This window comes from Micromonospora sp. L31 (genome assembly GCF_052068075.1).
Lineage (GTDB): Bacteria > Actinomycetota > Actinomycetes > Mycobacteriales > Micromonosporaceae > Micromonospora > Micromonospora purpureochromogenes.
This window is the reverse complement of the sequence record NZ_JBQHDC010000002.1, coordinates 1-110,815: the sequence shown is the minus strand read 5'-3', so window position 1 is coordinate 110,815 and position 110,815 is coordinate 1. Positions and strand designations below refer to the sequence as shown.

The 110,815-nt window shown below is 73.4% G+C and carries 111 protein-coding genes, 1 rRNA gene, 1 pseudogene and 1 riboswitch (1 of these 114 cut by a window edge); of the genes and pseudogenes, 37 read left to right on the top strand and 76 right to left on the bottom strand.

The window, feature by feature from the left end; translation table 11 throughout:
- The 4 genes from ACTMS9_RS07075 to ACTMS9_RS07060 all read right to left on the bottom strand — a co-directional run.
- Nucleotides 1-860: the 5' portion of a BCCT family transporter gene (locus tag ACTMS9_RS07075; protein WP_441145745.1), read on the bottom strand. Its footprint begins 790 nt before the window's first position; the window shows 860 of its 1,650 coding nt (coding positions 1-860); the start codon lies at nucleotides 858-860; the stop codon falls past the left edge of the window.
- A 144-nt stretch (nucleotides 861-1,004) separates the two neighbouring features.
- Nucleotides 1,005-1,838, bottom strand: a complete 834-nt coding sequence (locus tag ACTMS9_RS07070; RefSeq protein ID WP_441164487.1) for a siderophore-interacting protein — start codon at nucleotides 1,836-1,838, stop codon at nucleotides 1,005-1,007.
- A gap of 15 nt (nucleotides 1,839-1,853) precedes the next feature.
- Nucleotides 1,854-3,170, bottom strand: a complete 1,317-nt coding sequence (locus ACTMS9_RS07065) for a deoxyguanosinetriphosphate triphosphohydrolase (protein ID WP_441164486.1) — start codon at nucleotides 3,168-3,170, stop codon at nucleotides 1,854-1,856.
- 3 nt (nucleotides 3,171-3,173) lie between these two features.
- Entirely contained in the window at nucleotides 3,174-3,524 is a 351-nt protein-coding gene (locus ACTMS9_RS07060) for a VOC family protein (RefSeq protein ID WP_210777301.1), read from the bottom strand.
- A 252-nt stretch (nucleotides 3,525-3,776) separates the two neighbouring features.
- Between ACTMS9_RS07060 and ACTMS9_RS07055 the strand changes: the two genes are divergently transcribed.
- Nucleotides 3,777-4,247, top strand: a complete 471-nt coding sequence (locus tag ACTMS9_RS07055) for a roadblock/LC7 domain-containing protein (RefSeq protein ID WP_441145936.1) — start codon at nucleotides 3,777-3,779, stop codon at nucleotides 4,245-4,247.
- A gap of 87 nt (nucleotides 4,248-4,334) precedes the next feature.
- Here ACTMS9_RS07055 and ppdK read toward each other — a convergent pair whose 3' ends face one another.
- A complete protein-coding gene (gene ppdK, locus ACTMS9_RS07050) occupies nucleotides 4,335-7,043 on the bottom strand; it encodes a pyruvate, phosphate dikinase (protein ID WP_441145751.1) in 2,709 nt (902 codons plus the stop codon).
- Between the two features lie 313 nt (nucleotides 7,044-7,356).
- Here ppdK and ACTMS9_RS07045 point away from each other — a divergent pair, with 313 nt between their 5' ends.
- Nucleotides 7,357-9,138, top strand: a complete 1,782-nt coding sequence (locus ACTMS9_RS07045; RefSeq protein ID WP_441164485.1) for a beta-N-acetylhexosaminidase — start codon at nucleotides 7,357-7,359, stop codon at nucleotides 9,136-9,138.
- 406 nt (nucleotides 9,139-9,544) lie between these two features.
- A complete protein-coding gene (locus ACTMS9_RS07040; protein ID WP_441164484.1) occupies nucleotides 9,545-10,207 on the top strand; it encodes a C39 family peptidase in 663 nt (220 codons plus the stop codon).
- 89 nt (nucleotides 10,208-10,296) lie between these two features.
- On the opposite strand, the gene dusB is transcribed toward ACTMS9_RS07040, so the two are convergent.
- The 7 genes from dusB to ACTMS9_RS07005 form a co-directional block, all read right to left on the bottom strand.
- A complete protein-coding gene (dusB, locus tag ACTMS9_RS07035; RefSeq protein ID WP_441164483.1) occupies nucleotides 10,297-11,472 on the bottom strand; it encodes a tRNA dihydrouridine synthase DusB in 1,176 nt (391 codons plus the stop codon).
- 103 nt (nucleotides 11,473-11,575) lie between these two features.
- Nucleotides 11,576-12,403, bottom strand: a complete 828-nt coding sequence (locus ACTMS9_RS07030) for a hypothetical protein (RefSeq protein WP_441164482.1) — start codon at nucleotides 12,401-12,403, stop codon at nucleotides 11,576-11,578.
- Nucleotides 12,396-13,319 carry a hypothetical protein gene (locus ACTMS9_RS07025; protein WP_441145761.1) on the bottom strand — a complete coding sequence of 308 codons (924 nt, stop codon included), beginning with the start codon at nucleotides 13,317-13,319 and terminating at the stop codon, nucleotides 12,396-12,398. The genes ACTMS9_RS07030 and ACTMS9_RS07025 overlap by 8 nt, the downstream gene beginning before the upstream one ends.
- Before the next feature lie 74 nt (nucleotides 13,320-13,393).
- Complete coding sequence (locus ACTMS9_RS07020) at nucleotides 13,394-14,221, bottom strand: hypothetical protein (RefSeq protein ID WP_441164481.1); 828 nt, start codon at nucleotides 14,219-14,221, stop codon at nucleotides 13,394-13,396.
- A 149-nt stretch (nucleotides 14,222-14,370) separates the two neighbouring features.
- The gene (locus ACTMS9_RS07015; protein ID WP_280838077.1) at nucleotides 14,371-15,750 is read right to left on the bottom strand and encodes a glycine--tRNA ligase; all 1,380 of its coding nucleotides are present in this window, start codon (nucleotides 15,748-15,750) and stop codon (nucleotides 14,371-14,373) included.
- 135 nt (nucleotides 15,751-15,885) lie between these two features.
- Nucleotides 15,886-16,359 carry a hypothetical protein gene (locus ACTMS9_RS07010; RefSeq protein ID WP_441145938.1) on the bottom strand — a complete coding sequence of 158 codons (474 nt, stop codon included), beginning with the start codon at nucleotides 16,357-16,359 and terminating at the stop codon, nucleotides 15,886-15,888.
- 105 nt (nucleotides 16,360-16,464) lie between these two features.
- The gene (locus ACTMS9_RS07005; protein WP_154942524.1) at nucleotides 16,465-16,806 is read right to left on the bottom strand and encodes an antibiotic biosynthesis monooxygenase family protein; all 342 of its coding nucleotides are present in this window, start codon (nucleotides 16,804-16,806) and stop codon (nucleotides 16,465-16,467) included.
- A gap of 28 nt (nucleotides 16,807-16,834) precedes the next feature.
- Between ACTMS9_RS07005 and ACTMS9_RS07000 the strand changes: the two genes are divergently transcribed.
- Genes ACTMS9_RS07000 through ACTMS9_RS06965 form a run of 8 tightly spaced genes read left to right on the top strand, consistent with a single transcriptional unit; the run spans nucleotide 16,835 to nucleotide 21,283 of the window.
- The gene (locus ACTMS9_RS07000) at nucleotides 16,835-17,092 is read left to right on the top strand and encodes a DUF6703 family protein (protein WP_210778440.1); all 258 of its coding nucleotides are present in this window, start codon (nucleotides 16,835-16,837) and stop codon (nucleotides 17,090-17,092) included.
- A 54-nt stretch (nucleotides 17,093-17,146) separates the two neighbouring features.
- On the top strand, nucleotides 17,147-18,091 hold the full coding sequence (locus ACTMS9_RS06995; protein ID WP_441145768.1) for a metal ABC transporter substrate-binding protein: 945 nt from the start codon (nucleotides 17,147-17,149) through the stop codon (nucleotides 18,089-18,091).
- Nucleotides 18,088-18,849: a metal ABC transporter ATP-binding protein gene (locus tag ACTMS9_RS06990; protein WP_280838082.1), complete on the top strand. Its 762-nt coding sequence runs from the start codon at nucleotides 18,088-18,090 to the stop codon at nucleotides 18,847-18,849. Before ACTMS9_RS06995 ends, ACTMS9_RS06990 begins: the two co-directional genes overlap by 4 nt.
- Nucleotides 18,850-18,851: 2 nt before the next feature.
- Complete coding sequence (locus tag ACTMS9_RS06985; protein WP_441145770.1) at nucleotides 18,852-19,718, top strand: metal ABC transporter permease; 867 nt, start codon at nucleotides 18,852-18,854, stop codon at nucleotides 19,716-19,718.
- Nucleotides 19,719-19,761: 43 nt separating this feature from the next.
- On the top strand, nucleotides 19,762-20,061 hold the full coding sequence (locus tag ACTMS9_RS06980) for an ArsR/SmtB family transcription factor (protein ID WP_154942519.1): 300 nt from the start codon (nucleotides 19,762-19,764) through the stop codon (nucleotides 20,059-20,061).
- Nucleotides 20,058-20,450 carry a Fur family transcriptional regulator gene (locus tag ACTMS9_RS06975; RefSeq protein ID WP_088960811.1) on the top strand — a complete coding sequence of 131 codons (393 nt, stop codon included), beginning with the start codon at nucleotides 20,058-20,060 and terminating at the stop codon, nucleotides 20,448-20,450. The genes ACTMS9_RS06980 and ACTMS9_RS06975 overlap by 4 nt, the downstream gene beginning before the upstream one ends.
- 50 nt (nucleotides 20,451-20,500) lie before the next feature.
- Nucleotides 20,501-21,106, top strand: coding sequence for a hypothetical protein (locus tag ACTMS9_RS06970; RefSeq protein WP_441145775.1), 606 nt, complete (start codon nucleotides 20,501-20,503; stop codon nucleotides 21,104-21,106).
- A 9-nt stretch (nucleotides 21,107-21,115) separates the two neighbouring features.
- Nucleotides 21,116-21,283 carry a hypothetical protein gene (locus ACTMS9_RS06965; protein WP_280838084.1) on the top strand — a complete coding sequence of 56 codons (168 nt, stop codon included), beginning with the start codon at nucleotides 21,116-21,118 and terminating at the stop codon, nucleotides 21,281-21,283.
- Between the two features lie 24 nt (nucleotides 21,284-21,307).
- Here the strand turns inward: ACTMS9_RS06965 and ACTMS9_RS06960 are convergent, their stop codons facing one another.
- The 4 genes from ACTMS9_RS06960 to ACTMS9_RS06945 all read right to left on the bottom strand — a co-directional run bounded on the left by ACTMS9_RS06960 (nucleotide 21,308) and on the right by ACTMS9_RS06945 (nucleotide 25,621).
- Nucleotides 21,308-23,281 (bottom strand): acyl-CoA dehydrogenase family protein, encoded by a 1,974-nt coding sequence (locus ACTMS9_RS06960; RefSeq protein ID WP_441145778.1) that lies wholly within the window; start codon nucleotides 23,279-23,281, stop codon nucleotides 21,308-21,310.
- A 120-nt stretch (nucleotides 23,282-23,401) separates the two neighbouring features.
- Complete coding sequence (locus tag ACTMS9_RS06955; protein ID WP_210778447.1) at nucleotides 23,402-23,902, bottom strand: DUF6328 family protein; 501 nt, start codon at nucleotides 23,900-23,902, stop codon at nucleotides 23,402-23,404.
- Between the two features lie 90 nt (nucleotides 23,903-23,992).
- Complete coding sequence (locus tag ACTMS9_RS06950; RefSeq protein WP_441164480.1) at nucleotides 23,993-24,742, bottom strand: sugar isomerase domain-containing protein; 750 nt, start codon at nucleotides 24,740-24,742, stop codon at nucleotides 23,993-23,995.
- Between the two features lie 48 nt (nucleotides 24,743-24,790).
- Entirely contained in the window at nucleotides 24,791-25,621 is an 831-nt protein-coding gene (locus ACTMS9_RS06945) for an alpha/beta fold hydrolase (RefSeq protein ID WP_441145782.1), read from the bottom strand.
- 84 nt (nucleotides 25,622-25,705) lie between these two features.
- A riboswitch (TPP riboswitch) is annotated at nucleotides 25,706-25,811 on the top strand.
- A 75-nt stretch (nucleotides 25,812-25,886) separates the two neighbouring features.
- Here ACTMS9_RS06945 and ACTMS9_RS06940 point away from each other — a divergent pair.
- The 3 genes from ACTMS9_RS06940 to ACTMS9_RS06930 all read left to right on the top strand — a co-directional run bounded on the left by ACTMS9_RS06940 (nucleotide 25,887) and on the right by ACTMS9_RS06930 (nucleotide 28,833).
- Nucleotides 25,887-26,471, top strand: coding sequence for an ECF transporter S component (locus ACTMS9_RS06940; RefSeq protein WP_441164479.1), 585 nt, complete (start codon nucleotides 25,887-25,889; stop codon nucleotides 26,469-26,471).
- Nucleotides 26,472-26,584: 113 nt separating this feature from the next.
- Entirely contained in the window at nucleotides 26,585-28,036 is a 1,452-nt protein-coding gene (locus ACTMS9_RS06935; protein ID WP_441164478.1) for an ABC transporter ATP-binding protein, read from the top strand.
- The gene (locus tag ACTMS9_RS06930) at nucleotides 28,033-28,833 is read left to right on the top strand and encodes an energy-coupling factor transporter transmembrane component T family protein (protein ID WP_441164477.1); all 801 of its coding nucleotides are present in this window, start codon (nucleotides 28,033-28,035) and stop codon (nucleotides 28,831-28,833) included. Before ACTMS9_RS06935 ends, ACTMS9_RS06930 begins: the two co-directional genes overlap by 4 nt.
- Before the next feature lie 498 nt (nucleotides 28,834-29,331).
- Here the strand turns inward: ACTMS9_RS06930 and ACTMS9_RS06925 are convergent, their stop codons facing one another.
- Nucleotides 29,332-29,580 (bottom strand): hypothetical protein, encoded by a 249-nt coding sequence (locus tag ACTMS9_RS06925; RefSeq protein ID WP_441145790.1) that lies wholly within the window; start codon nucleotides 29,578-29,580, stop codon nucleotides 29,332-29,334.
- 251 nt (nucleotides 29,581-29,831) lie between these two features.
- On the opposite strand from ACTMS9_RS06925, the gene ACTMS9_RS06920 reads away from it, so the two are divergent.
- Nucleotides 29,832-30,128, top strand: coding sequence for an MTH1187 family thiamine-binding protein (locus ACTMS9_RS06920; protein ID WP_210778226.1), 297 nt, complete (start codon nucleotides 29,832-29,834; stop codon nucleotides 30,126-30,128).
- A gap of 160 nt (nucleotides 30,129-30,288) precedes the next feature.
- A complete protein-coding gene (gndA, locus tag ACTMS9_RS06915) occupies nucleotides 30,289-31,731 on the top strand; it encodes an NADP-dependent phosphogluconate dehydrogenase (RefSeq protein WP_441164476.1) in 1,443 nt (480 codons plus the stop codon).
- Nucleotides 31,732-31,840: 109 nt separating this feature from the next.
- Here gndA and ACTMS9_RS06910 read toward each other — a convergent pair whose 3' ends face one another.
- From ACTMS9_RS06910 to recO, 5 genes are all read right to left on the bottom strand, one after another.
- Nucleotides 31,841-32,608, bottom strand: coding sequence for a pirin family protein (locus tag ACTMS9_RS06910; protein ID WP_441145794.1), 768 nt, complete (start codon nucleotides 32,606-32,608; stop codon nucleotides 31,841-31,843).
- Entirely contained in the window at nucleotides 32,605-32,826 is a 222-nt protein-coding gene (locus ACTMS9_RS06905) for a thioredoxin reductase (protein WP_088960800.1), read from the bottom strand. Before ACTMS9_RS06905 ends, ACTMS9_RS06910 begins: the two co-directional genes overlap by 4 nt.
- 193 nt (nucleotides 32,827-33,019) lie before the next feature.
- Nucleotides 33,020-33,205, bottom strand: a complete 186-nt coding sequence (locus ACTMS9_RS06900; protein WP_088960799.1) for a hypothetical protein — start codon at nucleotides 33,203-33,205, stop codon at nucleotides 33,020-33,022.
- Between the two features lie 80 nt (nucleotides 33,206-33,285).
- Nucleotides 33,286-34,062, bottom strand: coding sequence for an isoprenyl transferase (locus ACTMS9_RS06895; RefSeq protein WP_210778233.1), 777 nt, complete (start codon nucleotides 34,060-34,062; stop codon nucleotides 33,286-33,288).
- A 32-nt stretch (nucleotides 34,063-34,094) separates the two neighbouring features.
- Nucleotides 34,095-34,970 carry a DNA repair protein RecO gene (gene recO, locus ACTMS9_RS06890; RefSeq protein ID WP_441145797.1) on the bottom strand — a complete coding sequence of 292 codons (876 nt, stop codon included), beginning with the start codon at nucleotides 34,968-34,970 and terminating at the stop codon, nucleotides 34,095-34,097.
- A gap of 102 nt (nucleotides 34,971-35,072) precedes the next feature.
- On the opposite strand from recO, the gene ACTMS9_RS06885 reads away from it, so the two are divergent.
- Nucleotides 35,073-35,849 carry a DUF4097 family beta strand repeat-containing protein gene (locus ACTMS9_RS06885; RefSeq protein WP_441145799.1) on the top strand — a complete coding sequence of 259 codons (777 nt, stop codon included), beginning with the start codon at nucleotides 35,073-35,075 and terminating at the stop codon, nucleotides 35,847-35,849.
- 346 nt (nucleotides 35,850-36,195) lie between these two features.
- Here the strand turns inward: ACTMS9_RS06885 and ACTMS9_RS06880 are convergent.
- The 8 genes and pseudogenes from ACTMS9_RS06880 to ACTMS9_RS06845 all read right to left on the bottom strand — a co-directional run.
- A pseudogene (locus tag ACTMS9_RS06880) lies at nucleotides 36,196-37,251 on the bottom strand (acyltransferase family protein); the annotation flags it as partial.
- A 159-nt stretch (nucleotides 37,252-37,410) separates the two neighbouring features.
- Complete coding sequence (gene era, locus ACTMS9_RS06875) at nucleotides 37,411-38,307, bottom strand: GTPase Era (protein ID WP_357921911.1); 897 nt, start codon at nucleotides 38,305-38,307, stop codon at nucleotides 37,411-37,413.
- Entirely contained in the window at nucleotides 38,304-38,690 is a 387-nt protein-coding gene (locus tag ACTMS9_RS06870; RefSeq protein ID WP_210778221.1) for a cytidine deaminase, read from the bottom strand. The genes era and ACTMS9_RS06870 overlap by 4 nt, the downstream gene beginning before the upstream one ends.
- Nucleotides 38,683-40,089, bottom strand: coding sequence for a hemolysin family protein (locus tag ACTMS9_RS06865; protein WP_357921946.1), 1,407 nt, complete (start codon nucleotides 40,087-40,089; stop codon nucleotides 38,683-38,685). The genes ACTMS9_RS06870 and ACTMS9_RS06865 overlap by 8 nt, the downstream gene beginning before the upstream one ends.
- Nucleotides 40,065-40,538 (bottom strand): rRNA maturation RNase YbeY, encoded by a 474-nt coding sequence (gene ybeY / locus ACTMS9_RS06860; protein ID WP_154942500.1) that lies wholly within the window; start codon nucleotides 40,536-40,538, stop codon nucleotides 40,065-40,067. Before ybeY ends, ACTMS9_RS06865 begins: the two co-directional genes overlap by 25 nt.
- Nucleotides 40,539-40,553: 15 nt before the next feature.
- Nucleotides 40,554-41,612 (bottom strand): PhoH family protein, encoded by a 1,059-nt coding sequence (locus tag ACTMS9_RS06855; protein ID WP_154942499.1) that lies wholly within the window; start codon nucleotides 41,610-41,612, stop codon nucleotides 40,554-40,556.
- Between the two features lie 206 nt (nucleotides 41,613-41,818).
- Complete coding sequence (locus tag ACTMS9_RS06850) at nucleotides 41,819-43,204, bottom strand: serine hydrolase domain-containing protein (protein WP_441164475.1); 1,386 nt, start codon at nucleotides 43,202-43,204, stop codon at nucleotides 41,819-41,821.
- On the bottom strand, nucleotides 43,201-43,560 hold the full coding sequence (locus ACTMS9_RS06845; protein ID WP_280838099.1) for a histidine triad nucleotide-binding protein: 360 nt from the start codon (nucleotides 43,558-43,560) through the stop codon (nucleotides 43,201-43,203). The genes ACTMS9_RS06850 and ACTMS9_RS06845 overlap by 4 nt, the downstream gene beginning before the upstream one ends.
- Before the next feature lie 46 nt (nucleotides 43,561-43,606).
- Between ACTMS9_RS06845 and ACTMS9_RS06840 the strand changes: the two genes are divergently transcribed.
- Entirely contained in the window at nucleotides 43,607-44,368 is a 762-nt protein-coding gene (locus ACTMS9_RS06840; RefSeq protein WP_357608868.1) for an SDR family NAD(P)-dependent oxidoreductase, read from the top strand.
- A gap of 413 nt (nucleotides 44,369-44,781) precedes the next feature.
- Here the strand turns inward: ACTMS9_RS06840 and ACTMS9_RS06835 are convergent, their stop codons facing one another.
- The 3 genes from ACTMS9_RS06835 to hrcA form a co-directional block, all read right to left on the bottom strand.
- Complete coding sequence (locus ACTMS9_RS06835; RefSeq protein WP_441164474.1) at nucleotides 44,782-45,516, bottom strand: 16S rRNA (uracil(1498)-N(3))-methyltransferase; 735 nt, start codon at nucleotides 45,514-45,516, stop codon at nucleotides 44,782-44,784.
- 1 nt (nucleotide 45,517) lies between these two features.
- On the bottom strand, nucleotides 45,518-46,660 hold the full coding sequence (gene dnaJ, locus ACTMS9_RS06830; protein ID WP_210778231.1) for a molecular chaperone DnaJ: 1,143 nt from the start codon (nucleotides 46,658-46,660) through the stop codon (nucleotides 45,518-45,520).
- Between the two features lie 76 nt (nucleotides 46,661-46,736).
- On the bottom strand, nucleotides 46,737-47,759 hold the full coding sequence (gene hrcA, locus ACTMS9_RS06825) for a heat-inducible transcriptional repressor HrcA (protein WP_210778214.1): 1,023 nt from the start codon (nucleotides 47,757-47,759) through the stop codon (nucleotides 46,737-46,739).
- Nucleotides 47,760-47,993: 234 nt separating this feature from the next.
- Between hrcA and ACTMS9_RS06820 the strand changes: the two genes are divergently transcribed.
- Nucleotides 47,994-48,662 (top strand): DUF4870 domain-containing protein, encoded by a 669-nt coding sequence (locus ACTMS9_RS06820; RefSeq protein WP_441164473.1) that lies wholly within the window; start codon nucleotides 47,994-47,996, stop codon nucleotides 48,660-48,662.
- 43 nt (nucleotides 48,663-48,705) lie between these two features.
- On the opposite strand, the gene hemW is transcribed toward ACTMS9_RS06820, so the two are convergent.
- Entirely contained in the window at nucleotides 48,706-49,929 is a 1,224-nt protein-coding gene (gene hemW / locus ACTMS9_RS06815; RefSeq protein ID WP_441164706.1) for a radical SAM family heme chaperone HemW, read from the bottom strand.
- 19 nt (nucleotides 49,930-49,948) lie between these two features.
- On the opposite strand from hemW, the gene ACTMS9_RS06810 reads away from it, so the two are divergent.
- Both ACTMS9_RS06810 and ACTMS9_RS06805 read left to right on the top strand, forming a co-directional pair.
- Nucleotides 49,949-50,758 carry an enoyl-CoA hydratase-related protein gene (locus ACTMS9_RS06810; protein ID WP_441145814.1) on the top strand — a complete coding sequence of 270 codons (810 nt, stop codon included), beginning with the start codon at nucleotides 49,949-49,951 and terminating at the stop codon, nucleotides 50,756-50,758.
- A gap of 107 nt (nucleotides 50,759-50,865) precedes the next feature.
- Nucleotides 50,866-51,729 (top strand): hypothetical protein, encoded by an 864-nt coding sequence (locus ACTMS9_RS06805; RefSeq protein ID WP_170285453.1) that lies wholly within the window; start codon nucleotides 50,866-50,868, stop codon nucleotides 51,727-51,729.
- Nucleotides 51,730-51,733: 4 nt separating this feature from the next.
- Here ACTMS9_RS06805 and ACTMS9_RS06800 read toward each other — a convergent pair whose 3' ends face one another.
- The 9 genes from ACTMS9_RS06800 to ACTMS9_RS06760 form a co-directional block, all read right to left on the bottom strand.
- A complete protein-coding gene (locus tag ACTMS9_RS06800; RefSeq protein WP_441164472.1) occupies nucleotides 51,734-52,378 on the bottom strand; it encodes an MOSC domain-containing protein in 645 nt (214 codons plus the stop codon).
- A gap of 57 nt (nucleotides 52,379-52,435) precedes the next feature.
- The gene (locus ACTMS9_RS06795) at nucleotides 52,436-53,269 is read right to left on the bottom strand and encodes a carbohydrate ABC transporter permease (RefSeq protein WP_441164705.1); all 834 of its coding nucleotides are present in this window, start codon (nucleotides 53,267-53,269) and stop codon (nucleotides 52,436-52,438) included.
- An 11-nt stretch (nucleotides 53,270-53,280) separates the two neighbouring features.
- Nucleotides 53,281-54,267, bottom strand: coding sequence for a carbohydrate ABC transporter permease (locus ACTMS9_RS06790; protein WP_441145818.1), 987 nt, complete (start codon nucleotides 54,265-54,267; stop codon nucleotides 53,281-53,283).
- Nucleotides 54,264-55,553 (bottom strand): sugar ABC transporter substrate-binding protein, encoded by a 1,290-nt coding sequence (locus tag ACTMS9_RS06785; protein ID WP_441164471.1) that lies wholly within the window; start codon nucleotides 55,551-55,553, stop codon nucleotides 54,264-54,266. The genes ACTMS9_RS06790 and ACTMS9_RS06785 overlap by 4 nt, the downstream gene beginning before the upstream one ends.
- 206 nt (nucleotides 55,554-55,759) lie before the next feature.
- Entirely contained in the window at nucleotides 55,760-56,047 is a 288-nt protein-coding gene (locus tag ACTMS9_RS06780; RefSeq protein ID WP_154942485.1) for a GlsB/YeaQ/YmgE family stress response membrane protein, read from the bottom strand.
- 252 nt (nucleotides 56,048-56,299) lie between these two features.
- Nucleotides 56,300-56,587, bottom strand: coding sequence for a GlsB/YeaQ/YmgE family stress response membrane protein (locus ACTMS9_RS06775; RefSeq protein WP_210778208.1), 288 nt, complete (start codon nucleotides 56,585-56,587; stop codon nucleotides 56,300-56,302).
- A 295-nt stretch (nucleotides 56,588-56,882) separates the two neighbouring features.
- A complete protein-coding gene (lepA, locus tag ACTMS9_RS06770) occupies nucleotides 56,883-58,760 on the bottom strand; it encodes a translation elongation factor 4 (protein ID WP_441164470.1) in 1,878 nt (625 codons plus the stop codon).
- 375 nt (nucleotides 58,761-59,135) lie between these two features.
- Nucleotides 59,136-59,672, bottom strand: a complete 537-nt coding sequence (locus tag ACTMS9_RS06765) for a DUF4240 domain-containing protein (protein ID WP_441164469.1) — start codon at nucleotides 59,670-59,672, stop codon at nucleotides 59,136-59,138.
- Nucleotides 59,669-60,274: a DUF4240 domain-containing protein gene (locus tag ACTMS9_RS06760; protein WP_441164704.1), complete on the bottom strand. Its 606-nt coding sequence runs from the start codon at nucleotides 60,272-60,274 to the stop codon at nucleotides 59,669-59,671. The genes ACTMS9_RS06765 and ACTMS9_RS06760 overlap by 4 nt, the downstream gene beginning before the upstream one ends.
- 95 nt (nucleotides 60,275-60,369) lie before the next feature.
- Between ACTMS9_RS06760 and ACTMS9_RS06755 the strand changes: the two genes are divergently transcribed.
- Together ACTMS9_RS06755 and rpsT are read left to right on the top strand one after the other, a co-directional pair.
- Entirely contained in the window at nucleotides 60,370-61,377 is a 1,008-nt protein-coding gene (locus tag ACTMS9_RS06755; protein WP_441164468.1) for a phosphotransferase, read from the top strand.
- A 113-nt stretch (nucleotides 61,378-61,490) separates the two neighbouring features.
- Nucleotides 61,491-61,757 carry a 30S ribosomal protein S20 gene (gene rpsT / locus ACTMS9_RS06750; protein WP_154942482.1) on the top strand — a complete coding sequence of 89 codons (267 nt, stop codon included), beginning with the start codon at nucleotides 61,491-61,493 and terminating at the stop codon, nucleotides 61,755-61,757.
- A gap of 532 nt (nucleotides 61,758-62,289) precedes the next feature.
- Here the strand turns inward: rpsT and ACTMS9_RS06745 are convergent.
- From ACTMS9_RS06745 to ACTMS9_RS06730, 4 genes are all read right to left on the bottom strand, one after another.
- Nucleotides 62,290-62,763, bottom strand: coding sequence for a hypothetical protein (locus tag ACTMS9_RS06745; protein WP_441164467.1), 474 nt, complete (start codon nucleotides 62,761-62,763; stop codon nucleotides 62,290-62,292).
- Nucleotides 62,760-63,740: a DNA polymerase III subunit delta gene (gene holA / locus ACTMS9_RS06740; protein WP_441164703.1), complete on the bottom strand. Its 981-nt coding sequence runs from the start codon at nucleotides 63,738-63,740 to the stop codon at nucleotides 62,760-62,762. Before holA ends, ACTMS9_RS06745 begins: the two co-directional genes overlap by 4 nt.
- 141 nt (nucleotides 63,741-63,881) lie before the next feature.
- The gene (locus ACTMS9_RS06735; protein ID WP_441164702.1) at nucleotides 63,882-66,290 is read right to left on the bottom strand and encodes a ComEC/Rec2 family competence protein; all 2,409 of its coding nucleotides are present in this window, start codon (nucleotides 66,288-66,290) and stop codon (nucleotides 63,882-63,884) included.
- Between the two features lie 98 nt (nucleotides 66,291-66,388).
- On the bottom strand, nucleotides 66,389-67,339 hold the full coding sequence (locus ACTMS9_RS06730; protein WP_441164466.1) for a helix-hairpin-helix domain-containing protein: 951 nt from the start codon (nucleotides 67,337-67,339) through the stop codon (nucleotides 66,389-66,391).
- Nucleotides 67,340-67,661: 322 nt separating this feature from the next.
- Here ACTMS9_RS06730 and ACTMS9_RS06725 point away from each other — a divergent pair, with 322 nt between their 5' ends.
- Nucleotides 67,662-68,144 (top strand): hypothetical protein, encoded by a 483-nt coding sequence (locus tag ACTMS9_RS06725; protein WP_441164465.1) that lies wholly within the window; start codon nucleotides 67,662-67,664, stop codon nucleotides 68,142-68,144.
- A 246-nt stretch (nucleotides 68,145-68,390) separates the two neighbouring features.
- A complete protein-coding gene (locus ACTMS9_RS06720; RefSeq protein ID WP_441164464.1) occupies nucleotides 68,391-68,945 on the top strand; it encodes a hypothetical protein in 555 nt (184 codons plus the stop codon).
- Between the two features lie 190 nt (nucleotides 68,946-69,135).
- Here ACTMS9_RS06720 and ACTMS9_RS06715 read toward each other — a convergent pair whose 3' ends face one another.
- Nucleotides 69,136-69,330: a DUF397 domain-containing protein gene (locus tag ACTMS9_RS06715; protein WP_334455076.1), complete on the bottom strand. Its 195-nt coding sequence runs from the start codon at nucleotides 69,328-69,330 to the stop codon at nucleotides 69,136-69,138.
- Entirely contained in the window at nucleotides 69,327-70,094 is a 768-nt protein-coding gene (locus ACTMS9_RS06710) for a DUF5753 domain-containing protein (protein WP_441164463.1), read from the bottom strand. Before ACTMS9_RS06710 ends, ACTMS9_RS06715 begins: the two co-directional genes overlap by 4 nt.
- Before the next feature lie 192 nt (nucleotides 70,095-70,286).
- Here ACTMS9_RS06710 and ACTMS9_RS06705 point away from each other — a divergent pair, with 192 nt between their 5' ends.
- The gene (locus ACTMS9_RS06705) at nucleotides 70,287-70,655 is read left to right on the top strand and encodes a hypothetical protein (protein WP_441164462.1); all 369 of its coding nucleotides are present in this window, start codon (nucleotides 70,287-70,289) and stop codon (nucleotides 70,653-70,655) included.
- A 54-nt stretch (nucleotides 70,656-70,709) separates the two neighbouring features.
- Here the strand turns inward: ACTMS9_RS06705 and ACTMS9_RS06700 are convergent, their stop codons facing one another.
- The 6 genes from ACTMS9_RS06700 to pepN form a co-directional block, all read right to left on the bottom strand.
- Nucleotides 70,710-71,471: an SDR family NAD(P)-dependent oxidoreductase gene (locus ACTMS9_RS06700; RefSeq protein ID WP_441164461.1), complete on the bottom strand. Its 762-nt coding sequence runs from the start codon at nucleotides 71,469-71,471 to the stop codon at nucleotides 70,710-70,712.
- 17 nt (nucleotides 71,472-71,488) lie between these two features.
- Entirely contained in the window at nucleotides 71,489-72,337 is an 849-nt protein-coding gene (locus tag ACTMS9_RS06695; protein ID WP_441145845.1) for a DegV family protein, read from the bottom strand.
- Between the two features lie 60 nt (nucleotides 72,338-72,397).
- Nucleotides 72,398-73,027: a histidine phosphatase family protein gene (locus tag ACTMS9_RS06690; RefSeq protein WP_441164460.1), complete on the bottom strand. Its 630-nt coding sequence runs from the start codon at nucleotides 73,025-73,027 to the stop codon at nucleotides 72,398-72,400.
- A complete protein-coding gene (rsfS, locus tag ACTMS9_RS06685) occupies nucleotides 73,024-73,434 on the bottom strand; it encodes a ribosome silencing factor (RefSeq protein ID WP_238450564.1) in 411 nt (136 codons plus the stop codon). Before rsfS ends, ACTMS9_RS06690 begins: the two co-directional genes overlap by 4 nt.
- A gap of 110 nt (nucleotides 73,435-73,544) precedes the next feature.
- The gene (nadD, locus tag ACTMS9_RS06680) at nucleotides 73,545-74,141 is read right to left on the bottom strand and encodes a nicotinate-nucleotide adenylyltransferase (protein ID WP_441164459.1); all 597 of its coding nucleotides are present in this window, start codon (nucleotides 74,139-74,141) and stop codon (nucleotides 73,545-73,547) included.
- A gap of 71 nt (nucleotides 74,142-74,212) precedes the next feature.
- Nucleotides 74,213-76,729, bottom strand: coding sequence for an aminopeptidase N (gene pepN, locus ACTMS9_RS06675; RefSeq protein WP_441164458.1), 2,517 nt, complete (start codon nucleotides 76,727-76,729; stop codon nucleotides 74,213-74,215).
- Between the two features lie 66 nt (nucleotides 76,730-76,795).
- On the opposite strand from pepN, the gene ACTMS9_RS06670 reads away from it, so the two are divergent.
- Entirely contained in the window at nucleotides 76,796-77,014 is a 219-nt protein-coding gene (locus tag ACTMS9_RS06670; RefSeq protein WP_067312494.1) for a DUF397 domain-containing protein, read from the top strand.
- Nucleotides 77,015-77,119: 105 nt separating this feature from the next.
- On the opposite strand, the gene ACTMS9_RS06665 is transcribed toward ACTMS9_RS06670, so the two are convergent.
- The gene (locus ACTMS9_RS06665) at nucleotides 77,120-77,521 is read right to left on the bottom strand and encodes a hypothetical protein (protein ID WP_280841050.1); all 402 of its coding nucleotides are present in this window, start codon (nucleotides 77,519-77,521) and stop codon (nucleotides 77,120-77,122) included.
- Nucleotides 77,522-77,747: 226 nt separating this feature from the next.
- Here ACTMS9_RS06665 and ACTMS9_RS06660 point away from each other — a divergent pair, with 226 nt between their 5' ends.
- Entirely contained in the window at nucleotides 77,748-78,995 is a 1,248-nt protein-coding gene (locus ACTMS9_RS06660) for a cytochrome P450 (protein WP_441164457.1), read from the top strand.
- Between the two features lie 33 nt (nucleotides 78,996-79,028).
- Here ACTMS9_RS06660 and ACTMS9_RS06655 read toward each other — a convergent pair whose 3' ends face one another.
- Nucleotides 79,029-80,207, bottom strand: coding sequence for a zinc-dependent alcohol dehydrogenase (locus ACTMS9_RS06655; RefSeq protein ID WP_334570183.1), 1,179 nt, complete (start codon nucleotides 80,205-80,207; stop codon nucleotides 79,029-79,031).
- Nucleotides 80,204-80,845 carry an SRPBCC family protein gene (locus ACTMS9_RS06650; protein WP_441145857.1) on the bottom strand — a complete coding sequence of 214 codons (642 nt, stop codon included), beginning with the start codon at nucleotides 80,843-80,845 and terminating at the stop codon, nucleotides 80,204-80,206. The genes ACTMS9_RS06655 and ACTMS9_RS06650 overlap by 4 nt, the downstream gene beginning before the upstream one ends.
- 137 nt (nucleotides 80,846-80,982) lie before the next feature.
- Here ACTMS9_RS06650 and ACTMS9_RS06645 point away from each other — a divergent pair, with 137 nt between their 5' ends.
- Together ACTMS9_RS06645 and ACTMS9_RS06640 are read left to right on the top strand one after the other, a co-directional pair.
- Nucleotides 80,983-81,723: a class I SAM-dependent DNA methyltransferase gene (locus ACTMS9_RS06645; protein WP_441145859.1), complete on the top strand. Its 741-nt coding sequence runs from the start codon at nucleotides 80,983-80,985 to the stop codon at nucleotides 81,721-81,723.
- Entirely contained in the window at nucleotides 81,720-82,829 is a 1,110-nt protein-coding gene (locus ACTMS9_RS06640; RefSeq protein ID WP_441164456.1) for a glycosyltransferase, read from the top strand. The genes ACTMS9_RS06645 and ACTMS9_RS06640 overlap by 4 nt, the downstream gene beginning before the upstream one ends.
- Before the next feature lie 121 nt (nucleotides 82,830-82,950).
- On the opposite strand, the gene ACTMS9_RS06635 is transcribed toward ACTMS9_RS06640, so the two are convergent.
- From ACTMS9_RS06635 to ACTMS9_RS06625, 3 genes are read right to left on the bottom strand one after another with little or no spacing between them, the layout of a single operon-like run.
- The gene (locus ACTMS9_RS06635; protein WP_441164455.1) at nucleotides 82,951-83,634 is read right to left on the bottom strand and encodes a DUF3618 domain-containing protein; all 684 of its coding nucleotides are present in this window, start codon (nucleotides 83,632-83,634) and stop codon (nucleotides 82,951-82,953) included.
- Nucleotides 83,631-84,095: a phage holin family protein gene (locus tag ACTMS9_RS06630; protein ID WP_441145865.1), complete on the bottom strand. Its 465-nt coding sequence runs from the start codon at nucleotides 84,093-84,095 to the stop codon at nucleotides 83,631-83,633. Before ACTMS9_RS06630 ends, ACTMS9_RS06635 begins: the two co-directional genes overlap by 4 nt.
- A gap of 31 nt (nucleotides 84,096-84,126) precedes the next feature.
- Complete coding sequence (locus ACTMS9_RS06625; protein WP_441164454.1) at nucleotides 84,127-84,906, bottom strand: hypothetical protein; 780 nt, start codon at nucleotides 84,904-84,906, stop codon at nucleotides 84,127-84,129.
- Nucleotides 84,907-85,102: 196 nt separating this feature from the next.
- On the opposite strand from ACTMS9_RS06625, the gene ACTMS9_RS06620 reads away from it, so the two are divergent.
- Nucleotides 85,103-85,585, top strand: a complete 483-nt coding sequence (locus ACTMS9_RS06620; protein WP_441164453.1) for a DUF4383 domain-containing protein — start codon at nucleotides 85,103-85,105, stop codon at nucleotides 85,583-85,585.
- 91 nt (nucleotides 85,586-85,676) lie between these two features.
- Nucleotides 85,677-86,336 carry a DUF6766 family protein gene (locus tag ACTMS9_RS06615; protein WP_441164452.1) on the top strand — a complete coding sequence of 220 codons (660 nt, stop codon included), beginning with the start codon at nucleotides 85,677-85,679 and terminating at the stop codon, nucleotides 86,334-86,336.
- Between the two features lie 7 nt (nucleotides 86,337-86,343).
- Here ACTMS9_RS06615 and ACTMS9_RS06610 read toward each other — a convergent pair whose 3' ends face one another.
- The 8 genes from ACTMS9_RS06610 to ACTMS9_RS06575 all read right to left on the bottom strand — a co-directional run bounded on the left by ACTMS9_RS06610 (nucleotide 86,344) and on the right by ACTMS9_RS06575 (nucleotide 95,876).
- A complete protein-coding gene (locus ACTMS9_RS06610; RefSeq protein ID WP_441145871.1) occupies nucleotides 86,344-86,793 on the bottom strand; it encodes a GNAT family N-acetyltransferase in 450 nt (149 codons plus the stop codon).
- 70 nt (nucleotides 86,794-86,863) lie between these two features.
- Nucleotides 86,864-88,339: a GTPase ObgE gene (obgE, locus tag ACTMS9_RS06605; protein WP_441145873.1), complete on the bottom strand. Its 1,476-nt coding sequence runs from the start codon at nucleotides 88,337-88,339 to the stop codon at nucleotides 86,864-86,866.
- Nucleotides 88,340-88,429: 90 nt separating this feature from the next.
- Complete coding sequence (gene rpmA / locus ACTMS9_RS06600; protein ID WP_088975624.1) at nucleotides 88,430-88,684, bottom strand: 50S ribosomal protein L27; 255 nt, start codon at nucleotides 88,682-88,684, stop codon at nucleotides 88,430-88,432.
- 11 nt (nucleotides 88,685-88,695) lie between these two features.
- Nucleotides 88,696-89,010, bottom strand: coding sequence for a 50S ribosomal protein L21 (rplU, locus tag ACTMS9_RS06595; protein WP_088960746.1), 315 nt, complete (start codon nucleotides 89,008-89,010; stop codon nucleotides 88,696-88,698).
- A gap of 167 nt (nucleotides 89,011-89,177) precedes the next feature.
- Nucleotides 89,178-89,675: a hypothetical protein gene (locus tag ACTMS9_RS06590; protein WP_441164451.1), complete on the bottom strand. Its 498-nt coding sequence runs from the start codon at nucleotides 89,673-89,675 to the stop codon at nucleotides 89,178-89,180.
- A 120-nt stretch (nucleotides 89,676-89,795) separates the two neighbouring features.
- Nucleotides 89,796-92,855 carry an Rne/Rng family ribonuclease gene (locus tag ACTMS9_RS06585; RefSeq protein WP_441164450.1) on the bottom strand — a complete coding sequence of 1,020 codons (3,060 nt, stop codon included), beginning with the start codon at nucleotides 92,853-92,855 and terminating at the stop codon, nucleotides 89,796-89,798.
- A gap of 131 nt (nucleotides 92,856-92,986) precedes the next feature.
- Nucleotides 92,987-93,706, bottom strand: coding sequence for a TIGR03936 family radical SAM-associated protein (locus ACTMS9_RS06580; protein WP_441145950.1), 720 nt, complete (start codon nucleotides 93,704-93,706; stop codon nucleotides 92,987-92,989).
- 184 nt (nucleotides 93,707-93,890) lie between these two features.
- The gene (locus ACTMS9_RS06575) at nucleotides 93,891-95,876 is read right to left on the bottom strand and encodes a TIGR03960 family B12-binding radical SAM protein (RefSeq protein WP_441145880.1); all 1,986 of its coding nucleotides are present in this window, start codon (nucleotides 95,874-95,876) and stop codon (nucleotides 93,891-93,893) included.
- 357 nt (nucleotides 95,877-96,233) lie between these two features.
- On the opposite strand from ACTMS9_RS06575, the gene ACTMS9_RS06570 reads away from it, so the two are divergent.
- Nucleotides 96,234-97,817 carry a hypothetical protein gene (locus tag ACTMS9_RS06570; RefSeq protein ID WP_441164449.1) on the top strand — a complete coding sequence of 528 codons (1,584 nt, stop codon included), beginning with the start codon at nucleotides 96,234-96,236 and terminating at the stop codon, nucleotides 97,815-97,817.
- Between the two features lie 54 nt (nucleotides 97,818-97,871).
- Here the strand turns inward: ACTMS9_RS06570 and ACTMS9_RS06565 are convergent, their stop codons facing one another.
- Together ACTMS9_RS06565 and ileS are read right to left on the bottom strand one after the other, a co-directional pair.
- On the bottom strand, nucleotides 97,872-98,570 hold the full coding sequence (locus ACTMS9_RS06565) for a lysophospholipid acyltransferase family protein (protein ID WP_154942445.1): 699 nt from the start codon (nucleotides 98,568-98,570) through the stop codon (nucleotides 97,872-97,874).
- Between the two features lie 171 nt (nucleotides 98,571-98,741).
- Entirely contained in the window at nucleotides 98,742-101,888 is a 3,147-nt protein-coding gene (ileS, locus tag ACTMS9_RS06560; protein ID WP_441145884.1) for an isoleucine--tRNA ligase, read from the bottom strand.
- 392 nt (nucleotides 101,889-102,280) lie between these two features.
- Here ileS and ACTMS9_RS06555 point away from each other — a divergent pair, with 392 nt between their 5' ends.
- Entirely contained in the window at nucleotides 102,281-102,721 is a 441-nt protein-coding gene (locus ACTMS9_RS06555) for a carboxymuconolactone decarboxylase family protein (RefSeq protein WP_441164448.1), read from the top strand.
- The gene (sigJ, locus tag ACTMS9_RS06550; RefSeq protein ID WP_441164447.1) at nucleotides 102,718-103,599 is read left to right on the top strand and encodes an RNA polymerase sigma factor SigJ; all 882 of its coding nucleotides are present in this window, start codon (nucleotides 102,718-102,720) and stop codon (nucleotides 103,597-103,599) included. Before ACTMS9_RS06555 ends, sigJ begins: the two co-directional genes overlap by 4 nt.
- A 50-nt stretch (nucleotides 103,600-103,649) precedes the next feature.
- On the opposite strand, the gene ndk is transcribed toward sigJ, so the two are convergent.
- Nucleotides 103,650-104,075 (bottom strand): nucleoside-diphosphate kinase, encoded by a 426-nt coding sequence (gene ndk / locus ACTMS9_RS06545; protein ID WP_441145888.1) that lies wholly within the window; start codon nucleotides 104,073-104,075, stop codon nucleotides 103,650-103,652.
- Between the two features lie 142 nt (nucleotides 104,076-104,217).
- On the opposite strand from ndk, the gene ACTMS9_RS06540 reads away from it, so the two are divergent.
- Nucleotides 104,218-105,489 carry a VOC family protein gene (locus ACTMS9_RS06540; RefSeq protein ID WP_441145890.1) on the top strand — a complete coding sequence of 424 codons (1,272 nt, stop codon included), beginning with the start codon at nucleotides 104,218-104,220 and terminating at the stop codon, nucleotides 105,487-105,489.
- Nucleotides 105,490-105,497: 8 nt separating this feature from the next.
- On the opposite strand, the gene ACTMS9_RS06535 is transcribed toward ACTMS9_RS06540, so the two are convergent.
- The 3 genes from ACTMS9_RS06535 to ACTMS9_RS06525 all read right to left on the bottom strand — a co-directional run bounded on the left by ACTMS9_RS06535 (nucleotide 105,498) and on the right by ACTMS9_RS06525 (nucleotide 109,851).
- Nucleotides 105,498-105,896, bottom strand: a complete 399-nt coding sequence (locus ACTMS9_RS06535) for a DUF4233 domain-containing protein (RefSeq protein WP_441164446.1) — start codon at nucleotides 105,894-105,896, stop codon at nucleotides 105,498-105,500.
- Entirely contained in the window at nucleotides 105,893-107,164 is a 1,272-nt protein-coding gene (locus ACTMS9_RS06530) for a bifunctional folylpolyglutamate synthase/dihydrofolate synthase (protein WP_441164701.1), read from the bottom strand. The genes ACTMS9_RS06535 and ACTMS9_RS06530 overlap by 4 nt, the downstream gene beginning before the upstream one ends.
- A 68-nt stretch (nucleotides 107,165-107,232) precedes the next feature.
- Nucleotides 107,233-109,851 (bottom strand): valine--tRNA ligase, encoded by a 2,619-nt coding sequence (locus ACTMS9_RS06525; RefSeq protein ID WP_441145894.1) that lies wholly within the window; start codon nucleotides 109,849-109,851, stop codon nucleotides 107,233-107,235.
- Nucleotides 109,852-109,920: 69 nt separating this feature from the next.
- Between ACTMS9_RS06525 and ACTMS9_RS06520 the strand changes: the two genes are divergently transcribed.
- Entirely contained in the window at nucleotides 109,921-110,604 is a 684-nt protein-coding gene (locus tag ACTMS9_RS06520; protein WP_441145896.1) for a hypothetical protein, read from the top strand.
- 136 nt (nucleotides 110,605-110,740) lie between these two features.
- On the opposite strand, the gene rrf is transcribed toward ACTMS9_RS06520, so the two are convergent.
- Nucleotides 110,741-110,815, bottom strand: a 5S ribosomal RNA gene (gene rrf / locus ACTMS9_RS06515); the annotation flags it as partial.

Below are 110,815 nucleotides of genomic sequence, written 5' to 3'. Positions count from 1 at the left end.
CCGGCCACGAAGACGAAGACCATCAGCCCGACGGCGAGCACCACGTTGGTGGTCGAGAGCCACTTGATGCCCTTGTGCAGCCCGGTGAAGGCGGAGACCACGAAGGCGGCGGTGAGCGCGGCGATGACCACCAGCTCGATCGCGGTGCTGTCGGGCACCGCGGTCGCGCTCTCCAGGCCGGCGGCCACCTGGAGCGCCCCCAGGCCCAGGCTGGTCGCCGAGCCGAAGACGGTGGCGAAGACCGCCAGCAGGTCGACCGCCTGTCCGACCCGCCCGTACGACCGCGCGCCCAGCAGCGGTTCGAAGGCGGCGGAGATGCGGCTACCCCGCTTCTTCCGGAACGTCGAGTACGCCAGCGCCAGCGCCGCGATGGCGTAGATCCCCCAGGGGTGCAGGGTCCAGTGGAACAGGGTGTACTGCATCGCCACCTCGGCGGCGGCCGGGGTCTGCGGTTCGACGCCGGCGGCCGGTGGCGGTGCGGCGTAGTGCTGGATGGGCTCGGCCACGGCATAGAAGACCAGGCCGATGCCCATGCCGGTGCTGAACATCATCGACACCCAGGCCATCGTGCTGAACTCCGGCTCGTCGTCGTCCGCGCCGAGTCGGATCCGGCCGAAGCGGGACGCCGCGATCACCACCGAGAGCACCAGGAAGGCGTCCGCGGCGACCACGAAGAACCAGCCGAAGGTGTTGATCGCCCAGGCCAGCCCGGCGGCGCCGAACCCGGCCAGCGAGCCGCCCCCGAACACCCCCCAGCCGACCACCGCCAGCACCCCGGCGACGCCCAGCACCAGCACCACCGGGTCGATCCGCCCCGCCGGCCCGGCCTCCCGCGCCGACTCCCCCGCCCGCTCCGCCATGGTCACATGGTGCCGCCGACGAACCTCCTGAAAAGTCGCATACCCCCACGGTTCACCCGCGTCGACCGGGTGATCCCGCGCTCGCGGAGCCATCGCGGCCCCGAGAACAACCCGGGGTACCGAGGTCGGCGGGGCGCGGTCGGGTCAGCCGACCGGGGTGACCTCTTCGGCCTCGACCTGGCGGTTCCAGTCCGCCTTGGTGGACCGCCAGCCCTCGTCGTCCATGCCCCGGCGCCAGTAGCCGGAGATGGAGAGCGCCTCGCGGGGCACCCCGCGCTCGACGCGCAGCAGGCGGCGCAGCTCGCGGACGAAGGTCGCCTCGCCGTGGACGAACGCGTGCACCCGGCCGGGCGGGAACTCCAGCGCCCGGACCGCCTCGACCAGCGCCTCGCCGACCGGCCGGGCGCCCCGGTGCAGCCAGGTCAGCGCCACCGTGCCGGGGCTGAGCAGCCGCTGCTCGTCGGCCGGCCCGTCGACCTCGACGAAGACGGCGGCCGGGGCGCCGAGCGGCAGCCGCTCCAGCGCCGCGCCGATCGCCGGCAGCGCGCTCTCGTCGCCGACCAGCAGGTGCCAGTCCGCCGTCGGGTCCGGCGCGTACGCCCCGCCCGGGCCGACGAAGAGCACCTCGTCGCCGGGGCGCAGCCGGGCCGCCCAGGGCCCGGCCAGCCCCTCGTCGCCGTGGTGCACCACGTCCAGGGTGAGTTCGCCGGCCAGCGGGTCCCAGGCGCGCACGGTGTACGCCCGCAGCCGGGGCCACTGGTGGCGGGGCAGGTCACGACGGATCGCGGCCAGGTCCAGCGGCCTGGGGTGGTCGACCCCGGGCGCCGGGAAGACGATCTTGATGTAGTGGTCGGTGTACTCCCCGACCGGCAGCCCGGCCAGCTCCTCCCCGCCCAGGACCAGGCGGATCAGGTGCGGGGTGGGCCGCTCGGTCCGCAGGACCCGGGCGGACGTGACCTTCTTGGGGCGCTCCGTCATGTCACTTAGGCTAACCTAAGTCGTCGCGGGGCCTCCGGTCGGGAGAGCGACCGCACGCCGGACGAGCCGGTCGTGCCAAGCCACCGCCGCCGGGTCGGTGAGCGACGCCACCTGGTCGACCACCACCCGCAGCCGGGCGGCGTCGTCCGGGGCGGCCCGCCACAGCGGCGCGAAGACCGGGTCGAGCGCGTCCGGCGCCCGGTCGCCCAGCACGCCGACCAGCTCGGCCAGGATCGCCCGCTGCCGGTCGTACCGGGCGCCGGCGCCCGGGCGGTTCATCACGTAGCGCCAGGCGATCCCCTTCAGCAGCGCGCACTGGGCCCGGACCCGGCGCGGCACCACCAGGTCGGCGGCGTACCGGCGGTGCGGGCCCGGGCCGAACCGCTCCCGGGTGGCGGTCACCACGGCGGAGACGAACCGGCCGGTCAGCACGCTGGCGGTGGCCTTCAGCGTGACCTGCGCGCGATGGCTGCCGTCGTACCCGGCGAGCGCGGCGAGCTCCGGCTCGTCGAGCAGGTCGACCAGCACCTCGCCCAGATCGGCCGGGGACTCGCCGGAGTAGACGGCGGCCACGTCGACGCAGAGGGCGGCCCGCTCGTCCGGGTCGTCGAGCAGGGGCCGCAGCGAGAGGTACCCGCCGTGGATGCCGTCCTCCACGTCGTGCACCGAGTAGGCGACGTCGTCGGCCCAGTCCATCACCTGGGCCTCCAGGCAGCGCCGCGCGCCGCCGGGCGGGCCGCCGCCGTCCCCCGCGGGTACGCCCTCGCGCAGCCAGTCGAAGACCGGCCGGTCGTCGTCGTACACCCCGAACTTGCGCAGTCCCGGCTGCCGGGGCCACGGGTACTTGCCGACCGCGTCGAGCGAGGCCCGGGTGAGGTTGAGCCCGGCGGGTACGCCGTCCGGGCCGACCACCTTGGCCTCCAGCCGGGTCAGCACGCGCAGCGTCTGGGCGTTGCCCTCGAACCCGCCGCAGGACGCGGCGAGCCGGTCCAGGGCGTCCTCGCCGTTGTGCCCGAAGGGCGGGTGGCCGAGGTCGTGCGCCAGCCCGGCGGTGTCCACCACGTCCGGGTCGCAGCCCAGCCGGGCGCCCATCTCCCGGGCGATCTGGGCCACCTCCAGCGAGTGCGTCAGCCGGGTACGCAGGAAGTCGTCGGTGCCGGCGACGTGCACCTGGGTCTTGGCGGCCAGCCGCCGGAAGGCCGCCGAGTGCAGCACCCGGGCCCGGTCCCGCTCGTACGGCGACCGGCCGTAGCCGGTGTCCTTGGGCGCCTCGTCGACCCGACGCCGCGCGTCGGACGCGTCCCACGGCCCGGCCGGGTCGGGGTCACGCACCCCTCAGCCCTGCTGTCGCAGCACGCAGAACTCGTTGCCCTCCGGGTCGGCGAGCACCGTCCAGGAGGCGTCGCCCTGGCCGACGTCGACGTGCCGGGCCCCCATGTCGACCAGCCGCTCGACCTCGGCCTCCTGGTCGGCCGGGCGCAGGTCGAGGTGGAGCCGGTTCTTGGTCTCCTTGCCGTCGGCGACCGGGACGAAGACGATGCCGGGCAGCCGGTCGCGCGACTGGCGGATCTCCACCTCGTCCGGCTTCTCCGCGATCACCTGGTAGCCCAGCGCCTCGGCCCACCAGTGGGCCAGCCGGGACGGGTCCCGGGCGTCGACGGTCAAGCTCTCCCAGACGCTGGTCATGCGGCCACCCTTCGCCGGTCGTACGCAACTGCTCGCGGGAGCTCAGGTTACGCCCGGGTGGCCCGCGGGGCGCGCCGGCGAACATCGCCTGGCGGGTCCGCAACCGCCAATCAGACGACAGTTGTCGACCGATTGCCGACCGTCACGGGATCGCGGGCACGGCGTGGCCTTCGGTAACGTGCCGGGAGCGGTACGTGACACCGACGACCGGAACGCGACGAACGGGGGACGCTCGTGCACGTTGACACGGTGATGGACACGGAGCTGCGGAGGCTGCGCCGACGCCGCCCCGAGGTGGCCGGCACGGTGCTGGGCGGGCGCGACGGGATGCTCATCTCCAGCGACCTGCCGACCACCGACGCGACCCACCTGGCCGCCCTCGCCGCGGTGAGTTTCGGGGTGGGCCACCAGGTCGCCCACACGGTGCGCGGCGGCGGCTTCCGGGAGTCGGTGGTGCACACGGCCACCGGCTCCGTGGTCACCTATCCGGCGGGGCGGCACGCGCTGCTCACCCTGGTCACCGGCGCGGGTGCCGACCTGGAGGCGCTGCACGTGGAGGCGCGGGCGGTGGCCGAGCGGGCCGGCTCGGCGTTCGACTCGCAGCGGGTGGCGGTGGGCGCGACGCCCGTGCCGCAGGTGCACCGCGCGCTCGCCGTGCGTACCCCGCTGCCGGCGCTGGCCAGGCGGCGGCCCGGATCGACCTGGCGGCGCCCGCCGCTGTAGGGCCCGGCCCTCCGCGACGCAGACGCACCACACCCACCGACGACGATGGCGGCTCCGGGGCACCCGGAGCCGCCATCGGTCGTGCGGTCAGCGGCTGTCGGAACCGTGGGTCTCGACGGCCGCGCGGCCGGCCTCCAGGCGGGCCACCGGCACCCGGAACGGGGAGCAGGAGACGTAGTCCAGGCCCACCTCGTGGAAGAAGTGCACCGAGTCGGGGTCGCCGCCGTGCTCGCCGCAGACGCCGAGCTTCAGCTCCGGCCGGGCCGCCCGGCCCTCCTCCGCGGCGATCCGGACCAGCCGGCCCACCCCGTCCCGGTCGATGGACTCGAACGGCGAGATGCCGAAGATGCCCAGCTCCAGGTAGCGCCAGAAGAACGCGCCCTCGACGTCGTCGCGGGAGAAGCCCCAGGCCATCTGGGTCAGGTCGTTGGTGCCGAAGGAGAAGAACTGTGCCGCCTCGGCGATCTGCCCGGCGGTCAGCGCCGCCCGGGGCACCTCGATCATGGTGCCGATCAGCACCTCGACGCCGCTGTCCCCGACCACCTCGGCGATGATCTTCTCGGCCTCGGCCCGTACCGTCTCCAGCTCCTGCACCGCGCCGACCAGCGGCACCATGATCTCCGGCTTGGCCACCGCGCCGGCGCGGGTGACCGCGACGGCGGCCTCCGCGATGGCCCGCACCTGCATCGCGAACAGGCCCGGGATGACCAGGCCGAGGCGCACGCCGCGCAGGCCCAGCATCGGGTTCTCCTCGTGCATCCGCCGGACGGCGGCGAGCAGCGCCTCCTCCTTGGCGACGTCCTCGCCGCGCTCCTGGGCGACGGCGACGTTGACCGCGAGCTGCTCCAGCGGGGGCAGGAACTCGTGCAGCGGCGGGTCGATCAGCCGCACCGTGACCGGCAGACCGTCCATCTCGCGGAAGATCTCCTTGAAGTCGTCGCGCTGCAAGGGCAGCAGCGCGGCGAGCGCCGACTCCCGCTCGTCGTCGGTACGGGCCAGGATCAGCCGCTCGACCAGCTCCCGCCGGTCGCCGAGGAACATGTGCTCGGTGCGGCAGAGGCCGATGCCCTGGGCGCCGAAGCGCCGCGCCCGGGCCGCGTCCGCCCCGGTGTCGGCGTTCGTCCGGACCGCCAGCCGCCGCTTGGCGTCGGCGTGGCTCATGATCCGGTGTACGGCCCGGACCAGCGGGTTGTCGACGTGCTCCGGCTCGAGGCTGCCCTCGAAGTACTGCACCACCTCGGACGGCATGACCGGGACCTCGCCGAGGTAGACCTTGCCGGTGGTGCCGTCGATGGAGACGATGTCGCCCTCGTTGACGGTCTGCCCGGCCACGGTGAACCGCTTGGCCGGCACGTTCACGTCGATCTCGTCGGCGCCGGAGACGCAGGTCTTGCCCATGCCCCGGGCCACCACGGCTGCGTGGCTGGTCTTGCCGCCCCGCGAGGTGAGGATGCCCTGGCTGGCGATCATGCCGTTCAGGTCGTCCGGGTTGGTCTCCCGGCGGACCAGGATCACCGACTCCCCCTCGGCGGCCAGCTCGACCGCCCGCGCGGAGGTGAAGACCACCTTGCCGGAGGCGGCGCCCGGTGAGGCGCCGATGCCCTTGGCGACCGGCTGGAACTCGTGGTCGAGCCGGAACCGGGGGAACATCAGCTGCGCCAGCTGCGCGCCGTTGACCCGGTGCAGCGCCTCGTCCAGGTCGATCAGGCCCTCGTCGACGAGCTGCCCGGCGATGACGAACGCGGCGGCGGCGGTGCGCTTGCCGACCCGGGTCTGGAGCATCCAGAGCTTGCCGCGCTCGATGGTGAACTCGATGTCGCAGAGGTCCTTGTAGTGCCCCTCCAGCCGGGCCATGAACGCGAGGAGCTCGTCGTAGGACTTCTTGTCGAGCTGCTCCAGCTCCTGCAGCGGCACGGTGTTGCGGATGCCGGCGACGACGTCCTCGCCCTGGGCGTTGGCCAGGTAGTCGCCGTAGATGCCCTGGGCGCCGCTGCCCGGGTCGCGGGTGAAGGCGACGCCGGTGCCGGAGTCGGGGCCGAGGTTGCCGAAGACCATGGAGACCACGTTGACCGCGGTGCCGAGGTCGGCCGGGATGCGCTCCTGGCGGCGGTAGACCACGGCCCGCTCGGCGTTCCACGACTCGAAGACCGCACGGATGGCCAGGTCGAGCTGCTCGCGCGGCTCCTGCGGGAACTCCCGGCCGGTGTGCTTGACGAAGATCTTCTTGTACGCGTCGACCAGCCCGCGCAGGTCGTCGGCGTCGAGGTCGAGGTCGTTGGTGGTGCCCTTGGCGCGCTTGGCCTCGTCCAGGGCGTGCTCGAACTCCTCGCCCGGCACCTCACAGACGGTCTTGCCGAACATCTGGATCAGCCGGCGGTACGAGTCCCAGGCGAACCGGTCGTTGCCGCCGGCCTGGGCGGAGAGCCCGACCACGCTGCGGTCGTTGAGGCCGACGTTGAGGACGGTCTCCATCATGCCGGGCATGGAGAACTTCGCGCCGGAGCGTACGGACACCAGCAGCGGGTCGTCCGGGTCGCCGAGGCGGCGGCCCATCTCGCGTTCCAGGGCCTCCAGGTGGGTGGCGATCTGACCGGCCAGCCCGGCGGGTTCCTCGCCGGTGGCCAGGTACGCCTTGCACGCCTCGGTGGTGATGATGAACCCGGGCGGGACCGGCAGCCCGAGATTGGTCATCTCGGCGAGGTTGGCCCCCTTGCCACCGAGCAGGTCCTTGAGATCCTTGTTGCCCTCGGCGAAGTCGTAGACGTACTTGTGATCGACCGTCTCTTGCGCTGCCACCAGAGCCTCCCACGCGCGCCGGAATTGACACTTAACGAAGGTTCAGCTGCCTCATACCCCGGGGCAGACCACCGGTAATCCCGGTGCCAGCACCGATCGGTGGGCGAAGGTTAAGCGAACATCGAGTGGCCTGGGACCGTTCGGTGACAATAGGCACAGTCATCACGACTATCCGCGTTCGCGGCGGTTTCTGGGAACGCTTCCATGCGCACGATCACGCAATTCCGAGTCTCCTCGTACTCTTGACGGCACCGGTTCTGCTGAACCTCACCTTTGCCATATCCGCCGCAAATACACCCCCGGAGCCGCCGCCGTGCCGCCCACCCCCGCCACCAGCCCGGAGACCGGCGCCGCCGCCAGCGCCGGGGCCGACCGGGAACCGCTCGGTCAGGTCGACCTGTCCGCCCACCGGCCGGCCGCCGCCGAACTTGCCCAGGCCGCCGAACTGACCGCCGGGGAGCTGCTGGCCCCGCCCGCACCGGTCCGACTGGGCGACGTGGTGCCGGCCCCGGAGCAGGTCCGGCCCGACCCGACGGCCGACTTCACCCTCCCCGCCGACGCGGCCGTCCGGGTGGGCCCGGACCCCGACGCCCGGGACGTGGCCGAACAGCTCGCCGAGCTGCTGCGACCGGCCACCGGGTACCCGCTGCCGGTCGTGGTCGAGGCCACCGCGACCGACGGCCCGCTGGTGCTCACCCTGGCCGCCGCGACGCCGCCCGCCGGCGTACCCCGCCCCCGGATCGCGGCCGAGGACGCGGCGAGCGCGGACGCGGGTGAGCTGGGCGTCGAGGGCTACCGCCTGGACGTCGCCCCCACGGGGGTGCGGATCAGCGCCGACACCGCCACGGGCCTGTTCCACGGGGCGCAGACGCTGCGGCAGCTCCTGCCGGCGGCGGTCGAGAGCCCGTCCCCGGTCGCCGCCCGCTGGGTGGTGCCCGGCGGTGTGATCGTCGACCGGCCGCGCTTTCCGTACCGGGGCGCGATGCTCGACGTCTCCCGGCACTTCTTCGGCGTCACCGACGTGCTGCGGGTGATCGACCACCTGGCCCGGTACAAGCTCAACCACCTGCACCTGCACCTCACCGACGACCAGGGCTGGCGGATCGCCGTCGACTCGTGGCCCGCGCTGACCACCGTCGGCGGGGCCACCGAGGTCGGCGGCGGCCCGGGCGGTTTCTACACCGGCGCGGACTACCGGCGGATCGTCCGGTACGCCGCCCGCCGGCACGTCACCGTCGTCCCCGAGATCGACCTGCCCGGCCACACCAACGCGGCGCTGACCGCGTACCCCGAGCTGGCGCCGGACCGGGTCGCGCCACCGCCGTACACCGGCACCGAGGTCGGCTTCAGCTACGTCGACCCGGCCAGCGAGCGGACGTACGACTTCGTCGCCGACGTGCTCGGCGAGGTGGCCGCCCTCACCCCCGGCCCGTGGCTGCACATCGGCGGCGACGAGGCGTTCAAGGTCAAGGGTGCGGCGTACACCGGCTTCGTGGAGCGCACCCAGCGGATCGTCGCCGGCACCGGCAAGACGGTCATCGGGTGGCACCAGATCGCCCCGGCCGAGCACGCCGAGGGACGGGTGGTCCAGTGGTGGGGCACCGACGGCGCGGACCCGGTGGTCGCCGAGGCGGTACGCCGGGGCGCCCGGCTGATCCTCTCCCCCGGCAACCACGCCTACCTGGACATGAAGTACGCCCCGGACACCCCGATCGGCCACGACTGGGCCGGGCTGATCGACGTGCGGCGCGCGTACGACTGGGATCCGGGCACCCACGTCGCCGGCGTACCGGCCGACGCGGTGCTCGGCGTGGAGGCGCCGCTCTGGACCGAGTCGGTGACCACGCTGGCGGAGATCGAGTTCATGTTCCTCCCCCGGCTGCCCGCCATCGCCGAGTTGGGCTGGTCGCCCCGCTCGGCGCACGACTGGGCCGGGTTCCGCGAGCGCCTCGCCGGCCACGGCCCGCGCTGGGCCACCGCCGGCATCGCCTTCCACCGTGCCCCGGAGATCCCCTGGCCCGCCGAACGGGACGCGGCCGACACCCCGCCCACCGGGATCCCCACCCCACCCGCCACGCCGACCCCCACCGGCTGACACCTGACGCCCCGCGAAACCCGCATTGCCCGTTGATCAAGAAGTTTGCGTCGGTCGGACGGCGTGTTTCTGACGCAAACTTCTTGATCAACGAGGCGGAGGCGGCCGGACCGTCGGTTCGGGGCCGGATGTCCGGTTTGGGGTGGGCGGTATCGGCCGGAACAGGTCCTTCTGGCGTGCGGTGTCGGGTGGGCGGGGTCGTTGTACATGGCGTACCTCCGGCGCTCCCCGGCCGGACGGATCCCGGGACCGGCCCGATGGAATGCGGGGCCGCCCGGGCCGGTTACATCCCCCGGACACCCGAGCAGGTCGCGCCGATCGCCGGGTCGATCCCCCTTCTGACTTGTCCCGCGGCACCGCGCCCCCTGTTGCGTGTGCCGCGCACCCCCAAACAGAGAGGCCGATCATGCGTACCGATCTGATCCGCAAGACCGCCCTGGCCGCTGCCGGCCTCGCCTTCACCGGCGCCGTCGCCGGCCCGCTCGCCACCGCCAACACCGACTCGGCCGCCACCGACAAGGGCGCCGCGTCGGCGAAGAACGACCGCAGGTCGCACGGCGAGCGTGAGCTGACCATGCGCTACGAGGCCCAGCCGAACTTCTACTACTGCGGCCCCTCGGCCACCCGCAACGCCCTGTCGGTGCAGGGCAAGGACATCGACGTGGACACCATGGCCAAGGAGATGGGCACCACCGAGGCCGGCACCAACTCCATCAACGACATCACCCCGGTGCTGAACAAGGAGACCGGCAAGAAGGTCTACCGCAGCGTCGAGATCCGCGACAACAGCGCCGACCGCAAGCAGACCGAGAAGCTGCGCGCGGACGTCGTCCGCACCATCGACGACGGTCGGGCCGTGGTCGCCAACATCGCCGGCACCGCCACGGACACCGACGGCCTCACCCACTCCTTTGAGGGTGGCCACTACATCAGCGTCATCGGCTACCGCGACGGCGGGAACGTCGTCACGATCGCCGACTCGGCGAACGCCGACCAGATGTCCTACCGGATGAGCGTGGACAACCTGGCCGACTGGATCGCCACCCGCGGCTACGCCGCCGCCGCCTGATCCACGGCACCACCGACAAGGGCCGGCCCCCACCCGGGGGCCGGCCCTTCGTCGTGTGCGCGTCGGGGCGACGTGCGGACCAGCGGCGGTCAGCCGCCGGAGTCGTCCAGCTCGGCGCCCTCGGGCACGGTGTCGTCGTCCCGGCTGGCCAGCCAGCCGTCGGGCAGGAAGACCTTGCCCGGGGAGTTGGTGCGACCACGCGGCTGACCGAGGGTGGCCACCGGGAAGGACTCCGTCGGGTCCAGCTTGCCGAGCAGGTCGTCGAGCTGCGCCAGGCTCTCGATCATCGCCAGGTCGCGGCGCAGCTCGCTGCCGACCGGGAAGCCCTTGAGGTACCAGGCGACGTGCTTGCGGAAGTCGGTGCAACCGTCCCGCTCACCCCGGGCCGGGGTACGGCTGCCGGCGGTGAACTGGTCGACCAGCAGCTCGGCGTGGCGGCGCATGGTCTGCGCGACCTCGCCCAGGGTGGGCAGCCGCCGCTCGGGGCGACCGTCGAACGCGGCCTCCAGGTCGGCGAAGAGCCACGGCCGGCCCAGGCAGCCTCGGCCGATCACCACCCCGTCCACGCCGGTGTGCGCCACCATCCGCAGCGCGTCGTCGGCCTCCCAGATGTCGCCGTTGCCGAGCACCGGCACGTCGAGGGCCTGCTTCAAGGTGGCGATCGCGTCCCAGTCGGCGGTGCCCGAGTAGCGCTGCGCGGCCGTACGCCCGTGCAGGGCGACCGCCGCCACCCCGGCGTCCTGCGCGGCCAGCCCGGCCTCCACGTACGTCAGGTGGTCGTCGTCGATGCCCTTGCGCATCTTCACGGTGACCGGCACCCCGGCCGGTGCGGCGGCGTCCACCGCGGCCCTGACCAGGCGGGCGAAGAGCCGCCGCCGCCACGGCAGCGCGGAGCCGCCGCCCTTGCGGGTCACCTTGGGCACCGGGCAGCCGAAGTTCAGGTCGATGTGGTCGGCCAGGTTCTTCTCCACCACGATCCGTACCGCGGCGGCGGTGATCTCCGGATCGGTGCCGTAGAGCTGGAGGCTGCGCGGCCGCTCGTCGGCGCCGAAGGCGATCATGCGCAGCGTCTTCGGGTTCCGCTCGACCAGGGCGACAGTGGTGATCATCTCGCAGACGTAGATGCCGCCGCCCTGCTCCCGGCAGAGCTGCCGGAAGCCGACATTGGTGATGCCGGCCATCGGGGCGAGCACCACCGGCGGCCACACCTGGTGCGGCCCGAGGGTGAGCGGGCGGAGCGCGACGGACGGGGCGGGACTGGTCACGTACCCAAGAATCCCATGCCCGGCGCGGTGGCCCCGGGTCCGGTGGCCGGTCACCGCCGCGATGGTGAGCGAACTCGCACCGCGACGGCGACCGGCGGACGGGTCAGTACGTGCCGGGGCTGGACAGAATCAGGCCCGAGACGTCCACGATGACGGACGTGGCCGCGCTGACGTGGATCGCGAACGACAGCGCGTTGCCGTTGTAGCTGCCGAGCTGCACCTCCACCAGGTTGGAGAGGATCTGGTTCGGCCCCCACCAGTTCAACGACGAGGTCTGCGGCTTGGCGATCGAGGAGCTGTACGCGGTCAGCACCCCGGCGGAGACGGTGCCCGCCACGGTGATGTTGACGTACGCGGCGGTCGCCTTCTCCGCCAGTGCCGGTGGGACGTTCTTCACCGTCAGGTGGATGATCTTGCCGGCGTTGAGCTTGCCCGAGGTCACGCCGGCGCTGCCGGCCAGGATGTTCCCGCTGTAGGTGGAGATCGCGCGGGTGTCGAGGATCCGCTGCGGCGGGACGGCCATCGTCCGGTTCGCCCACCGCGAGGTGTTGACGTACGCGCGCGCCCCGCCCTTGCCGCCGATCACCAGCTCGCCGGAGGGGGTGACCGCGAGCGAGCCGGTCGGCAGCTCCTGCGGGATGCTGGCGGACGGAGTGGGGGTCAGCACCAGCGGAGGACGGGTGCTCGGCGCGTCGACGGTCAGCGTCGGGGCCAGCGCCGAACCGCCGCGCAGCACGGTCTCGGTGGCCCCCGCGTCGTTGGTGACCCCGATGAGCACCGGCTGCCCCGGGTCGGCGGCGGCCGGGGTGGCGACGACCGCCGCCGCGCCGACGCCGGCACCCGCGGCGACACCGGCCTTGATGATCCGGCGGCGGGTGGTCGACGACGTCTCGTCGGTGGTCATGCTGGTGGTCTCCTCGGTCTCACGCACGGGGCTGCACCTCCCGGTCAGCGCGCTCGGCGTTGACCTTGATCACGTCGGCGCGGACCCCGCTGGTGCCCGAGTCGGCGGTCAGGCTCTTCGGGTTGTTGATGACGGCGGACTCGGGGTGGAACACGAGCAGGCCGGTCACGTCGAGGATGACGGCGGTGGCGCTCTTCTGCACCCAGATGGCCACGGTGTCCGGGTAGTAGTTGCCGTTGGCGGTCGACCAGGCGCCGGTCTGGGTGATCACGCCGTTGGAGAGCAGCTGGCCGGCGCCCCACCAGTTGATGGTGGACGCGCCCGGGGCCTGGCCCCGCCCGTAGACGGTGGCGAAGCCGCCCTTCTCGGTCTTGGCGACGGTCACGTTGCCGATCAGGCCGTCGCCGTACTCGACGATGCCGGCCAGGTGGACCAGCAGCCAGGCGCCCGCGACCGCGCGGCCCTGCGAGTCGATCTGTCCGGCGCCCTCCAGCAGCCGGGCCCGGCCGGCGGCGGTGCGGGTGTCCAGCACCCGGGTGGGCGGGATCGGCACCAGCATGGTGGCGTTCGCCGTGGTGAGCGTCTCGTAGCGGCGAACCACGCCACCGGAGTCGGTGCCGGCGGCGCCCAGGCCGAGGGTGGTCGACTCCAGCGAGCCGGGCAGCACCGGCAGCTTCGACTCGGAGCGCTTGAGCAACAGCGCCGGGCCGGCGTCGTTCTGCACGGCCAGGGTGGCCGCGCCGTTGCCGGCGGCGCTGGTCACGGTGGTCTTGCCACCGCTGTTCGGTGCGCCCAGCACGACCGGCTCGCCGACAGCGGCGCTGGCGGGGCTGGCGTTCGCCGCGGTGACGGCGGTGGCGGCGACCGCCGCGCCGCCGGTGACGGCGGCCCGCCGCAGCAGGGTACGCCGCGAGGCGGAGCGGTCGGGTTCGGACGAAGTCATCTCATTCCCCCGTTGGATGGGTTGGCGGTCTGCGACGGACGGCTGTCGAGGCGGGCCGGGAACGGCCGGGCCATCTACGCCCCACCGCCGAGCAGCACCTGGCTCGGGTGGCCGACCAGCAGGCTGGTCATGTCGACAATCGCGTGGGTCGGCGACGAGGTGGCCTGGAGGGTCAGCACGCTGCGGTACGCCCCGACGGCGCCCAGCTCGGTGAAGAGGAAGTTCGACAGGATGGTGCCGGCGGTCGCCCAGTTGACCGTGGACGCGGTGGGCTTGGTGCCGCTCCCCCACACGGTGAGCACACCGGCGCCGGTCATCCCGACCACGGTGACGTTGCCCTTGATGGCGTAGCCGTCCCGGACGTACGGGTCGAGGGCGAGCACGATCGGCACACCCGGCTGGAGCCGGCCGAGGGAGTCCAGCGACCCGGAGACGATGTTGCGCCGCAGGTTGGCGTCGCGGGTGTCGAGGATCCGGGTCGGCGGCACGGCGACCGAGGTGGTGGCCCACTCGCTGGTCCACGCCCAGCCGTTGGTGGGGTTGGCGTCGGTGCCCGCCCGGACGAAGAGGTCGCCCTGGTCGTCGACCGCCACGGTGCCGGCCTCGGAGTCGAGCACGTGCGGGTAGAGGCCCGAGCTCGGCACCAGCCGCAGCGGCGCGCCGGCCGGGTTCGCCAGCACCAGCGGGGAGTCGGTGTGGGTGAGGGTGGTGCTGGCGCCGCCCGCGTCGTTCGTCGTACCCATGATCAGGTTGCCGCCCGCGTCGGCCTGGGCCGCGCCGGGCATGCCGACAGCGGCGGCGACACCGGCGCCGGCCGTGGTGGCGGCGACCGTGGCGGCGCGGCGCAGCAGGCGCCGCCGCTTCGGGTCGTGGTCGTTGTCCTGTTGCGACGCGCGCGTCATGCAGACACCCCCGTGATGAGATTCAACGCCGGGAATGCTCGCACGAGATCATGCCCGGCTCAACCACCGGGTGGGCGCAACCGCCGGCCGACGGGCCATCGACGACGACGGCCCCGTCCCTGGTCGGGGCGGGGCCGTCGGGTGCCGGTTCAGCAGCCGGGCAGGCGCTCGATCAGGTAGCGCTCGACCTGGTCCAGGGCGATCCGCTCCTGGGCCATGGTGTCCCGGTTCCGCACGGTCACCGCGTCGTCGTCGAGGGTGTCGAAGTCGACGGTCACGCAGAACGGGGTGCCGATCTCGTCCTGCCGGCGGTAGCGGCGGCCGATGGCCTGCGAGTCGTCGAACTCCACCACCCAGCGCTTGCGCAGCTGCGCGGCGAGGCCCTTCGCCTTCGGGGAGAGCGCCTCGTTGCGGGACAGCGGCAGCACCGCCACCTTGACCGGCGCCAGCCGCGGGTCGAAGCGCATCACGGTGCGCTTGTCCACGCCGCCCTTGGTGTTCGGGGCCTCGTCCTCGTCGTACGCCTCCAGCAGGAACGCCAGCACCGCGCGGGTGAGACCGGCGGCCGGCTCGATGACGTACGGCATCCACCGCTCCTGCTTCGTCTGGTCGAAGTAGGACAGGTCGACGCCGGAGTGCTTGCTGTGCGTGGAGAGGTCGAAGTCGGTCCGGTTGGCGATGCCCTCCAGCTCGGCGAACTCGCTGCCGCCGAACTGGAACCGGTACTCGATGTCGACGGTGCGCTTCGAGTAGTGGGAGAGCTTCTCCTTGGGGTGCTCGTAGAAGCGCAGGTTCTCCGCCGACAGGCCCAGGTCGAGGTACCAGTTCCAGCGCTCCTGGAGCCAGTACTCGTGCCACTGCTCGTCGGTGCCCGGCTCGACGAAGAACTCCATCTCCATCTGCTCGAACTCCCGCGTACGGAAGATGAAGTTGCCCGGGGTGATCTCGTTGCGGAACGACTTGCCGGTCTGCGCGATGCCGAACGGCGGCTTCTTGCGGGCGACCGTCTCCACGTTCTTGTAGTTGACGAAGATGCCCTGGGCGGTCTCCGGGCGCAGGTAGTGCAGGCCCTCGTCGCTCTCCACCGGGCCGAGGTAGGTCTTCATCAGGCCGTTGAACATCTTCGGCTCGGTGAAGGTGCCCTTGTTGCCGCAGTTCGGGCAGTTCAGCTCGGACAGCGAGGTCAGCGGCTTGCCGTGCTTCTCGGCGTACGCCTCCTCCAGGTGGTCGGCGCGGAACCGCTTGTGGCAGAACTGACACTCGGTGAGCGGGTCGACGAACTCGGCGATGTGGCCGGAGGCCTCCCACACCTTGCGGGCCAGGATGACCGCGGAGTCCAGGCCGACGACGTCGTCGCGCTGCTGGACCATGGTCTTCCACCACTGCCGGCGGACGTTCTCCTTGAGCTCCACGCCGAGCGGACCGTAGTCCCACGCCGACCGGGTGCCCCCGTAGATCTCGCTGGAGGGGAAGACGAAGCCTCGGCGCTTGGCGAGGCTGACGACGGCGTCGATACGGTCGGCTGGCATGTTTCCTCCTACGCCGGCTGGCGGTCGGCGGGGACGTGATGTGGACGGAACAAGACGTGATGTGGACGGAACGAACAGTTCGGGACAACGGTACGACCAGCGGCGTCCCGAGCCCAGCAGAATACTCCGGCCGGCTCAGTTGACCCCGCAGACCTCCATGCCGCCGGTCTGCTGGTCCGGCGCGAGGGTGACCTGCTGGGTGTCCTGGAAGCCGCCGCTGTAGGTGACGTCCACCGGCACGGTGAGCGCGTTGGGGTCGACCTCGCCCACCCGGTAGGCGGCGACCGCCGGCTCGTCGGCCGCCCGCTGGGCGAAGTCCGCCCGGGACTCGCGCCGCTGCTCCTGGTCGCAGAGCTTGTCGTAGGCCGCGCCGTACTCCTTGCGCACCAGCGCGCGGTAGTAGGCGTCGGTGACCGCGTGCCCCTGCTCCTCGATCGCCTGGGCGTTGCTGATGGTCAGGCCGACCAGGGCCGCCCCGCCCCCGCCGCAGCAGATCAGCAGGGCGAGCGCCCCGACGCCGAGACCCAGCCAGAGCCGCTTGCGGCCGCCCTCGGTGGGCGGCGCGGCGAACGGCGGGGCCACTCCCGGGCCGGGCGGCGGGGCCGGCACCCCCGGGTCGGCCGGCGGGTTGCCGTCCCCACCGGGCGTCGCGGGGTACGGCGGTGGGGCTGCCGGGCCGGGTGCGGTCATGAGTGCAGGGTAGTGCCCAGCCTCTCAGCGGTGCGGACTCGCGGCCCGATCACTGGTGGCCACCACGACCCCGCCGTCCGGGGCGGCGCTGGCCAGCGTCTCGTACGCGGACGGCTCGTCCAGCGACTCGGCGAGCAGCGGGACCGCGGCGATCTTGACGTCGAACCCGCCCAGCGCCCGCCGGTACGCCCCGACCGACTCCCACTCGGTGACCAGGCACCAGTGGGCCGGGTCGTCGAGCGCCCGCAGCAGTTCGCCGCGCAGGTAGCCAGGGCGGGCGGCGAGCGCGGCGAGCGCGGCGTGCGCCCGACCGACGAAGTCGTCGGCGACATCGACCTCGACCACGAACCGGTTGGTGACCAGCACCGGCGTCCCTCCTCGTAGAGTCTGTGGGATGCAGCGTACGCAGAGCCCCCTGCTGGTCCGACTCTCCCGGGCCAACCCGACGTCGGTGTTCCTCGCCACCCTGGTGGTGGTGCTGGTGGCGTTCTTCGCACCCGGGCCGGTGGGCGGCGTGCTGCTGCTCGCGCTCGCCGCCGGGCTGAGCTGGCTGCTGGCGACCACCTGGCCGGTGCAGGCGCCGCAGACCCGGATGATCCGGCTGGTGATGCTGACCCTGCTGGTCGCGGTCGCGCTGGCCAAGCTGCTCTGACATGCACTCATGCGTTTTTGACAATCATTTCCGTTGTCACGGACAGTTCATGACATGAACATCCGCTCCGCTCCACGCGCCCTGGCCGCCGCCACCGCCCTGCTCGCCCTGAGCGGCGTCGCCGCCTGCTCGTCCGGCGGGGCGGGCGCCGATCCGCAGCGGGTCGACGTGGTGGCCGCCTTCTACCCGTTGCAGTTCCTCGCCGAGCGGATCGGCGGCGACGCGGTCGCCGTCAGCAACCTGGCCAAGCCCGGGGCGGAGCCGCACGACCTGGAGCTCAACCCGCGCCAGGTCGGGCAGGTCAGCGAGGCGGAGCTGGTCGTCTACCTCAAGGGCTTCCAGCCGACCGTGGACGAGGCGGTGGACCAGAACGCCGCCGACCGCGCCTTCGACGTGGCGACCGTGCAGCCCCTGCTGACCGCCGCGGCCGGCGGCCACGAGCACGAGGGTGAGGCCGGTCACGCCGAGGAGCCCGGCGGCGGCCTCGACCCGCACCTCTGGCTGGACCCGACCCGGCTGGCCACCGTCGGCGACCAGCTCGCCGAGCGGCTCGGCCGGGCCGACCCGAAGCGGGCCGCCGACTACACCGCCCGGGCCCGGGCGCTCCGCGGCGAGCTGGAGAAGCTCGACGCCGAGTTCACCGCCGGACTCAAGACCTGCCAGCGCCGGGAGATCGTGGTCAGCCACACCGCCTTCGGCTACCTGACCGAGCGCTACCAGCTGGAGCAGGTCGGCATCACCGGCCTCACCCCCGACACCGAGCCCTCCCCGCAGCGCCTCGCCGAGGTCGCCGCCGAGGCCCGCGAACACGGGGCCACCACGATCTTCTTCGAGACCCTGGTCAGCCCGAAGGTCGCCGAGACCATCGCGGCTGAGGTCGGCGCGAAGACCGCGGTGCTGGACCCGATCGAAGGGCTGTCGACCGACTCCGGCGGGGACTACCTTTCGGTGATGCGCACCAACCTGCAGACCCTGCGGACGGCGTTGAGCTGCTCGTGACCGCACCCGTCATCACCGTCACCCACGGGGCGGTCGGCTACGACGGCCGACCCGTGCTGCGTGACGTGTCGCTCACCGTCACCGCCGGCGAGGTGGTCGCCGTCCTGGGGGCCAACGGCTCCGGCAAGTCCACCCTGATCCGCGCCGTGCTCGGGCTGGTCCCCCTGGCCGCCGGCTCCGTCGCGCTCTTCGGCACCCCGCTGCGCCGGTTCCGGCAGTGGCGGCGCATCGGGTACGTCCCGCAGCGGCTCGGCGCCGGCGGCGGCGTACCGGCGACGGTGCGCGAGGTGGTCGCCTCCGGCCGGCTGGCCCGCCGGGGCGTGCTCCGCCCGCCGGGGCGGGCCGACCGGGAGGCGGTCGACGCGGCGCTGCGCGCCGTCGGGCTCGCCGACCGGGCCGCCGACCCGGTCGCCACCCTCTCCGGCGGCCAGCAGCAGCGCACCCTGATCGCCCGGGCCCTCGCCGGCCGGCCGGAGCTGCTGGTGCTCGACGAGCCGACCGCCGGGGTCGACGCGGCCAGCCAGGAGGCGTTCGCCACCGCGCTGCGTGACTTCGTCGCCGACGGCGGCACCGTACTGCTCGTCGCCCACGAGCTGGGCCCGCTGCGACCGCTGATCAGCCGGGCGGTGGTGGTCCACCAGGGCGGGATCTGCCACGACGGCGCGGTGCCCGAGCCCGCCGGCCACCACGCGGAGCCCGACCACGACCACGTGCACCCGCACGGTCCCGACGAGCCCGCCGGGCTGTGGAGCAGCTGACCATGGAACTCTTCCAGTACCCCTACATGCAACGCGCGCTGATCGGCGCCCTGGTCATCGGCCTGGCCGCCCCGGCGCTCGGCATCTACCTGGTGCAGCGGCGGCTGACCCTGATCGGCGACGGCATCGGCCACGTGGCGCTGACCGGCGTCGGCGCCGGGCTGCTGCTCAACCGCTCCCCGGTGCTGGTGGCGGTGGTCGTGGCGACCCTCGGCGCGATCACCATCGAGCTGGTCCGGGCGCGCGGACGCACCTCCGGCGACCTCGCGCTGGCACTGCTCTTCTACGGCGGCATCGCCGGCGGGGTGATGCTCGTCGGGCTCTCCGACGCCACCAGCGCCAACCTCAACGCGTACCTGTTCGGCTCGCTCACCACCATCTCGCCGCAGGACCTGATCACCATTGCGGTGCTCGGCGCGGCCATCCTGGTCACCATGCTGGCGCTGCGCCCGGCGCTCTTCGCGGTCTGCCACGACGAGGAGTACGCCCGGGTCGCCGGGCTGCCGGTCCGGACGTTGAACCTGCTGCTGGCGGTGGCCACCGCGGTCACCGTCACCATCGCCATGCGGGCCGTCGGGGTGCTGCTGATCAGCGCCCTGATGGTGGTGCCGGTGGCCACCGCGCAGCAGGTCACCCGGGGCTTCCGCAGCACCATGACGGCGGCCATGGCGCTCGGCCTCTTCGCGGCCGGGTCCGGGGTCTGGGTGGCGGCCACCGCCGACACCGCCCCGGGCGCCTCGGTGGTGCTGCTGGCCATCGCCTCGTTCCTGGTGGTCGCGCTCGCCGCCGCCGGCTGGCGGACGCTGCGCCGGCGGTCCACCCCGACCGGTACGCCGGCGCCCGAGCCGCACGAGGTCGTGCTCCAGTGACACCGCCCCGGCACCTGTCGGTGGTATTGGTTACCGTTGCAGGGTGACCGGCACGAACGGGTACGAGGCCTACGAGGGCGCGGGTGACCTGCTCCGCGCCCTGTCCGCCCCGATCCGGCTGGCGATCGTGAGCGAGCTGGCGCAGGGTGAACGGTGTGTGCACGAACTGGTGGAGAAGCTCGGCGCCCCCCAGCCGCTGGTCTCCCAGCACCTGCGGGTGCTGCGCGGGGCGGGCGTGGTCCGCGGCTCGCGGCGCGGCCGCGAGATCGCGTACGCGCTGGTCGACGAGCACGTGGCGCACATCGTGGCGGACGCGGTGAGCCACGCCGGGGAGGGATCATGAGCGAGGGGGCGCTGCGGAACACGCGGCAGCGCACGGCGGTGAGCTCCCTGCTCGCCGAGGTGGAGGGCTTCCACAGCGCACAGGAGCTGCACGCGATGCTCCGGGACCGGGGCGAGCGGGTCGGGCTGACCACCGTCTACCGCACCTTGCAGGGCCTCGCCGACGCCGGCGAGATCGACGTGATGCGTCCGCCCGGTGGGGAGCACCTCTACCGCCGGTGCAGCGAGGGGCACCACCACCACCTGGTCTGCCGGGCCTGCGGCCGCACCGTCGAGGTGGCCGGGCCGGCGGTGGAGACCTGGGCCGAGCGGGTCGCCGCCCAACACGGGTACGCCGACGTCAGCCACACCCTGGAGATCTTCGGCACCTGCCCGAAGTGCGCCGCCTGACGGCGATTCAGGGGGTGCCCGCCGGGCCGCGTCGTGGCACGCTGTCCGGCGTGAAGATCTACGCCGATCGCTTCCCCGTCGCCCTCCGCCAGCTCCTCACCGACCTGCTCGTCGTCGTCTGGGTGTACGCGGCGATCCGCTTCGCCCTGTGGGTGCACGACCTGGTGCAGAAACTCGCCGTACCCGGACAGAAGCTGGAGGGGGCCGGCGGCGGTCTCGCCGACAACCTGGCCGAGGCCGGCGGCAAGGTCGGCCGGGTGCCGCTGGTCGGCGACGAGCTGACCGCCCCCTTCGAGCGGGCCGCCGAGGCGGCCCGCGCGGTCGCCGACGCCGGCCGGGACCAGCAGGAGCTGGTCGGCCAGCTCGCCCTGGCCCTCGCCATCGCCGTGCTGGTCTTCCCGCTCGCCCTGGTGCTCTTCGGCTGGCTGCCGCTGCGGGTGCGCTGGATGCGCCGGGCCGCCGCGGCGAAGGCGCTCGCCACCGCCCCGGCCGGGCGGGACCTGCTGGCGCTGCGCGCCCTCACCGGGCAGCCGCTGCGCAAGCTGACCAGGATCGATCCGGACGTGGCGGAGGCGTGGCGGCGGGGCGACGACGCCACCGTCGACGCGCTCGCCGCACTGGAGCTGCGCCGACTCGGGCTGCGGGGCGGCCGCTAGGGTGTGGCGGTGCTGTACTTCCTGATCGTCGTCGCCGTGCTGCTGCTCGGGTACGCCGCCGTCCTGGTGAGCTTCGTCCGCAAGGGTCGCAAGATCCCGCCGCAGGCGTACCTGGTGCTCGCCCTGCTCAACGGGCTGATCCTCGCGGCGGTGCTGGCCTGGGCCGTCGCCCGCTGACTTCAGCGACGGCCCAGTCCCTGCTCAGCCGCCCTGACGCGGGATCCGGCGGCGGACGTCCGGCGTGGTCGACGGGCCGGGTGACCAGCGCGCCACCCACGGTGTGTCGGCTGGCGGGGTGAGCACGCCGGACTCCAGGGCGGCGTACCGGCCGGCGAGGATCCGCTTCGCCGCCGCGACGTCGACGGAGTCGGTGTTCTCCCACAGCGCGGTGAACAGCTGCTCCACCCGGACCCGGGCCTGCCGGCAGAACAGGTCGGCCAGCTCGACGTTCTCCGGGCGGGTGTCCCGCTCCGCGTACGCCCGCACGCAGACCGCGGACATCGCGAACAGCTCCGCGCCGATGTCCACCACCCGGCCGAGGAACGCCTGCTTGCGTTCCATCTTCCCCTGCCAGCGGGACATCGCGTAGAAGGTCGAGCGGGCCAGCTTGCGGGAGTGCCGCTCCACCTGCCGCAGGTGACCGGCGAGCGGGCCGAACTCGCCGTACGCGTGGGGGCTCTGTCCTCTGCCGACGGCGAGGGTGGGCAGCCATCTGGCGTAGAAGGCCCCCGCCCGCGCCCCCGCCCTGGCCTTGCGGCCGAGGCCGGCGTCCGGGTCGATGATGTCGCCGGCGACCGAGAGGTGCGCGTCGACCGCCTCCCGGGCGATGAGCAGGTGCATGATCTCGGTGGAGCCCTCGAAGATCCGGTTGATCCGCAGGTCCCGCAGCATCTGCTCGACCGCGGCCGGGCGTTCGCCCCGGGCGGCGAGCGAGTCGGCCGTCTCGTAGCCGCGCCCGCCCCGGATCTGGATCAGCTCGTCGGCGATCTTCCAGGCCATCTCGCTGGCGTAGAGCTTGACCAGGGCCGCCTCGATCCGGATGTCGTTGCGGTCGTCGTCGGCGAGCAGGCAGCAGAGGTCGAGCATGGTCTCCATGCCGTACGTGGTGGCGGCGATGAAGGAGAGCTTCTGGGCGACCGCCTCGTGCTCGCCGACCGGCCGGCCCCACTGCACCCGGTCGGCGGCCCACTCCCGGGCCACGTTCAGCGACCACTTGCCCGCGCCGACGCACATCGCCGGCAGCGACAGCCGACCGGTGTTCAGCGTGGTCAGGGCGATCTTCAGTCCCTTGCCCTCGCCACCGATGACGTTCTCCCGGGGCACGAAGACGTCGTGGAACCGGGTGAGGCTGTTCTCCAGGCCGCGCAGGCCGACGAAGGCGTTGCGCCGCTCGACGGTGATGCCGTCGCTGTCGCCGTCGACCACGAACGCGGTGATGCCGCCGCGCCGCCCCTCGCCGGCCGGCACCCGGGCCATCACCACCAGCAGGGTGGCCACCGTGCCGTTGGTGGCCCAGAGCTTCACCCCGTTGAGCCGGTAGCCGGTGCCGTCGGCGGTCGGCTCGGCGATGGTGGCCAGGCGGGCCGGGTCGGAGCCGACGTCCGGCTCGGTGAGCAGGAACGCGGATACCTCCCCGGCGGCCAGCCGGGGCAGGAAGAGCTGCTTCTGCTCGTCGGTGCCGAACATCTTCAGCGGCTGCGGCACGCCGATCGACTGGTGGGCGGAGAGCAGCGCGCCGATCGCCGGGCTGACCGAGCCGGCCAGCATCAGCGCCCGGCAGTAATGCAGGTTGCTCAGGCCGAGGCCGCCGTACTTGCGGTCGATCTTCATGCCGAATGCGCCGAGCCGGGCCAGCCCCTGGAACACCTCGTCCGGGATGGACGCGTCGCGCTCGATGGCTCCGCCGTCCACCTCGGACCGCAGATACGCGCCGAGCTCGGTGAGGAACCGCTCGGCCCGCGCGTCGTCGTCCGGGTCGGAGCGGGGCCAGGGGTGGATCAGGTCGGGCCGGAACCGGCCGAGGAAGAGCTCCTTGCCGAAGCTGGGCCGGTCCCAGGCGGTTTCCCGGGCCGCCTCGGCGACCTGTCGGGCCTCCTTCTCGGAGACCTGGCCCGCCTCGGCCGGCAGCGGCCCGGCGCCGTCCTCGGTGGGTCGGCTGTTGTGCGTCGTGGTCACGGCTGCCCCCTCGAACCTCGGTCCGGATGCGTCAACGTGCTCGACAAGAGCAACGCTACCCCCGGGTGTTACCCAGGGGTAGCGTTGCGCGCACGTCGGATTTCCCGGCCGGTGACCGGGTCAGTCGCCGGTCAGCACCTGCGGCGCGTCATCGTCGTCGTCGACGTCCTCACCCCAGTTGCGCCGGGCCATCGGCAGGAAGACCCAGAAGGTCAGGAACCACAGCCCGGTGAGCGCGCTCAGCACGAATGCGATCTCGCGCTGCAGCACGAAGTCGGTGATCAGCAGCACCGCGCTGACCATCGAGATCAGCATGAAGGCGAGGCCGGCGCTGGCCATCCGGTGCGCGAAGCGCACCAGCTCGGGCTTGCGGCCCTGGCGGAACAGCGCGCGGTGGAAGGCGACCGGCGAAATGATCATCGCGGTGGCGGCCGCCGCCGACAGCAGCGAGACGATGTAGACGTCCTTCTGGAAGCCGCTGGTCCGGGTGAAGCCGTTGCTGAACGGCAGGGTCAGCAGGAAGGCGAAGAGGATCTGCACGCCGGTCTGGGCGACGCGCAACTCCTGGAGCAGATCGGCGAAGTTGCGCTGCCAGCGCTGCTTCTCGGATTCCTTCGACACGCGTTACCTCCGGAAGAGACGGTACTGCCGACGGGGCTCACCCCGCCGGCAGCAACGCCAATGCCCCAACCGGAGTGGCGCGAAACCGGCTCAGGAACCTCGGCGGATACGGCCGGCGTACCGGGCCTCCAGCGCGGCGTTGTGCTCGTCGCCGCCGGTGATGTTCGCCGACAGGTAGACCGGGGGCCGCTCCCCCGCCGCGATCAGCCGGGCCACCGTCTCGGCCACGATCTGCTGGGCCAGCAGGGCCGCGGTGATCGAGGAGACCGCGCCGACCGCACCGCCGTCGGGCAGCGGCAGGGTCGCGTCACCGTACGGGGCGCCGTTGTCCAGCACCACGTCGGCGAAGTCGGCGAGCTTGCGCCCGGACGGGTGGCGCGAGGCCATCCGGCCCGAGTGCTGCGCCGAGGTGATCGCCACCAGCCGGTGCCCGCGCTCGACCACCAGCGACGCGAATTCCACCATCGCGCCGTTGACGCCGGAGTTGGAGGCCAGCACGAAGATGTCCGACGGGCGGACCGGGGCCAGCTCGTAGAGCCGGTGCGCCACGGCCGGGTCGCGCTCCAGGTGCGGCCCGAGGATGCTCGCCGGCTCGTCGCCCAGCAGCACCAGGTCGCGCAGCGCGATCCGGTTGGTCGGCACCAGCCCACCGGCCCGGCCGGCGATCTCCATCGCCAGCGCCTCGGAGTGGCCGGTGCCGAAGGCGTGCACCACCCCGTCGGCGCGCAGCGCCTCGGCGATCAGGTCGGCCGCCCGACCCACCGCCTCCCGCTGGCTCGCCGCCACCCGGCCGATCGTCTCGGTCACCACCGCCAGGTATGCCTCGGCGCTCACCGTCATGCGTTCCTCCGCTCGTCGGTCCTGCTCGTCGGGTGGCCCACGGCGGGCTCAGGCCAGGTCGCGTACCCGGGCCAGGATCGCCTCGGCCAGCGGGGCCGACGCCTCGTCGGGAATCCAGTGGGTGACGCCGGGGAGCGCGACGAACCGGTACGGCCCGGTCACCTGGGCGGCGCAGGCCTCGGCGGCGGTCCGGCCGATCGCGACGTCCTTGTCGCTCCAGACGAAGGTGGTGGGCACCCCGACCGGCCCGGTCCGCGCCAGGTCGGCCTGGGACATGGCCCGGTACCAGTTCAGCGCCCCGGTCAGCGCGCCCGGCTCCCGCATCGGCTCGGCGTACCGGGCCACCCGCCCGGCGTCGCCCACTCCGGAGAGCAGCCGGCGCAGGGCGGCCGCCCGCACGGCCAGCAGCACCTTCTCGGCCTTGCCCGGCTGGCGGAACAGCAGCACGTACGACGAGCGCGCCTTCTGCCCCGGATCGTTCGCCAGCGCGTGCGCCATCGCGGCCGGATGCGGCACGGAGACTGCGGTCAGCGTGCGGACCCGCTCGGGGTGCCCCGCGGCGAGGCCCCAGGCGACGACCGCGCCCCAGTCGTGCCCCACCACGTGGGCCGCCTCGACGCCCAGCGCGTCGAGCAGCGCCACCGCGTCCTCGACCAGCTCCGGCAACCGGTAGGCGGCCACCTCGGTCGGGCGGGCGCCCGGCGAGTAGCCCCGCTGGTCCGGCGCGTACGTGCGCAGGCCGGCGGCGTGCAGCGCCGGCACCACCTCGTCCCACTCGCCGCCGTGCTGCGGGAAGCCGTGCAGCAGCAGGACGGGTTCGCCGCCCTCCGGGCCGCCGGTGCGTACCTCGAACGTCAGCCCTCGCGCCTCGACCCGCATGATCGGCAGCCTACCCAGCCCGGCGGTCGTCCACCCGGGCCGACCGTGGCGGGGTCGGAGCTGTTAGCGTCGACGAGACAACTTCACATCCGACAGGGGAGCGCACAGCGCTGAGAGTGCGGGCACCGCCCGCAGACCCTCGAACCTGATCTGGGTAATGCCAGCGCAGGGAGTTCGGTCGACCTCCAGCCGCGCCGCCGTCCGGTCCCACACCGGGCGCGGCGTGCGTCTTCTCCTGGTTCGATCATTTGGACTGGGAGCACACATGACCAACACCGACAGCAACCGGTGGCGCACCATCGACATCGTCATCGCGGCGGTGCTCGGGGTGGCCTTCGGCATCATCTTCTGGGCCTGGGGCCTGCTCTGGAACGGCCCCGCCGACGCGATCCCGCTGCCCGGCCGGGCGGCCATCTACGGCGTCTGGCTGGTCCCGGCCGTCCTGGGCGGTCTGATCATCCGCAAGCCGGGCGCCGCCTTCTTCACCCTCACCGTCGCCGCGCTGGTCTCGGTGGCGCTGGGCAGCAGCTGGGGCTGGACGCTGGTCATCCAGGGTCCGCTGGAGGCCGCCGCGGCGGAACTCGCCTTCGCCGCCTTCGGGTACCGCGTCTTCCGGCTGCCCGTCGCCCTGCTGGCCGCCACGCTGGCCGGCCTGGCGGCGGCGATCTACGACGTCTTCGTCTGGTACCCGGACACCGCCTGGGGCAGCTTCCGCCTCCCCTACATCCTGATCACCGCCGTCAGCTCCCTGGTGATCGCCGGCCTGGGCAGTGTCGCCCTCACCGGGGCCCTCGCCCGCACCGGCGTCCTCGACCGCTTCCCCGCCGGCCGCGAGCGCGCCGCCATCTGACCGCCCCCCGCTTCGTTGATCAAGAGGTTTGCGTCAACGGGAGCCACCGTCGTGACGCAAACCTCTTGATCACCGGCCGGGAGCCGGGTGGGCCTGGGTAGGGAGGGGGTCGGGTGGGCGCGGTGTTGGTGCGCGGGTTCGGGTGGCGGCACGCCGGGCGGAAGGCGTGGGCCGTGCGCGGGGTGGACCTGCGGATCGAGGCCGGGGAACGGGTCCTGCTGCTCGGGCCCTCGGGGGCCGGCAAGAGCACCCTGCTGGCGGCGCTGGCCGGGCTGCTGCCCGAGGACTCCGGCGAGCAGGAGGGCACCGTCGAGATCGACGGGCTCGACCCGCGCAAGGACCGGGAACGGGTCGGCATCGTCTTCCAGGACCCGGAGACCCAGCTGGTGATGGCCCGCAGCGGCGACGACGTCGCGTTCGGGCTGGAGAACCGGGGGGTGCCGGCCGAGGAGATCTGGCCGCGGGTGGACGAGGCGTTGCGCCGGGTCGGCTTCCCGTACCACCGGGACCGGCCCACCGCGGCGCTCTCCGGCGGCGAGCAGCAGCGCCTGGCCCTGGCCGGCGCGCTCGCCCTGCGCCCCGGCCTGCTGCTGCTCGACGAGCCGACCGCCAACCTCGACCCGGCCGGCGCGGACCTGGTCCGCCGGGCGGTCGCCGGCGCGCTGTCCGCCGACACCACCCTGATCCTGGTCGAACACCGGGTCGCCGAGGCGCTGCGGCTGGTCGACCGGGTGGTGGTGCTGGAGCCGGGCGGCGGGGTCCGCGCGGACGGCCCGCCGGAGGCGGTCTTCGCCGCGCACGGCGAGGCACTGGCCGCCCAGGGCGTCTGGGTGCCCGGCCGGACCATCCCGCCCCGGCACGCCACCACGCCGCCCGGCGATGAGTTGCTCACCGCCGACCGGCTCGGCCTGCCGCCCCGGCTGGCCCCCACCGACCTGCGGGTACGCGCCGGCGAGGCGCTCGCCGTGCTCGGGCCCAACGGCGTCGGCAAGTCCACCCTGGCCCTGCTCCTCGGCGGGCTGCTCCGCCCCGGCGTCGGCCGGGTCACCGCCACGGCCGCCCTGGCCGGGGCGGACGACCGCACTCCCCCGCACCGCTGGCGGGCGCCCGCGCTGGCCCGCCGGATCGGCTCGGTCTTCCAGGACCCGGAGCACCAGTTCGTCACCGCCACCGTCTTCGACGAGCTGGCGCTCGGCCCCCGCCGGACCGGCCAGTCCGAGCCGGCGGTACGCGCCACCGTGGACGCCCTGCTGGACCGGCTGCGGCTGACCCGGCTGGCCGGGGCGAACCCGTACACCCTCTCCGGCGGGGAGGCGCGGCGACTGAGCGTGGCGACCGCGCTGGCCACCGCGCCCCGCCTGCTGATCTGCGACGAGCCGACCTTCGGCCAGGACCGGCGCACCTGGCGGGAGCTGCTCGACCTCTTCGCCGAGCTGCGCGACGCCGGGCACGGCGTCGTCACCGTCACCCACGACGCGGACTTCGTCGCCGCGCTCGCCGACCGCACCGTCACCCTGAACCGGCGGCCCGACCCGGCCGACGGCGACTCCGGGCGACGCCCGTGATCAGCCTGGAACCCGTCGCGGCGCCCGGCGCGCCGCTGGCCCGGCGCAACCCGGTGGCGAAGCTGGCCGCCGCGTTGGTCTTCTCGGCCGTCCTGGTGGCCACCCTGGACCCGGTCGCCCCGGCCATCGCGATCGCCGTGGAGCTGGCCGTGCTGCCGCTGTTCGGGATCCGGTACCGGGTGCTGGCCCGGCGGGCCCTGCCGCTGCTGGCCGCCGCGGCCGGCATCGTGGTCACGCTGGTGCTCTTCGCCGCCGACCGGTCCGGCCGGGTGCTGCTGGACGCCGGGCCGCTGCTGGTCACCTCGGGGGTGCTGGTGACCGCGCTCGGGCTGGTGCTGCGGATGTTCGCGGTGGCCCTGCCGGGCGTGATCGTCTTCGCCACCACCGACCCGACCGACCTGGCCGACGCGCTGGTGCAGAACGCGAAGGCGCCGGCCCGTTTCGCCATCGGGACGCTGGCCGCGTTCCGGCTGGTCCCGCTGCTCGGCCAGGAGTGGCAGATGATCGAGATGGCCCGCCGGGCGCGCGGCGTGGACGCCGGGCGCAACCCGGTGGCGAAGCTCCGGCTGTTCGCGTCGACCGCGTTCGCCCTGCTGGTCGGGGCGATCCGGCGGGGCACCCGGCTGGCGGTGGCGATGGACGCCCGGGGCTTCGACGCCGGCACCCCGCGCACCTTCGCCCGCCGGCAGCGGTTCGGTGTGGCCGACGGGCTGCTCGTCGCCGGGGCGGCCGTGCTGGGGGGTGCGGCGATCGCGGTCAGCGTCGCGCTCGGCACCTTCCGCCCGCTGATCGGCTGACCCGGCGCGACCAGGTCCCGGACCGGGCGGCCCGCTGATCGGGTCCGGACCGGGCGGCCCGGTGGTCGGGTCCGGACCGGGCGGCCCGGTGGTCGGGTCCGGCCGGGCGGCGCCGGCGGCCCCCTCGGCCAGCCACTGGTGGAGGGAAGGTCTCCGGTGAGCGCGATACCTCAGAGGCATCGTGATACCTCAGAGGTATCACGCTCGTCGCGGTCATACTCCGGGCCCGCGACACGCCGGACGGGGCTCACCGGGCCGCGCTGCCGTCGGTCGCCATGGCCAGCGGCGGCATGGCGATCGGCGCCGCAGGGCCATGCTGGACGCGGCACGCGCGCCGAGCCAGAAGCTCAGACCCCGGCTGCGCCTGGCGCCGCCGGTGCGCCAGCCGACGGGTCGCCGCACCGGAGCGCCGGAACGGGTGCCGCCGGCAACCGCACCACCAGCCCGTCGCGCGGGAAGTCGAGCGGCCCCGCCGGCATCCGTATCAGCGGGCGCCGGTCAGCTGCGGCGGAAGGCGTACCGGCGGGTCTGGCCACGGGCGGCGGTGGAGCCGCCGCGCACCGGCGGGCCGGTCCACGGCGGCGTCGCCGGGGCGGGCCGGGCGGCGGCGGGCGCGGAGCCGGTCTCCTCGGGCAGGGTGACCGGGGCGGCGGGCGCCACGGTGAGCGCGTCGAGATCCGGCGGGCTCACCGCCACCTTGGCCGGCGCCGACGGGCGGGACTTCTTCGGACTGCGCTTGGCGGGCATACGCTGCCTCCTTCGGATGCGGGGACCGCGCCGCGAGGCGGGCGGTCGGCGGGCAGGGAACGGCCCGGGCGGCCCGACCACGGAGACACCACCCGTACGGGAAAGGTGGGGAATGCGGACGCCCGGCGCGGCCGGACCCCCGACGACGCGGCGGGCCCGACTGGCTGAAGGTGGGGCGTCAGATACGCATGCCGAGAGGCTAACCCACCGACGGCGGCGGCCGCAGCCGATTTACTGGCACCATCGGCGGCATGCTGATCGCGTTCTCGATTACCCCACTGGGCGTCGGCGAGTCCGTCGGCGACCTGGTCGCCGAGGCGGTCCGAGTGGTCCGCGCCTCCGGCCTGCCCAACCGCACCGACGCCATGTTCACCACCGTCGAGGGTGAGTGGGACGAGGTGATGGCGGTGGTCAAGCGGGCGGTCGACGTGGTGGCCGAACAGGCGCCCCGGGTCAGCGTGGTGCTAAAGGCCGACGTGCGACCCGGCGTCACCGACGCGCTCACCGGCAAGGTGGCCCACGTCGAGGCCCGCCTGGCCGAGGGCTGACCCCGGCCGGCGCCGCCGCCGGCCGGCCCGGCTGGTCCCGCCGCCCGGCGCCCGCGACGGCCCGCTCCGCGCCGCTCACCGAGCGTCGATGTCCGGACCCTGGCGGCCGGTGGCCGCGATACGGTCGCAGGACGGCAGGCCGACGAGAGGTGGCGGACGGATGGCTCAGCAGGCGACGGCGCAGATCGGGGTCACGGGGCTGGCGGTGATGGGCCGCAACCTGGCCCGGAACCTGGCCCGCAACGGCTTCACGGTGGCCGTGCACAACCGCTCCCCCGAGCGCACCCGCAGCCTCCTCGCCGAGCACGGCGGCGAGGGCACCTTCGTCGGGTCCGAGTCCCTCGCGGACTTCGTCGCCACTCTGGAGCGGCCCCGCGCGGTGATCGTCATGGTGAAGGCCGGCGGCCCCACCGACGCGGTGATCGACGAGCTGGTCCCGCTGCTGGAGGAGGGCGACATCGTCGTCGACTGCGGCAACGCGCACTTCGCGGACACCCGCCGCCGGGAGGAGACGCTGCGCGGGCACGGGCTGCACTTCGTCGGCACCGGCGTCTCCGGCGGGGAGGAGGGGGCGCTGCACGGCCCGAGCATCATGCCGGGCGGCTCCGCCGAGTCGTACGCGAAGCTCGGGCCGATCTTCGAGAAGATCGCCGCGCAGGTGGACGGCGTCCCGTGCTGCCGGCACATCGGCCCGGACGGCGCCGGCCACTTCGTGAAGATGGTGCACAACGGCATCGAGTACGCCGACATGCAGCTCATCGCCGAGGCGTACGACCTGCTGCGGGCGGGGCTGTCGGCGAGCCCGGCGGAGATCGCCGACATCTTCCGGGACTGGAACACCGGCGAGCTGGAGTCCTTCCTGATCGAGATCACCGCCGACGTGCTGGCACACACCGACGCGGCGACCGGCCGGGCCTTCGTCGACGTGGTGCTCGACCAGGCCGAGCAGAAGGGCACCGGCCGGTGGACCGTGCAGAGCGCGCTCGACCTGGGCATCCCGATCACCGGCATCGCCGAGGCGACCTTCGCCCGGTCGCTGTCCGGCCACGCCGACCAACGCGCCGCCGCCCGCCGGGCCTTCGCCGACGCCGGCGAGAAGTGGCAGGTCGAGGAGCGGGAGACCTTCGTCGAGGACGTTCGGCGCGCGCTGCTGGCCAGCAAGATCGTCGCGTACGCGCAGGGCTTCGACCACATCCGCGCCGGCAGCCGCGAGTACGACTGGGACATCGACCTCGGCGGCACCGCCACCATCTGGCGGGGCGGCTGCATCATCCGGGCCCGCTTCCTCGACCGCATCCGCGAGGCGTACGACGCCCAGCCGGACCTGCCGACGCTGCTGGTGGCGCCGTACTTCGCCGAGGCGGTCGGCGCCGGGGTGCCGAGCTGGCGGCGGGTGGTCGCCGACGCCGCCCGGGCGGGCGTGCCCACCCCGGCGTTCTCCTCGTCGCTGGCCTACTTCGACGCGCTGCGCGCGGAGCGGCTGCCGGCGGCGCTGATCCAGGGCCTGCGGGACAACTTCGGGGCGCACACCTACCACCGGGTCGACCGGGACGGCTCGTTCCACACCCTCTGGGCCGGCGACCGCTCCGAGGTGGCGGGCTGAGGCGCGGCTGATCGACACCGGCTTGCGGCGTGTCGCGGTGTCCCGAGCCGGGGACACCGCGACACGCCGCAAACCGGGGCCGACGGCGCGGGAGGGCAGCGAGGCCGGCTCAGGCGAGGGTGGCGTGCATCTCCCAGACCAGGATCTCGGCGGGCTCGGTGGCGCTGACCCGGTGGCCGCCGGTCATCGTGATCCGGGCGGCGTCGCCCTCGCCGAGCCGGCCGGCGCCCTCCAGCGTCACCGCGCCGCTGGGCACGTAGAGGTGCAGGTAGGGCGCGTCGGGCAGGGTCACCTCGTCGCCGGCGGCGAGCCGGGCGGCGTGCAGGGTGGCGTACCGGTTGCGGATCCGGATGGCCGAGGCGCCGTCGTACCGGTCCATGCCGGAGGCGACCGGCACCAGGCCGCCGCGCAGCAGCTCGTCACCGATCTCCAGCTGCTCGTAGCCGGGGTCGACGCCGTCGGTGTCGGGCACCACCCACATCTGCACGAAGTGGACCGGGTCGCCGTGCGGCTCCCGGCCGTCCAGCCGCCAGGAGTCGTTCTTCTCCGAGTGCAGGATGCCGGTGCCGGCGCTCATCCGCTGGGCCAGCCCGGGATAGATGACCCCGCTGTGGCCGGTGGAGTCCTGGTGCACCAGGGAGCCGCGCAGCACCCAGGTCACGATCTCCATGTCCTCGTGCGGGTGGGTCTCGAATCCGGTGCCCGGGTGGACGATGTCGTCGTTGTTGACCAGCAGCAGGCCGTGGTGGGTGTTGGCCGGGTCGTAGTGCCGGGAGAACGAGAAGGAGTGCTTCGAGTCGAGCCAGGACAGTCGGGTCTTGAACCGGTCCTCGGCCCGGCGGACGTCCACCGCCGGGCTCGGCACCAGCGCGGTCACCAGGCCCGCTGCCCGGTCTCGTTCGGCGCCCAGGTCAGCGCCGGTTCACCGGTGGCCAGTTCGGCGATCTCGCCGGAGCGCACACTCGGGGCGTGCCCCAGCTCGGCGCAGTGCTGCTCGGCGATCTCGGCGCAGATCCCGGCGACCTGTTCGCAGATCGGGCTGCCCAGGTCGGCGGCGTTCAGCGCCATGATCATCTTGTACCGGAGATCCGGCATCCCCACCCCCGTGGCGGACGCGCCCGGGCGGCGCGCCCTGCGCCGATCGTACGCGCGCGGGCCGCGCCGACCGGCCGGAACGCGTCAGCGCCGCCCCCGAGGGAGCGGCGCCGACGGCGTGGTGCGGGTCGCTGGTGAGCGCGAGGAACGCAGCGCAGCGGAGTCCCGCAGTCGTGAACGAAAGGCAGGCCGGTCACCAGAACCGGCGACGCTTGGCCTTCTGCGGACGCAGCATGTCCGCGCCCTTGCTGAGCAGTCGGCTCACGCCGGTCGGGCCCCGGCGGGCCTCCAGCGTGTGGCTGAGCCGGCGCGCACCGGCCGCGGCCAGCGGCACGGCGACCGCCATGACCGCCCACTGGGCAATCCGCTTCTGAATCATGTGGGTTCACCTCCGCGTCTTGGCTGCTACCTCAAGAGGTACCCCACCCGACGCTCGGACAATCACGAGCCCGGCGACGTCTACACCTGGGGGGCGACCGGGTTGGGCAGCGCGCCCCCGAACCGGCGGTCCCGCTGCGCGTACAGCTCGCAGGCGTACCAGAGGTGCCGGCGGTCGAAGTCCGGCCAGAGGGTGTCGAGGAACACCAGCTCCGCGTACGCCGTCTGCCAGAGCAGGAAGTTGGAGATCCGCTCCTCACCGGAGGGACGCAGGAACAGGTCCACCTCCGGGATCTCCGGGTGGTAGAGGTACTTCGCCACCGTCTTCTCGTTGACCTTCGCCGGATCGAGCCGACCGGCGGCCACGTCGCGGGCGATCGCGGCGGCGGCGTCGGCGATCTCCGCCTGGCCGCCGTAGTTCACGCAGAACTGCAGGGTCAGCGTCGAGTTGCCCCGGGACATCTCCTCGGCGGTCTGCAACTCGGAGATGACGCTCTTCCACAGCCGCCCCGCCCGGCCCGACCAGACCACCCGCACGCCGAGGTCGACGAGCTGGTCGCGGCGGCGGCGGATGACGTCCCGGTTGAAGCCCATCAGGAACCGGACCTCGTCCGGCGAGCGCCGCCAGTTCTCCGTGGAGAACGCGTACGCCGACAGGTAGGGAATGCCCAGCTCGATCGCGCCCTCGATGGTGTCGAAGAGGCTGAACTCCCCCGCCTCGTGACCCTTGGTGCGGGGCAGGCCGCGCTCCTTGGCCCACCGGCCGTTGCCGTCCATCACCACCGCGACGTGCTTCGGCACCGCCTCGGCGGGCAGCGCCGGCGGCCGGGCGCCCGACGGGTGCGGTGTCGGCGGCACCGGCGCGCGCCGGCCGGCCCTCAACGATCGGATCACTCGGTCATCTCCCTGTCCACGCCGTCCACGCCGGCCCCGACGCCGGGCGGCGGCGGGACCGGACCGGCCACGCCACCGCCGGGTGACGGGACCGCGCCGGCCGCCGGGGCACCCCGGTCGACCAGCGGCAGCGAGCGTAGCGCGCGCTCCAGGTGCCACTGCAGGTGCGCCGCGACCAGGCCGCTGCACTCCCGGCGTACGCCGGTCTCGGTGGCGTCGGCGACCCGCCAGTCGCCACTGGTCAGCGCGGACATCAGGTCGATGGTGGCCGGCGCGGGGTGGGCAGCGCCCGGCGGCCGGCAGTCCGGGCAGACCGCACCGCCGGCCGGTACGGAGAAGGCCCGGTGCCGCCCCGGCGTGCCGCAGACCGCGCAGGCGATCAGCGCCGGCGCCCAGCCCGCCAGCGCCATCCCGCGCAGCAGGTACGCGTCGAGGACCAGCGTGGTGGCGTGGCTCCCGTCGGCCAGCGCCCGCAGCGCGCCGAGGGTGAGCTGGAACAGCCGCAGCGAGGGTTCCCGCTCGACCGGGGTGAGCCGCTCCGCGGTCTCGGCGATCGCGCTGGCCGCGGTGTAGCGGGGATAGTCGCTGAGGAACCGCTTGCCGTAGAGGTCGATCCCCTCGACCTGGCTGACCGTGTGCAGCGAGCTGCCCTGGTTGCCCTTCGGGTCGCCGGCGAGCTGCACGTCGACGTGGCCGAACGGCTCCAGCCGGGCGCCGAACTTGCTGGTGGTGCGCCGGATGCCCCGGGCCACGGCACGCAGCCGGCCGTGCCGGCGGGTCAGCAGGGTGATGATCCGGTCGGACTCGCCCAGCTTCTGCACACGCAGGACCACCGCGTCGTCGCGGTAGAGCTGGCGGCGGTACCCGGGCATCGGGCCATTCTCCCTCGGGGTGGGAAATCAGGGTCGGTTCGGGGTGGACCGGCGTCGCGTCCCCGATGTGCGGCGGACGGGACCGGCCGTAGGTTGCTGACCATGGCTCTTCCCCGCACCGCCGTCGCCCTGGGCGCGGCCGCCACCGTCATCCTCGCCGCCGGGTGCGACACGCTCTCCTTCCGGCGGCTGGACTTCGACCACACCGAGGCGGTGCGGATCAGCACGATCACCGTACGGCCGGGCGCGGGCGACGTGGTGGTCCGGGCCACCGGGCCGGCCACCGAGGTACGCATCAAGCGGGTGTTGCGCTACCAGGGCGACCAGCCGCGCACCACGTACGAGGTGCGGGGCGACGAGCTGGTGCTGGACGCGGAGTGTGGCCCCCGCTGCTCGGTGTCGTACGAGGTGACCGCCCCGGAGGGGGTCCGGGTGCGGGGCGAGACCGGCTCCGGCGACGTCGAGCTGAGCCGGGTCGGTGTGGTGGAGCTGGCCCTCGGTTCGGGCAACATCCGGGTGGCCGGCGCCACCGGCCCGGTACGCGCCACGACGGGCTCCGGGAACATCGAGGTGGAGGACGTGGCCGCCCCGGTCGAGCTGCGCGCCTCGTCGGGCGACATCACCGGGCTGCGGCTGCGGGGCCAGGTGAACGCCGAGGCCGAGTCCGGCAACGTGACGATCGAGCTGGACGAGCCCGCCTCGGCGCGGGCCCACGCCTCCAGCGGCGACGTCGAGGTGCTGGTGCCCGCCGGCCGGTACCGGGTGCGGTCCAGCACCGGGTCGGGCGACAGCGACCTGGGGGTGCCGAACGATCCGGGGGCGTCGCTGATGCTCGACCTGAGCACCGGCAGCGGGAACGTGCGGGTCAGCCAGCGTTGATCTCGACGGTGGCCAGCTCGGCCACCCGGGGGGCGGGGACCACGGCCCGGCCGGCGGCGCCGACCGTCGACCGCTCGCGCCGCTTTTCGCCGGGCCCGGTGGCCGGCCGTCCGGCCGTACCCGCCGGGCCGGCCGGCACGCCGAGCGTCCGGACCGGCCGGGCCGGCGTCCGGGGGCCGGCCGGCGCGGGACTCACCGGCACGGCGGGTACGCCCCGGTCGGCGGCCACCGGCGCCGAGCTCAGCGGCACGGGTACACCCCGGCGGGCGGCCACCGGCGCCGGGCGCACCGGCCCGGCGGCCTCCTGGCGATCGTCGCCGGCGCCGAGACAGGGGCCGACCACTCGCGGCGGAAGGGCGGTGGCCGGCGCCTCGACGGTGTGAGCCGGCCGGGGCGCACGCCGCCGCCCGCCCGGCACCAGCTCGGGCCGGCGCCGGGCGGCCACGTCCTCCACCCAGCCGACCAGCAGGGTCACCACCCCGACCAGGGCGAAGACCAGCACCACCCGGATGGCCAGGCCGAACGGGTCCTCGTGCGACCAGCCGACCACGTCGACCAGCGGGGTGAGCAGCACCACGAACGACATGTGCCAGAGGTAGACGGTCAGCGCCCGGCGGTTGAGCACGGTGACCGCCCGGCTGAACAGCGGGCTGCGCTCGATCCAGTGCGCCGTGGCCGGGGCCCGGCCCAGCAGGACCAGGATGAACGCCGCGGACCAGAGCGCGTTGCCCAGGTCGATGTCGTTGAGGTCGAAGCCACGCGGCCCGGGATGGGTGACGATCCAGGCGGCGCCGGCGCCCGCCAGGGCCAGCGCGGTCGGCAGCAGCACCCGGTTGGTGAGCCGGCGCAGCAGGCCGTCGTGGTGGGCGAAGCCCAGCAGCCAGGCGCCGAAGTAGACGCCGAACTCGCGCAGCGGGACCGGCGCGGCGGGCAGCAGACCCAGCTCGATCACCAGCAGCAGCGCGTACGGCAGGGCCAGGGTGGCGACCGGCGCCCGGCGGAACAGCCACAGGGCGACCGGTGAGGCGAGCAGGAACCAGAGGTAGTCACGCAGGTACCAGATGGGGCTCAACGCCAGCGCGCCCCAGTGGTTGGCCGGCGGGTCGGCGACCGGGAAGAGCCAGAGCAGCACCTTCGGGCCCGGCGACAGGCCGGTCATCAGCATGGCGGGCACGAGGACGACCGCGACCACCCAGAGCGAGGGCAGCAGGCGACGCAACCGGCGCAGCAGCGCGGCCGGGCCGGAGCGGTCCAGCGAGGCGGCCATCAGCGACCCGGCCAGGGCGAACATCACCGCCATCGCCGGGAAGACGAGGGTCAGCGACGCCCAGCCGGTGACGTGGTAGACCACGACCCGGAGGATGGCCAGGAAGCGGAGCAGGTCCAGGTATCGGTTGCGCATCAGCCTGCATCTATGTCGGGGGCGGCGGAGCAGAACCGCTCCCTACCCTCCGACCTCACCCCGCCAAACGGCCGTTGGCCCCGGGCGGACGTGAACCTTCCCATACCGCCACCGGACCGGTGACCGACCGGACATCGCCGGTCACCGCCCGCGGTGCGGTCAGAAGCCGAGCTTGCGCAGCTGCTTCGGGTCCCGCTGCCAGTCCTTGGCCACCCGTACGTGCAGGTCCAGGTAGACGCGGCTGCCCAGCAGCTCCTCGATCTGCTTGCGGGCCGCCGTGCCGACCGCCTTCAGCCGGCTGGCCTTGTGACCGATCACGATCGCCTTCTGGCTGGGCCGCTCGACGTAGACGTCGGCGAAGATCTTCATGACCTGACCCTCGGGGATCATCTCCTCGACGACGACCGCGATGGAGTGCGGCAGCTCGTCCCGGACCCCCTCCAGCGCCGCCTCCCGGATCAGCTCGGCGACCATCACCTGCTCGGGGTCGTCGGTGAGCATGTCGTCCGGGTAGAGCTGCGGCGACGGCGGCAGGTACTTGGTCATCACGTCGACCAGCGTGTCCACCTGGTGCCCGGAGACCGCGCTGACCGGCACGACCTCGGCGAACTCGCCCAGCTCGCTGACCGCCAGCAGCTGCTCGGCGAGGCGCTTCTTGTCGACCAGGTCGGTCTTGGTCACCACGGCCAGCACGGTCGCCTTCAGCTCGGCCAGCTCACCGGTGATGAACCGGTCGCCCCGGCCGATCGGCTCGTCCGCCGGGATGCAGAGGCCGATCACGTCGACCTCGCTCCAGGTCGAGCGGACCAGGTCGTTGAGGCGTTCGCCGAGCAGCGTCCGGGGGCGGTGCAGGCCGGGGGTGTCGACCAGCACGAGCTGCGAGTCCGGACGGTGCAGCACCGCCCGGATGATGTGCCGGGTGGTCTGCGGCTTGTTGGAGGTGATCGCGATCTTCTGACCGACGATCGCGTTGGTCAGCGTCGACTTACCCGCGTTGGGCCGCCCGACGAAACAGGCGAACCCGGCCCGGTACGGACGCTCCTCGGTGCCGGTCACTCGACCACCGTGCCGAGGACCGTGCCGTCCGGCGCCGCGACGTGGATCGGCGCGTCGGCGGAGAGGTCGCGCACGGCGGCGTGCCCCGCCCCGTCCAGCGTCGACGCCTCGGTCACCACCACGGCCGCCTCCAGCCGGCTCGCGCCCGCCGCCACGGCGGAGGCGACAGCGAGCTGGAGCGCGGTGATGGTCAGCGAGGGCAGCGAGACGCTCGCCGCGGCGTACGTCCGACCGTCCTGGTCCCGCACCGCCGCGCCCTCGACGGCCGCGACCCGGCCCCGGGCGCCCCGCGCCAGGACGACCAGCTTGCCGTCCTCGGCGCTCAGTTCGGCCGGGTCGGAGGGGGTCGGCCGGGCGGCCGGTACGACGGGTGACTCAGGCATCGGCGGGTTGCCTCTCCTCGGTTCTGGTCTGGTTGTTGCGGGTCTCGGCCTGCTCGCCGCGCCCCGCCCCGGCCGGCGCGTCACTCGGTTCGACCCGGCTGACCAGCACGGTGTCTATCCGGTTGCGCCGCCCGGTGGTGCCCTCGGCGATCAGCCGCAGCCCGGCCACCTCGGCGCGGGCGCCGGGGATCGGCACCCGGCCCAGGGACTGGGCCAGCAGGCCACCGACGGTCTCCACCTCGTCGGTGGGCAGCTCGGTGTCGAACAGCTCGCCCAGGTTCTCCACGGGGAGGCGGGCGGTGACCCGCACCGCGCCGTCCTCCAGGTGTTCCACCGGCGGGCGTTCGACATCGTACTCGTCGGTGATCTCGCCGACGATCTCCTCCAGGATGTCCTCGATCGTCACCAGGCCGCCGGTGCCGCCGTACTCGTCGACGACGATGACCAGGTGGTTGCGGGCGGCCTGCATCTCCGAGAGCAGGTCGTCGACCGGCTTGGACTCGGGCACGAAGGTCGCCGGGCGCATCAGCTCGGAGACCGGGCTCTGGTGGGCCCGCAGGTCGCCGCCCCGGGTACGCCGGATGAGGTCCTTGAGGTAGAGCACGCCGAGCACGTCGTCGACGCTCTCGCCGATGACCGGGATGCGGGAGAAGCCGGAGCGCAGGAAGAGCGCCAGCGCCTGGGAGAGCGTCTTGCCCTCCTCTATCCAGACCATCTCCGTGCGGGGCACCATCACCTCGCGGGCGATGGTGTCGCCGAGCGCGAAGACCGAGTGGATCATCTGCCGCTCGCCGTGCTCCACGACGCCGCGCTGCTCGGCCAGGTCGACCAGCTCGCGCAGCTCCACCTGGCTGGCGAACGGCCCCTCCCGGAAGCCGCGCCCCGGGGTGACCGCGTTGCCGATCAGGATCAGCAGCGAGGCGAGCGGGTTCAGCGCCCGCCCCAGCCAGCGGACCAGCGGTGCCACCGCCCGGCCCACCGCGTACGCGTGCTGCCGGCCGATGGTGCGCGGGGCCACCCCGACCACGACGAAGCTGACCACGGTCATCGCGCCGGCGGTGATCAGCGCCGCCCGCCAGCCCGCACCGAAGGTGTCCACCGCGACGAGGGCGACCAGCGTGGTGGCGGTCAGCTCGGCCAGCAGCCGGAGCAGCAACAGCAGGTTGAGGTGGCGGACCACGTCGCCGGCGACGGCCTGGAGGGTACGCGCGCCGCGCACCCCGTCCCGAGCCAGTTCGGCGGCCCGGGCCGGAGAGACGGCGGCGAGCGCCGCCTCGGTCATCGCGATCAGACCGGCGAGCACCACCAGCCCCGCCGCGAAGAAGATCAGCTGGAGGTCGGGTAGGCCGGCGGCGGCCGCCGCCTGGGTGGTCATCACCGGGTCCGGGTCGACCGCCAGCTGGCCAGCAGTCGGGCCTGGAGCGTGAACATCTCCCGCTCCTCCTCCGGCTCGGCGTGGTCGTAGCCGAGCAGGTGCAGCACGCCGTGCACGGTGAGCAGGTGCAGCTCGTCGGCGGTGGTGTGGCCGGCGGTGGCGGCCTGCTTGGCCGCCACCTCCGGGCAGAGCACGATGTCGCCGAGCAGGGCCGGCTCACCGCCGGCCGGGGCGCTCTCCCCCGGACCGTGGTCGACGCTGCCCTCGTCCATCGGGAAGGCGAGCACGTCGGTCGGCCCGTCCCCACCCATCCAGCGGTGGTTCAGCTCGGTCATGTACTCGATGTCGACCAGCAGCACGGAGAGCTCGGCGAGGGGGTTGACCCCCATCTCGTCGAGGGCGTGCCGGGCGACGGCGAGCACGGCGTCGGTGTCGACGTCGACACCCGACTCGTTCGCGATCTCGATGGACAACTGTCTTCCTCTGGGTTAGCGGCGCCGGCCGGCCCGGCCGCCCTGGGCGGTCCGCCCCGGCACGGCGTGCACGCTCTGCGCCTGCTGGTTCTCCCGCTCGGCGTCCCAGCGGGCGTACGCGTCGACGATCTCGCCGACCAGCTTGTGCCGGACCACGTCCGAGCTGGAGAGCTGGGCGAAGTGCACGTCCTCGACGTTCTCCAGGATCTCCCGGACCACCCGCAGGCCGCTGGTCGTACCGCCGGGAAGGTCCACCTGGGTGACGTCACCGGTCACCACGATCTTGGAGTTGAAGCCGAGTCGGGTGAGGAACATCTTCATCTGCTCGGGCGTGGTGTTCTGCGCCTCGTCCAGGATGATGAACGCGTCGTTGAGGGTCCGGCCCCGCATGTACGCCAGCGGCGCGACCTCGATCGTGCCGGCGGCCATCAGCTTGGGGATGGACTCCGGGTCGAGCATGTCGTGCAGCGCGTCGTAGAGCGGCCGCAGGTACGGGTCGATCTTCTCGTTGAGGGTGCCGGGCAGGAAGCCCAGCCGCTCCCCCGCCTCGACCGCCGGCCGGGTCAGGATGATCCGGTTGACCTGCTTGGCCTGGAGCGCCTGGACGGCCTTCGCCATGGCGAGGTAGGTCTTTCCGGTGCCGGCGGGGCCGATGCCGAAGACGATGGTGTGCGTGTCGATCGCGTCGACGTAGCGCTTCTGCCCGAGCGTCTTGGGGCGGATGGTGCGCCCGCGCCGGGAGAGGATGTTGAGGGTGAGGACCTCGGCGGGCCGCTCCGCGCTGCCCTGCTCGAGCATGCCGACGGTACGCCGGACGGCGTCAGTGGTCAGGGTCTCGCCTTTCTCGATCAGTTCGAGCAGCTCGCTGAAGAGGCGCTCGGCGAGGGCGTTGTCCGCGGGGGCACCGGTGATGGTGATCTCGTTGCCGCGCACGTGCACGTCACTGTCGACCGAGCGTTCGACGAGGCGCAGGATCTCGTCGCCCGCGCCGAGCAGGTTGACCATGATCTTGGAATCGGGAACGGTGATCCTGGTCTGCACCCGGGGCGGGCCGGGAGGTGGGGTGCCGGTCATAAATCGGGCCGTCGGGCCCTGCGCCACCTGCTTCCGATCTCGGGCGCCGGCCCTGCTGGCGCGGCGTGCGGACGTTACACCCATCGTATCCGCTCAACCCCGACGGCACCGCGTCCATTCCGCCCGCCCCCGGGGGCGGGCGCAGGGTGGGCGATACCTCCCGGCGGCGCCCACACCACGCACCCGCGCCCAGGGCGGGGGTCGGGTCAGCCGGCGCGGAAGTCGTACCGGTCGAAGGCCTCCTGCCGGCGGGTGAAGCGGTAGGTCGCCCAGTGCATCCGGACCACCGTGCCGTGCTCGTCCCGGGTCAGCCGCAGCAGCTCGCCGACCTCCCGCCCGGCGACCGTCCGGAAGACGTCCGGAGCGTCCGGCACCGGCGCGAAGACCGCCGGGGGCTTCCCCGCCGGGTCGTCGGCGCCCCGGGCGCGCAGCGCCCCGTCGTGCCAGCTGAAGACGTACTCGAAGCCCTCGCCCCACCAGCGGCCCAGCATCCCGCGCAGCGGCCCGGGGGCGGGTACGCCCGGCCGCCACGGCGTGACGTCCGCCGGGTCGTGCTCGGCGGACGCGGCGAGCAGCCGGTGCGGCAGGTCGAAGACCTCCGCCGCGGTGCCGGAGGAACCGAGCACCGCGCAGCCCATCGCGCCGGCCGTGCCGTCGCCGCCGCGCCGGCCGTAGACCGCGGCGAGGAAGCCCGGCATCGCGCCGTCGTGCCCCACGTGCACCACCCGGTCCGGGTACGGCACCAGGATCAGGCCGAGCCCGAAACCGGCCGCCCAGAGCGTCTCGTCGGTGGTGGTCAGCGGCCAGCGCATCTCGTCCAGCGAGGCCGGGGCGAGCACCGCGCCGGCCGGGTCCAGCGCCACCGGGTCGGCCAGGAAGGCGGCCCACCGGGCCATGTCGGTCGCGGTGCTCCAGAGCTGGGCGGCCGGGGCGATCGCGCCGAAGTCGGTCGGCGGCTCCGGGTGCACCTCGTCGGAGTAGGCGTCGACCAGGAACCCGGTGGCCGCCGCCGGCCCCGGCGTCACCGAGGTGGCGGCCAGGCCCAGCGGGGTCAGCACCCGCTCGATGAGCACCTCGGCCCAGGAGCCGCCGCGCAGCTCGCCGACCAGCCGGCCGAGCAGCGCCATGCCCAGGTTGGAGTAGTGGTAGCGGCGACCGGTCGGCAGCACCCGCTCGGCCCGGGCCAGCTCGGCGACGAGTTCGTCCGCGCCGGGGGCGCGCAGCGTGTCCCAGACGTCGCCGTACGGCTCGCGTTGCAGGCCGGCGGTGTGCGACAGCAGCCGGCGTACGGTCAGCTCGCCGTGCGCCGGCAACGGCAGGTGACGGCCGATCGGGTCGTCCAGGTCGAGCAGGCCGTCGTCGCGGCACTGCATCACCAGCACCGAGGTGAAGGTCTTGGTCACCGAGCCGAGCCGGAACCGGGTGCCCGGGCCGAGGTCGGCGTCGGTGCCGGTGCCGGTGCCGGTGCCGCCGACCTCGCAGGTCCACAGCGGCCGGTCGGCACGGTGCAGGGCCGCCGCCAGGGCCGGCACCCGGGCCTGCGCCTGCACCCGGCGCACCATCCGGGCCAGCCGGTCGGGCCCAGCCGTCACGCGACGTTCCGGGCCAGCATCGGGCCGAGCGGCGCGCCGCCGAGCAGGTGCGCGTGCACGTGGAAGAGCTCCTGGCCGCCGTACGCGCCGGTGTTGAACATCAGCCGGAAGCCGTCACCGAGCAGCCCCTCGTCCTCCGCCACCGCGGCCGCCGTGGCGAGCAGGTCGCCGGCGAGCTTCGGGTCGCCCTGCCCCAGCGTGGCGACGTCGGCGTAGTGCTCCTTCGGGATGACCAGCACGTGCACCGGCGCCTTCGGGTCGAGGTCGCGGAAGGCGAGGGTGGTGTCGGTTTCCCGGACGATGGTGGCCGGGATCTCCCCGGCGGCGATGCGGCAGAACAGGCAGTCGGATCCCATCGGGGCATGGTAAGGCGTGCCGCGCGCCTCGGGCATGATGTGCCGCGTGACTTCACGAGCGGTACTGGTGACGGGGGCGTCGCGCGGCATCGGCCGCGCGGTGGCGCGGGCGTTCGCGGCGGACGGGGACCGGGTGGCGATCCACCATCGGGACTCGGCCGAGCTGGCCGAGGCGCTCCGCGCCGAGCTGCCCGGCGACGGTCACGTGGTGGTCCGCGCGGACCTCACCGACCCGGCGGCGGTACGGGCCATGGTGGACGACGCCGCCGCCCGGCTCGGGGGGCTCGACGTGCTGGTCAACAACGCCGGGGTGTACGGCGAGCGGGATGCCCCGCACCCGGTCTTCGGCGCCTCGTACGAGCAGTGGCAGCGGCAGTGGCGGCGGGTGCTGGAGACCAACCTGACCGGGGCGGGCAACGTCACCTGGTGCGCCGCCCAGCACATGCGGGAGCGCGGTGGCCGGGTGGTGAACGTGTCGTCGCGGGGCGCGTTCCGGGGCGAGCCGGACCAGCCCGCGTACGGCGCCAGCAAGGCCGGCCTGAACGCGCTCGGGCAGTCCCTCGCCGTCGCGCTCGCGCCGTACGGCATCGCGGTCGCCACGGTCGCCCCGGGCTTCGTGGCGACCGACATGACCACGGAGCACCTCACCGGCGAGCAGGGCGACGCGATCCGGGCGCAGAGCCCGTTCGGCCGGGTGGCCCGCCCCGAGGAGATCGCCGCCGCCGTGCACTGGCTGGCCAGCCCCGAGGCGCAGTGGGCCTCCGGCACCATCGTCGACCTCAACGGCGCCTCCTACCTGCGTACCTGACCGGCCGCCGACAGGTCGCCCGCCCAGACCCTCCCGAGGACCGCCCGGACCGGGGACGGCGCCGTCGACAAACGGTGTCTCCCGGCGTCCCGGCATCGGGGCAGGGTCGCCGCCAGGGGGATGTTCGTGTGAGCGATATGCCTGTGAGGCATAAATATGCCTCACAGGCATATCGCTCGGCTGTGGTCATCGAGGAGGCGGCCACTACCCTTCGTAGTCAACGCACTCGCGGCGTCCGGGCGGAACGGCGTGTCGCCCGGGTGTTGGGAGTGCAAAGCGGGCCACCAGGGTGTCCACCACCCGGGCCGACACGCCGCGCAGGCCCGGTCGCGCAAGTCCGCCCCGGGCCGGTCGGCCCGGCTCGACACGCGACCGAGGCCGGCGGGGCGTGAGCAGCCCTGCTGAAGGACGGCCTACCAGCGGTCGAGGCGGGTGGCCAGCACGCTCAGTGCGGCCACCCCGGCCGTGGAGGTGCGCAGCACCGACGGACCGAGCCGCACCGGGCGGGCGCCGGCGTCGGCGAAGGCGGTCAGTTCGACCGGGGCGATGCCGCCCTCCGGGCCGACCACCAGCACGATCTCGCCGGCGCCGGGCAGCTCGGCGGTGGTCAGCCGCTCGTCGGCCTCCTCGTGCAGCACGAACGCGGCACCGGCTCCGGCGATCCGCCGCACCACGGTCCCGGTGGACTCGTCCGGGGCGCCGGCCACCACCGGCAGCCAGGGTCGGCGGGCCTGCTTGGACGCCTCCCGGGCGGTCGCCACCCACTTGTCCCGGGCCCGTACGCCCCGGTCGCCGCGCCACTGGGTCACCGAGCGGGACGCCGCCCAGGGCACGATCTCGTCCACCCCGACCTCGGTCATCGCCTGCACGGCCAGCTCGCCCCGGTCCCCCTTGGCGATGCCCTGCACCACCACGATCCGGGGGACCGGCGCGTCGGCGTACCCGCGGGAGGTGACCCGCACGTCGAGGGTGCCCCGGCCGACGGCGGTGACCACGGCGGCGGCCGTGCCGCCCCGGCCGTCGGCCAGCAGCAGCTCCTCGCCGACGCGCAGCCGCTGCACGGTGGCCGCGTGGTGGCCCTCCGGGCCGTCCAGGGTCAGCGTGTCGCCGGTGGGCAGCGCCTCGACCAGGAACAGCGGCGCGGACACCTCAGGCGTGCCCGTTGAAGGCGTCGCGCATCCGGGAGAAGAAGCCGCCCTGCTTGGTCAGCTCGGCGACCTCCTCGCCCCGGGTCTTGGCGAAGTCGCGCAGCATCTTCTCCTGGTCGGCGTCGAGCTTCGTGGGGGTCCGCACGTCGAGGTGGACGTAGAGGTCGCCCCGGCCGGTGCCGCGCAGGTGCGGCACGCCCCGGGCGCGCAGCCGCAGCGTGCTGCCCGGCTGGGTGCCGGCCTTGACGTCGACCGTCTCCTCGCTGTCCAGCGTCTTGATGGTCAGCCGGGTGCCGAGCGCGGCGGCGGTCATCGGCACGGTGACCCGGCAGTGCAGGTCGTCGCCCTTGCGGGAGTACACGTCGTGCGGCCGCTCGTGGATCTCCACGTAGAGGTCGCCGGCGGTGCCGCCGCCCGGGCCCACCTCACCCTGCTGGGCGAGCCGGATCCGCATGCCGTCCTCGACCCCGGCGGGGATCTTGACGGTCAGCGAGCGGCGGGTGCGCACCCGGCCGTCGCCGGCGCAGGTCGGGCAGGGGTGCGGGATGGTGGTGCCGTACCCCTGGCAGACGGTGCAGGGGCGGGCCGAGACCACCTGGCCGAGGAAGGTGCGCTGCACCGACTGCACCTCGCCCCGGCCGCCACACGCCTCGCAGGTGGCCAGGTGGGTGCCGGCGGCGGTGCCGGCGCCGGCGCAGGTGGTGCAGAGCACCGCGGTGTCGACCGTGATCGGCGCCTCGACGCCGAACGCGGTCTCATGCAGGTCCAGCTCCAGCCGCAGGATCGCGTCGGCACCCGGCCGGGTACGCGGTCGCGGCCCCCGGGCGCCGCCCGCGGCGCCGCCGAAGAACGCGTCCATGATGTCCTGGAAGCCGACGAACGGGCCCGCGCCGCCGGGACCGCCCGGCCCCGCGCCGCCGCCACCCGGGGCGAGCGGGTCGCCACCCAGGTCGACGATCTGCCGTTTCCGGTCGTCCGAGAGGACCTCGTACGCGGCGTTGATGTCCTTGAACTTCTCCTGGGCCTCCGGGTCCGGATTGACGTCCGGGTGGAACTGCCGCGCCAGCTTGCGGTAGGCGCGCTTGATCTCGTCGTCGGAGGCTTCCCGGCTCACGCCGAGAATGCCGTAGTAGTCCCTGGCCACTGCGTTCGGTGTCCTCATGTTCGTCTCGCGTTGCGCCGGTCGTCGGCCGGAGCCGGGTGCCGGCCCCTGCCCTGGATCAGTTCTGGGCCAGCAGCTCGCCCACGTAGCGTGCCACGGCCCTCACCGTGGCGATGGTGCCGGGGTAGTCCATCCGGGTGGGGCCCAACACGCCCAGCCCGCCGAGCGCGGTCGCCCCCGGCCCGTAGCCGGTGCTGACCACCGAGGCGGCCCGCAGGTTGTCGATCTCGTTCTCGTCGCCGATCAGCACCCGGGTGGTGGTCGACTCGGCCTCGCCGATCAGCTTGAGCATCACCACCTCCTCCTCCAGCGCCTCCAGGATGGGCCGCAGCGAGCCCTGGAAGTCGAGCAGGCCGCCCCGGGTGAGGTTCGCGGTGCCGGCGAGCGCGATGCGCTCCTCGTGCCGTTCGACCAGCGTCTCCAGCAGCACGGTGGAGAGCGTGGTCATCGCCCCGCGCAGGTGCGGCGCGGACTCGTCGACCAGCGCCTGGACCAGCGGCGGGGTCTCCGACAGCCGGCTGCCGACCAGCTTCTCGTTGACCAGCCGGCGCAGGTCGGTGACATGGTCGGCGGGGATCGGCGCGGGCAGCTCCACCAGCCGCTGCTCGACCCGGCCGGTGTCGGCGATCATGACCAGCATCAGCCGGGTGGTGGAGATCGGCACCAGCTCCAGGTGGCGCACCGAGGAGCGGGCCAGCGACGGGTACTGCACCACGGCGACCTGCCGGGTCAGCTGGGCCAGCAGCCGGACGGTGCGGTGCACCACGTCGTCCAGGTCGACCGCGCCGACCAGGAAACGCTCGATCGCCCGGCGCTCGGCCGGGCTCAGCGGCTTGACCCGGGACAGCCGGTCGACGAAGAGGCGGTAGCCACGGTCGGTGGGCACCCGGCCGGCACTGGTGTGCGGCTGCCGGATGTAGCCCTCCTCCTCCAGCACGGCCATGTCGTTGCGCACCGTGGCCGGCGAGACGCCGAGCTGGTGCCGCTCGACCAGGGCCTTGCTGCCGACCGGCTCCTGCGTGGCGACGTAGTCCTCGACGATCGCGCGCAGCACGGCGAGCTTGCGGTCGTCGAGACCCATCTCCCCACCTCCTGACGCACGTCGGCCCGGAGCGGCTGAGGCGCCCCGGGCGAGCGCACTGGCACTCGACTGTAGCGAGTGCCAGTCTACGTCGGCGTCCCCGCTGACGCGATGATCAGCGACGGACCACGGGTGCGCCCCGCCACCCGGGCGGCGCGCCAGGGCCGATCATCCGGACATCCGGGGCGGTGTCGCTCTGGTGATGGCTTGCCGGCAACCCCTACCGTGACGTCCATGACTGAACCACCTCGCCCTCCCGGAGCGGGGGACCCCGGCGACCGCCCGGACCCGACCGCCCCGTCCGGCTCGTCGTACGAGCCGCCCACCGCACCACTGTCCGGGGCACCCGGGGCGGGCGGCTATCCCCCGCCCGGTGGCTATCCGCCACCCACCGGTGACCAACCGCCGTCGGGCGGCTACCCACCGCCGGGTGGCTACCCACCGCCGGGTGGCTACCCACCGCCGGGTGGTTACTCCGCGCCGGGCGTCGGCTATCCGACCGCCGGCGGGTACGGCGCTCCCGGCGGCGGCTACGGCGCCCCGGGCGGCTACGCCACCGACGACGACAAGACCTGGTCGCTGGTCGCGCACTTCGGTGGCCCGGTCGGCGTGATCGTCGGCGGCAGCCTGCTCGGCTGGGTGGCGCCGCTGATCGCGCTCTCCGCCAAGGGCCAGCAGTCCCCGACGGTGCGGGCGCACGCCACGGCCTCGCTGAACTTCCAGATCACCTGGGCGATCGCCAACATCATCGGCTTCGTCCTGGCCATCGTCACCTGCGGGGTGCTCTTCTTCATCCCGATCCTGACCGCCCTGGTGCCGATCATCTTCGGCATCATCGGCGGGGTGAAGGCCACCGAGGGTGTGGTCTACCGCTACCCGGCGAGCTACGCCTTCAAGAAGTGACCGGTCCCGGCCGGCCCACCCGGGCCGGCCGGGCCGCGCGGGATCAGGGCAGCAGGTCGCGGACCACGGCGTCGGCCAGCAGCCGCCCGCGCAGGGTGAGCACCGCCCGCCCCGCCGCGTGCCCCGCCGGGTCCAGCAGGCCGTCGGCCAGCGCCCGCCCGGCACCCGCCCGACCCGCCGCGTCGAGGGCGTCCAGCGGCAGGCCGGAGGCGAGCCGCAGCCGGAGCATGACGTCCTCCATGTGCGCCTCGCCGGCGGTCAGCACCTCCCGGGCCAGGCCGGGTGACTCCCCGGCGGCCAGGCGCTTCGCGTACGCGGTGGGGTGCTTGACGTTCCACCAGCGCACCCCGCCGACGTGGCTGTGCGCCCCCGGGCCGAGGCCCCACCAGTCCGCGCCGGTCCAGTAGAGCAGGTTGTGCCGGCACCGGGCCGCCTCGGAGCGGGCCCAGTTGGAGACCTCGTACCAGGAGAAGCCGGCCGCGCCGAGGGCGGCCTCCGCGGCCAGGTACCGGTCCGCCGCCACGTCGTCCGACGGGTACGGCAGCTCGCCGCGCCGCATCCGGGCGGCGAGCCGCGTGCCGTCCTCCACGATCAGGGCGTACGCGCTGACGTGGTCCACCCCGGCGGCGACCACCTGGTCGAGGCTGGCGGCGAAGTCCGCCGCGCTCTCCCCCGGCGTGCCGTAGATCAGGTCCAGGTTGACGTGGTCGAACCCGGCCTCGCGGGCCTCCAGCGCGGCGGCGACCGCCCGGCCGGCACTGTGCCGGCGGTCGAGGATCGCCAGCACCCCGGGCGCGGCGGACTGCATGCCCAGCGAGATCCGGGTGTAGCCGGCCGCGCGCAGGGTGCGCAGCGACTCGGGCGTGACCGATTCCGGGTTGGCCTCGGTGGTCACCTCGGCGTCGGCGGCCAGCCCCCAGGTGCGGTCGATGCCGTCCAGGATGCGGGCCAGGTCGTCGGCGGGGAGCAGGGTCGGCGTGCCACCGCCGACGAAGACGGTGTCCACCCGGGGCGGCGGGGTGTCGCCGAGGACCCGGGCGGCCAGCGCCAGCTCGGCCAGCACGGTGTCGGCGTACGACTCCCGGTCGGCGCCGCCGCCGAGCTCGGCCGCCGTGTAGGTGTTGAAGTCGCAGTAGCCGCAGCGGCTGGCACAGAACGGCACGTGGACGTACACGCCGAAGCCGCGCGCGCCGACCGCGCTCAGGGCGGTGGCGGGCAGCGACCCGTCGACGGGGACGGTCTCGCCTTCTGGAAGGACGCCGGGCATGGCCACTAGTGTGCCCGGCATGACCTCTCCCGACCGCCTCGTGCGGGTCGCCACGGCCCGTGGGGTGACCACCCTCACCCTGGACAGCCCGCACAACCGCAACGCGCTCTCCACGGCCCTGATGACCGAGCTGCTGGCCGGGATCGCCGCGGCGGTCGCCGACGACGCCGTACGGGTGATCGTGCTGGACCACACCGGGCCGGTCTTCTGCTCCGGCGCGGACCTGAAGGAGACGGCCGCCGCGTACGCCAGCGGGAGCGTGCCGGCCGGGATGCTCGGCGACGTGCTGGCGGCGGTCTGGGAGTGCCCGAAGCCGGTGCTGGCGAAGGTGGCCGGGCCGGCGCGGGCCGGCGGGCTGGGCCTGATCGCGGCGGCGGACCTGGCGGTCTGCGCCGAGGAGGCGACGTTCGCCTTCACCGAGGTGCGGATCGGGGTGATCCCGGCGGTCATCTCCGCCACGGTGCTGCCCCGGCTGCACCCGCGCGCGGCGGCCGAGCTCTACCTGACCGGGGACACCTTCGACGGCCGGCGGGCCGCCGAGATCGGCCTGGTGACCGCGGCGGTGCCGGCGGACGGGCTGGACGCGGCGGTGGAGCGCTACTGCGCCTCGCTGGTGCGCGGCGCGCCGGGGGCGCTGGCCGGGGCGAAGGGCCTGCTGCGCCGCCCGGCCCCCACCGACCTGCGCGGCGAGATCGCCGAGCTGTCCGCCCTCTCCACCGGCTACTTCCTCTCCGAGGAGGGCCGCGAGGGCGTGCTCGCCTTCCGCGAGAAAAGATTGGCTCGATGGGTGGCCGCTCTGGACGGTGGTCCGGCAGACGGGGCGCGGTAGCACCGGTTCGGGGCCTTTCTTTCGTTTGCTCCCGGAAAGGTGAACCGGTCGGCCGACCCGGCTCGCCTTTTCGGGCACGTACGCTGGGGATGACCGTGAAACAGGAGGTGCGGGTGCGAAGTCGGGCAATTGTCGCAGTCGGTGTCGTCTTCGCGGTCGTCGCTCTTCTCGGAGTCTGGGTCGTCGTCCGTCAGCTCGGCGGCCAGCTCCGGCTCCCCGTGGCCAGCCGCACCTGCACCGTCCAGGCCGACGGCACGGTGCTGCTCGACGCCGACCAGATGGCGAACGCGGCGACGATCGCGGCGATCGGCATCCAGCGCGAGATGCCCGAGCGGGCGGTGGTGGTCGCGCTGGCCACCGCGTACCAGGAGTCGGGCCTGCGCAACCTTGCCGGCGGCGACCGGGACTCGATCGGCCTGTTCCAGCAGCGGCCGAGCCAGGGCTGGGGCACCCCGCAGCAGATCCGCGACCAGCGGTACGCGGCCAACCGCTTCTACGCCGCGCTGAAGAAGGTGCGCGGCTGGGAGGAGATGCGGGTCACCGACGCGGCCCAGGCGGTCCAGCGGTCGGCCTTCCCGACGGCGTACCAGAAGTGGGCGGACGAGTCCGAGGTGCTGACCCGGGCGCTGCTCGGCGAGGCGACCGGCGCGGTGGCCTGCACGGTGAGCCGGACGCCGGTGATGCGGGGCGAGGCGGCCGCGGCGGCGCTGACCCGTGGCCTGACCCTGGACTGGGGGCTGCCGGGCACCGGCACGGTGGCCGCGCTGAGCGGGCTCACCGTGCCCGCCGCCGACCGTCGCGACGGCTGGCGGTACGCCCACTGGCTGGTGTCGCACGCGCCCGACCACGGGGTGAAGCGGGTCCGCTTCGCCGGCCTGGAGTGGACCGCCGAGGACGGCACCTGGGCCAAGGTCTCCGACGGCCGCCCGGCCGACGGCCAGGTGCTGGCGGAGGTCTTCGCCGAGGGCTGACGGGTCAGGGGCGGGTGCCGGCCACCCGGCGACGGACCTTCTTCAGGACCGGCTCCGGCAGCTCGGCGGCGTCCAGCAGCCGGGGCAGCAGTTCCGGTTCGAGGTTCATCGCCCGGAACACCTCGCCGATGGTGACCCCGTGCGCGGGCCGGTCCACGACCTCGACCGGGTCGCCCGCGCCGACCTCCCCCTCGCGCAGCACCCGCAGGTACGCCCCGGGCGCCGCCCGCACCGTGAACCGCTTGATCAGGTCGGGTACGCCCCAGAACCCGGCGAAGGTGGTGCAGGGGGTACGCGGCTTGGTCACCTGGAGCACCGCCGAGCCGATCGCCCACAGCTCGCCGATGACCGCCCCGGTCACGTCCACCGCCGAGGTGGTCAGGTTCTCGCCGAACCCGCCGGGCGGGACGGTGCGCCCCAGCTCCGCCGACCACCACTCGGCGTCCTCCCCCGCGTACGCGTAGACCGCCTGGTCGGGGCCGCCGTGGTGGGCCCGCTCGCCGATGAAGTCCCCGGCCACCCCGTCGGCGCGCAGCAGCACCGGACCGTCGACCGGTCGCTTGTCGATGCCGGTGCGGCCGCTCGCGTCGCCCGCCCACTCCGCCTCGGTCACCACGCCGAGGTTCACCGCCGCCAGCCTGCCCGTCATGGCGCAGAGCCTAGCCGTGGACGCCGGGTCCGGGGCACCCGCCGATCCGCCGTCGGCTCAGCCCTTGACGGCGCCGGCGACCAGCCCGGAGACCATCCGGCGCTGCACCAGCAGGAAGAAGACGATCACCGGCAGGGTGAACAGCGTCGAGGCGGCCATCACGGACCCCCACGCGGTGTCGTCCCGGCCGAAGAAGAAGGTCATCGCCACCGGCAGGGTGTACCGGTCCTGGTCGTTGACGAAGGTCAACGCGAAGATCAGCTCGTTCCAGGCGGTGATGAAGGAGAAGATGCTGGTCGCGACCAGGCCCGGCGCCACCAGCGGGAAGAGGATCCGGCGGAAGATCTGGGCCCGGCTGGCTCCGTCGATCGCCGCGGCCTCCTCCAGCTCCTTGGGCACCGCGGCCACGAAACCGCGCAGCATCCAGACCGCGAACGGCAGCGAGAAGCCGAGGTAGGTCAGGATCAGGCTGGGCAGGGTGTTGTAGAGACCGAGCCGCTGGATCATCAGGAACAGCGGGATGACCAGCGCCTCCAGCGGGATCATCTGCACCACCAGCAGCATGATCAGGAAGCTGGTCCGGAGCGTGAAGCGGAACCGGGCCACCGCGGTGGCCGCGAGCAGCGCGACCAGGCCGCTGAGCAGCACCGTGCTCACCGCCACCAGAGCGCTGTTGAGGAAGAAGTCGGCGAACGTCACGCCCGGGATCAGGTTGCCGGTGAGGATCTCCCGGTAGTGCTCCAGGGTCGGTTCGGCCGGCACCGGCCGGGGCGTCGACGAGAAGATCTCCCGGTTGGGCTTCAGCGACGTGGCGACCATCCAGTAGACGGGGAAGGCGGCGAAGAGCGCCACCAGCAGGCCCGCGCCGTTGAGGGCGACCCGCTTCACCATCGCGCCGCGCCTCACGCGTCCTCCTCCTGCTTGAGCACCATGCGGACGTAGAGACCGGTCACCACCAGCAGGATCAGGGTGAGGATGACCGCGATCGCGGAGCCCACGCCGTACTTGGGCGGCGGCGAGAATGCCTCGGCGTACGAGTAGATGGAGAGCATGAACGTCGGCCGGTCCTGGGTGCCGCCGGCCAGTACGAACTGCTGGGTGAAGACCTTGAAGTCCCAGATGGTGCTGAGCACGATCAGGATCCCGAAGACCGGCCGCAGCAACGGGAAGGTGATCTTCCAGAACACCTTCCACGGCCCGGCCCCGTCGACCCGGGCCGCCTCGTGCAGCTCGCTCGGCACGCTCTTGAGCCCGGCGAGCACGCTCACCGCGATGAACGGGAACGAGTGCCAGACCACCACCAGGGTGAGGATGGCGAAGAAGAGCAGCGGCGAGTTGAACCAGCCGTACCCGGTCCAGTCGCTGCGGCCGAAGAGCGCGGTCGACAGCCCGTCGGGCAACTTGTTGAACAGCCAGGTGACCAGCCCGCTGGTGTCGTCGAAGATCCACTTCCAGACGATCGTGCCGGTCAGTGCCGGGGTGGCCCAGGCGAGCATGACGCAGCTCGCCACGAAGGTGGCCATCCGCCGGCCGAGCCGGTGGAGCAGCAGCCCGACCAGGGTGCCGAGGATCATCGTCAGCACCACGTTCGCGGCGGCGAAGAGCACCGTGTTGCGCAGCACCGTACGGAAGAACGGGTCACCGAGGATCTGGGTGTAGTTGCCCAGCCCCACCCACGGCCACTCGCGGTCGCCGCGCAGCTGCCGGACGCTGTCCAGCTTGTAGAACGACATCGCCACCACCTGGCCGAGCGGCCAGAGCAGCAGCACCCCGATGACCACCAGGCAGGGCAGCAGGAGCAGGTACGGCAGGCGGTCCACGCGGGGCCGCCGCCGTGCGGAGGTCTTCCGCACGGCGGCAGTCCCGGTGTTCTTGGTCAGTAAGCTCACTTCTTGTTCAAAATGCCTTCCATCTCGGCGGCGGCGTCAGCGGTGGCCTGCTCGACCGTCTTCTGCCCCTTCATGACCGAGCTGTTCATCGCCTGGGTCACCGTCTTGGTGCGGCTGACCTCCACCCACTTCGGGGTCAGCGGGGTGACCTTGGTGTTCTGCATGGTGGTGGCGAACGCGGCCATGACCTTGTCGTTGGCGTACTCACCGCCGCTGACCAGGTCGGAGTAGACCGGGAAGAAGTTGAGGCTGCTGGCGAAGGTCTTCGCGTTCTTCTTGTTCAGCAGGACGGTGAGGTAGTCCCACGCCAGGTCCTGCTTCTTGCTGTCCTTCCAGAGGGCGACGTCCGAGCCGCCGGCGAACGCCGGGGCCGGCTTGCCGTCCGGGCCGGGGATCGGGAAGGTGCCCCAGACCTTCTCGATGTCGGGGTTGTCCTTCTTGATGGCGCCGCCCTGCCAGCTACCGCCGAAGGCCATCGCCGCCTTGCCGGTGGCGAACTGGGTGCGGGCGTCGATCTCGTTCCAGCCGGCGGCGGCCGGCGGGGCGACCTTGTGCACGGTGACCAGGTCGGTCCAGAACTTGACCGCCTTCTGCGCCTCCGGGGTGGTGTAACCGGACTTCCAGGTGCCGCCCTGGTTGGTGGCGATCTCGCCGCCGGCGCCCCAGAGGAACGAGTAGAAGGGCAGCTCGGAGTTGCCCGGCAGCGCGATGCCGTAGGTGCCCGGCTTCTTGGCCTGCACGGCCTTGGCGGTGGCGACCAGCTCGTCCCAGTTGGTCGGCGTCTTCACGCCGGCCTCGGCGAACCAGTCGGTGCGGTAGTAGATGCCGCGGACGCCGGCGTACCACGGGACGCCGTACTGCTTGCCGTCGAGCTGGGCGTTCTTCACCAGGTCGGGCAGGATGTCCTTGCTCTCCGCCCAGCCGGACATCTTCCCGGTGACGTCGGCGAGCGCCTCCTGGGCCGCCCAGCCCTGGGTCTCGGTGTTGCCCAGCTCGGTGATGTCCGGCCCCTCACCGCCGGCGAGCGCCGCCTGGAACTTCTTCGGCGCCTCCAGCCAGGGGATGTACTGGACGACCACGTCGGTGTCGGGGTGCTTCTGCCGGAACTCGGTCTCGACGCCGTCGAGGAACTTCGTCTGGGCGTCGCTGCCCTCGCCCATCATCCAGACCGTGAGCTTGCTCTTGTCGGCCGCTTCGTCGTCGCCGGAGCCCCCGCAACCGGCGAGCACCATCGCGGCCGAGGCCACGACGGCGGTGACCGGAGCCAGCCGCTTCCACCTGTTCACGCCACTTCTCCCTCGCGCCGTCTGGCAGTAACCTTCTCTGCCGCACCCTAGTAGGAAAAATTCCTTTACGACAGGGGCGGGTTGCGGGCGAGGCGACGGTACCGCAGCCGGCGGGTCGGGGAGCAGACCCGTTCCGGGTACGCGGACGGGCGCGGACGGGCGCCCGACCTCAGGGTCGGGCGCCCGTCGAAGAGCGTTGTCGCTGCTTACCGGTGGGTGACGCTGCGGCGGCGACCCACGCCGGCCACCAGGGCCACGGCGATGGCGGCGAGCACGACCTGGACCAGCAGCTCCATCCAGTCGATGCCGGCGGTCTCGGTGGCGATGCCCATGGCCCGCGCCAGCACGGTGCCCAGCAGGGCCGCGCCGATACCGATCAGCATGTGCAGCCAGATCGGCATGTTCTGCCGACCCGGCACGAGCAGGCGGCCCAGCGCGCCGACGATGAGACCGACGACGATGGCGGTGATGATGCCCCAGACGGTGAGCTCCACGACCGTCCTCCTTCTGTAGGTATGACACACGATGTGTGATTCTTGGCGTGATCGATAGGTTCCCGATCCCGCGATTTCCCAAACCGACTCCGGGGACGATCTGGTCGAGGCTCGCCGTGACCTGCACTTTCGTCGCAGCCGTCGCTGAGAAGCGGACGTGAGCGGGCGGTGGGCCGGGATTCCGGGCGCGGACGCGAGCGGGCGCCCGCCCCCGAGGGGTACGGGCGCCCGCTGAGCGTGCGCTGCGCTGGATTACCGGTGGGTGACGCTGCGGCGACGACCCACGCCGGCCACCAGGGCCACGGCGATGGCGGCCAGCACAACCTGCACCAGCAGCTCCATCCAGTCGATGCCGGCGGTCTCGGTCGCGATGCCCATGGCCCGCGCCAGCACGGTGCCCAGCAGGGCCGCGCCGACACCGATCAGCATGTGCAGCCAGATCGGCATGTTCTGACGGCCCGGCACGACCAGGCGGCCCAGAGCGCCGACGATGAGACCAACAACGATCGCGGTGATGATGCCCCAAACGGTGAGCTCCACGGTCGCCCTCCTTCTGAAGATTGAGTCACACGGTGTGTGTGGTTCCTGTCGTGACCGCTAGATTCCCGACCGTCCGAAAATCCAAACCGACTCAGCGAAACGGCTGTCGCCCCCTGTCGATACGCAACCCCCGCGTCGATTGCCGCGCAGCACGGCAAACCCGCAGCTCAGGCCGCATGGGCCGGCACCGGGCAGGGCCGCGGCGGCCACCGGAAATTTCCCGGGTACGGTCCGGCGGCGGGCACGCGAAACGGCCGGCACCCCCGCAGGAGGATGCCGGCCGTCGGCCGTCGCGCTACTTCTTGCCCGGCGCCTTGGCGTCGCCGGAGTCGGAGGAGAGGGCGGCGATGAAGGCCTCCTGGGGGACCTCCACCCGGCCGACCATCTTCATCCGCTTCTTGCCTTCCTTCTGCTTCTCCAGCAGCTTGCGCTTACGGCTGATGTCACCGCCGTAGCACTTGGCGAGCACGTCCTTGCGGATCGCCCGGATGGTCTCCCGCGCGATCACCCGGCTGCCGATGGCGGCCTGGATCGGCACCTCGAACTGCTGGCGCGGGATCAGGTTGCGCAGCTTGGCCGCGATGGTGACCCCGTAGTTGTACGCCTTGTCCTTGTGCACGATCGCGCTGAACGCGTCCACCGGCTCGCCGTGCAGCAGGATGTCGACCTTGACCAGGTCGGACGCCTGCTCGCCGGAGGGCTCGTAGTCCAACGAGGCGTAGCCCTTGGTGCGGCTCTTCAACTGGTCGAAGAAGTCGAAGATGATCTCCGCGAGGGGCAGCGTGTAGCGCAGCTCCACCCGGTCGGCGGAGAGGTAGTCCATGCCGAGCAGGCTGCCCCGGCGGCCCTGGCAGAGCTCCATCACCGCGCCGACGTAGTCGTTCGGGGTCAGCACGGTGGCGCGCACGACCGGCTCGTACACCTCGGCGATCTTGCCGGTGGGGTACTCGCTCGGGTTGGTCACCACGATCTCCTGGCCGTCCTCGGTGATGGCCCGGTAGACCACGTTCGGCGCGGTGGAGATCAGGTCTAGGTTGTACTCCCGCTCCAGCCGCTCCTGGATGATCTCCATGTGCAGGAGGCCGAGGAAGCCGCAACGGAAGCCGAAGCCGAGCGCCCCCGAGGTCTCCGGCTCGTAGTCGAGCGCGGCGTCGTTGAGCTTGAGCTTGTCCAGCGCCTCACGCAGGTTGGGGTAGTCCGAGCCGTCGATCGGGTAGAGGCCGGAGTAGACCATCGGCTTCGGGTCCTTGTAACCGCCCAGCGCCTCGGTCGCCGGCCGCGAGTTGATGGTGACCGTGTCACCGACCCGGGACTGGCGGACGTCCTTCACGCCGGTGATCAGGTAACCCACCTCGCCGACCCCCAGGGCGTCGGCCTTCACCATCTCCGGCGAGATGACGCCGATCTCCAGCAGCTCGTGCACCGCGGCGGTGGACATCATCTTGATCCGGTCGCGCGCGCTGATCCGCCCGTCGATCACCCGGACGTAGGTGACCACGCCCCGGTAGACGTCGTACACCGAGTCGAAGATCATCGCCCGGGCGGGCGCGTCGGCGTTGCCGACCGGCGGCTTGAACTGCCGGACGATCTCGTCGAGCAGGTACGGCACGCCCTCGCCAGTCTTGCCGGAGACCTTGATGCAGTCCGCCGGGTCGCCACCGATCAGGTGGGCCAGCTCCTCGGCGTACTTCTCCGGCTGGGCGGCCGGCAGGTCGATCTTGTTGAGCACCGGGATGATGTGCAGGTCGTTCTCGAGCGCCAGGTAGAGGTTGGCCAGCGTCTGCGCCTCGATGCCCTGCGCGGCGTCGACCAGCAGGACGGCGCCCTCGCAGGCGGCCAGCGAGCGGGACACCTCGTAGGTGAAGTCGACGTGGCCCGGGGTGTCGATCATGTTGAGCACGGCGTGCTCGCCGGCCCGGTCGCCCTCCCGGATGGTCCACGGCATGCGGACGGCCTGGCTCTTGATGGTGATGCCGCGCTCGCGCTCGATGTCCATCCGGTCGAGGTACTGCGCGCGCATCTGCCGGGGGTCGACCACGCCGGTGAGCTGCAACATCCGGTCGGCCAGGGTCGACTTCCCGTGGTCGATGTGGGCGATGATGCAGAAGTTCCGGATGCGCGCCGGGTCGGTGGAACCAGGAGCGTTCGCGCCGGGATCGAGCTTCGGTGGCACAGCGGTCCGTTCTGGTCGGCTGACGTGAGCGGGCCGGCGCGCCGCCGGCCCCCTCTATGCTCCCACGTCGCTCGGGACGCGGTCCGATCACACCTGGGTGCCGCGGCTCACCGCCGGGCGGCCCACCCCGGCCTTCCCCGGCTGGGCCGGGTCACTCCTCCCACGGCCCGGCCGGCCCGTGGCGGCGCTCGACCCGGCCGCCTCCGAACCCCCCTGTGGAAAACCCCCTCCCCTCCTCTCCGCCCTCGCCCCGCCCCTCCCGCGATCTTGCACTTATGGCCCTCGATGTGCGCCTTATGACCGAAAAGTCAGGGCAGAAAGTGCAAGATCGCGGGAGGGGCGGGGAGGGGCGGGGCGGGGCGGGGGGCCAGCGGGTCACTCCTCCGGCGGCTCGACGAAGAGCGCGGCCAGCCGGGGCAGCCGGCGCCGGGCCTCGTCCTCGTCGTCGAAGTCCCAGAAGTCGTTGAGGTCGGGCACCACGACCGGGTCCCGCTCCGCCGGCAGCTCGGTCGCGGTCGCCTTCCGGTACGCCTCCCACGGCACCGCGAGCATGTCCTCGCACTCGAACTCCTCGCCGCTGAGCGCGGCGGCCCGCACCCGGGGCAGCTCCGCCAGGGAGTCCGGGTCCCCCACCGCCCGGGCGAACACCGCCCGGCCCTGGGTCATCAACCAGCCCCGGAAGTACTCGAAACCGTCGTCCGAGGCGCCCCCGTTGATCAGGTAGGCCGCGCCCCAGAGGTCGACCCGGTAGGAGGCGGAGAGCACCCGCTGCTGGTGGCGCGCGTACCCGACGATGTCCTCCGGGTCCCGCTCGGCCAGCAGGGCGACCGCGCGGGCGGCGACCGCGTCGCCCTCTCCCCCGGCGCCGGCCCGCGCCTCGTCGATCAGCTGCCAGAAGTCGTCGGTCCTCATGGCCTGGCAGTCTCCCAGACCCGCTCCCGGGCACGATCCGGCAGCGGGAACATGGCGGCGAGTCGCGGGTACCGGCGGGCCAGTTCGGCCCGGTCGCCGAGATCCCACCGCTCGTCGACGCGGTCGGGCGAAGAGCTCAGCTCCCGCCCCCGGGCCTCGACGGCCTCGTCCAGGCCCTCCTCCTCGCCGGTGACCCGCTCGTACGCCTCGTCCGCGACGTAGTCCAGGCACTCCCACTCCGGCCACTCGTCCTCCGCCCACTCGCGCGGGTGCCGCCCGGCCAGGCGACGTACCTGCGGGAGGTCGGCGAGCGCGTCCGGGTCGTCGGCGACCCGCTCGAAGGCCGCCCGGCCGAGCCCGACCAGCCAGGCCTGGAAGTAGTGGAAGCCGTCGTCGGGGCAGAGGCCACCGCAGATCAGCAGCGCCGCGCCCCAGTGCCGCCAGGTGTCGACCCGGCCCCGCATCTCGTCGAGCCGGACGGCGAAGTCCACCGCCTCGCCGGCGGGCCGCTCCGCCAGCCGGTCGGTGAGCCAGGCCAACCGCTCGTCTCCGCTGGCGGTGACGGCGGCGGACCGCTCGATCAACTCCCAGAACTCGTCCATGCGCACGGGCCGGATGCTGCCAGCGCGGTACGACAGGCAGCTGGGACGGGCCACGCGGCTGGGCGGGGGCGCACCGGCGGGGGCAGCATGGTGGCGTGCCCGCGCTCCCGGTGCCGTACCACGCCACCGCCGTCCGGCCGGACTGGTCGGCGCTGCCCGCCGGGCTGCGCGCCGCGGTGGCGGACCGGCTCGGCGCGCCGGTGATGTCGGCGCGTACCGCGACAGCGGGCTTCACCGGCGGGTTCGCCGCCCTGCTGACCGGCGCGGACGGCCGCCGGATCTTCGTCAAGGCCGCCGACCTGACCCACCAGCGGCACCTGGCCGACTGGTACGCCCGGGAGTCGGCAGTCCTCGCCCGACTCCCGGCCGGCCTGCCGGTCCCCCGCCCACGCTGGGCGCTGACCGCGTCCGGCTGGTACGCGCTCGCCCTGGACGCCGTCGACGGCCGCACGCCCCGGCTGCCCTGGGACCGGATCGAGCTGGACGCCGTCCTCGCCGGGTACGCCGAGCTGGCCGCCGCGCTGGCCGACCCGCCCGCCGCGCTGGTCGCCCTCGACCTGCCCCGCCTGACGGACCTGGCCCGCGACGACATCCTCTGGTGGGGCGAGGTGGCCGCCGGGCGCGAACCGGCGCCACCGATGCCGGCCGCCGCGCACGGCCGCCTGCCCGAGCTGGTCGCGCTGGAGTCCCGGCTGCCCGGGTACGCCGCCGCCGGCCGCGGCCTGGTCCACGGCGACCTGCGGGTGGACAACGTGCTGCTCGACGCCGGCGGGCGGGCCTGGTTCTGCGACTGGAACTGGGTCTGCCACGGCCCCGCCTGGTTCGACCTGGCCGGCTTGCTGATCACCGGGTACGCCGACGGGCTGCCCGTGGACGCGATCTTCGCCGGCCATCCGGCCACAGCCGGCGCCCCGCCGGACGCCCTCGACGTGACGCTGGCCGCACTGGCCGGCTACTACCTCACCTCCGCCGCCGCCGGCCCACCACCGGCCCCACCTGTCCCGCACCCCGCACCGGCGGTCTCTCCGCACCTGGGCGCGCACCAGCGGTTCAGCGGGGAGCAGGCGCTGCGCTGGCTGGCCGTTCGGCAGGGCTGGAGCTGAGTCGTTTTGGCTCGTCCCGGCCGACCTGGTAACCTGGCTCTTCGCGCAGCGATGACGCCTGCTTGTCGCGCGCAGAAGCAGACCAAACCGAGCTATCAAGACGAGGCTGTCGCGTGGCGAACATCAAGTCCCAGATCAAGCGCAACCGGCAGAACGAGAAGCGCCGGCTGCGTAACAAGTCGGTCAAGTCGTCGCTGAAGACCGCCATCCGGAAGTTCAACGAGGCTGCGGAGGCCGGTGACGCCGAGAAGGCCACCGTTCTCATGCGTGACGCGGCCCGCAAGCTGGACCAGGCCGCCAGCAAGGGCGTCATCCACGCCAACCAGGCGGCGAACCGGAAGTCGGCGATCGCGAAGCGCGTCGGCTCGCTCTCGGCCTGACCGAGCGACCTCAGACCTGACCTGAAGCCCCGGGCTATGCCCGGGGCTTCAGGCTGTCCGCCCTCCGACACTTGGACGGCCCCGCCCTGCGTCCGCCCGCCGGCTGGGTGTTGGCGCCGCGCTCGGGCGTCGGTGCCGCGTGGAGTCTTCCCACCCGCCGTCACGCCTCGATTGACCTCGCCTGATCCACTCCGTTTGCGGCGTGTCGCGGTATCGCCGTGCTCGGACACCGCAACACGCCGCAAACGGAGACGATCACAGCCGCCCGCCGCTCCGTGCGCGTCGACGTCCCCTGCCCGCACCGGGTGACGCGGTTGGTCCACTCCGTTTGCGGCGTGTCGCGGTATCGCCGCCGCTCGGACAGCGCGACACGCCGCAAGCGGAGACGATCACAGGTGCCCACCACTCCGTGCGCCTCGGTGCCCTCTCGCCCGCACCGGGTGACGCGGCGTTCACGATCCGACTGACCGCGAGTGGGCGGGCGGCCGGCAGCGACCACGGCAGAGATGCCGCGCAGACGGGGTCGATCAGGTCAGGGTCGGTCGGCGGGGTGGCCGTCCGGGCCGGCGGGCCGGCGCAGCTCCGGCGACCAGTGCGCCTGCTGCCGCTGCCACACCGGAGCGCGCGAGGGCTCGGTGGCGACCACCATGCCGGGCAGGGTGCGGGGCACCCGCGCCCGCCCGACGACCGGCTCCATCTGCCGCCGGAACCGGTCCCGTTCCTGCTCCGGCACGAGCGCCGCCGAGCGGACGACCCGCTCGGCCACCATGTCGTTGAGCTTGACCATCAGGGCCACGGCGGCGGGCAGCACCACCACCGCCCACCAACTCACCAGCTCGGCCAGGGCGAGCAGCACGGCGAGCGCCACCGCGCCTTCGAAGAAGAGGAAGCAGAGCACCCCACCCGGGTTGACGACGCGCAGCCCGAGCGCCCGGGCGTAGAGCGGGCGGTACCGCTCGTCCTCGCCGGGCACGGTGCTCCACGCCGTCCGGGTGGGGCCGGTCACCGGGCGCCGCCCCGCCGGGCGGCCGCGACGGAGAAGACCGCCTTCTCCAGCGCGTACGCCCGGTCGTCCGCGCCGCCCTTGACCGCCGCGTTGCACTCGGCGGCGGCCCGCATCGCCTCGACCAGGCCCTCCGGGGTCCAGCCCCGGGCCCGTTGCTGCGCGTTCTTGATCTTCCAGGCGGGCATGCCGAGGGTGCTGGCGAGCTGGTACGGGTCGCCCCGGCCGGCGGCGGCGACCCGGGCCACGGTGCGCACCCCGTCGGCGAGGGCATCGGCGATCGGCACCGGGTCGACCCCGACGTGCAGGGCCCAGCGCAGTGCCTCCAGCGCCCCCGGGACGTCACCGATCATGGTCGCGTCGGCGACCGTGAAGCCGGTCACCTCGACCCGGCCCCGGTAGTACCGGGCCACCGTGTCGGCGCCGATCCGCCCGTCGGTGTCGGCGATCAGCTGGGAGCAGGCTGCGGCCAGGTCCCGCAGGTCCCCGCCGACAGCGGCGATCAGCGCCTCGGCGGCGTCCTCGGTGCACTTCCCGCCGCTGCGGCGGATCTCGTCCCGGACGAACGCCACCCGCTCCCGGTGACCCTTGAGCTTCATCGCGGGCACCACGGTGGCGCCGGACGCCTTCAGCCCGTCGGCGAACGCCTTGCCCTTCGCCCCGCCCAGGTGCAGCACCACCAACTGGACGTCCGGGTCGGGGTTCTTCGCGTACGCGATCAGCGCGGTCGCGAGATCCTTCCGGGCGTCCTGGCCGGCCCGGAGCACCAGCACCCGCCGCCCGCCGAAGAGCGAAGGGCTGAGCATCTCGGCGATCTCGCCGACCGTCAGCGACCCGGCCTGGTACTCGCGGACGTCCACGTCGGGGTCGACGCTGCGGACCTTCGCCACCGCTTCCGTCACCGCGCGCGTGGCGAGCAGCTCCTCGTCGCCGAGGACGAGCAGAATGGGAGGGAGGCTGGCGGCGGTCACGCCGCCCATCTTGGCACGGTCCACCGGGGGATCGTGCCTGGTCATCGGCGGCTGTGACGGCGGACCCCGCACTCAGCGCAAATCCAGACATTTACGTTAATGCGGGCCCACCCCCACAATGCGCCTCGATCCGGCGATCCCTCAATGCGGTCACCGTCGTCCCGGCGCGACGCCCCGCGTTACCACCGCCAGTCCGTGCCTGCCGGTCACCACCGCCACGTCCCCGTCCGTGTCGGTACGCAGCACCCGGACGCCACCCCGGGCCAGCCGGGCCAGCACGGTTGGGCTGGGGTGCCCGTAGTCGTTGTCGACGCCGACCTCGACCAGCGCGACGGCGGGCCGGACGGCGTCGAGGAACGCCGGATCCTGGTACGCGCTGCCGTGGTGGGCGACCTTGAGCACCTCGGCCCGCAGGCCGGCGGGCGGCACCCGGTCCAGCAGGGCGCGCTGCTCCTCGGTCTCGGCGTCCCCGGCGAGCAGGATGCGCACCCCGGCCACGGTGGCGCGCAGCACCAGGGAGTTGTTGTTCGGGTCGGACCGGGTGCCGTGCAGCGGATACGGCGGACCCAAAGCGACCAGCTCCACACCGCCCGCCCGGTACGACCAGCCGGCCGCAGCGGCTCCGAGTACGGCGGCGCCGGCCGCCGCGCCGGCGACGAGGTCCCGCCCGGCCGCCGGCTCGGCGAGCCCCGGGGTGCGTACCTCGACCACGCGCCGCCCCCGGAAGACCCCGGCGACACCGCCCACGTGGTCGGCGTGGAAGTGGCTCACCACCAGCAGCGACACCTCCCGTACGCCGAGCCGGCGCAGGCAGCCGTCCACGGCGGACGGTTCCGGGCCGGCGTCGACCACCACGGCCCGCCCGGCCGCCACCGGCAGCACCAGGGCGTCGCCCTGGCCCACCGCGCAGCCGACGATCACCCAGCCGGCCGGCGGCCACCCACTGGCGAGGATCCGGACGGGCAGGGTCCCGAGGATCACCGCGGCGGTACCGACCGCCACCAGCCGGCGCACCACCGGCCGCCGGGTGGCGAGCAGCAGCGCCACGGTCAGACCGGCCAGCAGCAGCGCACCCGGCACCCCGCCGGGCCACGGCAGCGTGCCCGCCGGCAACCGCGCGCCGACCCGGGCGACGGTCACCAGCCACCAGGCCGGCCAGCTCGCCAGCCAGGCGGCGAACTCGGCGCCGGCCGGCCAGATCGGCGAGACGGCGGCGGCCAGCACCCCGAGCACCGTGGCGGGCGCGATAGCGGGCACCACCAGCAGGTTCGCCGGCACCGCGACCAGGCTGACCGTGCCGGAGATGCCGGCCACCACCGGTCCGCAGGCGAGCTGCGCCGCCGCCGGTACGGCCAGCGCCTCGGCCAGCCCCGCCGGTACGCCCCGCCGCCGCAACGCGTCCCGCCACCTTGGCGCCAGCAGCAGCAGCCCGCCGGTGGCCAGCACGGAGAGCGCGAAGCCGGCGTCCCCGGCCAGTTCGGGGTCCACCAAAATCAGGACAGCCACCGCGGCGCTCAGCGCGGGCAGCGCCGCCCGGGGCCGCCCGGCGGCCAGCGCGGCCAGCCCGATCGCCCCCATGGTCGCGGCCCGTACCACGCTCGGCGAGGGACGGACCAGGATCACGAAGCCGACCAGGGCCAGCCCGCAGAGCACGGCCGCCACGCCCGGGCCGGCCCGCGCCCAGCGGACCAGGAGCAGCACCGCACCCACCACGATCGCCACGTTGGAGCCGGAGACGGCGTTGAGGTGGGTCATCCCGGTGGCCCGGAAGTCCTCCTCCACGGTGGCCGGCAGTTGGCTGGTGTCCCCCACTACCAGCCCGGGAAGCAGGCCGCCCTGGTCGTCGGGGAGTGGGGCGCAGGCCCGTTGCAGGCCGGCGCGGAGCGTGCCGGCGGCCCGCTGGAGCCACGGCGGTGGACCGTGCGTAACCGGCGAGCCCGGCACGATCAGCACGGCGGCGGTCAGGTCTCCCCCGCGCGGCGCGGTCAGCCGCCCCTCGGCGGTGAGCCGCTGCCCCGGCAGCCGCCCGCGCCAGGCTGGGTCGGTGGCCAGCACCAGTACCCGTACCGGGGCGCTCACCCGTCGGCCGTCGCCAGCGGCCAGGCGGGTCAGCTCGGCGGTCACCAGCAGGGTCGCCGGCCGACCGGGAGCGCCCCGGATCGGGCGGGGATCGTCGCGGAGCACCAGCTCGGCGGTGACCCGGACCCGGTCGTCGGCCAGGGCGCGCAGCGGGGCGGCGTCTCGGACGTGCAGGCGGGCGGCGGTGGCGCTGGCGCCGCAGACCACCCCGATCAGCACCGCGACGACGATCCAGCCGTACCGGCGGACGGGCCTGGCCGGACGGCCGAGCACGCCGAGCAGATGGGCGGTGACCAGGACGGCGAGACCGGCGGCGGTGGCGGCGAGCAGCGCCGCGGTCGGCGCGGTGAGGTGCAGGCAGGCCAGCGCCGCGAGCCACGCGGCCACCGCCAGGCCGGCGAGCCGCAGGTCCGGCGGCTCGCCGGACGACTCCACCCCGAGGGACGAGCCACCGCCCCGATCCGGCCGACCACCCACCACACCGGACACCGACCCATCGCCACGGACCGGCCCAGCCGCCGCCACCTGGCCGTGCGCAGGTCCACGAATCTGCTTCGCCCCGCCTTCCGCCGTCGGCCTCACACCGTCACCAGGTCCTTGAGCTGCTCGTAGCGGGCGTCGCCGATGCCGTCGACCTGGCGCAGGTCACCGACCGAGCGGAAGCCGCCGTGCTGGTCCCGGTGGGTCAGGATGCGCTGGGCGAGCACCGGACCGACCCCGGGCAGCCCGTCGAGCTGCGCCAACGTCGCGGTGTTGAGGTTGACCAGCCCGCCCGGTACAGCCGGGCCACCGGCGGCCGGGGGCGCGGCGGCGCCGGGCTGGCCGGGCGGCGCGGCGACCCCGACCAAAATCAGCTCCCCGTCGGCCACCTTGCGGGCCGGGTTGAGCAGGGCCACGTCCACACCGGGGAGCGCACCGCCGGCCGCCTGCACCGCGTCGGCCACCCGCGCGCCGGCCGGCACCCGGACCAGGCCGGGGCGGCGTACCTTGCCGGCGACCGCGACGACCAGCTCGCCGGTGCCGGTCGCGGTGGCCTCGGGTGCGGTGGAGACCTCGGGTGCGGACACCGACGCCACCGGGCGGACCGGTTCGGCCTGCGGCCGGGACCGCCAGGCCCAGCAGCCGGCCCCGAGCACCACGAGCACCGCTACGGCGGCGAGCGCCCGCACGCCACGTCGCCCGGGGTCGAAGGCACCCGGCCCGGGCAACCGCGACGCCGGGGCGACGGTGGGAACGTGCTCGTCGGGTAGCGGCACCCCGTAGTCGGCCTCGTCAACGGCCGCCAAGGGAGTCGATGTCGTCGGGGCGGAACGTCGCGGCCGGCCGGACGGAGACGACGCGGCGAGGTCGGCGGACGGGCCGAGCGGGGATGCGGAAGCCGAATCGGCGGCCGGACCGGACTGGGACACCGGAGCCGGTTCGGCGGGTGGCGGGGCGGGCGGGAGGTGCGACGCCTCGCCCCCGGACGGCACCGCCCGGACCAGCCGGAACAGCCGCTGCCGCACCATCGTCTCCTCGTCGTGTGACACGCGGCGAGGCTAGGGAGGAAAGGACCGGCGCCACCGGCCGACGGTCACCACCTGTGGACGAGGCAGAGCCCTGTGGACAACGGCCTGATCATGCGAGGCCGTGCTATGTGAAGCCCGCGGATCAGCAGGCCCCCGGTCGAGGCCCAACACCGCCCGTACCGTCGCCCGGCCGGCATCCGCGCGCCGATCCTGGGCGACGACTAAGGCTGGCGTCAGCTAGTCGACCGCCCGCCGCTACATGCCCAGGAACAAGCCCGAGGTGGCGTCACCATCCGGTGCTCTACCTGCCCAGATCCTGTTGACCGCGTGAGAGGATCTTGCTGTGAGTGAAGACGAGCCGAAGAAGCTCAACCTGACCATTGAGGACTGGTTGGCGATTCGCCACATGCTCACCTGCCCGGAGAGGACCGAGATGGACCCCGTCACCAAGCAAGCCTGGCAGATCATCCAAGCTGCGCCGGCCTTCGGCGCTGCCCTCGTGCGTCGGGTGCGGGACGCCATCTTCCCCGGGCAGCTTGACGCTACGTACGAGGGTCAGACGTGGATCGTGGTGGTGGAGTACCCTGCCGTGCCGGTCGAGCCGTACGAGGAGCCTGACGGCCCGATGCCTGACGAGCGCAGGGGTCGGATGATCAGCGCCACCATCGACGGCACCAGCAGGACGAGAATGACCGCCGAGGTCGTGGCTGACGACAAGGCGGTGGCCGAGCGGATCGCCCTCGGTGTCGTCCGATGGTGGGCGCACATTCTCCGGCTGCCCGAGCCCGATCGGGTACACGTCATGGACAACGAGCCCCCAGCGTAGGCGGGATACCCGAAGTGGCACCGCGGGCCCGACTCTCTCCATCACGAGGGGTCGGGCCTTTGCCGTATCCGGCTCAGTCTGGCTGGTGAGCACGGCTCACCAGGGGCCCGGCGCCGCCCGTCCCACCTCAACCGGTCCGCCGTAGCAGGACCCAAGCCCCCGCCCAGACGGACTCTGTTGGCGAATCCGTCCCGCCGCCAGCGTCTCTGGTTCAGGACCCGAGTCGATCTACGGTAGCCTCCCGACATGGGTTCAACCTGGTCGATGGCCAAGCGCCTCGGCCTGCTGTGGATCGTTGCAGTGCTGCTCCTTGTTCTGTTCGCGCACGGAGCACGTGCCGAGTACCTGCCGATCGAGGCGCTCACCGCCGGCGTCTGGGCGGCGCTCCTCGGCATGGGCGCATTCCTGGCGAACCGGCTGGCGAGGTGGGGGCACGCCACAGGCGCCGTCGTGCTGCTGGGCGTCGCGACCCTGGTTGCCTGCGATGTGGCGGTCGTCGTCGACAGTGCGTTGATCTACCACGTGGCCGGTTACTGGACGCTCAACGATGGTGTCGGCCTGCCGTACTCATACGCGCCGCTGTGGTACCCGGCCTCGCTGCTGCCGTCGTCGGTGGACATCTTTGGCGTCGATCAAACGACTATCACCGCAGGCGATTCCGAGTGGCAGACGGAGCACATCGCTCCTGTGGCCGTGGTGCTGACCATCGCATCAGCCGTCTTCATCGCTCCCGTGGTGCGGGCGCTGTTCAGAAGCCGGCAGGCCGGCCCGGAACTTCGGCCTGGACCGGCCAATTCATAACTCTGTCGACGGTCACCAGAGAACCGCCGGGTGTGCCATGCGGGGCGGCGGATCTCCGCGTCGTCGCCCGCGTGAAACTGCCCGCCCCGGCCAATTGAGACCCGGCCCGGTGGTCAGCACACGGGGATCCGGGTAACGCAAAGCCCCGGCACCCATCAGTGGTGGCCGGGGCTCGCCGTCCGCATCCGAGTCAGCCCACAGGGCCGATCGACTTCGCCAGGTTCACGAAGCTCTGCCAGGATGCCGGCCCGAAGCTCAGCGTGCCGCCATCGCGGTCCTTCGTGTCCCGGACGAGGACGACGCCCGGGAGATTGTCGGCGACCTCGACGCACGAGCCGCCGTTGTTGCCGCTCTTGGTGCTCTTGCGCCACTGCGCGCCGGTCATGTCCATGATGCTGCCGCTTTCTTGATGAGGTCGAGGGACTGGGCCCGAGGTAGAGCCTCACCCACAATGCGCGCCCACCGTCGTTCGAGGGTAGCAATTTCCGGCCCCTGCTCGATGATCTGCGCACGAGCCTGGCCGTCCACATGCGCCACCCGCAGACCGTCGGTCAGGTCTGCCAGGATGATCGGTCCGCCGAGCCCGGCGTACATGCCGACGTCCCTCGGCACGACGTGGATCTGCACAGACGGCAGCGCGGCACACTCGATCAGGTAGTCGAGCTGGTCGGCCATGAGTGCGGCGTCTCCATAGGCCGAGCGGTACAACACCGCCTCGTCGATGACGGCGATGAGCAGGGGCGGGCGCTCCCGTCGCAGGACGGCCTGCCGGTTGAGGCGCGCGGCGACGAGTTGGTCCACCTCATCCGCGGTCAGCGCCTCGCCGGCCAGCGTCGCTTGCGCGTAAGCCTGGGTCTGGAACAGGCCGGGTACCCAGGCCAGCTCGAACCACCGCAGCGCGACCGCCTCGCGCTCCCAGTCGACCCACGCACGCAACCAGGTTGGTTCCCGTCGTTTGAGTACGTCCGGCCAAAGGTCCTCCATCTCGCGCCCGAGGATCGCGGCGACCTGGGCTCGGTGGCGCGTCTGTGGGATCCGTCCCGGGTTCGCCCACTTGGCTGCCGTCTTCGGGTCGACCCCGATCTGAGCAGCGAGGCTGTCCGCCGTCTCGCCCGCCGCCGACATCGCTTCGATGACCGCGTGATTCATCCACAGCCTCCCCGGAACGATCCGAACGTCTGAAAAGGATAGTGCAACGCAGTGTATTCATCCCAACACGAGCGGCAAGGCTGGTCGAAACGGCGTGGTCGGTGGAGGCGAAGCCCGGCGACCACGTTCGTGGGGGTCGCCTCGGAGGGGATGGCGAGGCGGCCCCGCCCGATCTCGACCCCGGGGAGCGATGTGCCGGAAGAGAAGATGTCGGGGCGGCGGCCCCACAACCGCATCCCGGAGTCGCGCTGGTCCAGCCGGTCGACGCCCAGGGCCGGATCGCGGGACGCGCCGACGTTCCGCTCCGGCGACGTGCTGTACCTGACCCGCGCCGCCAGCGTGCAGTTCAGCCGACCGATCGTGGTGCGGGTGATCCGCGAGCTGACCGACCGGCATCCGTACCACGGCTGGTCGTGGATCGAGGGTTACGAGCTGAACGCGCGCGGCACGGCGGTGGCGAAGCGGGAGCTGTTCGTGCTGCTGAACGGCGTGCGCTGGCTGTCCAGAGCCCCGGCCAGGCGCGCTGCTCCGCCGGGTCGCGCTGCTCCGCGTGACCGGTGACGGCGGACACTCAGGCGCGGTGCACGACGTCGGCCGGGGCCGGCCCGGCGAGGGTCAGCGGGCCTCCGGGTCCAGCCCCAGCACCGCCCGTCCCCCGTCGACCGGCAGGGTCACCCCGTTCACGAAGGTCGCCGACAGCAGGTACGCCACCGCCTCCGCCACCTCGTCGACGCGACCGGCCCGGCCGACCGGATGCAGCCGGGCCAGCTCCGCCTCAATCCACTCCACCTCGGCGGGCTCCCGTTCGGCCAGGAACGCGGCATGCCGCTCGGTGTGGATCGAGCCGAGCGCGACGGCGTTGGTGCGCACTCCCCGGGGCCCGTACTCCACGGCCAGCGCCCGGGTCAGCCCCTCGACCGCCGCCTTGGCGGTGGCGTACGGCAGGCAGCCCGGCACCGGCCGGCGGGCCTGGTGCGAGGAGACGTTGACGATCGCGCCTCCGGTGCCGGCGGCGAGGAACCGGCGCACCGCCGTCGTCGCGCCGACCAGGGCCGGGCGCACGTTCAGTCCGATGAGGTCCCACACCTGCGCCGGCGGCGCGGAGTGCACCGAGGCGTCCCGGAACACCGCCGCGTTGTTGACCCAGCCGGCCAGCGGCGCAGCCCCCTCGGCCAGGTCGGCGGCGTGTGCGGCGACGGCTTCGTCCGCCGCGTCGCCGACCACCGGCACCAGCCGGTCGGCGGCGGAGTGCGCCGGCAGCCACGCCAGGGCGTCCGGGTCCCGCTCGACGACGACCACCGTGCCTCCGGAGTCCAGCAGTCGTTCCGTCACGGCACGGCCGACACCACGGCCACCGCCGGTCACCACGTAAGACATCGTCCACACACCCGAGATCAGGGCCGGCGGTGCACGACCACGCTGGCCAGGCCCGGCCCGGCGTGGGCGGCGACCACCGCGCCGGCCTCGGAGACGTACGTGTCGTGCAGCCGGTCGCCGAGCCGCTCGGTGAGCGCTTCGAGGAGCTGTTCGGCTCGCTGCGGCGCGGCGAGGTGGTGCACCCCGAGGTCCACCTCGGCGTCGCCGGCCGCCTCGACCGCCAGGTCGACCAGGCGGGCCACGCCCCGGCTGGCGGTGCGCACCTTGTCCCGGACCACGATCGCGCCGTCCGGCATGTGCATGATCGGCTTGACCGAGAGGGCGGTGCCGAGCAGCGCCTCGGCGGCGTTGATCCGGCCGCCCCGGCGGAGGAACTCCAGCGTGTCGACGTAGAAGTAGATGGTGGTGCGGTCGACGGTGGCCTGGGCGGCCTGCCGTACCTCGGAAAGGTCGGCGCCGGCCGCGGCGGCGGTGGCGGCGGCGAGCACCGGGAAGCCGAGGCCCATGCCGGTGGCGCGGCTGTCGACCACCTCGACCCGGTCGCCCAGCCCGGCGGCGGCCAACCGGGCCGCCTCGACGGTGCCGGAGAGTTCCGCCGACAGGTGCACCGACACCACGCCGTCCGCGCCGGCGTCCAGCAGTTCCCGGTACGTCCGCGCGAACTGCTCCGGGGCCGGGCGGGAGGTGCTGACCGAGACCCGCCGGCCGCCGAGCACCCGGGTGGCGTCGGCGGGGAAGGTCTCGATCCCCTCCAGCCCCTCCGCGCCGTTGAGCACGACGGTCAGGGGCACCACGGTGAGCCGGTGCGCCCGCACCAGCTCGGGCGGGAGGTAGGCGGTGGAGTCGGTGACGACCGCGACGGGCATGCCCGGCACGCTAGCCGATGTCGCGACCGAGTGCCCGGGCCGGATGACCAGGAAGCTGTCTCAGACCGCTTCGCCGGGTGTCGGCCGGGCGATCAGCCCGACATTGTGGGCGCGCAGGTGCCAACCCCGGACGTCGTCGTGGCGCAGCTCGGTCCAGTGGCAGTTGGCCAGGGAGCCGATGGTGCGCAGCACGGTGTGGTCCCAGCCGAGCAGGTGACCGACGCCCTGCCGGGCCGCGCCGCCGTGGGTGGCCACCACGATGGTGCCGCCGGATCCGAGGTCGGCCGCGTCCTGGAGCGCCGACCCGACCCGCTTGCCGAGGTCGTCGAGGGTCTCGATCTCCGCGCCCGGGTCCGGGTCGCCGGCCCGCCAGCGCGCGTACTCCTCGGGGAAGCGGGCAGCGGCGTCGGTGAGGGCCAGTCCCTGCCAGCGGCCGAAGTGGCGCTCGCGCAGCCGGGCGTCGGCGCGTACCGGAAGGCCGGTGAGCGCGGCGAGCGCGGCGGCGGTGGCGGCGGCCCGGCTGAGGTCGGAGGCGACGATGGCGTCCGGACGCAGGGCCGCGAGCAGCGGCGCGGCGGTGCGCGCCTGCTCGTGGCCCAGGTCGTTCAACGCCACGTCGGTCTGCCCCTGGACGCGGCTGGCGGCGTTCCAGTCGGTGTTGCCGTGCCGCCAGACGATCAGGCGGGTCATTCCGCGCTGGAGGTGCCGGCGGAGGCGTCCGCCTCGACCAGGTCCCGATCCACGAACGGGATCTGGGGGCAGTCCTTCCAGAGCCGGTCGAGGGCGTAGAACTCGCGCTCCTCGGTGTGCTGCACGTGCACGACGATGTCGACGTAGTCGAGCAGCACCCAGCGACCGCCCCGCTCGCCCTCGCGGCGCACCGGCTTGGCCTTCTCCGGCAGCTCGAGCAGCCGCTCCTCGATGGCATCGACGATGGCCAGCACCTGACGCTCGTTGGGGGCCGCGGCGAGGACGAACGCGTCGGTGATGGCGAGCTGGTCGCCCACGTCGATGATGACGATGTCCTGCGCCTTCTTGTCGGCCGCGGCCTGGGCGGCGGCCATCGCCAGCTCGTGAGCGCGTTCGGAAACTGTCACCGTTCTCCTTCGATCAACCGTACGACCCTCCAAGCGTCTCATACCCGGGGGCGCGACGACTTGTCAGTTCTGGTCGATTATCCGGACAGACGCTCACATACCAGGGCGGTTCACTGCTGGTAGAGCCGGCGTTTCGCGATGTACTGCACCACACCGTCCGGCAGCAGGTACCAGACCGGCTCCCCCCGGGCCACCCGCTCGCGGCAGTCGGTGGAGGAGATCGCCATCGCCGGGACCTGCACCAGGCTCACCGTGTCGGCGGGCAGGTGCTTGTCGGTGAGCTCGAACCCGGGGCGGGTCACGCCGATGAAGTGGGCCAGCTCGAAGATCTCGTCCAGGTCCTTCCAGGAGAGGATCTTGTCCAGCGCGTCCGCGCCGGTGATGAAGTAGAGCTGCACCTTCGGGCCGTACTCGGCGTGCAGGTCGCGCAGGGTGTCGACGGTGTAGGTGGGGCCACTGCGGTCGATGTCCACCCGGCTGACCTGGAAGCGGGGGTTGGAGGCGGTGGCGATCACCGTCATCAGGTAGCGGTCCTCGGCGGGGCTGACCGGCTCGTCCGCCTTCTGCCACGGCTGACCGGTCGGGACGAAGACCACCTCGTCCAGGCCGAACCGGTCGGCCACCTCGCTCGCCGCCACCAGGTGCCCGTGGTGGATCGGGTCGAAGGTGCCGCCCATGATGCCGATCCGCCGGATGTCTTCCTCCACCCGACGATCGTAGGCCGGGGACGGCCGGCGGCCCGTCGGGGCCGCCGGACCGTCCCAACCTCCGGCTTGACTCAGGCGGACGCGGCGGCCACCGCCGTCCGCGCGACCAGCGCGCGGCGCAGGTCGTCGTCCAGGTCGGTGACCCAGCGGCGCAGCCCGGGCGTCAGGTCGTCGCGGGCCAGCAGCGCCGCGGCCAGCTCCCGGGTGGGCTGCGCCACGGCGTACCGGGGGAACGCCAGGGTGGTCACCCGGTCGGCCGTCCAGGCGGTACGCAGCCGCGCGGCCGCCGGCATGTCGGCGAAGTACCGCTCGACGTACGGCGCCGTCAGCTCGGCCTGCTCGGGCTGCCAGAAGCCCTCGGCGGTCGCCTCGACCAGCCGGTTGGACAGTTCGGTGCTGCTGGTCACGATCTCCCAGGCGACCCGCTTGGCCTCGGCGTCCGGCAGCGCCGCCCGGCAGCACGCGGCCCGTTCCGCCCCGGTGGCGCTGCGGTCGGCGGCCGCCTGCGCGGCGATCTCCGGCTCGCCCGCCGCACCTAGCACCACCAGCCGCAGCAGCAGCGCCCAGCGCAGGTCGGTGTCCACCGCCAGCCCTTCCGGCACCCCGTCCCCGGCCAGCCACCCGGCGAGCAGCCCGGTGTCGGTGCTGGCGGCGATCAGGCCCCGCGCGGCGGCGAGCTGCAACGAGCCGCCGGCCGGCGCCCCGGCGAGCAGCGCGGCGCACGCCCCGGCGACCCGCAGCAGCGCGGCGTCCCGGGCCAGCGGGTCGAGGTAGCGGTCGATCAGGCCGCGGCTCAGCGTCAGCACGTCCTCGGCGATGATCACCTCGGTCTCGGCGGGCAGCGCCGCGGCGATCAGCGCGACCACGGCGGCGACCGGGCGCTCCCCGTCCCGGGCGGCGTCCAGCGCCTCACCCCAGAGCAGCGCCCGGGCGAGCGGGTCAGCCAGCCCCGGCAGCACCAGCGGCACCGCGTCGGCGGAGGCGGCGTCGAGGCGGATCTTGGCGAAGGTCAGGTCGCCGTCGTTGGGCAGCAGCAGGCCGGTGGCGGGCTCGCCGATCAGCGCGGTCAGCTCGGTGCGGCCCTTGTCGGTGTCCGGGTCGAGGTCCACCTCGACGCGGCGCACCGTGCCGTCGGGGGCGTACCGGCCCACGCCGACCCGGTGCGGGCGCAGCACGGGGTGGGCGTCCGGGGCGGTCTGCACCAGGGCGGCGTCGACCCAGCGGCCGTCGGCGTCCACCGCCGTCTCCATCCGCAGCGTGTTGACCTGGGGGCGGCGCAGCCAGCGCTCCGCCCAGTCGGTGAGGTCCCGGCCGCTGGCCGAGCTGAGGCTGGCCAGCAGGTCGGCCAGGGTGGCGTTGCCGAACCGGTGGGCGGCGAAGTGGGCGTTCAGGCCGGCCAGGAATGCCTCGTCGCCCAGCCAGGCGACCAGCTGCCGGAGCACGCTGGCGCCCTTGGCGTACGAGATGCCGTCGAAGTTGAGCAGGCCCTGGGCGGCGTCGCGGACCTCCTGCGGAGCCACCGGGTGGGTGGAGGGACGTTGGTCGGCGGTGTACCCCCACGCCTTGCGGCGCATCGCGAAGGTCGTCCAGGCCCGGTCGAAGCGGGTCGCCTCGGCGGTCACCCGGGTGCCCAGGTACTCCGCGAACGACTCGTTGAGCCACAGGTCGTCCCACCACCGCATGGTCACCAGGTCGCCGAACCACATGTGCGCCATCTCGTGGGCGATGGTGGTGGCCCGCAGCTCCCGCTGGGTGTCGGTGACCGCCGACCGGAAGACGTAGTCGTCGCGGAGGGTGACCAGACCCGGGTTCTCCATCGCGCCGGCGTTGAACTCCGGCACGAACGCCTGGTCGTACTTGGCGAACGGATAGCGCTCGGCGAAGAGCTGGTGGAAGCGGTCGAGGCACTGCCGGGTGACGGTGAGGATCTCGTCGATGTCGGCGTCCAGGTGCTCGGCCAGGGAACGCCGGCAGTAGACACCGAGCGGGATGCCGTCGTGCTCGGCGCGGCGCACGTGCCAGGGGCCGGCGATCAGCGAGACGAAGTACGTGGCCAGCGGCGCGGTCGGGGCGAACTCCCAGCGCCCCGGCCAGGGGTTGGCGGCGAGCTGCCCGTTGGCGGCGACCGTCCACTCCGGCGGGGCGGTCACCGACAGGGTCACCGGCGCCTTCAGGTCGGGCTGGTCGAAGGCGGCGAAGAGCCGCTGCACGTCGTCCAGGAAGGACATCGCGTAGAGGTAGGTCTCGCCGTCGGCCGGGTCGACGAAGCGGTGCATCCCCTCGCCGGTGTTCGAGTACGCCATCTCGGCGGTGACCGTCAGCGTGTTCTCCCCGGCCAGCCCGGTCAGCGGCAGCCGGTTGTCGGCCAGCGCCTCCGGGTCGAGGTCCCGGTCGTTGAGGCGCGCCCCGAGCAGTCGGGCGGGTTTGACCTCGACGAAGGTGTCGGCTCCGGGGGTGGCCCGGAACCGGATGGTGGCGGTGGAGCGGAACCGCTCGCCGCCGCCGGTCAGGTCGAGGTCCACGTCGTAGGACTCGACGGTGATCAGCGCGCGACGCGCGGTCGCCTCTACACGGGTCAGGCTCGGCATCCGCTTATCCTGCCCGACGGGGAACCGGACGGGCTCCCCATGACGCGTGGTGATGGAGGACGAACAATGGGTCAGCACCCCAAGGGCGATTTCGACCTGTCCCGGGCGGTCTGGCAGCGAGCCGAGGGCGACACCTCCGACAGTGCGGTCGAGGTGGCCTTCGTCGACGACCTGATCGGCATGCGCAACTCCGCCGAGCCGGACGGGCCGGTGCTGGTCTTCACCCAGGCCGAGTGGGACGCCTTCGTCGCGGGCGCGCAGGACGGCGAGTTCGACCTGGACTGAGCGCCGCGCGCCGCGGGGCCGGGGGCACGCCCGGTCGACGTCGGGCCGGCGGCCCGGCGGTGTCGCCCGCCATCGGGACACCGCCGGTCGCCGGCCCGCCGCGGCTCACCCGTCACCCTCGCCCCAGCCGAGGCCACCGGGGCCTGCGGCGTGGTGGAAGCCGGGATGACCGGCCACGTCGGCGCAGCGCTCGCCGTCCGGCCCCGGCGCGCCGCAGAAGAGCCGCTCGGCCCGGTGCCAGGCGTCGGCCGGTGAGAGGGCTGCCGCGCCGAGCACCAGCTCCGGACGGAGCAGGCTCAACGCCTCGGCGTACGCGACGGCGAGGTCGCGGGCGTGCTCCGGCCCGTCCGCCTCGAAGCCGAGGTGGGCGGTGAAGCGCCGGGGCGGCCGGGGCGCCCGCCGGGCGGCGGTGATCAGCGGTGGACCGTCGGCTCCGCCGGACCGGCCGCTCCCGAACGCCTCGACCACCCGCCGCTGCCGCCAGTACGGCGGCCTGTTGTCCCGCATCGGCCCTCCCCGTCGTCACGCCGGCCGTACACCGTGGCCGGCCCGGAGACGAGGAAACCAGGTTTCCGGCGTCCTGGGAGGGGCCAGCGGACGGCCTCGTCGACTGGCCCACACCCCCGGAGGTGTCCCCGACGCCGGTCCGGGGGGATTCAGTGGCCCCGGCCTGGGTAACGCCATCCGGTCGACCAGTGCGGCCGGCCGCTGTCACCCGCGTCAGGAGAGTCCGATGGTCACCACTCCCGTCGACCGCAGCCCGGAGGGCTCCCTGGCGTTCCTGCGCGAGGGATACCGGTACATCGGCTCCCGCTGCGACCGCTACGGCAGCGACATCTTCCAGACCCGGCTGCTGCTGGAACGGACGATCTGCCTGCGCGGCCGGCCGGCGGCGGTGCTCTTCTACGACCCGGAGCGGTTCCAGCGCGAGGGCGCGATGCCCATGCGGGGCCAGTGGACGCTGACCGGTCGGGGCGGCGTACAGGGGTTGGACGGATCGGTGCACACCGACCGCAAGGCCATGCTCTTGTCGATCATGACGCCCGGCGCGGTCCGGCAGCTCGGGCAGCTCTTCGCCGACGAGTGGACCACCCGCATCCCGGTCTGGGAGCAGTCCGGTCGGGTGGTCCTCTACGACGAGGTCGCCCGGATGCTGACCCGGGCGGTCTGCGCCTGGGCGGGCATCCCGCTGGCCTCGAGCCAGGTCGCCCGCCGCACCGACGAGCTGCACGCGATGATCGACGCTCCGGCGGCGCTCGGGCCCCGGCACTGGCGCGGACTGCTCGGCCGCCGCCGGGGCCAACGGTGGGCCGGCGACGTGGTGGAGCGGGCCCGGGTCGGCACGCTGCCCGCGCCCGAGGGCAGCGCGCTGCGGGCGATCGCCGAGCACCGGGACGCCCAGGGCCGGCTGCTGCCCCGCCGGGTCGCCGCGGTGGAGCTGCTCAACGTGCTGCGCCCCACCGTCGCCATCGACCGGTACGTGGTCTTCGCCGCCCTGGCCCTGCACGACCACCCGACCTGGCGGGAGCGGGTCCGGGCCGGCGACGAGGCCACCGAGTGCTTCGTGCAGGAGGTCCGCCGCTACTACCCGTTCTTCCCGGTGGTCGCCGCCCGGGTCCGGCGCTCCTTCGACTGGCAGGGCCACCACTTCCCGCGCGGCCGGCGGGTGCTGCTCGACCTGTACGGCACCAACCACCACCCCGACCTCTGGCCGGAACCGGAACGGTTCCGCCCGGAACGCTTCGCCGGCTGGCGCGACGACCCGTACGGCTTCGTGCCGCAGGGCGGCGGCGAGCACCTGGGCGGACACCGCTGCGCCGGCGAGTGGATCACCATTGAGCTGATGAAGCGGGCGGTCACCATGCTGACCACCGCCATGCGGTACGAGGTGCCACCGCAGAACCTGGCGCTGAATCTGGGCCGGATGCCGACCCTGCCGCCCAGCGGCTTCGTCATCGACGACGTGCGCCGCACCGGCTGAGCCCCGGCCCGGCGCGACGCACGCGCCCGCCGGTCAGGCCATCGCCGGGTGCAGGACGCTGCGCAGGCAGGCGTCCTGCTTCTTCTCGAAGATCTCGTAGCCGCGCACGCCCTCCTCCAACGACATCGGGTGGGTGGCCAGGTAGCCCGGGTCGATCTCGCCGGCGGCGAGGCGGTCCAGCAGCATCGGGATGTAGCGCTGGGCGTGCATCTGCCCCATCCGCAGCACCAGGGCCTTGTTCATCGCCGCGCCGAGGGGGAACTTGTCGACCAGCCCGCCGTAGACGCCGACGATGCTCACCGTGCCGCCCTTGCGGCAGGCCATGATCGCCTGACGGACGGAGGTGGGCCGGTCGGTGCTCAGCCGGGCGCTCTGCTTGGCCTTGTCGTAGGCGTACGCCGGGCCGACGTCGTGCGCCTCCATGCCGACCGCCTCGATGCAGGCGTCCGGTCCCCGGCCGGCGGTCATCTCCCGCAGCGCCTCCAGCACGTCGGTCTCGGCGTAGTTGATCGTCTCCACCCCGAGCCGGTCGGCGGCCGTGGCGAGCCGCTCCGGCAGCCGGTCGATGACGATGACCCGCCCGGCGCCGAGCAGCTGGGCGGCGCGGGCGGCCATCTGGCCCACCCCGCCGGCACCCCAGACCGCCACCACCTCGCCGCCGGAGAGCCCGCAGAAGTCGGCCGCCATCCAGCCGGTGGGCATGGCGTCGGAGGCGAAGACGACCGCGTCGTCGGGCACCCCGTCGGGGACCTTGAACGCGCCGATGTCGCCGAACGGCACCCGGATGTACTCGGCGTGGCTGCCGGAGTAGCCGCCGGCGGCGTGCGAGTAGCCGAGGATGCCGGCCGGCGAGTGGCCCCACAGCTTCTCCGGCACGACCGGCTGCGGGTTGGAGTTGTCGCAGAGCGAGAACTGCTCGGTGCGGCAGTACCAGCAGCCGCCGCAGGCCACCACCGAGCCGACCACCACCCGGTCGCCGACGCGCAGCCGGCGCACGCCCGGCCCGGTCTCCACCACCTCGCCCATGAACTCGTGGCCGAGGATGTCGCCCTCCCGCATGGCCGGCAGGAACCCGTTGATCAGGTGCAGGTCGGAGCCGCAGACGCTGCTGGCCCGGACCTTGACGATGATGTCCCCCTCGGCCCGGACGCGCGGCTCGGGCACGTCCCGGACCGCCAGCTTGCCGACCCCTTCCCAGCACAGCGCCCTCACGCCCGTCCTCCCGTCGTCAGCCGCTCGCGAACCTGGTCGGTCGCGGCCTCCTGCGCGGGGCTGCGCCCCGAGGGGTCGCGCCGGGTGTCGATCACCTGGCCGGCCTCGATCAGCGACTTGATCCGCCGCAGCGCGTCGCGCAGCGCCAGGTCGGGTTCGTCGCCGCGGGCCAGGCCCAGCAGCCGGCCCAGCGGGCCGCCGGCGCGGTAGCGCAGCTCGGCCCGGATCTCGGTGCCCCGGTCCTGGGGCGCGGGGGTCAGGTCCACGTGTCCCTGCTGCGGCACCGGGCCGTCGGTGACCCGCCAGCTGAGCCGGCCGGGACCGTCGACGGTGATCTCGGCCCGCCATTCGGTGCCACCACCGGCGGGGTCGCTGGCGACGCAGCGCCACCGGTTCTCTTCGAACTGTTCGAGGGTGGCCCACTCGGCCAGGGCCCGGTCCAGTCGTTCCCGATCGGTCCAGAAGCCGATGACGGCGTCCATCGGCCGGTCCACGGTGATCCCCCGGCGCACCACGTACCAGCCGCCCTGCCGCTCCGGCTGGTGCCGGCGGCGCCGCCGGGCCACCAGCCGGCCGACCCCGACCGCGGTCGCCGTGGTGGCGCCGAGCAGCACCCACCTCGTTCCGTTGCTGGTCATCACGTCTCCTCCGCCCGAGCGCCCGGAGATGGCGCCCGCATCCCGGTGCGCTACCCGACGTGAACGCGTCGAAACGCCCCGTTTGATCGGTCGGGTTCCGGGCATGCCGTCACGAACACCGTTTCCGGGAGGCAGCGTTGCCCTTCGACGCGAGCGAGTACGGCCGGCACATCCCCGCGGACGTCTACGACCTGACCTTCGCCCACCTCTCCCCCGACGCGGCCGTGGACCGCCTGGCGGCGCTCGCCGACGGCGGCCCGGTCTGCGAGTTCGGCATCGGCACCGGCCGGCTGGCCCTGCCGCTGCGCGAGCGGGGGCTCACCGTGGTCGGGATCGACGGGTCGGCGGAGATGGCGGCCCGGCTGCGGGCCAAGCCGGGCGGCGAGCGGATCGAGGTGTCCATCGGCGACTTCACGCAGGCTCGGGTTCCGGGCCAGTACGCCCTGGTGCTGCTCGCGTTCAACACGATCTTCGCGCTGCCCGACCAGGACGCCCAGGTCGCCTGCTTCCGCAACGCCGCCGCGCACCTGCGGCCCGGGGGCCGGTTCGTGGTGGAGGCCTGGGTGCCCGACCCCGGCGCGTTCCGGGGCGGCACGGCGCTGCGCCCGGTGCACGTCGCGCAGGACGCGGTGCTGCTGGAGGCAGCCCGGTTGCACCCCGCCGAGCAGCGGATGACCACCACCAAGATCCGACTCGGCAACGACGGGGTGCGGCTGCTGCCCGCCAACCACCGCTACGCCTGGCCGGCCGAGCTGGACCTGATGGCCCGGCTGGCCGGGATGAGCCGGGAACACCGGTGGGTCGACTGGTCCGGCGGCCCCTTCACCGACGACAGCCGGGAGCACGTGTCCGTGTACCGGTGCCCGGAATCGGCGTGAGCGCCCCGGCCCGGCGCCGGCCGGTCGCCGGTCCGGCGGTGGCCGCCCCCGAGCCGTCGGCCGTCGCCGCCGGTCCGGTCCCGCCCGAGCCGGCGGACCCGGCCGCGGTCCGCGCGCCGCGGCGCGGCGTCCGCCCCGATCGGCTCCCCGTCGAATACGTCCTGCCGCTGCGCTGGTCCGACGACGCCGACCTGGCCGAGCTGACCGGGTACCTGCGGTCGATCGCCGCGCTGGTCGACGTGACCGTGGTGGACGGCTCCCCGCCGGAGGTCTTCGCCCGGCACGCCGCCGCGTGGCGCGGCATCCTCCGGCACGTGGTCCCCGACCCGGCGGTGCGCGGGGTGAACGGCAAGGTCCGCGGCGTGCTCAGCGGCGTCGCGATGGCCCGGCACGAGCATGTGGTGATCGCCGACGACGACGTCCGGTACGACGAGCCGGGGCTGCGCGCCGTGCACCGGCTGCTCGACACCGCCGACCTGGTCCGGCCGCAGAACTACTTCGACCCGCTGCCCTGGCACGCCTGGTGGGACACCGGTCGGACCCTGCTCAACCGGGCGCTCGCTGCCGACTACCCGGGCACCCTGGCGGTGCGCCGGAGCACCTTCCGCGCCATGGGGGGCTACGACCCGGACGTGCTCTTCGAGAACCTGGAGCTGATCCGCACGGTGCGGGCGTACGGCGGGACCGAGGCGGCGCCGGCCGGGCTCTACGTACGCCGGCTGCCGCCGACCGCGGCGCACTTCCGGGGCCAACGGGTCCGCCAGGCGTACGACGACCTGGCCCAGCCGGTGCGGCTGCTGACCTCGCTGGCGGTGCTGCCCGGCGTGCTGGCCGCGCTGGCCGCCCGACGGCCCGGTGCGCTGCTCGTGGCCGGCGCCGCGACGGTCGCCCTGGCCGAGCGGGGCCGGCGGCGGGCCGGTGGCGCCGCGGTCTTCCCGCCGACCACCGCGCTGGCCGCCCCGCTGCGGCTGCTGGAGCGCGGCACCTGTGCCTGGCTCGCCCTGGCCCGGCGGGTCCTGCGCGGCGGCGTCTGGTACGCCGACGGCCGGGTACGCCGCGCCGCCCACTTCGAACACACCCTCCGCCGCCGCGTCACCGCGCGCTGATCCCCGGCGCCCACACTGCCGAGGACGCCGAGCGGGTCCGGACGTCACACACCTCGCGGCCACGTCCCGGCGGAAGCCGGGAGTGGCCGCGAGCTGCGGTGTACGACGTAGGTGCCTCGGGTCAGTACCGCACCTGTTCGCGGGACTGCTGCGCCTGGTCCTTGACGTCCTGGGCGGCCGACTTGCTGTCGTCCTTGACCGCGTGGACGGCGTCCTGGGCGGTGGACTTCACCGACTCGGTGGCCCGCTGCGCGGGCTCGCGCAGCTCATCCTTGATCTCGCCGGCGACCTCGCCCAGCTTCTCCTTCACCACCCCGCTGTGCTCGGCGGCCTTCTCCTTGACCTGGGCGGCCAGCTCCTGCTCCCGGCGGGTGGCCGGGATCAGCGAGGACACCAGCATGCCGACGCCGAAGGCGATCAGGCCGGCGGCCACCGGGTTGCCCTCGGACTTCTGCCGGATCACCTGCGGCGCCCGCTGGGCGGCGTCACCGACCGTCGAGGCGGCCGAGTGGGCCTTGTCGCCGACGGTCGAGGCGGCGGAGTGGGCCTTGTCGCTGACGGTGGAGGCCGCCGAGGAGGTGCGGTCGCCGACCGAGTGGGCGGCGTGGCCGGTGCTGTGGCCGAGGTCGGAAGCGCTACCCATAACCTTTTCCCTCACATTCTGCAGCGCGCTGCGCACGCGCTGCTTACGGTCGTCGACGATGCGGCCGGGGCTGACCTTGTACGCCAGCGCGTCCACGTCGGAGCTCAGGCTGTTGCGGGTCGCCTCGATCTCCCGGCGGATCTGGTCGGGATCGGTGCTCATCGGGTGACTCCCTCCGGGTGCGGCTTCAGCGCGTCGGGGATGCGCTGCACGCTGTCGTTGGTCTGCTTGAGGCCGCGAATGCGCTCGGCGTTCTTCTTGGCCATGGAGTAGAGGACGGCGGCGATGACCGCCCAGATCACGGCGACGATCAGCGCGGCCAGGCCCGAATCCATCACGTTGTCCAGGGCCTGCCACAGCGCGACGGACAGGAACAGGGCCACCATGTAGCCGCCGAAGCCGGCACCGCCGAAGAGGCCAGCGGCCTTGCCGGCCTTCTTCCCCTCCTGGCGGATCTCGGCCTTGGCCAGGTCCACCTCCTGCCGCATCAGGGTGGACAGGTCGGTGGTGACCTGACGCATCAGCTCACCGAGGGAACTGCCCCTGACCTCGTCCGCGGTGTGCGGCGCACCCGCGGGGTGGTACCCGGAGTCCAGTCCGGACCCCTGCGTCGGCATGCTCATGCCGCCGCCTCCCTTCGGATGACTCGTACGCTCACGGACGCGGGTTGCCGGTGCCGCTGGACGGCACGCCCGGCAGCGGGTCGGTCTGGGTCACCGGGGGCAGCGGCTGGCCGGTGCCGCCCGCCGGGTCGGCGTAGCTGGTGGTGCCGCCGTTGTCCGGGTAGGCCGTGCCGGAGTAGCCCGGGGTCGGGTCGAGGTAGCCGCCGTTCGGCACCGCGCGCTGCACGGGCGGCGTCGGGATGACCGCGGTACGGTCCGGGTCGGCGTAGCCGCCGCCGTACAGGCCGTGGCTGCCGGTCTGGTCGTCGCCGGCGGAGGTGATGCCCTTGGTCAGCCGGCCGGCGAGCACGCCCAGCAGGGCCGCCCCGACCAGGAAGGTGCCCGGGTTGCGGCGGGCGTAGGTCTTGACCTCGTTGAGCAGGTCACCCGGCTCGCGCTCCTCCAGCCAGCCGGCCACGCCGTGCACCCGGTCGGCCGCCTGGTGGGCCAGCTCGGTCACCGGACCGCCCGCGCCGCCGTTCTGCGCCATCGAGCGCATCTCGTCGGCCAGCGAGCGGAGCCCGCCGGCCGCCCGGCGCTGCTGCGCGCCCGTCTGGCTGGCGAGCTGGTTGCGGGCCTCGCCGTAGAGGTTGCGGGCCTGCCGCTTGGTCTCGTCGACCACCTCGCGACCCTGCTCCTTGGCGGTCTGCGCGACCGCGCCACCCGCGTTGGCGGCCTCGGCGCCGACCTGGCGGGCCTGGTCGCGGACGCCACCGCCGTTGCTGTGCTCGCTCTCGTAGGTGGAGGACGAGGATGACAGATCGTAAGTCATGGTTTTCCTTCCGCTCGGCACTTGTGCGGCTCTGCGCTCGGGGGATCGCCGACCGTCACATCGGCGCAAACTTTGACTACCCCCGGTCGTCGGGTCCATGCCTGAATCGCCATTTCTCTACGGTCCGTGTCCTGATGGCTACAGAATGGAGGATCGTCCGGCTGCGACCGGCAGCTGCTGCGTGGAGGTGACATCGATGGCACGAGACGCGCGCGGGCGTGGCACGGCCGGGCCGAAACCCCGGATCCAGCTGGTCGCGCTCGTGGTGGCCGTGATCTTCCTGCTGCTCGGGGTGCTCGGCTTCGTCCCGGGCGTCACCACCGGGTACGGCGACCTGGCCTTCGCCGGTCACCACTCGCAGGCGAAGCTGCTCGGCCTGGTCCAGGTGTCGATCCTGCACAACCTGCTGCACCTGCTCTTCGGACTGGCCGGGCTGGTGCTGGCCCGCCAGGTCGGCGGCGCCCGGCTGTTCCTGGTCGGCGGGGGTGCCGCCTACCTGGGCCTCTGGATGTACGGTTTCCTGCTCGACCGGGACGCCGTGGCCAACTTCATCCCGCTCAACGGCGCCGCCAACTGGCTGCACCTGGGGCTCGGCTTCGGCATGCTCGCCCTCGGGCTGCTGCTCTCCAACGACGCGGGGACCGGCGGCCGGCTGGACAACCCGATCGACCGCCCCTGAGCCACGGCGCCCGGAGCGCCCGGCGTGTCCGAGTTTGATCCTTGCCGGATCCGGGCACCGAAGCGTCAGGCACAGGGACGAGGAGGTCGCGATGCCACGGTGGATCAGGAACAACGCGCTGAGCATCACCATGCTGGGCGCCTTCTTCGTCTTCCTGTCGCTGCAGAGCGTCTTCGGGTGGCAGACCCACAACGAGGAGCTCGCCGAGTACGGCGCCCAGCCGATCGGCTGGCCGGCGTACCTGGGCACGGGGCACTTCGCCGAGTCCGTCTTCGAGAACTGGGAGTCGGAGTTCCTCCAGATGGGCGGCTACGTGCTGCTCACCGCGTACCTGGTGCAGCGGGGGTCGGCCGAGTCGAAGCCGGAGGGCCAGACCGACCGCCCGGAGGACGACGAGCGCCGGGCCGGGCCGGACTCACCCTGGCCCGCCCGGGTCGGCGGGCTGCCGCTGGTGGTCTACCGCAACAGCCTCTCGCTGGCCCTGCTGCTGATCTTCGCCGGCTCGTTCGTCGGTCACCTGCTCGGCGGCGTGGCCCAGTACAACGAGGAGCAGGCGCTGCAGAGCGGTGCCGCCCCGATCAGCGCCTGGCAGTTCCTCGGCACCAGCGACTTCTGGTTCCAGTCCATGCAGAACTGGCAGAGCGAGTTCCTGGCCGTCGGCGCGCTGATCCTGCTGAGCATCGTCCTGCGCCAGCACGCGTCGCCGGAGTCGAAGCCGGTCACCGTGGAGCACGCCCAGACCGGCGCCTGACCCACCCTCAGGCGGCGACCGGCAGGTGCTTGGCGAAGCAGACGCTGTACGGGTTGTCCACGTACTCGCCGTAGACCGGGATCGGCTCGTACCCGCACGAGGTGTAGAGCCCGATCGCCGCCGGCAGGTAGACCCCGGTCTCCAGGCAGACCACCGAGTGACCCCGCTGGAAGGCCAACTCCTCCAGCGCGGTCAGCAACTGCCGGGCGATACCCCTGCCCCGGTACGCGGGACGGACGTACATCCGCTTGAGTTCCCCGGTGGCGGCGTCCAGCGACTGGACCCCGCCGCAGGCCACCGCCCGGCCGTCGACGACCACCGCGAGGTAGCGGATGTCGTCGTGCGTGACGGTGACCTGCCCGTCCAGTCCGCCGTCGGCCTCGCGCAGCTCACGCTGCTGGGCGACGACGAGGGCGTCGATCTCCGGGTCGGTGGAAGGACGGGACTCGATCAGCATCCGATCACGCTATGCCGGGTCGATTTCACGGAGGTTTCCGGCGAACGACCCGGACACGGACATGATCGAGCTATTCGAGGTCGTCGTCGTCCAGGTCGTCGGAGAGGTCCGCGTCCAGGCCGCCGGCCTCCAGCTCGTCGGCGGGGCGCTGCCGGCGCGCCTTGCGGGCGGCCAGCCGCTCCGCGGCCGAGGCCCGGGTCGACTTCTCCTCAAGCCGCACGTCCGTGCCCCGGTTGCCGGGTACGAAGTCGACGCCGGCGTAGAGGGTGGGCTGCCAGTCGAACTCCCGCTCGCCGATGCGCACCAGGTCGCCCGGCTTGGCGCCGACCTTGGCCAGCTTCTCCTCGACGCCGAGGCGGGCGAGCCGGTCGGCGAGGAAGCCGATCGCCTCGTCGTTGTCGAAGTTCGTCTGCCGGACCCAGCGCTCGGGCCGGACACCGCGCACCGTGAAGGAGCCGTCCTCCTCCACGTCGATGGTGAAGCCGGCGTCGTCCACCGCCTTCGGGCGGATGACGATCCGGGTCGGCTCGGCCGGCGGAGCCGCCTGGCGGCTCTGCTCGACCACCTCGGCCATCGCGAACATCAGCTCCTTGAGCCCCTCGCGGGTGGCCGTGGAGACCTCGAACACCCGGAAGCCGCGCGCCTCCAGGTCCGGCCGGACGATCTCGGCGAGATCCCGCCCGTCCGGTACGTCGATCTTGTTGAGGGCGACCAGCCGCGGCCGGTCGGCGAGGCCGCCGTACTGGGTGAGCTCGTCCTCGATGGCGTCGATGTCGGCGAGCGGGTCGCGGCCCGGCTCCAGCGTCGCGGTGTCGACCACGTGCACCAGCACGGCGCACCGCTCGACGTGGCGGAGGAACTCCAGCCCCAGCCCCCGGCCGGTGGCCGCGCCGGGGATCAGGCCCGGTACGTCGGCGACGGTGAAGGTGTGGTTGTCGACCCGGACCACGCCCAGGTTGGGCACCAGGGTGGTGAACGGGTAGTCGGCGATCTTCGGCTTGGCGGCGGAGATCACCGCGATCAGCGACGACTTGCCGGCGGACGGGAAGCCCACCAGACCGACGTCGGCGACGCTCTTGAGCTCCAGCACCACGTCCAGCCGGTCGCCCGGCTCGCCCAGCTCGGCGAAGCCGGGAGCCTTGCGCCGGGCGTTGGCCAGCGACGCGTTGCCGCGACCGCCGCGACCGCCCCGCGCCGCCTCGAAGGTGGTGCCCGCGCCGACCAGGTCGGCCAGCACCTCACCGTCGAGGGTCTGCACCACGGTGCCGTTCGGCACCTTGATCACCAGGTCGTGGCCGTTGGCGCCGTCCCGGTTCGAGCCGGCCCCGCCCTTGCCGTTCTCGGCCTTCAGGTGCGGGCGGAAGTGGAAGTCGAGCAGCGTGGTCACCTGCGGGTCGACCACCAGCGACACGCTGCCGCCGTGCCCGCCGTTGCCCCCGTCCGGGCCGCCGAACGGCTTGAACTTCTCCCGGTGGATCGAGGCACAGCCGTGCCCGCCGTCGCCGGCCTGCATGTGCAGGACGACCCGGTCAACGAACGTCGTCACGACGCCAATCCTTCCAGCGGGGTACGCCCCCGCGTGCGAAAAGACGAAGCGGGCCGGGACCCGAGGTCCACGGCCCGCAACGCCTGCGTATTACTGCTGCGGCACGATGCTGACGGTCTTGCGGCCGCGCTTGGTGCCGAACTGGACCGCACCGGCGGCCAGCGCGAAGAGCGTGTCGTCTCCGCCGCGGCCGACCAGGTCACCGGGGTGGAACTTGGTGCCACGCTGACGGATGAGGATCTCACCCGCGCTGACGACCTGACCACCGAAGCGCTTCACGCCGAGTCGCTGGGCCGCGGAGTCACGACCGTTACGCGAGCTGGACGCACCCTTTTTGTGAGCCATTGGAGGACGACCTACTTCCCGCTGGAGATGCCGGTCACCTTGACCTGGGTCAGCGGCTGGCGGTGACCCTGGCGCTTGTGGTAGCCGGTCTTGTTCTTGAACTTGTGGATCCGGATCTTCGGGCCCTTGGTGTGCGCGGCGATCTCGCCGGACACCGCGACCGAGGCAAGCTTCGCCGCGTCGGTCACCAGGTCGTCACCGTCGACGAGGAGCACCGCGGTGAGCTTCACCGCGTCGCCGGGGGCACCGGCGAGCTTCTCGACCTCGATCACGTCGCCCTCGGCGACCTTGTACTGCTTGCCGCCGGTCTTGACGATCGCGTACATCGGAGGCGGACTCCCTGTCGTTGAGGCTGCTGGCTGGTCGTTCCCACGGCGACTCGCCGGGTAGCAGTGACACCGGCGGCGCGGGCACGCGGGAACTCGGCACACCAAAGTGCGCCGCAGGCAAGCGTACGCCATGGACCGGGTGACACCCAAACCGGGCCCGCCGGTCAGCGCCCGCAGAGCTGGTCGAGGCGCTGCTGGAGGCGGTCGAGCTCGGTCTCGTCGATCGACTCGACGTCGGCGCCGAGCGTGCCGATCTCGGTGGCCAGGTCGGTGAGCAGGGTCTTCAACTGCGGGTCGGTGGCCTGGGCGGACTGCTCACGCAGCGCCGCCCGCCAGCTGGTCAGCGCCGACTCGGCCCGTTTCCGGGCGGTTTCCGCCCCGGTGCTGTCGTTCGCGCCGACTGCGGCGATCATCTTGCCCAGCTCCTCGACGTACGTCCGCACGGCCGCCGAGGAGGCCTGCTCGGCGGCGGCGCAGACCTGGGGCCCGTTGCCTCCCGCCGGGGCGACGCTGACCGGGGCGGACGGCAGCACGGTCGAGGTGGCGGACGGCCCGGTGGACGGGCCGGTGGCCGGGGCGGCCTCGTCGGACCGGCCGCCGGAGCAGCCGGAGCCGGTCAGCAGGACGGCGGTCACCAGGGTGGCGGCGAGCAGGCGGCGCATTGTCTTCTCCTAGCCGGGGGTGACCGATCGTAGCCGGGGCCGGAGAACGCGACAGGGCCCCTCCCGCCGGCACTGTTGCCGTCGAGAGGGGCCCCGCGAAACGTCGGGCTGGTCAGCCCGTCACGGGCGGGTCCGCCGACGGGGGCCGCCGCGGCGGGACCGGCGCCGGCCGGTGCCGCCCTCGCCGCTCTCCTCCTCGGTGTCGCCCAGCGCGTCCGGGTCGTCCACCCCGGCCAGCCGGGCCGACTCGCCCTCCAGGCTGTCGGCGACCGCCGGCGCGGCCGGCGTCTCCGTCTCGTACCGGGACAGGTCGTAGCCCATCGTGTCGTGGTACTCGGCCTCCGCCTCGGCCACCCGGTCCACGTCGGCGGCCTCGGTGGTCTCCACCACCGTGCGCTCCGGCGCGGCGGCGGCCTTGCGCGAGCGCCGCCGCGACGGCCCGCCGGTCTGCTCGGTCGCCGGGGCGGCGGCCACCGAGGAGGCGACCGCCTTGACCTTCTCCCCCGCGCCGGCGCCGGCACGCGGCTTCTCCGGCACCGGCTCGGTGTGGATGATCAGGCCGCGGCCCTTGCAGCACTCGCAGGTCTCGCTGAACGCCTCCAGCAGGCCCGCGCCGATCCGCTTGCGGGTCATCTGCACCAGGCCGAGCGAGGTGATCTCGGTGACCTGGTGCTTGGTCCGGTCCCGGCCGAGGCACTCGGTCAGCCGGCGCAGCACCAGCTCACGGTTCGACTCCAGCACCATGTCGATGAAGTCGATCACCACGATGCCGCCGAGGTCGCGCAGCCGGAGCTGGCGCACGATCTCCTCGGCCGCCTCCAGGTTGTTGCGGGTGACCGTCTCCTCCAGGTTGCCCCCGGAGCCGGTGTACTTGCCGGTGTTGACGTCGATGACGGTCATCGCCTCGGTGCGGTCGATGACCAGCGACCCGCCGGAGGGGAGGAAGACCTTCCGGTCCAGCCCCTTGATGATCTGTTCGTCGATCCGGTACTCGGCGAAGATGTCGGTGGTGCCGACGTGCCGGCGCAGCCGGGCGACCAGGTCGGGCGAGACGTGCGACAGGTACGACTCGACCATGTCGTACGACTGCTCGCCCTCGATGACCAGCTCGCGGAAGTCCTCGTTGAACAGGTCGCGGACCACCCGGATGACCAGGTCCGGCTCCTCGTAGAGCAGCACCGGGGCGCCACCCTCGGCCGCCTTGGCCTGGATGTCCTCCCACTGCGCCTGGAGCCGCTTGACGTCGCGGGCCAGCTCGTCCTCGCTGGCGCCCTCGGCGGCGGTCCGGACGATCACGCCGGCGCCGTCCGGCACCAGCTTCTTCAGCACGTCCCGCAGCCGCTTGCGCTCGTTGTCCGGCAGCTTCCGGCTGATCCCCGAGGCGTTGCCGTTCGGCACGTAGACCAGGTGCCGGCCGGAGAGCGCGATGTGGCTGGTCAGCCGCGCGCCCTTGTGCCCGATCGGGTCCTTGGTGACCTGCACCAGCACCGAGTCGCCGGAGCGCAGCGCCTGCTCGATCGAGCGGGCCCGCCCCTCCAGTCCGCTCACGTCCCAGTTGACCTCACCGGCGTACAGGACGGCGTTGCGGCCGCGCCCGACGTCGACGAAGGCCGCCTCCATGCTGGGCAGGACGTTCTGCACCTTGCCGAGGTAGACGTTGCCGGCCATGGTGCCGGAGGAGTTGCGGGTGACGTAGTGCTCGACCAGCACGCCGTCCTCCAGGACCGCGATCTGGGTGCGGTCGCCGCGCTGGCGTACCGCCATCACCCGGTCGACCGCCTCCCGGCGGGCCAGGAACTCCGACTCGCTGAGGATCGGCGGCCGGGTACGGCGCTGCTCGCGGCCGTCCCGACGGCGCTGGCGCTTGGCCTCCAGCCGGGTCGAGCCGGAGACGCCCTGCACCTCGTCGACGGCCTTGCGGGGCTCGCGGATCTTGACCACGGTGGGCACGCCGTCCTCGGCGCCCGCCTCGACGTCCCCGGCGCCCCGGCGGCGACGACGGCGCCGGCGGCGGGTCAGCCCGTCGCCCTCGCCCTCCTCTTCCTCCGGCTCCTCGGCCTCGCCGCCCTCGGCCTCGGCCTCGGCCTGGACGGCCTCCTCGGCCTCCTCCTCGTCGCTGTCCTCGGCGCCGCCCTTGCCGCGACCGCGGCCCCGGCGACCACGACGACGGCGACGGCGGGCCGCGGCGCTCTCGTCCTCGTCCTCTTCCTCGGCCTCGACGGCCTCCTCGGCCTCGCCGGTGGGCTCCTCCTCGACCTCGAGCACCTCGACCGGCTCGACCTCGCGGCGACCGCGGCGACGCCGGCGACCGGTCTCGGCCGGCTCCTCGACGGCCTCCTCGGCCGCCGCCGGGCCAGGCTCGACCACGCGGACGGCGGGCAGATCCTCGGGCAGCGGGGCCATGAACAGCACGGTGGGCGCGGAGAGCGCGGCCCGCCGACGACGGGTCCGCGGCTCCGGCGCGACCTCCGCCGGCTCGGCGCCGGCCACCGCGACACCGGGCGGGACCTCGCCGGCCCGGCTCTCGACGCCGGAGGCGGCGACGGCCGGCTCGGCGGCACCCGGCCGGGCCTCCTCGGTGGCGGCCTCGGCGGCCTCGGCGGCCTCGGCCTCGTCGACCGCGGTGGGCTCGGTGGGCGCCGCCGCCTCGACGGCGGGCTCCTCCTCCTCGACCGGCTCGACCACCGGCGCGGCCTCCACGGCGGGCGTGGGGGCCTCGGCCGGGATCTCGGCGGCCGGCTCGGCGGCCGCCGGGGCGGCGGCCTTCTTGCGCCGGGTACGGGTGACCTTCACCGGCGGGACGACCTCCGCCGAGTGATCCTCGGCGCCGGTGGCCACCTCCGGCTCCTCGGCGGCCTTGGCGGGCGTCGCCTTGCGCCGGCGACGGGTGGTCTTGGGCGGGGTGTCCAGTTCACCGGCGACCGGGGCCAGTACCTCGCCCTGGTGCGCCTCGTCGGTGGCGGACGCGGCGGTCGCCGACGCCTCGGCGGGCGCCTCGACCTGCTCCGGCTGGTTCAGCGGGGCCGCCTTGCGCCGGGTGGTGCGCCGGCGCTTCGGCGCGGCCTCGGCGGCGCTGTCGGTGGCGGCGCCCTCGGCGCTGGTGCTGTTGGTGGTGTCGGCGGTCTGGCCGGCCGGCTGTGCGCCGGTCCGTTCGCCGCCCTCGGGCTCGTTCTCGAGCATGGACGTTCTCCAGTTCTGGCCGCCCCGGGCGCGGGTGAGCGCTGCCACGCAGGGTTGCCGCAAAAGTGTTTCCGCCGGCGCGCGAGGTGCGCGACCGCCGAAGTCTGGCTGCCTAGAGCACCGACCGTCGGTCAGTGCTCACCGATGGTTGCCCCGTCGCGGTCCGCGTCCAACGGATCCACGATCGCACCCTGCGCGGTCAGCGTGCCCTGCGCCAGCCGGATCACCCTCGGCGAAACCGGCGGCACCAGGTCGGCCACCACGCGGAGGCCGGAAAGGACGTCATCGGGCCGTACGGACGGGGTGACCTGCCGCACGACCAGTTCGAGTATCGCACACGCGGAGCCCGGTACCCCGGAAGGCGTCTCCGCGGGCGGCACCACATCGATACGCATGACGGCGGCCCGGGCGTCGAAGGTGCGCCGGCCCTGCTTGGTCATCCGCTCGACCTGGATCTCGTCGGCAGCGGTGAAGGCGGCGACGGCGCGGTGCAGCGCGGCCGGCTCGACCTCGGGCAGCTCGATGCGCCAGTGCGAGGCCTCGATCCGGTCGGCCAGGCTGCCGCTCGCGGCGATCACCGCGTCCAGCACGTCCAGCCCCGGCGAGAGCGCCGCGTCCAGCGCGGCGCGCAGCTGCTCCGGGTCGACCGGCTCGCGCAGGCCGATCTCGAGGTACTCCGCCTCGCTCGCCACACCGGTGGGGGCCGCGCTGGCGTAGGAGATCTTGGGGTGCGGCGTGAAGCCCTGGGAGAAGGCGATCGGGACGCCGGCCCGGCGCAACGCGCGCTCGAAGGCCCGGGCGAAGTCCCGGTGCGAGGTGAACCGGAGCGGGCCGCGCTTGGCGTACCGGATCCGGACGCGCTGGACGACCGGCGCCTGCCCGCCCTCCGGCTGTGGTTTCCTGCTGATCGTCGTGCTCCTCGGTGTCAGGACCGGTCGGTCATGAAGGTGCCACGGATGCCGGTGACAATAACTTCATGATCGCCGGGGCGGGGCGGGTGGCGCGCCCACGCGCGGTGCACCCGCCCCGGTACGGTCACTGCTGGGCGCCGGTGGGGACCTTCAGGCCGTTGACCGGGGTGAGCGGGAGCAGCTTACGGCCGGTGGGGCCGATCTGGATCTCGGTGTCCATCGACGGGCAGACGCCGCAGTCGAAGCACGGGGTCCAGCGGCAGTCGTCCTGCTCGTACTCGGAGAGCGAGTCCTGCCAGTCCTGCCAGAGCCAGTCCTTGTCCAGGCCGGAGTCGAGGTGGTCCCAGGGCAGGACCTCCAGCTCGTCGCGCTCCCGGGTGGTGTACCAGTCGAGGTCCACGCCGAAGGTCGGCAGTGCCTCGGCGGCGGCGTCCACCCAGCGCTGGTACGAGAAGTGCTCGCTCCAGCCGTCGAACCGGCCGCCGTTCTCCCAGACCTTGCGGATCACCGCGCCGACCCGGCGGTCACCGCGGCTGAGCAGGCCCTCGATCAGCGACGGCTCACCGTCGTGGTAGCGGTAGCCGATCGCCCGGCCCAGCGAGCGATCCGAGTTGATCGCCTGCTTGAGGATCTTGAGTCGGTGGTCGATCACCTCGGGACGCTCCATCGGCGCCCACTGGAACGGGGTGTGCGGCTTCGGCACGAAGCCGCCGATGGAGACGGTGCAGCGGATGTCCTTGGAACCGGTGGCGGCCCGGCCGGCCTTGATGACCTCGTGCGCCATGTCGGCGATCTCGAGGACGTCGTCGTCCGTCTCGGTGGGCAGGCCGCACATGAAGTACAGCTTCACCTGCCGCCAGCCGTTGGTGTACGCGGTGACGACGGTGCGGATCAGGTCTTCCTTCGACACCATCTTGTTGATGACCTTGCGGATCCGCTCCGACCCGCCCTCCGGGGCGAAGGTCAGGCCGGTACGCCGGCCGTTGCGGGACAGCTCCTGGGCCAGGTCGATGTTGAACGCGTCCACCCGGGTCGACGGCAGCGACAGGGACACGTTGGTGCCCTCGTACTGCTGGGCGAGGCCGGAGCACATGTCGCCGATCTCGGAGTGGTCGGCGGAGGAGAGCGACAGCAGGCCCACCTCGTGGAAGCCGGAGAACTCCAGCCCGTCGCGGACCATCTGGCCGACGGTGGTGATCGAGCGCTCCCGCACCGGGCGGGTGATCATGCCGGCCTGGCAGAACCGGCAGCCCCGGGTGCAGCCCCGGAAGATCTCCACCGCGTACCGCTCGTGCACGGTCTCGGCGAGCGGCACGAGGGGCTTCTTCGGGTACGGCCAGGCGTCCAGGTCCATCGTCGTGCGCTTGTGCACCCGGAACGGCACGTCCGCCCGGTTCGGCACGATCCGCTGGATCCGGCCGTCGGGCAGGTAGTCCACGTCGTAGAAGCGCGGCACGTAGACGCTCTCGGTGCGGGCCAGCCGCAGCAGCAGCTCGTCGCGCCCGCCCGGGGAGCCCTCGGCCTTCCACTCCCGGACGATCGTGGTGATCTCCAGGACCGCCTCCTCGCCGTCACCCAGCACGGCGGCGTCGACGAAGTCGGCGATCGGTTCCGGGTTGAACGCGGCGTGCCCGCCGGCCAGGATCACCGGGTCGGCGTCGGTGCGGTCGGCGGCGAGCAGCGGGATGCCGGCCAGGTCGATCGCGGTGAGCAGGTTGGTGTAGCCCAGCTCGGTGGAGAACGACACGCCGAACACGTCGAAGTCGCGCACCGAGCGGTGCGCGTCGACGGTGAACTGCGGCACGCCGTGGGCGCGCATCAGCTTCTCCAGGTCCGGCCAGACCGCGTAGGTGCGCTCGGCGAGCACGTCGGGCAGCTCGTTGAGCACCTCGTAGAGGATCTGCACGCCCTGGTTGGGCAGGCCGACCTCGTACGCGTCGGGATACATCAGCGCCCAGCGCACGGTGGCCGCGTCCCAGTCCTTGACCACCGCGCCCAACTCGCCACCGACGTACTGGATGGGCTTGGTCACCTGGGGCAGCAGCGGCTCCAGCTGGGGCCAGACGGAATTGGCCGCGGCGGGGCGCGGCGTCGTGGACGGGGCACTCATGATGCCCAAGGGTACGCGCCCGTCAGCCGTCCACCGCGCCGCACCGTCCGCCACCCCCCGACGGAACCCACCCGCAGCGCACCCCCTGCCCCGGCCAGGTCAACACCCCCCGCGCCGGCTCCCCGCCGCCACCGCCCGATCCCCCAAGATCCAGTCGCATTCACCGAGACGACACGCCGTGCTCAGACTCGGAAAATGCGACCCGATCTTCGACCCCCCGCCGGAACGCCCAGCTCGGTCTGACCCGTTACGGCACCCTCACCGGGCGTCGCCCGAGGGCGACCGACGGTGGACGGGTTCGTCGCTGGTGGCATGCCGGTACTAACCTCGCAACCGGCGCGAGAGGAGATTGCCGCGATGCCGCAGCCGCAGCCGGGGGCGGACCGGCCGGCCGACGGGAGCCCCCCGGTCACCGACGTCGGCCGGGAGCCGGCCGTCGCCGAGGAGCCGGCCCCCTCGCCCGTACCCGCCGACGCCGGGCCCCGCACGGGCCCGGAGGGCACCCGTGAGCTGCCCGCCGGCCGGGCCGCCGACCCGGGCGACCCGGAGCGGACGGCGGCCGAGCCGGCCACCACGTCCCCGGACGAGCCCACCGCGCCGACCTCACCGGCCCCACCCGTCGAGGGCCGGACGTCCGACGCCCCGGAATCAGCCCCGGCCGACGCCGCCCCCACGGACGACGCACCTCCGCCCACCCGGATCGACACCGCACCGCCCACCGGGCTCGACACCCCTGCGCCCGGCGCCCCCGAGCCCACCCGGGTAAACACCGGCACGCCTGCGGCCCCGCACCCCACCCGAGTCGACACCGGTCCGCCGGCCGCCACCCCGGAGCCCACCCGGGTCGACACCCGTGCCCCCGCCACCCCGGAACCGACCCGGGTCGAGCCGGAGCCGCCCGCGCCGCGCTGGACCGGTTCGGCGGCGGTCCCGCCCCCGCCGCCCCGCCGCCGCGTCTGGGGCGAGTCGGCGGAGCCCACGCCCGTCCCGCCCACCCCGGTCGAGCTGCCCGAGCACCGCACCCCGGTGGACCCGTGGGCCGGCGCGGACACCGGCTCCTGGGAACTGGAGCACCACCACCATCTCCCCGCGCTCCCGCCGACCCTGCCCTACCCCGCGCCCCCGGTCACCCGGCCCTACGAGGCGACGCCGCCGGCCACCCGGCCCTACGAGGCCGCGCCGCTGCCGTCCCGCCCGTACCCGCCGCCCGCCACGCACCCGGTGTCGCCGCCGCCGGCCGCCCCGCCCCGGCCGGGACCGCCACCTCCCCCGCCGCCCGCGCCGGCCCCGCCACCGAAGCAGCGCCGGGGTCGCCGGCCGAAGGCGGTCGCCCCGCCACCGGGGTGGGAGGCGCCCCGCGGGTACGTCCCGGTGCCGGTCCGGCGTCGTCGGCGCTGGCCCTGGGTGCTGCTGCTGAGCCTGGTCTGCTGCTGCGGGTGCCCGGCCTGGTTCGGCAAGCCGATGTGGGAGCAGTACCCGGCCGACGCCGCGCTGCCCGGCCAGGTGGCCGACCTGACGCTGCGGCAGGACGCCGGCAGCCAGGCCACCGCCAAGCGGCTCAAGGCGGAGGTACGCGCGGCGAACCTGCTCTCCGAGGATGTCTTCGCCGGGGTCTACGGCACCGGCGACGGCAAGCGGGTCACCGTGTTCGGCGGCACCGGCTTCCGGTTCAACCCGGAGTCCGACGCGGATGACGAGATGACCCGGCTGACCGAGACCTACCGGCTCGCCGCCCCGCAGGCGGTCGAGACCGGGGTGCGCGGCCGGTACGAGCGGTGCGCCACCGGCCGGTCGGGCGGCGCCGACGTGGTGGTCTGCACCTCGGTCGACTACGGCAGCATCACCACCGCCGTCTTCACCCGGCTCTCCGTCGACGACAGCGCCCGCCTGCTGGACACCCTGCGGGAACAGATCGTCACGCCGGCGCCGGCGCAGCCCTGAGGTTCGCCGGGGAGTTGTCCCCGGCCGAGCAGCGCCCGCGCGGACGCCTCGGCGTCAGACGGCGCCGGGCTCCCCGGCCAGCGGCGGGTGGGCGCGCGGCGGGGCGTAGCGCGGCACGTACTCCTGGCCGGTGAGCTTCTGGATCTCGGCCATCAGCTCGTCGGTCATCGCCCGCAGCGAGGTCCGGTCGTCGGACCGGCCGGTGAAGTCCAGCGGCTTGCCGAACCGTACGGTGATCTTCGCGCGGCCGGGCCGGGGCACCCGGGCGCCGATCGGCTGGGCCTTGTCCGTGCCGATCATGCCGACCGGGATGATCGGCACGCCGGCCGCCACCGCCAGCCGGACCGTGCCGGTACGCCCCCGGTAGAGCCGCCCGTCGGGCGAGCGGGTTCCCTCCGGATAGACCGCGACCAGGTCGCCACCCTGCAACGCGGGGATGGCGGCGTCGAACGCGGACAGCGCCGCGCGGCCGCCGGCCCGCTCGACCGGGATGGCCCCCAGGCCGGTGAGCACGAACTTGGAGAAGGCGCCCTTGGGCCCGGTGCCCTTGAAGTACTCCGACTTGGCCCAGAAGGCCAGGTGCCGCGGGACCACGGTGCCGAGGAAGAGCTCGTCGGCGACCGAGAGGTGGTTGCCCGCGAAGATCGCACCACCGGTCTCCGGGATGTGCTCCAACCCCTCCACGGTCGGACGGAAGGCCAACCGGAGCGCGGGCGCCACGGTGAGCTTGCCGATGGTGTAGAGCAGGGGCACTGGTCCTCCGGCGGTCGTACGTGAACAGGCGGTGTCACGGTAGCGGACGGGTACACGGAGCGCCGCGCGGGTGGCGGGCCGGCCGGCTGGTGAGCGGGCCTGTCGGGGCGCGGGCGGAGCCGGTGGCGGCGGGCCGGCGGAACACCGCCGGGCCGCCGCCGCCGTACTACCTCATACCCGGCGGACGGCCACCGTCACGCGCTCGCCCTCGCCGACCTCGCCGGCGAAGCCGTCGACGCCCTCGGCGAAGTCGACCGTGTCGGCCAGCACCTCCCGGGCCACGAAGTCGGTGTACGCCGACACCGCCGCGCGTACCTCGTCGGAGGCCGACACCGACACCACGATCCGGTCCGAGACGTCCAGGTCGGCGTCCCGGCGGGCCTGCTGCACGACCCGGACCACGTCCCGGGCCAGGCCCTCGGCGGCCAGCTCCGGGGTGACCTCGGTGTCCAGCACGACCACGCCCTCGCCGCCGGGCAGCGGCGTGGAGTGCTCGGCGTCGGCGGCGACCAGCCGCAGCTCGTACTCGCCCTCGGCCAGGGTGACGCCGGCGGCGACCGGGGCGCCGTCGACCAGCTCCCACTCCCCCGCCTTGACCGCCTTGATCACCTGCTGCACCGCCTTGCCGACCCGCGGGCCGAGCGCGCGCGGCACCACGGTCAGCACCTGCTGGCAGTACGCGGACACCTCGTCGGAGAAGACGACCTCCTTCACGTTGACCTCGTCGGCGACCAGGTCGGCGAAGGGCCGCAGCTTCTCCGCGACCGGGGAGGCCACGGTCAGCTTCGACAGCGGCAGCCGTACCCGCAGGCCCTTGGCCTTGCGCAGCGACAGCGCCGCCGAGGCGACCGCGCGCACGTTGTCCATCGCGGACACCAGCTCGTGGTCGGCCGGGAACTCCTGCGCCGACGGCCAGTCGGTCAGGTGCACCGACCGCTCGCCGGTGAGGCCACGCCAGATCTCCTCGGCGGTCAGCGGCGCCAGCGGCGCCACCACCCGGCAGAGCGTCTCCAGCACCGTCCACAGGGTGTCGAACGCCTCGGCGTCGCCCGACCAGAACCGGTCCCGGGAGCGACGCACGTACCAGTTGGTCAGCGCGTCCAGGTAGGACCGGACGGTGGCGCAGGCGCCGGAGATGTCGTACGCCTCCATCTGCGCGCCGACCGTCTCGACCAGCTCGTTCGTCTTCGCCAGCACATACCGGTCCAGCAGGTGGGTGGAGTCGGTGCGGCGCCGCGCGGAGTAGCCGTCGGCGTTGGCGTAGAGCGAGAAGAAGTACCAGACGTTCCACAGCGGCAGCAGCACCTGCCGGACGGCGTCCCGGATGCCCGCCTCGGTGACCGGCATGTCACCGCCGCGCAGCACGGGCGAGGACATCAGCATCCAGCGCATCGCGTCCGAGCCGTACGCGTCGAAGACGTGGTAGACGTCCGGGTAGTTGCGCAGGCTCTTGGACATCTTGCGCCCGTCCGAGCCGAGCAGGATGCCGTGGCTGAGGCAGTTGCGGAACGCCGGCCGGTCGAACAGCGCGGTGGCCAGCACGTGCATCGTGTAGAACCAGCCGCGGGTCTGCCCGATGTACTCGACGATGAAGTCGCCCGGGTAGTGGTGCTCGAACCAGTCCGCGTTCTCGAACGGGTAGTGCACCTGGGCGAACGGCATCGAGCCGGACTCGAACCAGCAGTCCAGCACCTCCGGCACCCGGCGCATCATGGACTTCCCGGTCGGGTCGTCCGGGTTCGGGCGGACCAGCTCGTCCACCGCCGGCCGGTGCAGGTCGGTCAGGCGTACGCCGAAGTCCCGCTCGATGTCGGCCAGCGAGCCGTACACGTCCAGCCGCGGGTAGTTCGGGTCGTCGGACTTCCACACCGGGATCGGCGAGCCCCAGAACCGGTTCCGGCTGATCGACCAGTCACGGGCGTTGGCCAGCCACTTGCCGAACGAGCCGTCCTTGATGTGCCCCGGCGTCCAGTTGATCTGCTGGTTGAGCTCGACCATCCGGTCCTTGAACCTGGTCACCGCGACGAACCACGACGACACCGCCTTGTAGACCAGCGGAGTGTCGCAGCGCCAGCAGTGCGGGTACGAGTGGGTGTAGGTGTCCTGCTTGAGCACCACCCCCCGCTCCTTGAGTTCGCGGATCACCGGCTTGTTGACGTCGAACACCTGCTCGCCCTGGTACGGCGGCACCAGTGCGGTGAACCGGGTGTGGTCGTCCACGGTGACGACGGTCGGGATGCCGGCGGCGTTGCAGACGTTCTGGTCGTCCTCGCCGAAGGCCGGGGCCAGGTGGACGATCCCGGTGCCGTCCTCGGTGGTGACGAAGTCCGCCCCGAGCACCTGGTACGCGTTCTCCCCGGCCTGCTCGACCAGGAAGTCGTAGAGCGGGACGTACCGGCGCCCGACCAGGTCCCGGCCGTACACCGTGCCGACCTGCTCGTAACCCTCCAGCTCCTTGGCGTACGCGGCCAGCCGCGCGGCACCCACGACGTAGCGGTCCCCGTCGCGCTCCAGCACCGCGTACTCGATGTCCGGGCCGACGGCGAGCGCCAGGTTGGACGGCAGGGTCCACGGCGTGGTGGTCCAGACGCCGAGCCGGACCGGCCCACGCACCAGCTCGGGGGCGGACTCGTCCGGGGTCAGCCCGAACCAGACCGAGAGGGTCGGGTCGTGCCGGTCCCGGTAGACGTCGTCCATCCGGGTCTCGGTGTTCGACAGCGGCGTCTCGCAGCGCCAGCAGTACGCCAGCACCCGGAAACCCTCGTAGACCAGACCCTTGTCGTGCAGGGTCTTGAAGGCCCACATGACGCTTTCCATGTAGTCCAGGTCGAGGGTCTTGTAGTCGTTGGCGAAGTCGACCCAGCGGGCCTGCCGGGTGACGTACCGCTCCCAGTCCTGGGTGAACTCCAGCACGGAGGTGCGGCAGGCCTCGTTGAACCGGGCCACGCCGAGATCGATGATCTCCGCCTTGCTGGTGATGCCGAGCTGCTTCTCGGCCACCACCTCGGCGGGCAGGCCGTGGCAGTCCCAGCCGAAGCGCCGCTCGACGTGCCGGCCGCGCATGGTCTGGTAGCGCGGCACCACGTCCTTGACGTACCCGGTGAACAGGTGGCCGTAGTGCGGCAGGCCGTTGGCGAACGGCGGGCCGTCGTAGAAGACGTACTCGTTCTTGCCGTCGGTGCCGGCCGGACGGGCCTCGACGCTGGCCTCGAAGGTCTTGTCGGCCGTCCAGTGCTCCAGGACCCGGCGCTCGACCGCGGGCAGGTCCGGGCTCGCCGGGACACCGGCGGCGGTCGGGTCGTGCATCGGATAGGCCATCGGGGGTCGCTCTCCTCGCGCAGCTCACTCATCTGTGGTCTGCGAGGACGAGCCTTCCGGGTACGCCTCGACGGCGTGCCCGAGCGGCCCGCGGTACCACCCCGCTTGGCGGTCGAGGTGCGACCGCCCGCTCGTTGGCCGGCTGTGACGGGCCGGACCCGTCCGGTTCTACTGGGCCGGTCACCCGGCTGTTCTTCCGGAGGCTCGCCGGTGATGGCCGGGTCATCGCCTTACGGTCGCCAAGCCTACTCGATCGGCGTCGAAGATCGCCCCCGAGTAATCCCACCGTCCCGGCCCGCGGCGACATGACCACCGTCACAGCGCAGGCCGTCACATCGCCGCCGCCGGGTTCCGTCGTACGGGTGAATTCGTACCTGCTGAGGGAGGCCGAGATGAGTCGGATCGACATGGCAAAGGTGGCGCCGGAGGCGTACCGGGCGGTGTTCGCGATGGAGAAGTACGCCCAGGCGAACGTCGACCACACCGTGCTGGAGCTGGTGAAGCTGCGGGCGTCGATGCTCAACGGCTGCTCGTTCTGCGTGGACATGCACAGCCGGGACGCGCTCGCCGCGGGCGAGGACAGCCGCCGGCTCTTCGCCGTCGCCGCCTGGCGGGAGGCGCCGTTCTTCGACGAGCGGGAGCGGACCGCGCTGGCGCTGACCGACGCGGTCACCCAGCTCGGCCAGCACGGCGTGCCGGACGAGGTGTGGGACGCCGCCGCCAAGGTGTGGTCGGAGAAGGAGCTGGCCGACCTGATCATCGCGATTGCGACAATCAACGTGTGGAACCGGATCGCCGTGACCAGCCAGACCCAGCCGCCGCTCGAGGTGTGACCACCAGCGGAGCGGCGCAGGCGGCCGGTGCGCTCACCGCGCACCGGCCGATGCTGCTCGGGCTGGCGTACCGGCTGCTCGGCAGCCTGCACGACGCGGAGGACGTGCTCCAGGAGGCGTACCTGCGCTGGCTCGACGTGGACCGGGAGTCGGTGGCCGAGCCGCGCCGGTACCTGTCCCGGGTGGTGACCCGGCTGGCCCTGGACCGGCTGCGCGCCCGCCAGGCGGCCCGGGAAACGTACGTCGGGCCGTGGCTGCCCGAGCCGGTGCCGACCGAGCCGTCCCCGTTCGGCCCGCTGGACAGCGCCGAGCTGCGGGACTCCGTGTCGATGGCGCTGCTGCACCTGCTGGAACGGCTCACCCCGCCGGAGCGCGCGGTCTACGTGCTGCACACCGCGTTCGCCGTGCCGTACGCCGAGATCGGCGACATCCTGGACCGGTCGGCGGCCGACTGCCGGCAGTTGCACCATCGGGCGGTCGCCCGGCTGGCCGAGGGCCGTCGGCGGTTCAACGCCGACCGGGCCGAGCAGCGGCGGCTGCTGGAGGCGTTCCTGGCCGCCGCCCGCGACGGCGACCTGCCCCGGCTCACTGAGCTGGTGGCGACCGACGCGGTGGCCTGGACCGACGGCGGCGGCGCGGCTCGGGCGGCGCGCAACCCGGTGCGCGGCGCGGACCGCATCGCCCGGTTCTTCGCCGGCATCTACGCCCGGCCGCGTGCCGTGACGGCGACGCCCGCCGAGCTGAACGGCCAGCCGGCGCTGCTGATCCGCTGGTCCGACGGGGCCCGCTACACGCTGACCGTAGCCACGGCCGACGGGCGGATCACCGGGTTCTATCTGGTTGGCAACCCGACGAAGCTGTCCCGGCTCCCCGCCTGAGACAGCGGACGGCCCCGACCCCGGTCCGGGTTCGGAGCCGGCGGCGGCGTTCAGCCCAGCTCGGGGAACCAGAGGCCGATCTCGCGCTTGGCGCTGTCGGTGGAGTCCGAGGCGTGCACCAGGTTCTCCCGGTTGGACAGGGAGAGGTCGCCGCGGATGGTGCCGGCGGCGGCCTTCCGGCCGTCGGTGGCGCCGATCATGCCGCGCACCACCTCGATCACCTGGTCGCCGGAGAGCACCAGGGCGACCAGCGGCCCAGCGGTCATGAACGCCTTCAGCGGCGGGTAGAACGGCTTGTCCACGTGCTCGGCGTAGTGCTGGTCGGCGAAGTTTCCGTCCAGCGTCCGGGTTTCCATCGCGTCAATCCGCAGGCCCTTGCGCTCGAAGCGGGAGACGATCTCGCCGACCAGGCCGCGGCGGACCGCGTCGGGCTTGATCAGTACGAGCGTGCGCTCATCCGGGCTGCTGCTGGACACGCTGGGTTCCTCCTGTGCGCGGAAGACGGCCGGGCTGGGTACGGTCAGCCTAGCGACCCGGTCCCGGCGTCGGCGCGGCGGCTGCTCTTTCCAGCGGCCGCCGATCCCGCCTAGCCTGGTCCTGACCCCTGGGAGGTCCACTGTGGCGAATGGCGGGAACCGCACCATCGCGCCGGTACGCAAGCTCATCGCCGCCGTCCTCGGCACCGTGGCGACATTCGTGGTCCTGTTCGGGCTGGGCATGACCAGTTGGTCGATCGTGGCCCTCGGCGTGGCCCTGCTGGTGCTGGCGATCGCCCTGGCCACCGTCCGCGGCGGCGGGCGCACCTGGGTGATCGGCGTCGGGCACGTGCACAGCGCCTCCGAGCCACCCACCCAGTACGCCTTCGGCCGCTGCGAGCTGCAACTGGTGATCGACGCGCCGGGCCTGCCGCCCCGCTCCAAGAAGATCATCGAGCCGCGGGTGCCGGTGTCCAAGTGGCCCTCGCTGGGGCAGACGCTGCCGATCCGGGTGGCCCTGGACGACCAGCGGCACGTCCGGGTGCTCTGGGACGAGGTCCCCACCCACGCGGAGAACGTCGCCGCCGCCGACCTGCCGCCCGAGTACGCCGACACCGAGCCGGTCGACGAGGTGCTCATCGTCCAGGAGGCCCCGCCGTGGGCCGGCCGTACGCCCGACGACGACTTCCACGACGACCTGCGCGACGAGTTCCGCGACCCGCCCCCGGCCGACCCGCTGCGCCCCGAGCCGGTGGTGCTGCCCGACGAGCGTGAACCGGTGGTGGTGCACCAGCGCCCCGGCGGTCCGGTCGTGCTCGAGGGCACCCTGGTCGAGCCCCCGCCGGCCGGCGGGCTGCCGCGCCGGGCCGCCACCACCCCGTCCCCCCGCCCGCCGGTGGACGAGCGCTTCGACGCCCCGGTGGTGGACCCGGTGGACGTGCCGCTGGACGACCCGGAGCCCCGGGACCGGATCGACCCCGACGAGCTGGACGAGGCGATCTTCGGGTACGACCCGGCGGCGGACCCGGTCGACCAGGGCGCCCCGATCAGCGGGGTCGGGCTGACCCTGCTGGTCACCGACCTGTCCCGGTCGCTGGACTTCTACCGGTCGCTGGGCTTCGGCGAGATCGACCGGGGCTCCGGCAACGCGGTGCTCGCCTCCGGCGCCACCCGCCTGGTGCTGCGCGAGGTCACCGGCGCCGCCCCGATCAGCCGCCGGCTGGTGCACGTCAACCTGGAGGTGGACGACATCGACGCGGCCTACCGGCGGCTGAAGGACTCCGGGGTGAAGTTCACCTACGCGCCCCGGGTGGTCAACCGGGGCACCAAGCTGGAGGTCTGGGCGGCCGCCTTCCGCGACCCGGACGGGCACGGCATCGCGCTCACCCAGTGGCGGGAGCGCGCCGAGGCCTGACGCCGGGCTCAGCCGAGGATGACCCGGCGGACGTGCAGGGCGTACGCCCAGACCAGCCCGAAGATGATCCCCAGCGCCAGCAGCGACCAGTGCAGCAGCCCGGAGAGCAGCAGCAGGCCCTGCACCACCGTGCCGGCCTGCCAGGCCCAGGGCCGCCCCATCCGGCCGGCCAGCACCACGCAGACGACGGCCAGCGCCACGATCGCCGCGATGGCCGCCCCGCTCAGGTCGCCGCCGACCACCCGGATGGGCTGGATGGCGAGCAGGAGCACCAGCGCCTCCAGGGCCAGCGTCCCGGCGCCCAGGCCGCGCACCGCCTTGTCGGGGTTGCGCAGCCCGGAGCGCCGCTCCCCCGGCGCGACCGGGTCGGCGACCGGGTCGCGGCGGTCCTCGTCGGGGGCGCTCATCGCTTGAGCAGCCGTCGGGCGTCGGCCACGGTCACCACCGAGCCGGTGACCAGCACGCCGACCCCGGACAGCTCACCGGGCACGTCGGACTCGGCCTCGGCGACGGCCGCCTCGATGGCGTCCGGCATCTCGTCGGCGACCTCCACCCGATCCGGCCCGAACACCTCGCGGGCCAGCGCGGCCAGCTCGTCGGCCGGCATCGCCCGGGGCGAGCTGTTGCTGGTCACCACCACCGAGTCGAGGACCGGCTCCAGCAGCTCCAGCAGGCTGCCCGCGTCCTTGTCGGCCAGCACGGCGAGCACCCCGACCAGCTTGCTGAACGCGAACTCCTCCTGCAAGGCGGTGACCGTGGCGGTCATCCCGTGCGGGTTGTGCGCCCCGTCCAGCAGGATCGTCGGGGCGGTACGCACCTTCTCCAGCCGGCCCGGCGAGCTGGCCGTGGCGAAGCCCTCGCGGACGGCCTCCACGTCGAGCTGTCGCTTCGTCCCGGCCCCCAGGAACGCCTCGACGGCGGCGAGCGCCACCGCCGCGTTCTGCGCCTGGTGCGCGCCGTGCAGCGGGATGAACACCTCCTCGTACACGCCGCCGAGGCCCTGGATGGTGAGCACCTGCCCGCCGACGGCGACGGCGCGGCGCAGCACCCCGAACTCGGTGCCCTCCCGGGCGACGGTCGCGCCGACCTCGACGCAGCGCGCCAGGATCGGGCGGGCCGCCTCGTCGTCCTGCGCGGCGCAGATCACCGTCGCGCCGGGGTGGATGATCCCGGCCTTGTGCAGGGCGATGTCCTCCAGGGTGTCGCCCAGCCACTCGGTGTGGTCCAGCCCGATCGGGGTCAGCACGGCCACCCCGGCCTGGAGCACGTTGGTGGCGTCCTCGGCCCCGCCGAGCCCCACCTCGACCACCGCGACGTCGACGGGCGCGTCGGCGAAGGTGGCGAAGGCCAGCGCGGTGGTCATGTCGAAGTAGGTCAGCGGCTCCGACGAGCGCTGGTCGACCAGTTCGGCCAGCGGCTTCACCTCGCGGTACGTGGCGACGAAGCGTTCCTCGCTGACCGGCTCCCCGTCCAGGGCGATCCGCTCCCGCACCGTCTCCAGGTGCGGGCTGGTGTAGCGGCCGGTGTGCAGGCCGAAGGCGCGCAGCAGCGAGTCGATCATCCGGGCCGTGGAGGTCTTGCCGTTGGTCCCGGTCAGGTGGATCGACGGGTACGCCCGCTGCGGGCTGCCGAGCAGGTCGAGCAGGGACTCGATGCGGTCCAGCTCGAAGACCATGCGGGTGAAGCCCCGCCCGGCCAGCTCGGCGTCGACGTCGGTGAACTCGGTGGGATCGGTGCGGTCGGTCACGAGGAAAGCCCCTCCAGGGCGGCGTCGATCCGGGTCAGGTCCGCCTCGGCCACCGCCAGCCGGTCACGGATCTTGGCGACCACCGGTTCGGGGGCCTTGCCGACGAAGGCGGGGTTGTCGAGCTTCGCCCGGGCCTGCGCGACCTCCTTCTCGGCCGCCGCGCGGTCCTTGGTCAACCGGGCCCGCTCGGCCGCCACGTCGATCGAGCCGCGGGTGTCCAGCTCGACGCTGACCTCCCCGGGCATGGCGAGGGTGGCGCTGGCCTGGAAGTCGCCGGCCGGGGCGTCGAGCCGGACCAGCGAGCGGATCAGCGGCTCGTGCGCCGCGATCCCGGCCACGGCCAGGCCGTCCAGCCGGGCCGCGACCCGCTGGGTCGGGCGCAGCCCCTGGTCGGAGCGGAACCGCCGGATCTCGGTCACCACCCGCTGAACGGCGCCGACCTCGCCCTCCGCGGCGTCGTCGATCCGGGTACGGTCGGCCACCGGCCAGGCGGCCGTCATCACCGTCTCGCCGCCGGTGAGCGCGATCCACAGCTCCTCGGTGACGAACGGGATGACCGGGTGCAGCAGCCGCAGCAGCTGGTCCAGCACGTGCCCGAGGACCCGTCGGGTGGCCTCGGCCGCCGGCCCGCCCTCGGCGAGCACCGGCTTGCTCAGCTCGACGTACCAGTCGCAGACGTCGTCCCAGGCGAAGTGGTACAGCAGGTCGCAGACCTTCGCGAACTCGTACGCCTCGAACTGCTCGTCCACCTCGGCGGTGACGTGCGCCAGGCGGGACAGGATCCACCGGTCGACCGTCGACAGCTCGGCGGCGGGCGGCAGCTCCCCCTCGGTGTGCGCGCCGTTCAGCAGCGCGAACCGGGTGGCGTTCCAGAGCTTGTTGCAGAAGTTCCGCGAGCCCTGGCACCACTCCTCGCTCACCGGCACGTCCTGGCCGGGGTTGGCGCCCCGGGCCAGGGTGAACCGGGTGGCGTCGGCACCGAACCGGTCGATCCAGTCCAGCGGGTCGACGACGTTGCCGAACGACTTGGACATCTTCTTGCCGTGCTCGTCGCGGACCATGCCGTGCAGGGCAACCACGTCGAACGGCTGCCGGCCGTCCATCGCGTACAGGCCGAACATCATCATCCGGGCGACCCAGAAGAAGAGGATGTCGTAGCCGGTCACCAGGACGCTGGTCGGGTAGAACTTCGCCAGGTCCGGGGTCCGCTCCGGCCAGCCCAGGGTGGAGAACGGCCACAGGCCGCTGGAGAACCAGGTGTCCAGGACGTCCTCGTCCTGGTGCCAGCCCTCGCCGGTGGGCGGCTGCTCGTCCGGGCCGACGCAGACGATCTCGCCGGCCGGGCCGTACCAGACCGGGATGCGGTGGCCCCACCAGAGCTGCCGCGAGATGCACCAGTCGTGCATGTTGTCGACCCAGGCGAAGTAGCGCTTGGCCAGTTCGGCGGGCTCGATCTTCACCCGGCCGTCCCGCACCGCGTCCCCGGCGGCCTTGGCCAGCGGGGCGGTGTTGACGAACCACTGCAACGACAGCCGGGGCTCGACGGTGGTCTTGCAGCGGGAACAGTGCCCCACCGCGTGCACGTACGGCCGCTTCTCGGCGACGATCCGCCCCTGCTCGCGCAGCGCGGCCACGATCGCCGGCCGGGCCTCGTACCGGTCCAGGCCCTGGAACGGGCCGTGGGCGGTAATGACACCGCGCTCGTCCATGATCGTCAGCGCGGGCAGGTCGTGCCGCTGGCCGATCTCGAAGTCGTTGGGGTCGTGCGCCGGGGTCACCTTCACCATGCCGGTGCCGAAGCTCGGGTCGACGTGCTCGTCGGCCACGATCGGGATCCGCCGGTCGGTCAGCGGCACGGCCACCTCGGTGCCGATGAGGTGCTGGTAGCGCGCGTCGTCGGGGTGCACGGCCACCGCGGTGTCACCGAGCATCGTCTCGGCCCGGGTGGTGGCCACCACCACCTCGTCGCTGTACCGGATCGAGATGAGCTCGCCCTCGTCGTCGGTGTGCTCCACCTCGATGTCGGAGAGCGCGGTCAGGCAGCGCGGGCACCAGTTGATGATCCGGTTGGCCCGGTAGATGAGGCCGTCGTCGAAGAGCTTCTTGAACATGGTCTGCACGGCCCGGGACAGGCCCTCGTCCATGGTGAAACGCTCGCGGTCCCAGTCGACCGCGTCACCGAGGCGGCGCATCTGGCCGAGGATGGCCCCGCCGGACTCGGCCTTCCACTGCCAGACCCGCTCGACGAACTTCTCCCGGCCCAGGTCGTGCCGGGACAGCCCCTCGCCGGCGAGCTGCCGCTCGACCAGGTTCTGGGTGGCGATGCCGGCGTGGTCCATGCCGGGCAGCCACAGCGCCTCGTACCCCTGCATCCGCTTGCGCCGGTTCAGGGCGTCCATCAACGTGTGCTCGAACGCGTGGCCCATGTGCAGGGAGCCGGTGACGTTGGGTGGCGGGATGACGATGGTGAAGGGCGGCTTGTCGCTCTGCGCCGACGCCCGGAAGTGGCCGGCGGCTACCCACTGCTCGTACCGTCGCTGCTCTACCTCGCCGGGCTGGTACTGGCCGGCAAGGGTCGGGGCGTCGGGGCGGCGGGCATCCAGTCTCTCGGTCACCCTGAAAGTCTACGGAGCGCTTCCGCGGACCCGACGTGCGCCACCTGTCATTCGCGTACGGTGGCGGACATGTCCGACGCACATCTCACCGAGCGTCAGCTCGACGAGGGGCCCGACCCGGTCGATCTGACCGACGAGCCGATCCAGCTGAGCCACCGGGACCCGGCGAGCGACCCGATCCGCCGGGCGCCGGCCTCCCGCCGTCGGCGGATCGTCCTGGCCGTGGCGCTCGCCGTCGGCCTGGCCGGCGCCGCCGCCCTGGGCACCGCCGGCTGGCGGGTGGCACAGCAGAAGGACACCCGGCTGAGTGCCCCGGACCAGGTCGCCGGGCTGACCCGCGACGACTCGGAGCGCGCCCGCAGCACGGCCGACTACCTGCGCAACGGGTTCGCCGCGGACATCGACCTGGACACCAGCTTCGGCACCGTCTACCGGGACCCGGCGGACGAGACCCGCGCGGTGCTGCTCTTCGGTGGCACGACCCTGCTCTGGCAGCCGGAACGCGACCTGGACAGCCTCTTCGGGCTGATGGCCGACGAGACCGGCCGGGTGGCCGGCCTGCGCGAGGTGCCCGCCGGCAAGCTGGGCGGGGTGATGAAGTGCGGCACCACCAGCGGGGACGGCGGTGACTTCGCCATCTGCGGCTGGGCGGACCACGGCAGCGCCGCGATGGCGATGTTCCCCAACCGCTCCGTCGACGACGCCGCCGGGGTGTTCCGTCAGATCCGCGAGGGCGTCCAGACCCGCGGTTGAGCCGTCGCGAAAGGGCCGTGGCGTCGAGCGACGCCGCGGCCCTTCTTCGTGTACGCCTCGCGCCCGGCGCGGTTTCCGGGGGTGGATATACCAATCAGGGCCACCCCTTGAAAGGGGTGGCCCTGATCGAATGGTTGTCCGGCGGTGTCCTACTCTCCCACACCCTCCCGAGTGCAGTACCATCGGCGCTGGAGGGCTTAGCTTCCGGGTT

Bases quoted from the DNA above. Each gene is read 5' to 3' on its own strand.
- ACTMS9_RS06690 (WP_441164460.1), bottom strand. From the start codon at position 73,027: ATGACCCGCCTGATCGTCTGGCGGCACGGCAACACCGACTGGAACGCC.
- ACTMS9_RS06905 (WP_088960800.1), bottom strand. From the start codon at position 32,826: ATGCCGGATCTCCGGTACAAGATGATCATGGCGCTGAACGCCGCCGAC.
- ACTMS9_RS06720 (WP_441164464.1), top strand. From the start codon at position 68,391: ATGGGTTCAACCTGGTCGATGGCCAAGCGCCTCGGCCTGCTGTGGATC.
- ACTMS9_RS06975 (WP_088960811.1), top strand. From the start codon at position 20,058: ATGAGCGAGGGGGCGCTGCGGAACACGCGGCAGCGCACGGCGGTGAGC.
- ACTMS9_RS07020 (WP_441164481.1), bottom strand. From the start codon at position 14,221: ATGACGCGCGCGTCGCAACAGGACAACGACCACGACCCGAAGCGGCGG.
- ACTMS9_RS07015 (WP_280838077.1), bottom strand. From the start codon at position 15,750: ATGCCAGCCGACCGTATCGACGCCGTCGTCAGCCTCGCCAAGCGCCGA.
- ACTMS9_RS06665 (WP_280841050.1), bottom strand. From the start codon at position 77,521: ATGCGGGACAACAGGCCGCCGTACTGGCGGCAGCGGCGGGTGGTCGAG.
- ACTMS9_RS06715 (WP_334455076.1), bottom strand. From the start codon at position 69,330: ATGACCGGCGCGCAGTGGCGCAAGAGCACCAAGAGCGGCAACAACGGC.
- ACTMS9_RS06885 (WP_441145799.1), top strand. From the start codon at position 35,073: ATGGCTCTTCCCCGCACCGCCGTCGCCCTGGGCGCGGCCGCCACCGTC.
- pepN (WP_441164458.1), bottom strand. From the start codon at position 76,729: ATGCCGAGCCTGACCCGTGTAGAGGCGACCGCGCGTCGCGCGCTGATC.
- ACTMS9_RS06630 (WP_441145865.1), bottom strand. From the start codon at position 84,095: ATGAGCATGCCGACGCAGGGGTCCGGACTGGACTCCGGGTACCACCCC.
- ACTMS9_RS06940 (WP_441164479.1), top strand. From the start codon at position 25,887: ATGACCAACACCGACAGCAACCGGTGGCGCACCATCGACATCGTCATC.
- ACTMS9_RS06590 (WP_441164451.1), bottom strand. From the start codon at position 89,675: ATGCGCCGCCTGCTCGCCGCCACCCTGGTGACCGCCGTCCTGCTGACC.
- ACTMS9_RS06635 (WP_441164455.1), bottom strand. From the start codon at position 83,634: ATGAGCACCGATCCCGACCAGATCCGCCGGGAGATCGAGGCGACCCGC.
- ACTMS9_RS06800 (WP_441164472.1), bottom strand. From the start codon at position 52,378: ATGACGGGCAGGCTGGCGGCGGTGAACCTCGGCGTGGTGACCGAGGCG.
- ACTMS9_RS07000 (WP_210778440.1), top strand. From the start codon at position 16,835: ATGCAGCGTACGCAGAGCCCCCTGCTGGTCCGACTCTCCCGGGCCAAC.
- ACTMS9_RS06555 (WP_441164448.1), top strand. From the start codon at position 102,281: ATGAGTCGGATCGACATGGCAAAGGTGGCGCCGGAGGCGTACCGGGCG.
- ACTMS9_RS07040 (WP_441164484.1), top strand. From the start codon at position 9,545: ATGCGTACCGATCTGATCCGCAAGACCGCCCTGGCCGCTGCCGGCCTC.
- ACTMS9_RS06900 (WP_088960799.1), bottom strand. From the start codon at position 33,205: ATGATTCAGAAGCGGATTGCCCAGTGGGCGGTCATGGCGGTCGCCGTG.
- ACTMS9_RS06610 (WP_441145871.1), bottom strand. From the start codon at position 86,793: ATGCTGATCGAGTCCCGTCCTTCCACCGACCCGGAGATCGACGCCCTC.
- ACTMS9_RS06760 (WP_441164704.1), bottom strand. From the start codon at position 60,274: ATGGACGAGTTCTGGGAGTTGATCGAGCGGTCCGCCGCCGTCACCGCC.
- ACTMS9_RS06920 (WP_210778226.1), top strand. From the start codon at position 29,832: ATGCTGATCGCGTTCTCGATTACCCCACTGGGCGTCGGCGAGTCCGTC.
- ACTMS9_RS07025 (WP_441145761.1), bottom strand. From the start codon at position 13,319: ATGACTTCGTCCGAACCCGACCGCTCCGCCTCGCGGCGTACCCTGCTG.
- ACTMS9_RS06575 (WP_441145880.1), bottom strand. From the start codon at position 95,876: ATGAGTGCCCCGTCCACGACGCCGCGCCCCGCCGCGGCCAATTCCGTC.
- ACTMS9_RS07055 (WP_441145936.1), top strand. From the start codon at position 3,777: ATGGACACGGAGCTGCGGAGGCTGCGCCGACGCCGCCCCGAGGTGGCC.
- ACTMS9_RS06660 (WP_441164457.1), top strand. From the start codon at position 77,748: ATGGTCACCACTCCCGTCGACCGCAGCCCGGAGGGCTCCCTGGCGTTC.
- ACTMS9_RS06535 (WP_441164446.1), bottom strand. From the start codon at position 105,896: ATGAGCGCCCCCGACGAGGACCGCCGCGACCCGGTCGCCGACCCGGTC.
- holA (WP_441164703.1), bottom strand. From the start codon at position 63,740: ATGGGCGGCGTGACCGCCGCCAGCCTCCCTCCCATTCTGCTCGTCCTC.
- ileS (WP_441145884.1), bottom strand. From the start codon at position 101,888: ATGGCCTATCCGATGCACGACCCGACCGCCGCCGGTGTCCCGGCGAGC.
- ACTMS9_RS06945 (WP_441145782.1), bottom strand. From the start codon at position 25,621: ATGCGGGTCGAGGCGCGAGGGCTGACGTTCGAGGTACGCACCGGCGGC.
- ACTMS9_RS07060 (WP_210777301.1), bottom strand. From the start codon at position 3,524: ATGACCAGCGTCTGGGAGAGCTTGACCGTCGACGCCCGGGACCCGTCC.
- ACTMS9_RS06615 (WP_441164452.1), top strand. From the start codon at position 85,677: ATGCCACGGTGGATCAGGAACAACGCGCTGAGCATCACCATGCTGGGC.
- ACTMS9_RS06670 (WP_067312494.1), top strand. From the start codon at position 76,796: ATGGGTCAGCACCCCAAGGGCGATTTCGACCTGTCCCGGGCGGTCTGG.
- rpmA (WP_088975624.1), bottom strand. From the start codon at position 88,684: ATGGCTCACAAAAAGGGTGCGTCCAGCTCGCGTAACGGTCGTGACTCC.
- ACTMS9_RS06870 (WP_210778221.1), bottom strand. From the start codon at position 38,690: ATGCCTGAGTCACCCGTCGTACCGGCCGCCCGGCCGACCCCCTCCGAC.
- ACTMS9_RS06925 (WP_441145790.1), bottom strand. From the start codon at position 29,580: ATGCCCGCCAAGCGCAGTCCGAAGAAGTCCCGCCCGTCGGCGCCGGCC.
- gndA (WP_441164476.1), top strand. From the start codon at position 30,289: ATGGCTCAGCAGGCGACGGCGCAGATCGGGGTCACGGGGCTGGCGGTG.
- rplU (WP_088960746.1), bottom strand. From the start codon at position 89,010: ATGTACGCGATCGTCAAGACCGGCGGCAAGCAGTACAAGGTCGCCGAG.
- ACTMS9_RS06845 (WP_280838099.1), bottom strand. From the start codon at position 43,560: ATGGGATCCGACTGCCTGTTCTGCCGCATCGCCGCCGGGGAGATCCCG.
- ACTMS9_RS06570 (WP_441164449.1), top strand. From the start codon at position 96,234: ATGCCGCAGCCGCAGCCGGGGGCGGACCGGCCGGCCGACGGGAGCCCC.
- ACTMS9_RS06710 (WP_441164463.1), bottom strand. From the start codon at position 70,094: ATGAATCACGCGGTCATCGAAGCGATGTCGGCGGCGGGCGAGACGGCG.
- ACTMS9_RS06650 (WP_441145857.1), bottom strand. From the start codon at position 80,845: ATGACCAGCAACGGAACGAGGTGGGTGCTGCTCGGCGCCACCACGGCG.
- recO (WP_441145797.1), bottom strand. From the start codon at position 34,970: ATGCCCGGGTACCGCCGCCAGCTCTACCGCGACGACGCGGTGGTCCTG.
- ACTMS9_RS06700 (WP_441164461.1), bottom strand. From the start codon at position 71,471: ATGTCTTACGTGGTGACCGGCGGTGGCCGTGGTGTCGGCCGTGCCGTG.
- ACTMS9_RS06765 (WP_441164469.1), bottom strand. From the start codon at position 59,672: ATGAGGACCGACGACTTCTGGCAGCTGATCGACGAGGCGCGGGCCGGC.
- ACTMS9_RS06625 (WP_441164454.1), bottom strand. From the start codon at position 84,906: ATGACTTACGATCTGTCATCCTCGTCCTCCACCTACGAGAGCGAGCAC.
- ACTMS9_RS06585 (WP_441164450.1), bottom strand. From the start codon at position 92,855: ATGCTCGAGAACGAGCCCGAGGGCGGCGAACGGACCGGCGCACAGCCG.
- ACTMS9_RS06995 (WP_441145768.1), top strand. From the start codon at position 17,147: ATGAACATCCGCTCCGCTCCACGCGCCCTGGCCGCCGCCACCGCCCTG.
- ACTMS9_RS06530 (WP_441164701.1), bottom strand. From the start codon at position 107,164: ATGGTCTTCGAGCTGGACCGCATCGAGTCCCTGCTCGACCTGCTCGGC.
- ACTMS9_RS06950 (WP_441164480.1), bottom strand. From the start codon at position 24,742: ATGACGGTGAGCGCCGAGGCATACCTGGCGGTGGTGACCGAGACGATC.
- ACTMS9_RS06810 (WP_441145814.1), top strand. From the start codon at position 49,949: ATGACCTCTCCCGACCGCCTCGTGCGGGTCGCCACGGCCCGTGGGGTG.
- ACTMS9_RS06820 (WP_441164473.1), top strand. From the start codon at position 47,994: ATGACTGAACCACCTCGCCCTCCCGGAGCGGGGGACCCCGGCGACCGC.
- ACTMS9_RS06985 (WP_441145770.1), top strand. From the start codon at position 18,852: ATGGAACTCTTCCAGTACCCCTACATGCAACGCGCGCTGATCGGCGCC.
- ACTMS9_RS07070 (WP_441164487.1), bottom strand. From the start codon at position 1,838: ATGACGGAGCGCCCCAAGAAGGTCACGTCCGCCCGGGTCCTGCGGACC.
- ACTMS9_RS06620 (WP_441164453.1), top strand. From the start codon at position 85,103: ATGGCACGAGACGCGCGCGGGCGTGGCACGGCCGGGCCGAAACCCCGG.
- ACTMS9_RS06795 (WP_441164705.1), bottom strand. From the start codon at position 53,269: ATGGTGAAGCGGGTCGCCCTCAACGGCGCGGGCCTGCTGGTGGCGCTC.
- ACTMS9_RS06855 (WP_154942499.1), bottom strand. From the start codon at position 41,612: ATGACCGGCACCCCACCTCCCGGCCCGCCCCGGGTGCAGACCAGGATC.
- hemW (WP_441164706.1), bottom strand. From the start codon at position 49,929: ATGCCCGGCGTCCTTCCAGAAGGCGAGACCGTCCCCGTCGACGGGTCG.
- ACTMS9_RS06520 (WP_441145896.1), top strand. From the start codon at position 109,921: ATGTCCGACGCACATCTCACCGAGCGTCAGCTCGACGAGGGGCCCGAC.
- hrcA (WP_210778214.1), bottom strand. From the start codon at position 47,759: ATGGGTCTCGACGACCGCAAGCTCGCCGTGCTGCGCGCGATCGTCGAG.
- ACTMS9_RS06695 (WP_441145845.1), bottom strand. From the start codon at position 72,337: ATGCCCGTCGCGGTCGTCACCGACTCCACCGCCTACCTCCCGCCCGAG.